This is a genomic window from Bacillus sp. C1 (assembly GCF_054570475.1).
This window is the reverse complement of sequence record NZ_JBTMZT010000001.1, coordinates 57,048-172,390: the sequence shown is the minus strand read 5'-3', so window position 1 is coordinate 172,390 and position 115,343 is coordinate 57,048. Positions and strand designations below refer to the sequence as shown.

The window sequence follows — 115,343 nt, the reverse complement described above, 5'->3', positions numbered from 1 at the left end:
GACTACTAAGGAGTAGCCTACTACAACCCAACTTACTTTTGATGAACTAATTGATAAATCTTTAGAAATATTCTCTAACGCCACATTAAATAAAACCGCGTTCATCGGTCCTAATAATACAATAAAACACACTGTAAAAATGAACCATTTCGAATGGTTCTCTGTACTTTTCCCCAAGTTTAACACCTCTCACATTTGTAGTTTTAAAACTTTCAAACTATAAACGAAAAATAAAGTTGTTTAGTTCTCATATTGTCACCAAACAACCTATTCCAAATGCAACTTTTATCGCGATAAAGTGAACTTGAAACGAGTAGAATGTCTATTCATCCTTTCTTTGAACATCGAAAAGTTCAAGTGTACGTTGTTCGATGTTCATGGAACTATCATAGTTTCGCCTTTTCAAATTGTCAACAAAAAATAAACAAAGTAAACTATTTTAGTATTTTTAGTTTACTTTGTTTATTTTTTGTTATAAACTAATTTCAAATCACAATTCAAGGCGGCGTAACATGATAGTTCAAATTTGCAATTCATAAATGTATAGAATACGGAGCTTTTATTTTGTAATGCTGTAATAAAAGTTGAAAGTAGGGAATCTGATGCATTATATAACTGCATGCTTGAAGATTATTAGTGATAAAGAACTTAATGAAATAATGGAAGAGTTTAAAAAACTTGAAGAAGAAACGAATAAAGAAGAAGGATGTATTAAATTTCATGCTTTTCCGCTTGAACCATCGGAACGAAAAATAATGCTTTGGGAGATTTGGGAAAATGAAGAGGCTGTTCATTTTCATTTCACCAAATCACACACAAAACATCTTTTAGAAAAAGAATTAACAGAAATAGAATGGGTAATTAGAAATAATGTTTCATCTGATTATAATAATTGAAAAATCCAAAAGATCCTAAATAACAATCTTCATGGACAAGAATCTATCCTATTAGCAATTGCTGAGTTGAAGAAAGCGAAAAAGATGCCAGTAATCATCCAAGTAAGACAAATAAAATACTTACATAACATTACAACATGTAATAAAAAAGCAGATTTTCCTATACGAACGGAAAATCTGCTTTTTTTAAGAAATCATTTGCAAAATCGCAATAACTTCTTTTTCAATGTTAGAATCATCAGCCAACTCTAAATACTCCGGTTTAAATAACTGATATTTCTTCAAGTTATAAAAATCAAGTATCGCTTTCTTTAACGTAATATCATACTGAATGCAAAAAGAATGATCTATAATACGTCTCAACATAACATCATCTTGTACCATAAATAATTGTGCATTCATTTTATTAAAATACCCTTGCTCCATACCTGATTCAAAAAACATTTGTAAATTTTGATTACGATTTTGTTGTGCAGCAACTAATTGATCCCATAAGTTTGGATAAGCTTCTTTCAAATCTTGTAAAAACGTATCCGAAATATACGTCACACATTTTAACGAATGAATAAACGTCTTTTGAAAACGTTCCGCAAAAGAAATACTCTCATCTTCGTTATCTGCATCTCCTTCGAGAAGATAATTGATAAAATCCTCTACTACCGCTTCGATAATTTCATCTTTCGAAGAAAAACGCTTATATAAAGTTGCCTTACTAATGTCCATATATCTCGCAATTTCATCTATCTTTAATTGACTGAAACTCGTTTTTCTAATAATCGGTTTTATTTTATTAATGTAAGTATTTGCACATGCCACTTTTCTCATAAAAAGAGCCTCCCACTTTATCCATACAGGATAGTATAGCAAATTAATGAACGATTATAAATGAAGTCATTATACTTAATAAGCTTTTTTAGTTAACTATGTATATTTTATATTATATGCTTTCTTTTTAAACTACACTATTAAAACGGCGGCTCAAAATAAACACGTTCTTTTAGCCGAAAGCTCTAAATGTGTACCAGCAAAAAATACATTGGAATTCCTACTCTAAACTACAAACAAAAAAATAGCCGACCTTTTACAAAAAAGTCGGCTTTACCTATTATAATTCAAGTTCCCCCATACGAAGAAGTTCAACAACCGCTTGCGAACGTCCCTTAACTCCTAGCTTTTGCATTGCATTTGATATATGGTTGCGTACGGTTTTTTCGCTAATAAAGAGTTCACTTGCAATTTCTTTCGTTGTTTTATCTTGAACCAATAATTCAAACACTTCTCTCTCTCTCTTTGTCAATAATGGTTTAGATTGATATGCTTTTTCCTTCAACTGGTATAACCCTCCTTGCTTAAGCCAGAGCTGTACATGTGTAAGTTGGGTGTTTATTTAGTCAAGATATTGTATGAACGAAATGTGCAGGTGGTGAATGAAAATGGGCTTATTTCAACACGTTATTTACGGATTTGTATGCATTTTTCACTTCCCTAAAGTTCATCCGAAAAATTATGAAATAGAATATTGGTGAAATATAATTGCATCTTCCCTCCAAAACCTTCTCAATCCATTTATTACCTTCTTCTTTTCAGAAAGATTTACTCAAATGTCACCAATACTACAAGATAAACATGTATGTATCTTATAACAATCTGACTATACGCAAAATTATATATTGGTGGTGTCCTTATGTTTTCAACTTTCAAACGATTTTTCATCGGTAGACCTCTTAAGTCAACAGCATTAGGAGAACAAAAATTAAATAAACTAAAGGCACTTGCTATTCTATCTTCTGATGCCCTTTCTTCTGTCGCTTACGGAACGGAGCAAATTTTAATTGTTCTCGCTGCATTTGGAGCAATTGCTTTTTGGTATTCCATTCCGATCGCAATCGGCGTTCTTATTTTATTAACAGCGCTCATTCTATCATACCGACAAATCATTTTTTCTTATCCGCACGGAGGTGGTGCTTATGTTGTTTCAAAAACAAACATAGGAACAAATGCAGGTCTTATTGCAGGAGGTTCATTACTTGTTGATTATATCCTTACTGTAGCAGTAAGTGTTTCAGCTGGAACCGACGCTATTACTTCAGCATTTCCGGCATTACATACCTATACTGTTCCGATCGCAGTTATACTTGTACTGTTTATTACCATTTTAAACTTGCGTGGTGTAACAGAATCCGCTTCAATATTGGCATATCCAGTCTATCTCTTTGTATTGGCACTTGTTATTTTAATCATTGTAGGTATCGTTAACATTTTCTCTGGACAAGTTTCTCCCAATTTACATGCACCAATTGGAAGTGTTGTGCCTGGTATTACACTCTTTTTCTTGTTAAAAGCATTTTCATCTGGCTGTTCCGCTTTAACGGGCGTAGAGGCTATTTCCAATGCAATTCCAAACTTTAAAGAACCCGCTGCAAAAAATGCAGCAAAAACTTTAGTAATTATGGGAACAATTCTAGCTATTTTATTCACTGGTATCACATTTTTAGCATATTGGTATGGAATCGTACCAAAACATAACGAAACTGTCGTGTCCCAAATTGCTTCAAATATATTTGGAAGAAACTTTGTATACTACTTTATTCAAGGAACAACTGCACTTATTTTAGTGTTAGCTGCCAACACAGGTTTTTCAGCATTTCCACTTTTAGCATTTAATTTAGCATCAGATAAATATATGCCGCGTATGTATTTAATGCGTGGAGATCGCTTAGGATATTCAAATGGCATTATTACGTTAGGCGTCGGTTCCATCCTATTAATCATGGCATTCCACGGTAAGACAGAACAATTAATCCCGTTGTATGCAGTTGGTGTATTTATTCCCTTTACGTTGTCACAAACAGGTATGATTATAAAATGGTTGCGAGAAAAACCACAAGGATGGCTACCAAAATTACTAACAAACTTATTAGGTGCTCTTATTTCATTAACTGTGCTTCTCATTTTCTTTATTACAAAATTTGCACAAGTATGGTCCATTCTTGTCTTTCTACCTATCATTGTTTTCATCTTTCATCGCATTCACAATCACTATATTGCAGTAGGAGAACAACTACGCATCAAATGCAATGAAATTCCCGAAAAACTAACTGGTAATATCGTAATTGTTCCGATTGCCGGTATTACAAAAGTAGTCGAACAATCCATCAATTATGCAGAGACAATTAGCGATCAAGTTATTGCAGTATATGTAGCATTTGATAGAGAAAGTGAACTACGTATGCAGGAAAAATGGAAAGAATGGCAACCGAACATTCGGCTCGTTACCTTTATTTCATCTTACCGAAGCTTGATGCATCCTATCGCAAAATTAATTACAATCATCCAACATAAAGCGCAAGAAAAGAATCGTTTCGTTACCGTTTTGATTCCGCAATTTATTACGAAAAAGAACTGGCATAACATTTTACACAACCAATCGAGCGTATTACTACGCGTCTACCTTTTATATAAGAAAAATGTCATTGTTACAACCGTTCCCTACCGCTTCCGAAAATAAAATCAATATGCATGAAAAAGGAGAGAACTCTCTCTTTTTTTCACGTGTACAACAACCTTACAAAAATGTAATCTTCTTTCAGAAAAATGTAATATAATTCGATAGTTTCCATATTCTTTTCCATGTAAGATAAAAATATAAGATATCGCCAATACATATATAAAGAGTACTCGGTGATTGAAAAAGGAGAGGGTTTTACAATGGAAAGAAAATTACGTAGATCTGAAGCAGATAAAATGTTATTTGGTGTATGCGGCGGTTTAGCGGAGTATTTTGATATAAGCGCTAGTATGATTCGACTTCTTTGGGTTATTGCAATTCTATGTTTCGGAACAGGTTTTCTAGCTTACTTCGTTTGTCTATTACTTATACCACGTTCTTATTAAAAGGCACCGACGCCCAATCCGGTGCCTTTTTTGCACATTTCGTTTACTTTCCCAAAAAACGAAAAACACTTCTATGCATAAGCGGATACTCTCTCATTACGAGGAATACTTCATTGTTAAATGTAAAACAGCAACCTCATCTCCATCATTCTTATACGTATGCTTCTTATTGGCTTCAAACTGAATCGAATCAAATTCATTTAATTGATACACATCACTTTCAACTTGAATCGCAACTTGTCCTTTCATAACCGTAACAAGTTCAATGGCTCCTTCATGATGGGATTCTGGCTCATAAATACTTTTTGGTCTTAAACAAGCACGATGCATCTCCATTCCAGTTTCTTTCGTATACCGGAACATTGTTTCTAATCTCCATACTTGTCCCTCATCTACCGCAAACCCCTCCCCGCAGCGCGCGACTGCGACTGGTTCTCCAGCCACCATGAGTCTAGACAAAGGAATTGATAATCCTTTCGTAATCTTCCAAATGACTGCTAATGTCGGATTCGTTTCACCTCTTTCAATTTTCCCTAACGTTAATTTACTAACTCCCGTTTTTTGCGCCAATTCTTCTAAACTTAATTTTTGTTCATGACGAATTTGTCGTAATAATTTACCCACTTGCTCAATGACTTCTTTTGTTTGCATATCCTCTTTTTCTTTCACGGAAACAAAACCACCTTAAAGTATAAAATAATTTACTTTTGTTTGAATTAAATATATCATACTATACATAAATCTTTAAATTCCCGAAAGGAGTGCTTACGCATTATGCGTGCAATATTATTAGGTCTTTTATCATCAGCCTTTTTTTCTGCAACATTTATTATTAATAGAGCAATGAATGTATCTGGAACGAGCTGGGCTTGGACAGCTTCTTTCCGCTTTTTATTTGCTCTCCCTATTTTATTCCTTATCGTTTTATTTCGCAAAAACCTCGGACCCTTATGGCCAGAAATGCGAAAACGTCCTTTTGCATGGCTAGGATGGGGGTCTTTAGCAGGCATTGGCTTCTATTCTTTATTAAGCTTTTCTGCTGTCTTTTCTCCAGCTTGGCTTGTTGCAGGAACTTGGCAGGTTACTATACTAGCCGGGTTGCTACTATCGCCATTATTTTTTATTACCATTGAAACAAAAACAGGTACAAAACGGGTGCGGGGAAAAATCCCACTTCGTAGTTTATACGTATCACTTTTCATTTTAATCGGTGTCATTTGTATGCAAATCACAGCAGCTGGGCATATTACAACAAATCAATTTATATCTGGTTTTCTTCCTGTTGTTCTCGCAGCTTTCTTATATCCATTTGGCAATCGAAAAATGATGGAAGTTGCAAGTGGACGCCTCGATACATTCCAGCGTGTATTAGGAATGGCCATCGGCAGTCTCCCTATAACAATTATCCTTGGCATATATGGTTATTTCACAACAGGCGTTCCGACATCTAATCAAATGCTCCAAGGTTTTTTATTAGCATTATGTTCAGGCGTTATTGCCACAATGACCTTTTTCTTCGCTACAGATTTAGCGAAAGATAACCTTTCCCTACTAGGAGCAGTGGAAGCAACGCAAGCTGGCACTATGGTATTTACTGTTCTCGGTGAAATCATTTTCTTAAATGGTTCATTCCCTACCCACCTCTCACTTATTGGAATGATTATCATTATGGTCGGAATGGTCGCCAATAGCATTTTGAATCGGTCTGTTCCGGTTATGAAACAAAAGAACACAGCATAAACGAAAGATGTGCAGGCATGGTTCTTCTTTAGGAGCCATGTCTGCTCCTATAATTGAGATTGTACGAACTTTCATTATTGGTTTAATCGGAATATTTTTTCATTACTTGTTTATACTTAGAACAGCATCATTCTATGTTATAATACGTTCTCATTCACATTTAAAGGAGGAAAATCATGCTAAAAAAAGGAATTGCTGAATTTATTGGTACTTTTGTACTTGTATTATTCGGAACAGGAACAGCTGTTTTAGGCGGCGGAATTGAAGGGATTGGAACTTTAGGAATCGCTATGGCTTTTGGACTATCCATTGTTGCTATGGCATATAGCATCGGAACAATTTCTGGATGTCACGTAAACCCAGCAGTGTCGATTGCTATGTTTGTAAACAAACGTATGAGTGCAACAGAACTTATTTACTATTTAATCGCTCAAATTTTAGGTGGCTTATTAGGAACAGCAACATTAGTAACAATTCTAAAATCTTCTAATCTGTCTTTAGATAACTTAGGGCAAAATAGCTTTGGATCACTTGGTCTATCAGGATCATTTTTAGTTGAATTCGTTTTAACATTCGTCTTTATTTTAGTTATTATTGCAGTAACAGGTAAAAATGGTAACGCACATTTAGCTGGACTTGTAATTGGTTTCACATTAGTATTAGTTCACTTATTAGGCATTCCATTAACAGGAACTTCTGTTAACCCTGCACGTAGCCTTGCACCAGCTTTATTTGCTGGCGGAGAAGCTATCTCTCAATTATGGGTATTTATTATTGCTCCAATCGTTGGTGGCATCGTCGCTGCTATTGTAGGAAAATTTTTATTAAATACAGAAAAATAGAATTTTCATTCTTTCTGAAAGTAAAAGAAGCGAGCCCCTATATACGAGGCTCGCTTCTTTACTTTTGAATTTTTGATTGTAAATTTGTAACAAGTTGCTGAACTGTTACATTCGCAAGTACGCTTTCCATCGCTTCTTGCGCTTGCATTAATATAATCTCTAATACGGATTGAATATTAGCCCCTACTGGACATTCAATGTTGGGATTCTCATGGAAAGAAAATAGTTGTCCTTCTTCTACTACTTCCACTGCTCTATATACATCAAGTAATGTAATTTCTTCTAAATCACGCGCAAGTGACGTTCCACCTTTTCCAGCTTGTACATCAACAAGACCCGCTCTCTTCAACATTCCAGTAATGCGACGAATCACAACTGGATTTGTATTCACACTACCAGCAATCCATTCAGAGGTACAGCGAGAGTTTCGATCTATCGCAAGTAACGTTAACATATGAACACCTACTGTAAAACGGCTACTAATTCCCATCTGCACGCCCCTCCTTTACGTTCATTTTGTCAAAAGACGATACATACTATTATATACTATTTCTACTTTGTACATAAAGAAAAAGCATGATTCCCTTAGAAAATCATGCTTTTTCCCATTGCGGATAAATTTAGCAAACACAAAGAAGTTAAGGAGACAACGAAAAATCCCAACTGATTCAAATTTCACTTTATCATTATTGACGCTTCATAAATTTAGCTAGATCTTTAAATTTCACTTTATCAGAGTAATTCATGACACCATTGACGAAGATGCGACTTGTAACAGCACTTAATATACCGATTGTCGCCAAAAGAACCGCAAGTGTTATCATGATTTCTAACATACCAGCTTCACCAGCTACAATGCGCGAGAATGTGACCATCGGGGTAAAGAATGGAACATAAGAACTTACAACAACGATAGTACTATTCGGATCCCCTAGTGATTTAATACTAATGAAAAGTGCTGCCATTATTAAAATCGACACTGGGAACATTACACCTTGTAAATCCTCAGTCTTAGAAACAACCGCACCAGCGGCTGCATACATCATCGCATAAAGGAAATATCCTGTAACAAAATAAATTAGGAACATACCGATAACTTGTGCATCTAACTTTGTAAAATCAATTGGCAATCCAAATAATGAACCACTTTCCGAGTCTATCCATCCTAATAACCAAGGAATAAGGTAACCACATGCCAATATGACAAGTTGTAATAACGCCGTTGAAACAACCGCTAAAATTTTTGCATACATCATCGTGAGAGGTTTTACTTTTGGAATCATGACTTCCATAACGCGGGAAGCTTTTTCAGAAGCAATATTCATCGCAATTGTGCTTCCGAACGCAGTAATGAACATATACAAAGCGAATGTAAAGAAATATGCTATTCCGAAAGAGGCAGAACGATCTTTTATCGCTTCTTGTTTCACAGGAATTTCCGTTTGCAATTGTTGTGCGATTTCCGGTGAAACATTATGTTTAGCAACTGTCACCGCCATATATTGCCCCTTTAAATAACTAGCCATAATGGTAGAAGTTGTTTCGCTAGGAAACCCATTAAACATATACGTAACTTCTGGAATCCCATTCTTTTCCGTCACACGAAATAAACCGTCTAGCTCGCCTTCTTCTACTTGTTTATGTAGTTTATTAAAATCTTCTTTTGAACCAATTGTTAGTTTAGCTGATGGCAATAACTTATTTAACTCTTCTTTTTGTATGTTATATGTAGAACTTTCTGTTACAACTGCAATTTTATCTTTATCCTTATTTTTATCATTACTTGAAGTAAAATGATTAAATGCAAAGATCCCAAACACAATTAAAAATAAAATGGCACTCGTAATCAAAGATTTTTTAGATAGAAATGATTCCCTGAAATAAAATGAAAATACATGAGAAAATTTACGCATTGTTATTTCGCCCTTTCTACAAATATTTCGTTTAGCGTCGGCTCTAGCATTTTAAATTGTCTTAAACTTATACCTTGCTTCTGTAATTTTTGTAAAATCGTTAAGGCTTCTGCATCATCATGAACTTTCACATAAATCAGTCCTTGTTGTTTTTCGTAAGAAATACGCAATGCTTGCAATGCCTGTTCATTTTCCACTACATCTTCAATGGTTAAATTACGGAAACCATATTCTTGCTTAATGTCGCTTAGTTTTCCTTTTACAACCGCTTCGCCTTTTTTCAAAATGCATACATGCTGGCAAAACGCTTCTACTTGTTCCATACGGTGGCTAGACAAAATAATTGTTTTCCCGCTTTGTACTTGTTCTTCAATAATGTTTGCTAACATACTAGCATTCACTGGGTCTAGTCCGCTAAACGGCTCATCTAATATAAGAAGCTCCGGGTCATGAATAAGCGCAGCAATTAATTGAATTTTTTGCTGATTTCCTTTTGAAAGCTCTCCTGCCGTTTTATATTTATATTCCGGGATTGCTAATTTTTCTAACCAACGATCAATCTCACGGTCTACTTCTTTTTTCGTCATTCCTTCTAATCTACCGAAATAGCGAAGTTGATCTATCACTCTACTTTTCGTATATAACCCTCTTTCTTCTGGAAGATAACCGATCGTTACACCACTTTGAGAGATAGCTTTCCCGTCCCATGTAATAATCCCTTCATTTGGAGTTAATAAACCAAGAAGCATTTTAATCGTTGTTGTTTTCCCTGCACCATTTCGTCCAAGGAGTCCTAGTACTTCACCTTTTGGCAATGAAATTTGCAATTGATTGACCGCTTTTGATTCTCCAAATAATTTCGTTAAATTTTGTATTTGTAAGCTCAAATATAATTCCTCCTCTTTTCCTCACTCTTACAGCCTTCCAAATGGTTTATACAAAATATTTTAGTATACAAATACTTTGATTTTTATAATAAAAGCAAAGCTACATATCCATCCACCATTTGTTTTATTTAGTTAAAATTGTAAATAAATTTTCGGTATTTGTCAATTATAATAGTCATTTTGACAAAAAATATTGTCATTTATCCTTGTATAATTCCTTACTTATTATACTTAAATGGGGCATATTACTATATATACAAAGGGACATATGCAAAAGTTCATAAAAAACATCGCGTAAAATATTATATTTTAATATATAATATTAAATGATTTAGTTACATCAAGGAGGATACATATGAAGATGAAAAGGGGAATTACCACATTATTATCTGTAGCCGTTCTATCTACATCACTTGTAGCATGTTCAGGAACAGCTGAGAAAACTGTAGCAAAAGAAGAAAAAGTAAAGTTAACGGACCAACAGTTAATGGCTGATTTATGGTTCCAAACATCTGGTGAGACAAAAGCATTGTACCATCAAGGCTATAACATTGGACAATTAAAACTCGATGCAGTTCTTGCAAAAGGCACAAACAAAAAACCAGCAATTGTGCTAGATTTAGATGAAACTGTTTTAGATAACAGCCCTCATCAAGCAATGAGTGTGAAGGAAGGAAAGGGCTACCCTTATAAATGGGATGAGTGGATTAATAAAGCAGAAGCAGAAGCTCTTCCTGGTGCGATCGATTTCTTAAAATATACGGATTCTAAAGGTGTAGATATTTATTACATTTCAAACCGTAAAACAAATCAATTAGATGCAACGATTAAAAACCTTGAACGCGTTGGTGCCCCACAAGCAACGAAAGAACATATTTTATTACAAGATCCAAAAGAAAAGGGAAAAGAAAAACGTCGCGAACTTGTTTCACAATCGCACGATATCGTTCTCTTCTTCGGTGATAACTTATCTGACTTCACTGGATTTGATGGAAAATCTGTAAAAGATCGTAACCAAACAGTTGAAGAAACAAAAGCACAATTTGGCGAGAAATTTATTATTTTCCCAAATCCAATGTACGGTGATTGGGAAGGTGCTCTATATGATTACGACTTCAAAAAGTCTGATACAGAAAAAGATAAAATTCGTCGTGATAACTTGAAATCATTTGAAATAAATAAATAAATAAAACTCTATCAGCGGGAGTCTTACTTCCTGCGAGTAGCAAAATAAAAGGGTGGCTTATTGCCATCCTTTTATTTTGCTACACCTCAATCGCAGTTATAAAAGCAAAAAGACATCTCTATTTGTTTTTGCTTAGCATGGGGATCAAAATCTGATCACTTCTCTCCATAGTCGGAGGCTCTCATCCCAAAAAGAGGCTTTAAATCATATTTTCCATTTTCGCCATATAAATCTATTTTGATTTTTCAACATCTAAATTGCGGTTATGAAAACGAAAGGAAATCCCCACTTATTTCTTCTTTTTGTTTTTACATGGCATGGGGCTAAAAAGAGAACTGACCGCTACTACACTCGGCCGGATTCTCTCTTCCAACTAAAAAACAAGGGGTTTTTCAATTTGTATTTATATATAAACCAACACAATCACACATTTTTTGACATTTTCTTTGCAATTCTATTACGTTATGACTCTTATATTTCTTTTTATAGAAACTAGACTTATAATTAACATGATAGACAAATTATAAGAAAGGAATGGGATTACACAACGTTATGAAAAAGGTAATTGTTATTTCTGCCGCTACAATTGTAATCGGTATCACATCCTTCGCTTATTTCGGCTCAAAATCACCACTACAAAATGAAGCGAAAGCTGTCGAAACACAAAAACATATTGAACATCCAAAAGAAGAGATTCCAACATTTCCAAAGGCAACACATACCGCAAAAAAAATAGATGAAAATCTCTCTCTTGTTACTAATCCAGATTCGGCTCTTGTTTTAGTAAATAAACATCGCAAATTACCAGATGGTTATACACCAGCTGATTTAATAAGACCAGACGTTCCATTTGCATATCCGAAAGATAAAGAAAAGACATTGCTTCGAAAAGATGCTGCGGAAGCTCTAGAAAAAATGTTCCAGGCAGCAAAACAAGATGGAATGGAGTTAACAGCAGTTTCAGGTTATCGCTCTTATAAACGCCAACAATCACTACATAATATGTACATAAAACGTCAAGGGCAACAAGAAGCTGACTCCGTAAGCGCTGTTCCAGGAACGAGCGAACATCAAACAGGCCTTGCAATGGATATTAGTTCTAAATCTGCAAGTTATCAATTAGAACCTATTTTTGGTGAAACTGACGAAGGAAAATGGGTGGCAGCGCATGCCCATGAATTTGGCTTCGTCATCCGCTATCTAGAAGATAAAACAGATACAACAGAATACTCATATGAACCGTGGCATCTTCGCTACGTAGGTAATCCATATGCTACATACTTACATAAACATCACCTAACATTAGAAGAAGCAATGGGTGCAACTAAATAAGAGAGCGGTTTCGCTCCCTTATTTTTTATTGCAATAACTGTCGCTTCCATTCTTCTAACCAAGGTACTCCTTTACCTGTTTTCTTAGATGCTTGCACCATTGCCCCTCGCCCCACTAAGCAAACTTCTCCTGCTTCATTTTTCGCCATATAGTGTAAATCTAAAGAAGAATTCCCAACTGTTTTAGCTTGTACATATACCTTTAAATATTCATCGAAGAAAATTTGTTTCAAAAAATTACATTGTAAGTCCGCTACCACAATCATTGTTTCTGATGCTTCATGTGTCCATTCCTGCATAAATCCAAGCTCTTTAAAAAACTCAATACGCGCTTCTTCAAAATACGTAAAAGCAACACCATTATTCATATGCCCAAACATATCTGTTTCACCAAAACGAACTTTCACAGGAATATAAAATGAAAAACCTTTTTCCCATTTTTCAAAGTCTTCAATGTAAGAAATCTTCTTCATATTTTTCTCTCTCCTTTTTTCTTATTCTCATAAGCCGCACAACACATTTCAGAATAAACAAAAAATTGAAGTTATAAAAACCCCACGTATCATTTTCTCTCTTTGTTTTCACTCGGAATGGGACTCCGTTTCTATGTAGAATCGAATTCTCTCTCACCTAAAAAGAAAAGTTTTCCCATGTGTATTTATATAAATATTGCCCCTTCGAATCGAAGAGGCAATATTTATTAATAGTTATTGTCGCTACCAAAGAAGTCTTTAAACGACTGAATTGTTGTGTCACGGTTTAATGCTGCAATTGAAGTTGTTAATGGTATACCTTTCGGACATGATTGCACACAGTTTTGTGAATTACCACAGTTCGCAAGACCACCATCACCCATAATTGCACGTAAGCGCTCCGCTTTATGCATTTCACCAGTTGGATGTGTATTAAATAAACGCGCTTGTGAAAGCGGTGCTGGTCCGATAAAGTCAGATTTACTGTTTACGTTCGGACATGATTCTAAACAAACACCACATGTCATACATTTTGAAAGTTCATATGCCCATTGGCGCTTTTTCTCTGGCATTCTTGGTCCTGGTCCTAAATCATACGTACCATCAATTGGAACCCAAGCTTTAACACGTTTTAGTGCATCAAACATACGACTACGATCAATTTGTAAATCACGTACGACCGGGAACGTCTTCATCGGTTTCAAACGAATCGGTTGTTCTAATTTATCGATAAGCGCTGTACATGATTGACGTGGTTTGCCGTTAATTACCATAGAGCAAGCACCACATACTTCTTCTAAACAGTTCATATCCCATGCAACAGGCGTTGTATGGTTTCCTTTTGCATCAACCGGATTACGACGAATTTCCATAAGAGCCGAAATGATATTCATATTTGGGCGATATGGAATTTCAAATTCCTGATCAAACGGTTGCGCATCAGGTCCATCTTGTCTCGTAATGATAAGGCGGATTTTTTTCTCAGACATGTTGTTTATCCCCCTTCTCTTCACCCTTAGCAGCTACATCATGTTTTGAAGAATAGTCACGTTTACGTGGTTTAATTAATGAAATATCAACGTCTTCGTAATGGAATGCTGGTGCATTTCCTTCTCCCTCAAATTTCGCCATTGTAGTTTTTAAGAAGTTTGCATCGTCACGATTTGGGAATTCCGGTTTATAATGCGCACCGCGGCTTTCATTACGGTTATACGCACCGATTGTAATAACACGTGCTAATTGAAGCATGTTTGAAAGTTGACGTGTAAATGAAGCACCTTGGTTACTCCATTTTGCTGTATCGTTAATATTAATGTGTTTATAACGCTCAATTAACTCTTCAATTTTCGCATCTGTTTCTAATAATTTTTTATTTTCACGTACTACCGTAACGTTATCTGTCATCCATTCTCCAAGCTCTTTATGAAGAACATATGCATTTTCGTTACCATCTAACGTTAAAATATTGTTAAATTTCTCTGTTTCGATTAATTCATTTTGCTCATATACAGTAGATGAAACAGCATCAGATGATTTCGAAAGACCTTTCATATACTCAATTGCATTTGGTCCGGCTACCATACCACCGTAAATTGCTGATAATAGTGAGTTCGCACCAAGTCTGTTACCACCATGCATAGAGTAATCACACTCACCTGCTGCAAATAAACCTGGAATGCTTGTCATTTGCTTATAGTCCACCCATAATCCACCCATTGAATAGTGAACCGCTGGGAAGATTTTCATCGGTAGTTTACGAGGATCATCACCTGTGAACTTTTCATAGATTTCAATAATCCCGCCAAGTTTAATATCTAGTTCTTTCGGATCTTTATGAGAAAGATCTAGATATACCATATTTTCTCCATTAATACCTAACTTTTGTTCTACACATACGTCAAAGATTTCACGCGTTGCAATATCACGAGGTACAAGGTTTCCGTATGCAGGATATTTTTCTTCTAAGAAGTACCATGGTTTTCCGTCTTTATACGTCCAAACGCGTCCACCTTCACCACGTGCAGATTCACTCATAAGACGTAACTTATCGTCTCCTGGGATTGCAGTTGGGTGAATTTGAATGAACTCACCATTTGCATAATATGCACCTTGTTGATATACAGCAGAAGCTGCTGTACCTGTATTAATAATAGAGTTTGTTGATTTTCCGAAAATGATACCAGGGCCCCCTGTTGCCATAATCACGGCATCAGCTTGGAAACTCTTAATCTCCATAGTTTGTAAATCTTGCGCAACGATTCCGCGGCATACACCTTCATCATCGATAACAGCACGTAAGAAATCCCAACCTTCATATTTCGTTACAAGTCCTGCTACTTCATGACGGCGCACTTGCTCATCTAATGCATACAATAATTGTTGACCAGTTGTCGCACCAGCAAACGCTGTACGGTGATGTTGTGTTCCCCCGAAGCGACGGAAGTCAAGAAGTCCTTCTTCTGTACGGTTAAACATAACACCCATACGGTCCATTAAATGAATAATACCAGGCGCCGCTTCACACATTGCTTTAACTGGTGGTTGGTTCGCTAAGAAGTCACCACCATAAATTGTATCGTCAAAGTGGATCCATGGAGAATCCCCTTCACCTTTCGTATTTACGGCACCGTTAATTCCACCTTGTGCACATACAGAATGCGAACGCTTTACTGGTACTAAAGAGAACAGTTCCACGTTTACTCCTGCTTCTGCTGCCTTAATCGTTGCCATTAAGCCGGCTAAGCCACCGCCGACTACTATAAGTTTCCCTTTCATGCTCTCCCACTCCTTATTGATTTGCTAGCTGTGGATCGATGAACGCTAGTAATGCACTCACACCTACATAAGATAAACCTAGGAAAATAGCTAATGTTACATAAGTAGAGATACGTTGTGAACGTGGCGATACTGTAATTCCCCAGCTAATGCAGAATGTCCATAGTCCATTCGCGAAGTGGAAAATTGTTGATACAACCCCAACCAAATAGAAGCCAAACATAGCTGGATTGCCTAAAATATCTGCCATCATATCATAATTTACCTGTTGTCCTAACGCTGCTTGAATACGAGTTTGCCAAACGTGCCATGCTAAGAAGATAAGCGTAAACACACCTGTAAATCGTTGTAAAACGAACATCCAGTTACGGAAATAACTATATGATTTCGCATTATTCTTCGCTGTAAACGCAATATATAAACCATATACAGCATGGTACAGCAGCGGTAAAAAGATAACGAAAATTTCTAGCGCATACCGGAATGGAAGGAGCTCCATAAAATGAGCAGCTTTGTTAAAAGCTTCTGCCCCTCTTGTTGCAAAGTTGTTTACTACTAAATGTTGCATCATAAAGACACCAACCGGGATGACTCCCATTAATGAGTGCCACTTGCGAAACGTATACTCGCGGCCTTTCATGTCCCCATTACCCCCCTTAAATATTTAACTGCTGCTTTCAGATTAGTTTATAGCAATAATGTTTTTTCACTATTGCTATAAGAAAAACTGAAAAAATTATTCGAAATATTTCAGCATAATTTGATACCAAGTTCATTTTACTCCTATTTTTGTCGAAGCGTCAAGAAAACGTATACATAATTTGTACATAATTTACATATAATTTGTCGATTCATTTTTTCTTCCTACATATTCAGATTTCCCCAAAGAAAGTGCTGTTTTTATAAATGTGAAATGTTATATAATAATCCTTATAGAAAGAGGGGAATATTGTGAGAAAAAATACAATTGATATAGCATCTCTAGAAGATGTTTCATTGAACGCCTTCGCTTATGAATTGCTACGTGAAGAAGTACTACCTGACCTAATTGGAAAAGAATTAGATGGCATCTTATACTGGGCTGGCAGAAACCTAGCGCGAAAATATCCGCTAGAGACGATGGAAGAAGTCATTCATTTTTTTGAAAAAGCCGGCTGGGGTCGTTTACACATCATTGAGCACAAACGCCGTGAAATGCATTTTCAACTAACAAGCCCGCTTATTACAGAGCGCCAAAAACAAAATAGACATTCTTCTTACCAATTAGAAACCGGATTTGTTGCAGAACAAATCCAACAGCAGCGAAATGTTGTTGCAGAGTCATACGAAGAACAAAAAAAACGTTCGAATTCTATCACATTCCTTGTAAAATGGGACGTAAAAGATCCCGTTGAAGTATAGAGTTCCCATTAACAGTCAACTAAACATATAAGTTTAGTTGACTGTTTCACTTCTGTCTATCCATTTACTTTGATATTTTATAATCTTCTGAAATTATATCAAAAAAAAGAAGCCATTGTAAACTACAACGACTTCTTATCTACTAAATAGGAATAAATGGTTTCTGCCACATTTTGCGGCATTCCCGCTTCGACAAAGTCTGCTGCAGAAGCTTCTTTCATTTTTTTTAAAGAACCAAAATGTTTTAACAATACCTTCTTCCGTTTCTCTCCTACTCCAGGAATCCCATCTAAAGCAGATTGAATAACAGATTTCCCATGAAGTTGACGATGAAACGTAATCGCAAATCGGTGTACTTCATCTTGAATACGCTGTAATAAATAAAATTCTTGACTATTCCGTTCAAGCATAACTGGTTCAGGAGGATCACCAATCATTAAATGCGATGTACGATGCTTCTCATCCTTAACAAGTCCAGCCGTCGGAATATATAAGCCCAGTTCATTTTCAAGAACATCGCTAGCAGCTGCAAGATGACCTTTTCCGCCATCAATCACAATTAAATCAGGTAATGGCAAGTTCTCTTTCAGAGCACGAGTATACCTGCGACGTACAACTTCGCGCATCGATTCATAATCATCCGGTCCTTGGACTGTCTTAATCTTATACTTTCGATACTCTTTTTTCGCTGGCTTTCCATCAATAAACACAATCATTGCTGAAACTGGATTCGTCCCTTGAATATTTGAGTTATCAAATGCTTCAATACGATACGGTGTTTCAATATGAAGCTGTTTACCTAAATTTTCAACAGCCTTAATCGTCCGCTCTTCATCACGTTCAATTAAATAAAACTTCTCTCCTAAAGCAATTTTCGCATTCTTATTTGCTAATTCAACTAGATCTTTTTTCTTTCCGCGTTTCGGCTGCGTTACAGCCACTTCTAAAAAACGCTCTACTAATTCAGGGTCAATACTTCCTGGCACTACAATTTCTTTTGGTTTAAAATGATTATTTTGTTCGTAAAATTGACCGATAAATGTTAAAAACCCCTCTTCAGGCTCATCATAAATCGGAAACATAGAAACATCACGTTCAATTAACTTTCCTTTTCGAACAAAGAAAACTTGCACGCACATCCAGCCTTTATCAACCGCATAACCAAACACATCACGGTCAACTAGGTCGCTCATAATCATCTTCTGTTTTTCCATAATCGCATCTATATGAGCGATTTGATCACGCAATTCTTTTGCACGTTCAAACTCTAATTTTTCCGATGCCTCATACATTTTCGCTTCCAATTCTAAGCGAATTTCTTTATGTCCACCATTCAAAAATTTCACAATTCCATCTACAATTTCTTGATTTTGTTCATCTGTTACCTCTTTCACGCAAGGTGCTAAGCATTGTCCCATATGATAATATAAACAAACTTTATCTGGTATATTTGTACATTTCCGAAGTGGGTACATACGATCTAACAATTTTTTTGTTTCGTGAGCTGACTGCGCATTTGGATAGGGGCCAAAATACTTGCCTTTATCCTTTTTTACATTTCTTGTAATAAGCAAACGCGGTTGTTTTTCAGCTGTAATTTTAATAAATGGATATGTTTTATCATCTTTTAATTGGATATTATATTTTGGATCATATTTTTTAATTAAATTTAATTCTAAAATGAGTGCCTCTAGATTCGACGAAGTCACAATATATTCAAAGTCTACAATTTCTCCAACAAGGCGGAGTGTTTTGCCATCATGCGAACCAGTAAAATACGAGCGCACACGATTTTTGAGTACCTTTGCCTTCCCGACATATATAACGGTTCCTTGCTTATCTTTCATTAAATAACAACCTGGTTGATCTGGTAAAATCGCTAATTTTTCTTTTAAATGCTCGTGCACTCGTATTCCTCCGTTTCATATATGTTTATTGTTTCTAAACAAAAATATAGATACGCTATATCCCCAACATACGTTCTTTTATTTTAACGGAAAGAATAAAAAAATAAAAACATTATATATACTTTCCTCTTTTAGCATTCCACGATTGATTTTCATGTTAAACTACAAAATAGAATTTTGGATTTTATTTTTCAAACTAAAAATCATGATGTGTGAATCGATTTGTTCATGTAATACTCCAAAGAATCATTCAAATAGAGCAGCAAAGAAAAGCGTAAAAGGAGGATGAAAATGGAAAAACATTTTGAAGAAGCACACCGCTCCTATTCTCGTAATAGAAATTACTTAGAAAAAGATACTATGTGTGATTGTTTTTATTGTTTAGAAATTTTTAATCCAAGTAAAATTAATGACTGGTGGGATGATGATACAGCAGTTTGTCCCTATTGTGGTACGGATTCTATTATAGGTGAAGGTGCTGGATTTACGCTTACTAAAATCTTTTTAACAGAAATGCATCAAAGATGGTTTGAATAATCTACTCTTCTCACGTAAACTTCTTTTTTTAAAAAGACGAAAAAAGCCGCCACACGGCAGCTTTTTTGTATTAGAAGTGTTTAGACACTAATTCTACTAATGCTTCTTTTGGTTTGTAGCCTAACGCTTGGTCAACCACTTTACCATCTTTTAATACGAAAAGAGATGGAATGCTCATTACTTCAAAACTGCGAGCTGTTTCTTGGTTTTCATCAACGTCTACTTTTACTACTTTTACTTTTTCGCCTAATTCTGCATCGATTTCCTCTAATACAGGAGCGATCATTTTACAAGGGCCACACCATGGTGCCCAGAAATCTAATAATACAATTCCTTCGCTTGTTTCAGCTGCGAAGTTTTGGTCAGTTGCGTTTACAATTGCCATTTTATTTCCTCCTTCAAATATATTCTACCAAGAGTATATCATTAAGTTATATACGTGGCGAATATTATGTATCGTTATGTATTGTAACAAAAAAGTGTTCCTTTATACTATATAAAAAAATACAGATTACATGCTAAAAAGGTGAGAGACAGGGGATCTCTCACCTTTTCTATATATAGGGGTATTTCACTTGCAACTCAAGGGTTACTCAAATTAAGAATGTACTTTTAACTTTTTAAACTCTTCTGTCAATAAAGGAACCACTTCAAATAAGTCGCCAACAATGCCGTAATCAGCTACTTTGAAGATACTTGCTTCTGGATCTTTATTAATTGCGACAATTACTTTCGAATTAGACATACCAGCTAAATGCTGGATCGCGCCAGAAATGCCGCATGCAATGTATAAATCTGGTGTAACCACTTTACCCGTTTGCCCAATTTGCAGTGAATAATCACAATACTCCGCATCACAAGCGCCACGGGATGCTCCAACAGCCCCACCTAACACATCTGCTAATTCTTTTAACGGTTTAAAACCGTCTTCACTTTTTACTCCACGTCCGCCTGCAATAATGACTTTCGCTTCTGAAAGGTCTACACCTTCTGCTGTTTTACGCACAACATCTTGAATTATTGCACGTAAATCTTTTACATCAACTGTAATAGAAGACACATCTCCCGTACGCGCTCCATCTTTTTCAAGCGGCGCAATATTATTTGGACGAATTGTCGCAAATAACATACCATCTGTTACGATCTTCTTCTCAAACGCTTTACCAGAATAAATCGGGCGTGTAAATACTACATTATTACCTGCTACTTCTAATGCAGTCACATCTGAAACAAGGCCAGCTTCAAGTTTAGCAGCTAACTTTGGTGATAAATCTTTACCAAGTGCTGTATGTCCCAAAACGATACCTTCTGGTTTCTCTTCACCATACACAGCTAAAAACGCTTGTGCATAACCATCGGATGTATATGCCTTTAATTTATCATTTTCAACTGTCACAACGCGATCTGCACCGTAATGAATCAATTCATTTGCTAAAGAAGCAACACTCTCTCCAATTAGAAGGCCAACCACTTCACCGCCTTCTGCAATTGTTTTTGCTGCTGCTACCGCTTCAAATGAAACGTTACGTAGTGATCCGTCACGAACTTCACCCATTACTAATACTTTACGAGCCATAGATTTTCCCTCCAGCATATATAATTTCGTATTTTATTAGATTACTTTCGCTTCTGTATGGAGCAACGATACAAGTTCTTTTACTTGATCTTGCAGCTCGCCTTGTAACACTTTTCCTGCATCTTTCTTAGGAGGTAAATAGATTTCAATTGTTTTTGTTTTTGCTTCCACATCATCTTCTTCTAAATCTAAATCATCTAATTCTAATTCTTCAAGCGGCTTTTTCTTCGCTTTCATAATACCTGGAAGTGATGGATAACGTGGTTCATTTAAACCTTGCTGCGCTGTTACTAAAAGCGGTAGTGATGTTTCAATCACTTCAGTGTCCCCTTCAACATCGCGCTCAATTTTCACACTTGTACCATTAATTTCAAGCTTTGTAATTGTTGTTACATATGGAATATTTAACGCTTCAGCTACGCGTGGTCCAACTTGCCCAGACGCACCATCGATCGCTACATTTCCACCTAAAATTAAATCTACTTCTTTATCTTTTAAATATTCTGCAAGCACTTTCGCTGTTGTAAATTGGTCACCATTCTCAACATCATCTTCAATATTGATTAATACCGCTTTATCACAGCCCATCGCTAGCGCAGTGCGAAGTTCTTTTTCACTTTCTTCTCCACCAACTGTTACGACCGTAATTTCACCGCCTTGTGCGTCTCTTACTTGAATTGCTTCTTCAATCGCATATTCATCGTAAGGGTTGATGATGAATTCCGCTTCGCCATCATAAATTGCACCGTTTTTAATTACGATTTTTTCTTCTGTATCAAATGTTCGTTTCATGAGTACGTAGATGTTCATTCCATTTACCCCCTTGTTTTTCAGAAAGATTCCATCAATTTAAATATTCTGCTAATTTATTTCAAAAAAATAATTTGAACTACCTACCGCTAAATGAAGGTTTGCGTTTTTCTAAAAATGCCGCTACACCTTCTCTTCCGTCTTCACTCGTAAAGACTTCACCAAATATTTGTGCCTCACGCTGCACACCTTCATAATAATGAGATGATTTTGTTGTTTGTAATAACTCTAACACAGCACGAGTAGTCGCTGGACTTTTGCTAGCAATTTGTTTTGCAATTTTGAGTGTCTCTTCTAAAAGTACTTCTTCTGAGAACACTCCGTTAACAAGTCCCCATTCCAATGCCTGTGCACCTGTAATTGGTGTACTTGTTAGCATCATTTCACAAGCCTTTGCTTTGCCCACGTAACGTGGCAAACGCTGTGTACCTGCAAATCCAGGAATAAGTCCAAGCGTTAACTCTGGTAAACCAAGTTTTGCGCTTTCAGTTACAAAGCGCATGTGGCAAGACATAGCGAATTCAAGGCCACCGCCAAGTGCCGCTCCATGAATTGCCGCAATGATTGGTTTTGAACACTTTTCTACACGTTCAAACGTAACTTGTCCAAGCTGCGCAAGCTCTGTTGCTTGTTTCGCTTCCTCAACAGAAGTAAATTCTTTAATGTCTGCTCCTGCTGAGAAGAAGCGGCCTTCACCATGAAGAACAACAACACGGATATTTTCATCCTTTTCCACTTGATCAATTAACGCAGTAACGTCATGCATAACTTGTGAAGACATCGCATTAGCTGGTGGATGATTTAATGTCGCCACCGCGATATGATCTTCTACTATTACAGATAGGAATTTCAACATGATCCCTCCCATTATTAACGGTAGCCACAAGCTGAAATAAGCAACCCGTGTACCGTTTTTGAAAGTGCGACCAAATCATATTTATGATCGCTCATTACCCAATTGGTCACAACTTCATCTACTGTCCCAAAGATCATTTGTCTTGCTACGCGAACATTTAAATCCGCTCCAAATTCTCCTTGCCTAATACCTGTTTCCAAAATCTCATCGATGACTTGTAAGTATCCTTTTAATACTTCATTTATTTTGAGGCGTAACTCTTGGTTGGATTGACGAAGTTCTAGTTGCGTGACAATAGCAAGAGGATCATTTTGCGATAACAGCAAGAAGTGCGTTTCTACCAACATGAATAACTTCTCTATAGCGCTTTCAATTCCTGCTGTTTTTTGACGAATTGTTTCAATAAATTCTCCCATCTTCTCTTGGAATAAGGATATTAATATATCTTCTTTATTTTTAAAATATAAATAAATAGTTCCATCAGCTACACCAGCTTGCTTTGCAATTTTAGAAACTTGTGCTTGATGGTATCCATTTTCTGCAATCACAATAACCGCAGCATCAATAATTTGGTTATATTTTGGTCGGTTTTTTTTCACTTTACTGTCCCCTTCAAGAAGATGACTGAATGAATAGTCATTCATATTTCATATAATACTGACTATTTCAAAAATTGTCAATCTATATTTTCAAAAAGAAAGGGCCTTAGCCCGTCTTCTCATCCTCTTTTTTCTGCTGCTCTTCCTCTATAAGAACACGGCGTAAAATTTTTCCTACTGTTGTTTTTGGTAACTCACTTCGAAATTCATACACTTTGGGAACTTTATACGCAGCCAAATATTTACGGGCAAACTGATCTAACTCTTCTTCCGAACAAACTTCTCCTTCTTTTAGTACAACGAAAGCTTTCACAGTCTCCCCGCGATACGGATCTGGGACACCAATCGTCACAACTTCCTGCACTTTTTCATGCTCATATAATACTTCTTCTACTTCGCGCGGATACACATTGAAACCACTAGCAACAATCATATCTTTCTTACGATCTTTCACATAGAAAAATCCACCTTCATCCATATAACCAACATCACCTGTGTGTAACCAACCGTCCTGTAATACCGCGGCTGTTTCCTCTGGCTTATTCCAGTATCCTTTCATCACTTGCGGGCCCTTCACCACAATCTCCCCCACTTCACCTGGCGGCAAATATTCTCCTGTTTCAAGCGACATAATGCGGGCGTCTGTATCGGGCCACGGGACACCGATACTTCCTGGGACACGTTTTTCCCATAAGAAATTACCATGTGTGACTGGAGATGATTCTGTCAATCCATATCCTTCTACTAGTTTACCGCCTGTAATTTTTTCAAATTTCTCTTGCACCTCTACGGGAAGCGGGGCAGAACCACTTATACAAGCCCGAATCGACGAAATATCATATTCCTGAAGTAAAGGGCTATTTAAAAGAGCAATATAAATCGTTGGCGCTCCCGGAAATAGTGTAACGTTATGCTTTTTAATCGCTTCAAACACCATTTTCATATCAAACTTCGGAATGAGTACCATTTTATATCCTTGCATAATGGCCAAATTCATTACAGCTGTCATTCCGTACACATGGAAAAAGGGAAGGACACCAAGAATAACTTCTTCTCCTTCTTTACAGTTATATAGCCAATGCACGCCCATCAGTGTATTCGATACAAGATTTTTGTGCGTTAACATAACCCCTTTCGGAAAACCTGTCGTACCTCCTGTATATTGCAAAAGCGCTAAATCATTTTCAGGATCACAAGGCACTTCTATCAGTCCATCATTTTCTTTTTCTATCGACTTCCAAACATGAATCGTATCGCTTTCCGTTACTTTCACAACAAGATTCGTTTGTTTTTTCTGTACGAATGGATAAAGTAAGTTTTTAGGAAATGGTAAAAAATCTGCAATACGGGTTACAATAATATGCTCAATCCCCCCAGAAAATTGCACATTACTGACTTTCGGAAATACTAAATCAAGACAAAGAATGACTTTCGCTCCTGAATCATGGAGCTGATATTCTAATTCTCTCTCTGTATAAAGAGGATTGGTTTGCACTACAATACCACCGGCAAGCAATGTACCATAATATCCAATCACAGCCTGTGGACAGTTCGGTAACATAATCGCAACTCGATCACCTTTTTTCACACCAAGCTTACGTAAATAGTTTGCAAATTGTCTCACCTTATAATCCAGTTCTAAAAATGTAACATCCTTCCCTAAAAAATGAAGCGCTTTCTTTTTGGGGTATAGAGAAGACATCCGCTGTAAATATACATGGAGCGGCTGAATATCATCAGAAATCGTATATGGAATTTCCTCTGGGTAATTTTGCAACCAAGGTTTTTCCATCCCCATTCCTCCTTCCTATTCTTACACGAATAAAATGAATGTCCATTCATGATGATTGTTTTCATTATAGTATAGTCGTAACCTCGTTACAATCATAATATTCTGACTTTTATATAACTATTCATTATTCAACAACCTTCTATATGTATAAATCTCCTACCTATTTTTATGAATAGAAGATTTATCATCTAACTTAATCGTATAATTGTTAAAACTGCCCCAGGTGTAGCAGTTGATAAAGTTGCAATCCCTAGCAAACCAAATAAAGTGAAACTTTAATCAGCCCTCACTAATCGGGCTTTTACGGGCAGCCCGCAAATAGCGGGCTAAAACGTTAACTGATTCGGTCTACAACCAATCTTTTATACTCAACCATTTACTCCCCATATCCTAATAGTTATTACATGCAGCAGTTTCTATTTTTGCTTGTACTTTTATCTTTTTTTTCAACGAATCCGCTCTTCTTCAACATTACTTCCTAAATATATGTACACTCTACATCAATGTGGCATAAAATTAACATACGCCTTATAAAAGAAATAGATAACAAATGAGTACATAACTACATAAAACACCATTCTTTTCCTTCTTAATGACCAAGTTAATTTTTTATCTTGTACTGATAACACTATTCCGCTCGCTTGTTTCACTTTACGTAACACTTGAAACAATTCACGATACTCCTCATCAATTCCTAACAGTACATACTCTTTACCATTTGTAAATTTTACATATAAAAATTCACTTCCTCCTTTACGATCTAATACTGTTTTCATAGAAACAATTTCTTCAAATTGGTATATTTTTAAATCAACATCATTATAATAACGGTCTACGAAAAAAACATATATTTTTTCACTTGTAACAACAAGGACACTATGGATACCAAAATTCATGGCTAGAGCACCTACTCCAGACCCAAACGCTACTCCGGCTTCCATCTCTTTCACACGAGTATTCAATGTAAACATACTATATAAAATTTCTTCATATTCTTGTAATTCATCCTGCACTCGTTCATAACAACGCTGCATCAAAACCCTTTTCATTACTACCATTTTGGTACGTTTTATATTCCCTTTATTCATTTTTGTTTCAACACTATATTCCGCTACATCTTCATCACTATATTGTAAATTATTTAATCCTTGTAACAGCTCCTCTTTGCGCATTTCTTTCCCCTCCTAATATTTTTTTTAGTTTTTTCCGTCCTCTTGATAGTCTGCTATACACGGTATCTGTTGTCATCCCTAATGCAGTCGCAATCTCTTGCACACTATATTCATCTAAATACCTCTTTATGAAGATTTTTCTATCTTCATCACATAACGCCTCAATTAAAAGGTAAAAACTCTCCTCCTGTTCTTCTTTTGTTTGATTTGTATCTTTTATCTCTTCATATACGTCTTGCCGAAATTCCTGTAACTGATACACTTGATTGCTCTTCCGCTTAAAATCGATCGCCTTAAACTTCGCAACAGATATAAGCCAGTTTCTAAATTTCCCGCGCCTTTCATCATAACTCCCTATGTTATACCAAATGGTCAATAAAATATCATCTACACATTCATCCACAAGCACTTTACTATGCGATGTATCTAATACACTATGAACAACTTTATAAATCAAATCACCATATTGCTCAATTGCTACATGCAGTGCCTTCATATCTTTCTTTCGTAAACTTTCTACTATTTCTACTTCTCGCACCCCTATCACCACTCTTTGTTCCATTTTCTGTTCACTTAATATACGAATCGTAACAACAGTTTCCTGACATATTTATGAAAAAATTTAAAATATATTTTCCCATATTATATCAATGTAAAAATATAAAATAAAAAAAGAAGGAAAAACTCCTCCTTTCGTGAATTTATCATTTGAATAACAATAGGGGGGATAACATGTTTCAAACAATTGAGGGCTTTTTAAAAACATGGCAGTACGAGGCTGATTCTACACAAAAAGTATTAGATACATTAACTGATGAATCGTTAACGCAAGAAATTGCGCCTGATCATTGGACTTTAGGTAGAGTCGCTTGGCATATCGTTACGGCGGTTCCGGTGATTTTATCAGGAACTGGTTTACAGTTTGAAGGTGAAACGAAAGATTATCCTGTACCAACTTCAGCAAAAACAATTGCAGAACATTATCGGAAAGTAAACACCGCTTTTGTAAAAGCACTTCAAACAGAGTGGACTGATAAAGATTTAACAACAATTAATGATTTCTTTGGACGTCCTATGCCGAATTCTATATTTTTAATGACCCTTATTAATCATCAAAACCACCACCGTGGTCAAATGACTGTACTCATGCGCCAAGCTGGATTAAAGGTTCCAGGTATTTATGGACCAGCTAAAGAAGAATGGGCTGCTGCTGGAATGGAAATTCCGAAAATGTAATCATACAAAAAAGACGAGGTAGCTAGACACCTTGTCTTTTTGTGTAACTTGTTTCATGTGAAACTATCTTTTATTAATTGCCACTTACATAATATCTTCATTCTCAATATTTCGGATTCCATAGTAAGCAATCATAATGCCAATAGCCGCAAGTGCTAATTGAAGCGGGAGAAAAGCCGCTAATGACATCTCAGAGTGACTTTGGCATGCAATCATGACAACAAGTAAAGAAGAAACAATTGTTGTTGGAACAGAATATTTACGCATTCCAAAATATAATGGAATTAAACCTGTTCCTGCAGCTGCAATGGCAAAAGGAATCATTTTTATACCTTCTTGCATCAACCCCGCTATCGTTATTGTATTCGGAATCACTAACAGATAGCTATTTAATGTAAAGAAGACACCTATAATGAAAATATTAGATAATAAAACCGTTACAAATGTTAGTATTGCGGTAATGAATAACTTACTTGCAATCATTTTTTTTCGATTAACTGGATAGGAAAACATGAGCAATATTGTTTTGTTTTTATATTCTTCAATTACTAATTTTGCAATTAATACTCCTGCAAAAACAATAAATGTTCCGCGCACCATTGTACTCGCCATTAAAAGGATACCTTGAGAATTTACTAATTCTACATCCCCTTCGATTTGTGATACATAGCTTACAAAAAACAACATCGCAACCATCACTATATTTGCAATAATCGTACCTTTTATATACCACCCAAGCTTAATTTTCTTCATTTCTAGCTTTATTAGTTGAAGCATTATATTTCCCCCTAGTTCGTATGTTTTAGTGAATACATCCTTCCGTTCGTTTTTCTTTTTTGTTCACTAAGAATACGTTACGATAACTTCTAGATAGAAAGTGTAAATAAACACAGAGATACTTCCAACGAAAATAGACATTCTACACTTTTGAATGAAACATCCAATTTTCGTTATTTATCTCTTCTACGCTATTTACTGCAAAGAATGTTTCTTTTACATTTGCCCTATTTCCTTAAAACTAAAAACGGCTCCTGCAACCACAATTATTAAATAGAAGCTACTATATTTTTCTTCATTTTTTATTCTCCAGTTTATTTCAAGTTTACATCTCATTCAGAATTGTATCTTTTTTTACGCCACATCTATTTTATCCACTTTATAATAAGATAGATACCCTATTACAAGACCGAGTAGACAAAACGCAAGCGGTATTACAATGAAGTCAAACAAACTAACCTGTTCTCCTCCTTTAGAAACATTTGAATTAATCAACATTCCAATTACTACAGATGAGGTGATCGTTGTAGGAGTTGACTTTTTTTTCATACCAAAATATAACGGAACTAAGCTGATTCCAGCTATCATGAATGCATTAATAATAGTAGCTGGAATAGTAGCAATGATTTGTTCCATCGTAATAGGTGTTTCAAAGAATCCTATACTCGAATTTAAGAAGAAAAGTAACATATTGATAATAACAGTAGCCATAATTATGCTACAAAAACAAAATCCCAAAACAATTGCTAACTTTGCTCGCATTACTTTTTTTCGTTGTACTGGATAGGTAAACAATAATTGCATCGTTCTACTCTTGTATTCATCGATTACTAAACGAGATAAGATCACTGCTGAAAAAATCATAAATGTTGTTCGACTAAACATATCTGTTAAAGACATGAATCCTGTATAATCAAGAAACATTCGTTCGCTCTCTCCTTTAGAGCCCCACGCCATAAGACCGACCGCAGCAAAAATTGCTATAATACAAATGGCTACTCCTTTAAAATAACGAGATAAGCGATGTTTCTTCCATTCGAGTTTCATTAGGTTAAGCATATTGGCTCCCCCATTCATAATGGTTAAAGAAGAATTTCTAACACGATAAACTTCCATCTATTTAAATACATCCATCTATTTTAAAAATATTCTAATTCCAGTTACAATTATATCTACTATTCCTATGGCTATTAAAAGCAAAAAACTTTCTGCTCTGAATTTCTGTAATATAAGATTCCCCCTATTAAAAGTGCTATAAATCCGCCTACTATATTTAAAACTAACATTTCCATCATAGCCCCTCCTAATTAAACTTAATTCTTCAGTTGCCCTATTACTGAAATTAAATTGACTAGCCTTTACATCATAAGGTGTCAATACAGCGCGATTTTTTATCCCACATTAACGGGCAGTCACTTCTTTTTCTACACGCTACTCTTTTTAAAACTTAAATAATCACAGTAAAACTCTCTTATTTAAACAAATCTACCCGCTCTATTCTTCTTACTGTCATATAAGCAATAAATAAACCTGTAAAAGCTAATGTAATAGGAATCATGATAAAGTCAAACACTGACAGTTGTCCATTCAAGCTAGCGGTACATAGACACATAACGATAATTGCAGATACAAATGTTGTCCGAACGGAATACTTTTTCATTCCAAAATAAATTGGAATGAAACTAATTCCTGTTGCCGCCATTGCATTTACGAATAGTTTTGTCCCGTTCTGAACTAAAATCGGCATCGTCAATGGCTCTGTAATCACTGGATGATATAAATTTAACATATAAGCAAAACTAAACATCATTATTTCTGAAAGTACTATTCCACATAGTGTAAACAGAATAATGATGAGTATTTTTGCGATCATCATTTTCTTTCGAGGAATTGGATACATGAACATCACTGTCATCGTCTTATTTTGAAACTCTTGAATAATGAATTTCGAAATTAAGCTTGCTCCGAAAATCATAAATACTGCTCGTGAAAAACGATCGATAGTTTGAAATAAGTTGATATAGCTATCAAGTTCTCCATCAAATACAATTACTGGAATAAATATAGAAACAACAAAGATTGTAATAAGGGCACTTCTAACAATCGGCCAAAATTTAAATTTCACCAACTCGAGCCTCATTAAATTAAGCACGAATTCCCTCTCCGTTCACGACGTTTAAGAAATACTCTTCTAGTGAACTATGCTTTTTATTGATACTTTCAATTTCCACATCATTCATAATTAATGTTTTCGAAATAATTTGCTGCGTCACTGACATTTCATACACACGAATCGTACTTTCACTCATAATTTTATAATTTGTTATGTCCAGTTTATTTTCTAAAACATAAGCCGCACGTTTCACATCTGGAATCGAAATTTCAATGTACTCTGTTTGTTTTCCGTTAATGCTCTTCATCGAAACTTCTTTGATTAATTTCCCATTTTGAATGACACCAATCGTATCTGCCATTTGCTCCATTTCTCCTAAAATATGACTAGAAACCAGTAGGGTAATTCCATATTCTTTGCACAGCATTTTAAATAAATCGCGCAGTTCTCTAATCCCGATTGGATCTAAGCCATTAATTGGTTCATCTAAAATTAATAACTCTGGCTTTGTTAAAATCGCTCTAGCAATTCCTAGCCTTTGTTTCATTCCTAGCGAAAAATCTTTTACCTTTTTATCCTCCACATTGTATAATTTGACAAGGTCTAATGCATGCTGAATTCCCTTCTTGTCGTAGTATCCCATATATTCACAATGGAGATATAAATTTTCTTTCGCCGTTAATTTGTCATAAAAAATGGGGTATTCAATAATTGTTCCCATTCGCTTTAGCACGTCATATGATGTATTTGTTAATTTTTCACCGAAAATTTCAATATCACCGCTCGTTGGCTTTATTAAATTAGTAAGCATCTTCATAATTGTTGTTTTACCAGCACCATTAGGCCCTAAAAAGCCATAAATTTCACCCTTTTTCACATGCATATTAACCTCTGAAACGACTTCTTTTCCCTCAAACACTTTTGTTAACCCATTTGTCTTTAATATATATGACATGTTACAGTCTCCTTTCGCTCTGCTTTATACTTCTAGCATAGTCAATAAACGTATCTTTTTTCTTACCCATTCCTTACAAATTCCTTACATTCAAAAAAGGCTTGTAGAATTTCCTTTCTACAAGCTAAAATGTTATTTTTTTCAATACAATTGTAAATATCGTTTTTTCATATGGTTTACTAGAAAGATGAATTTCTCCACCTAAAGCTTCTACAAGTCGTTTCGTAATCGTAAGCCCAAGGCCACTCCCTTGATACAACCTGTTCCTCGAATCCTCTAACGTATACATACGTTCAAATACTTTATCAATATGAGATTCATCAATTCCCTTACCACGGTCCCATACATCAACATACACATGTATTTCATCATCTCTTAATGTAATACCAAGCGTTTCACCATCAGCACCGTACGCAATCGCATTCGATATTAAATTATTTAACACCCTGCCTAATACCTCGGCATTTCCAAGTGCGTATACATTTTCCCCTGGTATATCAATATGAACTTCAAATCCCCTCGTCGTCAACAAATCATAAAATGATAAAATCTTCTCTTGGCACACCTCATTCATGTTCACCTTTGTTATTTCAATTGCTTTATCGCCAGATTCTAGCTTTGCTAAATCAAAAAATTTATGAATCAATTCCATGACTTCTAGCGTTTTCAAATGAACCTTTTCTAACAATACTTGTTGCTCTTCTACTCTTATCGTTTTATCTGTATTTAACATTTCTATATACCCAAGAATAACTGTAAGTGGTGTTTTTAAATCATGTGAGATGTTCGACAACATCTTCCTCATTGATATTTCAACCTTCGCATGATCCGCATTCACTTTCTGTTTCGCATCTAACAACTGATTAATTGCTACTAATAATTTTTGTAGCTCTTTATCATCCGTTACAACTAATAATTTCTCACTCGTTTTCTTTTTTACAATATTTTGTAGTTTTTCATATGTATAGCGTATATTAGCACTCTCACTTTTCTGCACACTATATTGAAAATAAATAACACCTAATAATATAAAAATAACAATTGTTAAAAATGAAACCATACTACATTACTTCCCATTTATAACCAATGCCCCATAACGTTTTAATATATTTCGGATCAGAAGGATTTTCTTCAATCTTTTCACGCAAACGCCGTATATGAACATTAATCACATTATCATCACCATAATATTCCTCATTCCAAATCAAGTTGTAAATTTGCGCCTTTGTAAAGACACGGTTTTGATTTTTTACAAGTAACTTTAAAATTTCAAACTCTTTCAAAGTAAGTTTTAATTGTTTCTCATTTTTTCGCACAATAAAATTAACTAGATCGATTTTCAAATCACCAATCTCAATTATTTCTTCTTTCTGCTTCGGAGCTGAATACTTTGTCGATCTTCGAATTCCTGCCTTTACCCGAGCTGCTAGCTCAATCATAGAGAATGGCTTGCAAATGTAGTCATCTGCTCCGAGCCCTAATCCAACTGCCTTATCAACATCCGTATCTTTTGCAGACATCATTAAAATGGGCACAGCACTTTTTTCTCGAATGATCCTCACGACTTCTAAACCGTCTAGCTTTGGCATCATAATATCAAGAACGATTAAGTCAAACTGGTTTTGTAAAAACTTCACAACTCCTTCTTCGCCATCCGATGCAACTGTAATGTGAAAGCCTTCTTTTATTAAATACGTCTCAACCATTTCTCGAATTGAAATGTCATCTTCTACTAATAAAATATGATGTGACATGTTTTTACCCCCTTTTTACAAACATTAACATTTCTATTATATCGTAACTACTATGTACCGAGAATAATTATTTGAATTTTCAAACCAACTTCCTTTCCTTCTCTAACAATGATATGATAAAGTTCACAACGATTGTTCACAATTTACTTTATATAAAAGGAGACTTATCATGTCAGAAAATAAAAAAGTAAGCTTAGCCGATTTAATGCGCGAGCAACTTGCAAAGAAAAAGCAAGGAAATGGAAATGGCGCAAATACGAAAAACCAAAGTCAAGCAACAAAAAAATTACAAAACCAGCAAACAAAAAAAACAAATAACCAACGCAGACGCACAGGTGTGTAAATGAACGGACAAAAACGAGCGAATATTTCCCCTGGTCTTGAAGTTGATATCGTGCTAAAGAAAGATCAACGCACAGGCACACTCACTCGAGGAACTGTAAAAGATATTTTAACAAATTCACCGTCTCATCCGCACGGCATTAAAGTACGACTACAAGACGGACAAGTTGGCAGAGTACAGCATATTATTCAATAAGAAAAGGAGCTCCTTTACATGTGAGCTCCTTTTCTTATTAACCTTTAATTTTTTCAATAAAAACTACCTTTAAATAGTTACCTTCTTTAAATTGATCAATTGTACGGAAATCTTCTGGTAAAGAATGATCTTCTAATATTTTATATTTACCATTCATCTCTTTAAACGCTGTATCGATAAACCCTTTAAATTTTTTCATATCGAATGTGCTGCAGTTTGTAGAAGCAACAATAATACCGTGATCTTCTGTAATGGTAATTGTTTCTTTTAATAAATTTTTATAATCTTTTGCGGCACTAAATGTGTATTTTTTAGAACGAGCAAAACTTGGTGGATCTAATACAACCATATCAAACTTCATTTGTTTCTTCGCTGCGTATTTAAAATAATGGAATACATCTTCTACAATAATATCTTGTGCTTCATAGTCAATGCCATTCAAGCTAAATTGTTCAATTGTTTTACTTAAGCTACGATTTGCCAGGTCTACACTTGTTGTTTTTGTTGCCCCGCCAAGTGCTGCGAATACAGAGAAAGCACCTGTATAGGAGAACATATTTAATACTGTTCTTCCCTTTGCATATGTGTCACGAATTTGTTTTCGAACATTGCGCTGATCTAAAAATACGCCGACCATTGCTCCGTCATTTAAATACACCGCAAAGTTTACACCGTTCTCTTTTACGATAATTGGAAACTCGCCGCGTTCCCCAACTACAAAATCATCATCTTCAATATATTTTCCTTTTGTATCAAAGCGTTTCTTCTGATAGATTCCTTTACAGTTTGCTACCTTTTGAAGCGCTCCAATAATTTCGGTTTTAAAAGAATAAATCCCTTCGCTATACCAACTGATGACATAAAAACCGTCGTAATAATCAATGATTAAGCCACCAAGCCCATCACCTTCACTATTCACAACGCGGAATGCAGTTGTATCATTCGATTTATAAAAGCTTTTTCTTTTATGGAACGCCGATTTAAGCTTTCTTTCAAAGAAAGCTTGGTCAATGTGTTCATGCTCTTTTCTCGTTAAAATCCAGCCGTACCCTTTATTTTGCTTTCCATAGTAGCCTCTTCCAAGAAATTGGTTCTTCTCATCAACAACTTTAATAATTGTTCCCTCTTCATTTATATCATTTAAGTTTTGAATAGCATCTTTTAAAATAAGTGGGTATCCACTTCTAATCTCTTTTATAAATTTCGGTTTTATCTTTACAGTTACTTCTGATCGCATGTAATGTCTTCCTTTCCATTTGAACGCTTCTATCTAGAGGAAGCATTGAAAAAACGAGGCACAAAAACAGCCTCGTTTCACTATACCATATTATTGCTTTCTGAGTACAAATTCCATCTTCAAGTAGTTTTATTTCTAACGTACCATTTACATTCCTGTCCTCAAAAAATACAGACCTACAATGCCTATTAGTATTGTGGTTTTTCACGAAACCATAATGTAGCAATCCATTTTTCCCCTTCTTGTACTGCACAACCTTCATGTAGGGAAAGTGGATGCGGTTCATTTGTTCCTCTTTTACAATTTTCAAAAACTAATAGTTTCCCTTCACTTGGAGTAATTGTAATATCTAAAGAAGGAAAAAATGTTTCTCCACCTTTATCAACTTTATTTAAATAAAGAATAGCCGTATAAATTCGTTGTCCACCTTGTTCAACTTGATTTCTCCCATACTCGATCCCAGTATTATAGCAATCAAGATGAGCCAAAAACTTCCCATCTACTTCATATCTCGCTGCTTGTAGCGGCTCAGCATGGTTAAGTGATAAGCCCATAATGGAAGCAATCCGTTCAGAGGCTTGTGTTACAATTCCATGTGAATAGTGAGGAAGCCAAGTGAAATCTGAATTTCGTTCTCCTGTATGCCCAAAGGATTGGGCGGACTGGATATGCTGCTTTGCTAATTCAATTAACTCTTGGCATTCTGCTCTTGTCATAATTTCTTCATATTGGGCTACAAAAGGCTCCTCATGAAGAATAGTTGGTATTTCTCTCATACAATGTAATCCCCTCTCAAACTTTATTGAACAACAGTATTATATTATGTGAATGAAACTGAATAGATGTTACGAACAATCATTCATGAAATATCACTTTTTCTAACTTAAAAACACTTCCTTCAGTCCCCACCGATTATTAGCCCTCACGAATCCATCCACAATTAGCGAGATAAATTTCTCTTATCACCATTGACATTGATAACGATTTTCATTATCATTTATTTAAGGATAACCTATGAAAATACTGGAATTATTACAGGAGGAATTAAGAAATGATTATTGTGACAAATACTTCTAAGATTACAAAAGGAGACGCTCATAAGTTAATTGAACGCTTTAATAAAGTTGGAAAGGTTGAAACAATGCCCGGCTTTTTAGGTTTAGAAGTTCTACTGACTGAGAATACAGTTGATTATGATGAGGTGACAATTAGTACACGATGGAATGCAAAAGAAGATTTTAAAGGCTGGACAAAGAGCAATGCATTTAAAGATGCTCATTCACATCGAAATGGATTACCAGAATACATTATCGAAAACAAAATTTCTTTCTATGATGTGAAAATTGTTCGCATGCCAATTGCTGCCGCTCAATAAACATCTATAACTAGTATAGAAGTGAAGCAATCGATCTTCTTTCACTTCTATACTTTTTTTATTTTCAACTTCGTTTCACCAACTTCGCATGTACGACTAATCTTCCCGCTTCTGGATCAAGCGCATAGTCACACGTTGAAAGTGTCAAAATCTGATCATTCGCTGTGACGGTTGTATCTGTTTTATAAAGTGATTTGTCTGTAATCTTTTGTAAAAATGCCGTATAGTCCTGATTGTTCTCAAAGTCAGTTTGAATATAATAAAAATCGGTCGTTGTTGTATAGACTGAAAAAACTTCAACAGTATATCCCTCAAACAACGTATCGTAATATAACTTGCGATGAGATGTAAAAAAATCCTTTTCTAGCATGTTCTTCAAACTACCAAACATAGAACCATCTTTCATACGGTGACCATACAAAATAGTATTTCGATTTTGCATTTTCACATCATTCCGATGATCCATAAAGATACTTCCAGCCCTCATATCCTCCCCTTTATAATTACGATATAAATAATAATCATTATCTTTTGCTTGTACAATCGGATAATTAATTTGTGTATCATCCATTGTAATCCATCCAACGATTTGCGGATTTATTTTTTGTAGTTTTTGAAACTGGGTACGTATTTTCCCATCATCTGCTTTTTTTTCCATATCACTACTTTGATAGATTTCTTGTGCTTCAGCCATTACTTTACGATTTTCATAATAATCCATGAACATACTACCTAGCTCATAGGCAGAATAAACAAATATACTAAAAACGACAACGGTTACGATTCTTTGAAAAAAAGTACTTTTTTTCTTTCGTTTCTTGTTGTTCAAGTTATCACCTCAAAACGGATTTTCTGACGGTTCCAATCCGCTTTTCAAATTCCCATCGGTACCATATACAATCCTGTATCTTCATCATGTTTTACAACCACATCTACACCGTATATTGTTTTAATCAGTTCTTCTGTCACAACATCATCTGGTGTACCTTTCATAACAATTTCCCCATCCTTCATAACGATAATATGATCGCTATATCGAATGGCCTGATTAATGTCGTGAAGGACCATGACAATCGTTAATCCATACACTTCATTTAATTCTTTAATCAGCTCTAATATTTCAAGTTGGTAGTAAATATCTAAATACGTTGTCGGTTCATCTAAAAAGAGCATTGGTGTACTTTGTGCTAAAGTCATCGCAATCCATACTCGCTGCCTTTCACCACCAGATAAAGTATGGATTTCCATATCTCGTTTCTCTTGCAGATTCGTACATGTTAACGCTCTTTCAATCGCTTCTCTATCCTCTTCACTTTGAGAAGAAAATAAGCCTTTATGTGGCATTCGACCAAAACTTGTTAATTTCTCAACAGTAATATCAGAAGGAGCTTCGTTTTGTTGATGAACAACTGCTAGTTTTTTGGCAAACTCTTTCGGTTTATATTGGCTAATTGTTTTTCCATCTAACATAACTTCTCCGCTCCGAGGAGCATGGTTTCTGGACATAACTCCTAGTAATGTTGATTTACCACAACCGTTAGGTCCAATAATCGTTGTAATTTTCCCAAGCTCAATTTCACTATTAACCGATTTTAAACGATTCGTTACATTGTCATACGAAAACGTTACGTTTTTAATTTCCATGAATTCGATCACTCTTTCTAAGCAAGAATATTAAAAATGGTCCACCGATAATTGCCATTATTGTCGCTGCTGGAATTTCATTAGGTGGCACAAGGAGTCGACCAATCGTATCCGCTGTCAAAATTAATAACGCACCCGCAAGTGCTGAAAACGGAATAAGTACTTTATGATCTGAACCAACTAATTGGCGAGAGATGTGCGGAATAAGTAATCCGACAAAAGCGATAACACCTGCAATTGCAGTCGATACAGCAGCTAAAAGGACAGCAATGGCTGAAATAATAAGGCGCACTCTCGTAACATGAAGTCCTAAATTTCTTGCTGTTTTATCTTGTAAAGATAATAGGTTACACCATGCTCCTAAAAATAGAGCGAGAATGAGACCGATTGAACCGTATGTAACAATAACGTCAACATCACTCCACGTTTTCATCGTTATATTTGATGTTGTCGTCTGCTTAATACTCTTAATAAAGTAACCACAAATCGTAACAAAAGACTCGTTTAACCCAGTAAACATCGCATTAATTGCGATACCAATCAAAATAATCCGCAATGGACTGAGCCCTGATTTCCAAGAAAATGAATACACTAGATAACATGCAAACGCTCCGCCTAAAAAAGCAAATAGCGGCGTCCAGAAAAAGAACTGTGGAAATAACGTAATAATAACGAGCGTCATGAAACTCGCCCCTGACGATATTCCAATCACTCCAGCATCCGCGAGCGGATTTTTCATAACTGCTTGGAAAAGTACACCTGAAACAGCAAGTGCCGCTCCTGTAAAGATTGCAATAATGATACGAGGAAAACGTAAATCTTTAATGACTTCAACATCCTCATTCATTCCTGTAAATATACCTTGTAAAAGGTCAATAACCCCTACTTCTAAACTTCCCTTCATGGCCGATACAATCGTCATCGCAATAAGTAACACAGTAACGACTACAAAACTCCAAACTTTTTTATTCATTCTAATCGTCCTTTATTTATAAAATAAATCATGGATACATCATGTTCTTTAATTCATCTAATGCCTCTGTAGCTGCTAAATTACCTGTTGTCCCAAATAAAAGCTCTTCTAAATCATACACTCGGTTATTTTTCACAGCGGCGAAATGCTTCCAAATATCATTCGTCTTAAATTCTTTATCAAACATTTTCACAACTTCATCTGGCATACCGTGAGCTGCTCGCAAAATAATATCTGGATCAGCTTTCTTTAAGTACTCTGTATTAGAAGCTAAATATTCCACTTTCTCACCCTGAACAATATTTTTACCACCTAATTGTTTTACAAGGTCACCAATATACGAGTGTTCTGTTGCTACTAAATAACTGCCTGGCACCCCTAGTAAAATAAGTACTGTCGGCGCTTTCTTTCCTTTGACTTGTTTTTGAATATCAGAAACCTTCTTATCAAATTTTTTCACAACTGCTTCAGCCTGTTTTTCACGATCATATTTCTTTCCTAAATCTGTAATCGTTTCTTGCATGTTTTTAAGACTTGTCAAGTTTAAAAAATTTGCTTTCATACCCGTTTCATTAAAAATAGGTTTTAATTCATATTCAAGTGTTGTAACAGATAATACCTCTGTTGGTTTCATCGATTTTAGTTTTTCCATATCTGGGCTCATCGGATTTCCTACCTCTGGTAACCCTTTATAACGCTTTGGTAATGTTTTATAACTTGTTGGCACTCCAATTAAATCGACTTCTAACGCATCCATAATTTCTGTCACTGCTACCGTTGTAGCAATAACACGTTCACTGTCAGTCTTTATTTTATTTGTGGCGACATTTTCTTTTTTAGGTGATGAGCATCCGGCTATACTAAATAGTAAAATCACAGCCATTAATGCACTAGTAAGTTTTCTCACTTTCAATCACCACTCCTTTCAAGGCAGTATCTAACTAAAAGTAAGTCTTGATACACAACAACGTGTATCAAGACTTTAAAAACTTACAGTCTACCTGCTCTATATTTGCGAACTAATAGAACAAGTGAACCTAATAATAACAACATGTATAAACTAATTTGTGCTGTATCTGCTGTTTTTGAGTTTTGTTCTTTGTTCTTATTATTGTTTGCACTTGTTGTTTGTGCCTTGCTGTCTTCATTTCTATTAAAATCAGGATTGTCAGTTTTTTGATTTTGAATAACTGAACCTTTTGTATTTTGATCTTTCGTATTTTGATCCTTTGTATTCGGGTCATCCTTAACTGTTCCTACAGCGCCAATATTATTTGGATCAAATTGAATTTGTACATCATAGAAATGATGGTAATTCATTGAATCGATATCTACTTTTACTTTTGCATTTAATTTTGCAAATAAATCATCGACTTCGAATTCTACAACTCTTGTATCTGCATTTTTATCTTCACTTACTACTTTCGCATCTAAAAATGCACCCGCGTTTTCTGTTTGGAATTTCGTAATCCATGCACTATTTTTCAGTGTCATCGCAACACGCTTCTTGCCATCTTTCACTGTTAACTTCGCTGGGCTTACTACATATTGGTTCATCATTGAAATTTCTTCTGTTATATCTTTTAATACTTTAAAGGAAATGTCGTATTGACCATCTTTTAAATTTTTCGGATCAACTTTTTGATTTCCGTTTGGAGTATGATCCCCGCCTGAGTTGTTATTTCCATTCGGAGTGTTATCTCCACCTGGATTGTTGCTTCCATTCGGATTATTATCTCCACCTGGATTGTTATTACCACCAGGGGTGTTGTTTCCGCCCTGACTACCTAAAGCTTTAATACTCCCCTTATCAAATGCAATTTGAATATCATAGAAATGGTGGTAATTCATTGAATCGATATCTACTTTTACTTTTGCATTTAATTTTTTCGATAAATCAGCAGCTTCTACTTCCACTACTCGCGTATCTGCATTCTTATCTTCACTTAACACTTTCGCATCAACAAAAGCACTATTCTTTTCAAATTCGAATTTTGTAATCCATGCACTATTCGTTAATGTAAAGGATACATACTTCTTTCCATCTTTTACTTTTAATACACCTGGGCTCTTTGTGTATGTGTTCATCATTGAAATTTCTTCTGTTTTATCTTTTAACACTTTGAAATCAATGCTGTACTCGCCGTCTTTTAATGCATTAGGGTCTATTGTTGTATTTTCACCTTGGTTGTTGTTTCCGCCTTGGCTATTGTCTCCGCTTTGGCCATTGTCTCCGCCTTGACCATTGTCTCCGCCTTGACCATTGTCTCCGCCTTGACCATTGTCTCCGCCTTGACCATTGTCTCCGCTTTGGCCATTGTCTCCGCCTTGGCCATTGTCTCCACCTTGACCATTGTCTCCGCCTTGACCATTGTCTCCACCTTGGCCATTGTCTCCGCCTTGGTTACCTAAAGCTTTAATACTCCCTTTATCGAATGCAAATTGAATGTCATAGAAATGGTGGTAATTCATTGAATCGATATCTACTTTTACTTTTGCATTTAACTTTTCAGATAAGTCAGCAACTTCTACTTCCACTACTCGCGTATCTGCGTTCTTATCTTCACTTATTACTTTCGCATCAACAAACGCACTATTCTTTTCAAACTCAAATTTTGTAATCCATGAACTATTTGTTAATGTAAAGGATACATATTTCTTCCCATCTTTTACTTTTAATACACCTGGGCTCTTTGTGTATGTGTTCATCATTGAAATTTCTTCTGTTTTATCTTTTAACACTTTGAAATCAACGCTGTACTCGCCATCTTTTAATGCATTAGGATCTGTTGTTGTATTTCCACCTTGACTATTGTTTCCACCTTGGTTGTTGTCTTCACCTGGTTGTTTATCTCCATCTGGTTGTTTATCTCCACCTGGTTGTTTGTCTCCATCTGGTTGTTTGTCTCCATCTGGTTGTTTATCTCCACCTGGTTGTTTGTCTCCATCTGGTTGTTTATCTCCACCTGGTTGTTTATCTCCATCTGGTTGTTTATCTCCACCTGGTTGTTTGTCTCCATCTGGTTGTTTGTCTCCATCTGGTTGTTTGTCTCCATCTGGTTGTTTGTCTCCATCTGGTTGTTTGTCTTCAGCTGTTATTAGCTTAAGATTCTCTTGATCAAATACGAGCTGTACATCATGTGTTTGTTTGTAATTCGCTGATGCCATTTCGATTGATACTTTGGCATTTAATTTTCCCGATAAATGATCTACATCAAATTCTACGACTCTTGTATCTGCTGCCTTATCTTCACTTACTACTTTTGCATCAATGAATGTGCCATCTTTTTCTACTTGGAAATTCTTAATCAATGAGCTGCTTTTCAAAGTAAAGAACGCTTTCTTCTTACCTTCTTCCACTTTCAATACGCCTGGATTTACCATGTACCTATTCATTTTAGATTCTTCATCTGTTTTATCTTTTAACACTTTAAAGGGAATGCTGTACTCACCATCTTTAATTGTGTTAGAATTTGTTTGTTGATCTGAGTCAGGCTTTTGGTCGGGCTTCTGACTTTGATCTGGTTTTTCATTTGGATCTTGCTTAGTAGCTGGGTCCTCTTTTTCATCTGGACTTTTTGGTGTGTCTGGTTTAGTCACTTTAATTGGTGTAATACTTTCTTTATCAAACGAAAAACGAATGTCATAGTAGTGATGATAGTTTAGCGCATCAATATCTACTTTTACTTTTGCATTTAAAAGTTTTTCTATGTCCTCTACATCAAATTCTACGACTCTTGTATCTGCTGTTTTATCTTCACTTATTACTTTCGCATCAACAAATGCTCCATTTTTCTCTGTCTCAAATTTCGTAATCCAAGCACTATGAGTTAATGTAAAGGATACTTTCTTTTTCCCATCCTTCACCTTCAAAGTTCCTGGGCTTATGGAATAATCATTCATCATCGATTTTTCATCTGATTTATCCTTTAGCACTTTGAACGCAATTGAATATTCACCGTCAGCTAAAGTTGTAGCTGCTTGGGCTGTAAGTGGTTGTAACGTTGATACGAATGTAAATATCATTAAAAACATTGCAACAACAATCTTAAAATACCTGCTCAATAGAATGACGCTCCTTTTACATGTTTTTTAATTATTTACTTGCTTAACTTTACTTTACGAATTAAGAAAACACCTGAAATAAGAACTAATGCCGCAAATAATCCGATACGTGCCTCATCGCCTGTTTTTGGGTTATCCGTTTTTTCAGCTTTCTCTTTTTCATTTGTTTCTTTAGTAACCTCTTTATTTGTCTCTTTATTTGTTTCTTTCATTTTCTCTTCTTTTACTTGTCCATCTTGTTTATTTTGATCATCCGTTTTTGTTACAGCAGCTGCGTTATTATCTCCACCTGCAGATTTTACATTTGCATCAAATGCAAAACGAATTGTGTAATGATGATCGTAGTTTGCACTTGGTACAACAACGTGAATTTTTACGCCTAACGGTTTAGATAAATCATCGACTTTAAATTCAACAGTTCTTTTATCTGCTGCTTCATCCTTACTCACGACTTTTGAATCAACAAAATTTCCGTTTTCTGGTGCTTTAAATTCTGTAATCCAAGCACTATGATTCATCGGAACTTGTACTCTCATCTCACCATTTTTTACGATTAACTTAGCTGGCTTTTCAAAATAATCATTTGCCATAGAAGCTGAATCATCTTCTGCTTTTTTTATGACATAGTTAATATCATAAGTCCCATCAGCCAATTTTGCTGAAGCTTGTCCAGATGGTACGATGAGAAAAGCGACCATACATACAAGTGTTATAATAAAAGTTGGTAATGCGAAAAACTTTCTCATTTTGCTTATTTCCTCCCTATTTATCTTCTAATCTAAACGTAAGTAACATCCCGCAAGTGATAATTATTCTCATTAATTATTAAAAAAATAACCTATTTCTACTTGTCTATTACAAAATTGTTCCCTCAAACATAGAAATGATTATCATTCTCACTTATGTTCAAAAAAAATAATCCTTCTCCTTATTACCTTTCAAAAGAAATACACAAAAATGATTATCATTCTCAATATAGTTCAAAAAAAATAACCGTTATGATTCTGTTGTTCTATCACCTCTTCTTCTCCTACAATAATTGAAACAACGTGTTTTCTCTTTTTCGCCATCACTTCCCTTCAATAATTTCCACAACTAAATCAATCTTAGCCTAACCATGAAAATTTTGTCAACTAGATTATGTATAATTTTTTAATATCTAAATTTCTTTATATACAATATTTGCTAAAAAAAGAGACTTTCTTTTAAAGAAAGCCCCTTTTCATCATTTTTCTACAGTAGCATTGCTCTTTTGAAAACCAGAGAAACAACTATAGCCGCTTCAATAATTCCTGTAACTCTTGCTCTGTGACATTGCGCCACTTTCCAATTTCTAATTCATCAAGCTTAATATTCATAATTCGTACTCGTTTTAATTTCATTACTGTATATCCAAATGCTCGGCTCATTCGCCTAATTTGTCGATTCATCCCTTGCGTTAAAATAATGCGAAATGTAGAGTGATCTACTCGCGTTACTATACAAGGCTTCGTCAAGCCATCCTTAATCTTCACACCGCGCGACATTTCATTAATAAACCAATCTGTAAACGGCTTATCCACTGTTACAATATATTCTTTTTCATGCTCATGATCCCCGTGTAAAATTTGATTAGCGATGCTGCCATCGTTCGTTAGCAAAATTAAACCTTCAGATGCTTTATCTAAACGACCAACTGGAAAAATTCTCTCCGGATGATTCATATACTCAATAATGTTTCCTTCAATATGTTCCGCAGCAGTACAAGTAATTCCCACTGGTTTATGGAAGGCAATATAGATTTTTTCTTTCTGCTCTTTTTCAATGATTTTTCCATCAACCGTTACAATATCGTTTTGATTTACCATGAGACCGTGCGTACAAACTTCACCGTTAATTGCCACGCGGCCTGCTTTAATGAGGCGATCTGTCTCTCTTCTTGAACAGGATCGTGCTTCGCTTATAAATTGATTAATTTTCATCTTCTATCCCTTTTTTCTTATAGATTATTCGAAAAGAAAAAGCGTCAATCTCCGGCGGTATATTCCTGCTGAGATTGACACTCCTTTACTTCGCAAAAACCACTAAATAAATAACCCCAATCACCAAAAATATGCCGCAACAAGCTAGCAATACTTTTGCAAGTTTGTCCATAAACATAATGGCTTACCCCTTTTACTTGGCTTTTTGCTATTTTAATTCGACAACTGTTACGCCAAGGCCTCCCTCACCCATGTCACCGTAACGGTAGTTTTTCACGCCGCGATGTTTCTTAAGGTAATCTTGTACACCTTGGCGAAGTGCTCCTGTTCCTTTTCCGTGAATAATGGATACGCGCGGATAGCTTGCAAGTTGTGCATCGTCTAAATATTTTTCTACACGCATCATTGCATTTTCAAAACGTTCACCGCGAAGATCAAGTTCTAAGGAAACGTGGTAGTCTCTTCCCTTAACAGTCGCAACTGCTTTTTTCTCAACCGGTTGTGGCGAGTTAATGTATTCCATATCAGATTCTTTTACTTTCATTTTTAGAATACCAATTTGGACATTCCATTCATTATCGCTTACTTTTTTCAACAGCTGGCCTTTTTGGCCGAAAGTTAATACTTTTACTTCATCGCCTGCTCTTAATTGTTGCTTTGGTGCTGTATTTTTCACTTTTACTTTTTGCTTTTTCACAAGCTCTGGCGCTGCCCCTTCTAAGCGGCTCTTCGCCTCAATCAGTTCATGATCTTTCACATTTGCAAGCTGTGCTTTCCGCAACTGACGAAGCTCATGAATAATACCTTCTGCTTCTTTTTTCGCAGCTTCTACTTTTACTTCGCCTTCTTTTTGCGCTTTTAATAATCTTTCATCGCGCTCTTCATTAAATTCAATAATTTGACGTTGCAACTCGCGATGAAGTTTTTCAGATTGTTTACGATGTTCTTCTGCTTCATTCCATTCACGCTCTGCATTTTTCTGGCTTTCTTCTAGCTTCGCAATCATATTTTCGATTTTATTTGTATCCGTACTAATGTGATTACGAGCCCGATCAATTACGCGATCAGATAAACCGAGGCGTTTTGAAATTTCAAAAGCATTACTGCGGCCTGGGACACCTATTAATAATTTATAAGTTGGGCTTAATGTATTTACATCAAACTCCACACTTGCATTAATCACTTGCTCACGATTATATCCATATGCTTTTAACTCTGGATAATGCGTCGTCGCAACAACGCGTGCTCCTCGGTTATATACCTCATCTAAAATAGAAATCGCAAGTGCTGCTCCTTCTTGCGGGTCTGTTCCAGCACCTAATTCATCAAATAACACTAAACTTTCAAAATCAGCTTTTTCTAAAATATCTACAATGTTCACCATATGTGAGGAGAACGTACTTAAACTTTGTTCAATCGATTGCTCATCACCGATATCAGCAAAAATGTTTTTAAATATACAAATCTCTGATTCGTCTAATACTGGAATATGAAGACCAGATTGCGCCATTAATACACAAATACCGACTGTTTTTAGTGTAACCGTCTTACCACCTGTATTCGGTCCTGTAATAACAATTGTTGTGAAGTCCTTACCAAGCATAATGTCGTTTGGCACAATAATTTCCGGATCAATAAGTGGATGGCGTGCTTGTCGTAAATCCATATATCGTTCATTGTTTACAATTGGTTTCGTCGCTTTGATTCGCTTTGCATATAATGCTTTTGCAAAAATAAAATCAAGATTTGCGATAACCTCTACATTCGCTAATACGATATCGGCTTCTACTGCAACTTCTTCTGTTAACATCATTAAGATGCGTTCTACTTCTTGTTTTTCTTTCACACGCGCTTCTTGCAGTGCATTATTTAGTTCCACAATAACTTGCGGTTCAATAAATAACGTTTGTCCAGATGCCGATTGGTCATGAACAATACCGCCGTATACGCCGCGATATTCCTGTTTTACAGGAATTACATAACGGTCATTCCGAATTGTTACGATTGCATCTGACAGCATCTTCTGCGCATTAGAAGAGCGTGTCATATTTTCCAGTTTCTCACGAATGCGGCTTTCCGCAGTGCGGATTTGATTACGAATACCACGCAGTTTATCACTCGCGCTATCAACTACTTCACCGCCATCACCAATGCAGTTTGTAATTTTCTTTTCTAAATCATATAAAGATACAATTTGTGCGACATGCGTTTCTAAAATCGGAAGTTCTACACCATTATCAATCATATCTTCAATAAATCGCTTCATTTGACGGCTACCATACATCGTACTTGCAATATCAAGCAGTTCATGTGGGCTTAACATACTTCCTATTTTCGCACGCTTTACATTTGGACGAATATCAAAAATCCCGCCGAGCGGTACATGTCCTTTTAAGCGAATAACTTTCGCCGCTTCGTCAGTCGTTTCTTGCATTTCTACAATTTCTTCAAAATCTGTACTTGGCATAAGGCTCTTCACTTTATCACGACCAAGTGAAGAAGCAACATGTTCAAGTAATTGTTCTTTTACTTTGCCATATTCTAATACACGCAACGTTCGTTCTAACATAAGTTGCCTGTCCCCCCCAATATTACTTATTCCGTTTAATAAAATCTAATAAACGTTCAATATCCCATGTGTTAATTACAGTATCTTTTTGAATCCAACCTTTACGAGCTGCCGCTACACCTGTTTCCATATCTTCTAGCATTTCAAGTGTATGAGCATCCGTATTAATCGCTACCTTTACACCAGCATCTTGCGCTTGCTTTAATAGCTTTGCGCTTAAATCTAATCGGTTCGGATTTGCGTTTAATTCTAAAACTGTATCTGTTTCTTTTGCGAGTTCAATGAGTAAATCTGTATCTACATCGTACCCTTCTCGGCGTCCAAGAAGACGACCTGTCGGGTGAGCAATCATTGTGACATGTTTATTTTCAATTGCCGCGCGCAAACGTTTCATAATTGTTTCACGGTTTTGTGAGAAGCTAGAATGAATTGCCCCGATAACATAGTCAAGCTCCGCTAATACTTCATCATCAAAATCGAGCGTTGCATCTGGTAAAATGTCCATTTCAATGCCGCGTAAAATTGTAATATCTGGGTATTTTTCGTTAATACGCTCAATCTCTTTCCCTTGCTCACGAAGACGTTCTTTCGTTAAACCATTTGCTACTTTCAAATATTGTGAATGGTCGGTAATTGCCATAAATTTATACCCTCGAGCGCGGCAAGCTTGTACCATTTCCTCAATTGAAAAAGCACCGTCACTCCATGTTGTATGCATATGTAAATCACCTTGTATGTCAGAGAACTGAATTAAATCCGGATATTCCTTAATAAGTTCAATCTCTTTTCCATCTTCACGTACTTCTGGCGGAATGAATGGCAGACCGAAATGAGCGAAGAATGCCTCTTCTGTTTCAAATGTCTTCACTTCACCTGTTTCTAAATTTTCCACACCATACTCACTAATCTTTTCACCTTTATCTTTCGCAATTTGGCGCATTTTTACATTATGATCTTTTGAGCCTGTGAAATGATGAAGTGTCGTAATAAATTCTTCAGGTTGTACAAGACGGAAATCAATTGAAATATCGTATTCATATTGAAGGCGAACAGATACCTTTGTATCACCGCTCGCAATGACTTCAATCATATTATCAAACTGTAATAAATGTTCGCGTACCACTGCTGGATTTTCCGTTGCAATAATGAAATCTAAATCTTTCACGGTCTCGCGAACACGGCGTAAGCTACCAGCACGCGAGAATCGAACAATTTCCTGGATATTCGACAATTTTTCTTCTATTTCCCCGGCAATAGGTAACACCATTGCAATCGGTAAACGCTCTGGACGAGAGCCAACTTGAGCAATTGCTTCTAATATTTTCTCTTCTGTTTTCTTACCAAATCCCGCCAAAGCTTGCACTTTATTTTCTTCACAAGCTTTTTGCAATGTTTCCATATCAATAACGCCGAGCTCTTTATACAATTTCGCCACTTTTTTACCACCAAGCCCTGGTAATTTTAATAACGGTAAGAGGCTGCTCGGCACTTCTTTTTCAAGTTCTTGTAATACTTCTGAAGTTCCACTTTCCATATATTCTTGAATAACTGCAGCTGTTCCTTTTCCAATCCCCGGAATCTTTGTGAAATCTTCAATTTCAGAAAGACTACGATCATCGCTTTCTAATGCTGCTGCCGCTTTCCGAAATGCAGATATTTTAAATGGATTTTCGCCCTTAAGTTCCATAAAAAGGCCGATAGTCTCCAGCAATTGAATCACTTGCTTTTTATTTACTTTCATTGTTTCCCCGCCTTTCTTTCATAGAAAAAAACTCCTCTTTCTGAAAAAAGAGAAGTTATACTCTGCTACCTGTCTGCCATAGTTCCTTCACCTTTTCAGAAAGAATCGGTGTATCGTCTACAATTATTTTGCTAATTGATGATTTTTGCAGTGGTGTTTGTACTTGTTCAATCGGAAGAACCGTTCCAATAATAATTAAGACAAACAAAAGAATATACACTTCAAAGAAACCAAGAAGTGCCCCAGCAAACGCATTTACCTGCTTTATAACTGGAATTTCTGTAAACATATTCAGCAAATTCCCAAGCAGCGAAAGCGCAATTTTTGTAACAATAAATAATACAATAAATGCAATTGCTTGATAGAATACCGCTTCAATATTACTTGCATCAATCCACTCTGGAACAGATACATTTTTATCAAATGGGTACGGAATAAATTTCTCAAGCGCTGGTGCCAAATCTTTGCAGTACCAGTATGCAACAAGATATGCGATAATAAAACTTGTTAGCTTTATTAGTTGTAAGACAAATCCTCTTCTTAAACCAAGAAAAAATCCCATAACAAGCAATAAAATGATAATAATATCAACCATGTTATTCCAATCCTTTTTGTGTCATACTTTCTTTCAATTTCTCATGTTCATCTTTTAATTTTATGTAATCGTGTATGACGTTTACCGCCGTCAATACCGCTAATCTACTCGTATCAAGCGAAGGATTCCTGGCATTGAGTTCGCGCATTTTATCATCCACAATCGCTGCTACCATACGGATATGGCTTGTACTTTCATCGCCAACAACTGAATATTGTTGACCATAGATTTCTACATTAATTCGACTTTTATTTCCCTTTTGTTGTGACAACTAACCGGCCTCCAATCACGTACAGAATCCTAAAGTTTATCATACCATGAACCATCATAATATGGAAACAGAAAGAACAATCCGATATGATAAAAATAACAATATAAAAAAAGGAGCGACTACTTTGTCAAATTCTATCGTAATTCAAACAAATCCTGCAACAATTGAAAACATGCAGCAGCAATATAAACAAGCAATTTCCCCAAAAGTTCCGCAGGGTGGTATCTTTATGGCAAAAATCCCATCTTGTACCATTACGGCCTATAAATCGGGTAAAGTAATGTTTCAAGGTATTCGTGCGCAGGAAGAAGCAGCACGTTGGCAAAATGTTTCTCAAGCACCAAAATCTACTGGTAAAAAAACGGTAAATTCACATCGCTATGCCCCGCCTTCTTCAATCGGCACAATGTCTATTGCCGGATCTGATGAAGTAGGTACTGGAGATTACTTCGGACCGATGACAGTTGTTGCTGTATATGTGGATGCAAAACAAATTCCACTTTTAAAAGAACTTGGTGTAAAAGACTCAAAAAATTTAAATGATACGCAAATTACTGAGATTGCAAAAAAACTCCTTCACGTTGTCCCTTACAGCTCTCTCGTTTTACATAATGAAAAATATAACGAACTGTTCGAAAAAGGAAACAATCAAGGTAAACTAAAAGCACTCTTACACAATAAAGCTCTAACAAATTTGCTAGCAAAGATTGCACCGACAAAACCAGAAGGTATCCTAATCGACCAATTTACGCAGCCTGATACATACTATAAATATTTAGCTAAACAAAAGGAAGTGCAGCGAGAAAATGTTTATTTTGCTACAAAAGGCGAAAGCGTTCATTTAGCAGTAGCAGCAGCCTCCATTTTAGCTCGCTATTCATTCGTAAAACAGTTTGATAAGCTAAGTAAAAAAGCGGGTATGCCACTCCCAAAAGGAGCGGGCAAACAAGTAGATATTGCCGCAGCTAAACTGATTCAAAAACTAGGAAAAGAACGATTACCTGAGTTTGTAAAGCTTCACTTTGCAAATACAGAGAAGGCATTTCGTTTATTGAAAAAATAGTTATTTTTAGTATCGACAATATACGGATGAGCTAAACAAAAGAAAAACATATAAAGAAGAGTAGTCGACATGACTACTCTTCCTTATATGTTTAACTACGCTTTTGTCTCTTATTTGATGAAGGTACTTTAAAGGAACCCGTTTCGTGTGTTGTCGTCCCTTGCCCTTCCACTTGCGAGGAACCAAGGCTTGCTCTAGAAGGATCTTGTTTTATTTTTTTACCCATTGTACTCACCCCCAATGTTACTGTTTGCTTAGAGGTGAAAAACTATACGAGCGAAGCAGGTCATGATGGACGAGACAAATGGAAATAAAGGAATTTATATGGTGAAATTATCCTTGAAGGGAGATAGTCATGAAAAATAATCATAAACAAATCATTAGATTTATTTTTGTTGGATGCATGAATACATTAAACTATTGGTTACTTTTTTTATTGTTTGTTCATGTTTTCCATTTTCATCATTTAGTCTCACATAGTATAGCTTTCATATTAAGTATGATTGGTTCGTTTTTTATGAATACATATTTTACTTATAAAACAAAAGCAACTTTAAAGAAATTTTTCCAATTCCCATTAACTTATATCGTAAACTTTTTGATTACGACAATCAGTATTTATATTTTAGTTGACTTGTTACATTGGAATAAAGACATTGCACCATTATTATCATCTGTCATTGCGATTCCGTTTACATTTGGTATATCTAAAAAAATATTAGTTACTAAAAAGGAAATCAGTATATAAAAAGAAACATGATGATCTGAAGAGAGTTGTTCTTATAAATTGGTGAATGAAATTTTATCAACCATTTCTCACAATATATCGACGATTTTTTAAATATATCAGCGATTCGACAAAGGATATCGACTAACCAACAAAAAACGACAAAAAGCAGGAGCCTCCTAGCTACTGTTTCCCAACAAACTAAAAAAAACGAGAGGATACCCCTCTCGTTTTTTATATACCTTAAAACTCCGAAGAGCCTGGTGTTCTTGGGAATGGAATAACGTCGCGAATGTTCGCCATACCAGTGATGTACATTAAGAAACGTTCGAAACCAAGGCCGAATCCAGCGTGTTTTGTGCCGCCGTATTTTCTAAGTTCTAAGTACCACCAGTAGTCTTCTTCGTTCATGCCTAATTCTTTAATACGTTCTACTAAAACATCCATTCTTTCTTCACGTTGGCTACCACCGATCAATTCGCCGATGCCAGGAACGAGAAGGTCAGTAGCAGCAACTGTTTTTCCATCTTCGTTCATACGCATATAGAATGCTTTAATATCTTTTGGATAGTCCGTTACGAATACAGGGCGTTTAAAGATTTCTTCTGATAAGTATCTTTCATGCTCTGTTTGTAAGTCAATACCCCATTCTACTGGGTATTTGAAGTCTGCACCTGATTCTTGAAGCACTTTAATTGCTTCTGTATATGTGATGCGGCCAAAGTCAGAGTTAATTACGTTGTTCATGCGCTCAAGAACTGTTTTATCAACGAATTGGTTGAAGAATTCCATTTCTTCTGGTGCATGCTCTAGTACGTATTTCATTGCATATTTCAGCATATCTTCTGTAAGATCCATTACATCACCTAGTTCAGCAAATGCAATCTCAGGTTCAACCATCCAGAACTCAGCTGCGTGACGAGTTGTGTTTGAGTTTTCAGCGCGGAATGTTGGTCCGAATGTGTATACATCGCGGAACGCTAATGCATAAGCTTCAGCATTCAATTGTCCACTTACTGTTAAGTTTGTTTCTTTACCGAAGAAGTCTTTTGACTCATCAACTTGTCCGTCTTCACCTTTTGGTACGTTGTTTAAATCTTGCGTTGTTACGCGGAACATTTCGCCCGCACCTTCTGTATCACTACCCGTGATAATTGGTGTATGAACGTGTACGAAGCCACGCTCTTGGAAGAACTGATGAATCGCAAATGCTGCGATAGAACGCACACGGAACGTTGCAGAGAATGCATTTGTTCTTGGACGTAAATGAGCGATTGTACGTAAGTATTCAAATGTGTGACGTTTCTTTTGAAGTGGGTAATCAGAATCTGATAAGCCCTCGATGTCAATTTTTTCTGCTTTAATTTCAAATGGTTGTTTTGCCCCTGGCGTTACAACTAGCTTACCTTCTACTTTGACAGAAGAGCTTAACGGAAGCTTCGCAATCTCTTTAAAGTTATCTAATTCTGTATCAAAAACGATTTGAACGCTTTTGAAGAAGCTACCATCATTTAATTCGATAAAACCAAATGCTTTTGAATCACGTAAGTTACGGATCCAACCTGATACTTGAACTTTTTGATCTGCATATTTATCTGTATCTCTATACAGACTTTTTACTAATGTGTTTTCCATAGTAAATCTCCTTTTCCTATATTTAAATACAAAAAAACCTTCCATCCATAAAGGGACGAAAGGTTAAACTTCGCGGTACCACCCAATTTGTCATAAAGACCAACTTTAACTCGTATGTATTTACATACTTCCCGGTTTGTAACAGGCCGGATTCCCGTCTAAGTCTACTCTTGAATACAGGATTCAATTTCGGTTAGCAACTCCAAGGGGTTCTTCATATATACCGCCTCATCAGGCTCTCACCGTCCCTGACTCGCTATGGATTATAGTATATACTACTTTTCCTTATCATCGTCTTTCATGAATGTTAAACTAAAATTAATGTACTACATTCGAGGGAAAGATGCAAGGTGTCCAATACATAAAAGAATCTTTGCATTTGTATTATATAAATACAAATTGAAAAAATGACATAAAACCATTCTTTTTAGGTGGGAGAGAGCATCCGGCCATGCATAGAAGCGGTCAGACCCTCTTCCTACCCCATGCCAAGTGAAAACAAAGAGAGAAAATGAGTGTAGTTCACTTTTTATTCCTCCTAGCAGCGGGTTATGTGCCCTAAAATCAAAATGGATTTATATATTTCTCTTTCCATCCACTAAAAATAAAAAATTACATGTTTATCGCCTAGCGTCCAAACGAATTTTTATAACTTACATACTATATATGTAAAAAATTACAAAAAGAAAGGTAGGCGCTATGTATGAATGATTCTCTTCATAAAGGTAATAAGAAGGATCGTAAGAACGAATCACTTCATGATCAAAAAAATAAATGCCCTGTTCAAAATCATGCAGTTACTACTTCTAATGACCCTATAAATATTCTTATATTTGCAAATATTGGGCCGCAAACTATTTTCGAAGATTTTACTACTAACCATAATAAAACATTACTCAAATTATCATCCATACCAACACCTGCAGAAGGTGTAATCCTCCCAGCTCAGCCCCTTGATATAACAATTTACACAAGAAACTCTAACCTTCCAATTATCGCCAGAATACCTGGTGCAACAGATACAAATACCATACAAGGCAGTACGCGAATATTTCAAGTAGAGAATTTTCAAAGCTTGACCGTTTCAACCCCAGATATCGTTGGAACACTACATGCATGTATCGAAAAAACGTTCTGCATCTACTGTCAAGATGTACAAAAAAAAGAAATTTGTGAAGGGTAATGATCCCGCAAACTCCTGTTGTTGTTATGATTTGCCCAGGCGCCAATAAAGTAAAACTTTAATCAGTGGGAGGATTCTTCAACAACCTAAAAAAAGCAACATGGTAATCTGACGAGATTGGTTCGTATAAAGTGGTGAATGAAATTTTATCGACGATTTTTCAAATATATCGACCGTTTCTCATCATATATCGGCGCAAATTAAAATATATCAGCGATTCGACAAAGGATATCGACTAACCAGCAAAAAACGACAAAAAAACAGGAGCCCCCTGGCTCCTGTTTCCCAACAAACTGTAAAAAAAGCAGCCAAACGGCTGCTTTTTTGTTACTTACGTAACTCCGCACCAAATTTCTCTTCTACCGCTGTTAATACACGGCTATGTGCTTCTGTTACCTCTTCATCTGTTAATGTACGCTCTGGATCAAAGTAATTCATAGAAAATGCAAGTGATTTCTTGCCTTCTTCCATTTTTTCACCTTCATACAAATCAAATAATGTTACCTCTTTTAGGAGTTCTCCGCCAGCTTCCGCAATCACTTGCTTCATTTCACCAGCTTTTACTTCTGCCTCTACTACAACAGCCATATCACGTGTCATCGATGGGAAACGCGGAATTGCTGAGTAATACGTTTCTTCTACATCAGCAGCGAATACTTTTACAAGAGATAATTCAAATACAAATGTATCTTTCACATCTAATTGTTTTTGCGCTTCTGGGTGCAACTGACCGATGAAACCAATTGCTTCTCCATCTAGTAAGATATCAGCTGTACGTCCTGGATGCATGCCTTCACGTTTTGCAGGAGCATATGTGATATTACTTACAACGCCAAGTACGTCAAATAATCCTTCTAGCACACCTTTTACAACGAAGAAGTCTACGACTTTTTTCTCACCTTGCCATGCATGGTGAAGAGCAAGTCCTGTCATAACACCAGCAAGATGTTGTTCTTCTTTCGGAAGCTCACCTTCTACTGTTGGCAAGAAGATAGAACCTACTTCATATAAGGCAACACTATCGTTTTTACGAGCGTTGTTATATGAAACGGCTTCTAATAATTGTGGTACTAAGCTTAAACGAAGTTGGCTGCGCTCTTCACTCATTGGAAGTGAAAGGTTAACAGGCGCTTTTTCACTTGGCTTAATCATATATTGTTTTGCTTTTTCAGCGCTTGTTAATGAATACGTAATTGCTTCATATAAGCCAGCACCTTCTAATACGCGGCGTACTTTACGGCGCTTCGTTTGCGCTACTGTTAATTTACCACGCGTCATTGTACCTGCTGGTAATGTGACCGGAATATGATCGTAGCCATATAGACGCCCTACTTCTTCTACTAAGTCTTCTGCAATTGTAATATCAGGACGACGTGCTGGTACATTCACATGGAATGTTCCTTCTACTTCTGTGAATGGGAATTTTAAGTTTGTAAAGATTGTACCCATTTCACTTGCAGAGATTTCTGTACCTAATACACGGTTTACCTTTTCAACTGTAACTGACACTGTACTTTCTTGTACTTGCAAGTTATCAACTTCTACTACACCTTCAAGCGCTTCACCACCAGCGTATTTTGCCATTAAAGCAGCTGCGTGTTGAATTGCTTCGAATGTACGTGTTGGATCGATTCCTTTTTCAAAACGTGCACTTGATTCACTACGAAGACCTAAGTCTTTTGATGTACGTCGAACTGTTTGACCACCAAAATATGCAGCTTCAATGAGAACGTTTACTGTCTCATTATCAACTTCAGATTCAGCTCCGCCCATTACACCGGCAACAGCTAATGCTTTTGTACCATTTGTGATCGCAAGGTGATGCGCTTGTAATGTTCGTTCTTGATCGTCTAATGTTTGAATCTTCTCGCCTTCTTTTGCAAGGCGAACAACGATTTCTTTTGAACCTAATTTATCATAATCAAATGCGTGTAATGGTTGACCATATTCAATTAAAATGTAGTTTGTAATATCAACTACGTTGCTAATTGGGCGAATACCAGCTGCCATAAGACGCGTTTGCATCCACATTGGCGACGGGCCAACCTTTACGTTTTTCACCATTTTCGCAATGTATAATGGGTTTTCTTCTGTCGCTTCCACGCTTACAGAAATGTAATCAGAAGTTTTTTCTGCTGTTTCTTGTAAGTCTACAGCTGGAAGCTTCACTTCACGGCCGTAAATTGCAGCTACTTCATATGCAACACCTAACATATTTAAGCAATCTGCACGGTTTGGTGTTAAACCAAGCTCAAGCACTTCATCATGTAAGTTTAAAATTTCAAGTGCATCTGCACCAACTTCAGCATCACTTGGGAAAATGAAGATACCGTCTGCATATTCTTTCGCAACTAGTTTCCCGTCAATGCCAAGTTCCTGAAGTGCGCAAACCATACCGTGAGAAGCTTCGCCTCGTAGTTTTGCTTTTTTAATTTTGAAGTTCCCAGGAAGTACAGCGCCAACTTTTGCAACTGGTACTTTTAAACCTTTTGCAATGTTAGACGCACCGCAAATGATTTGTACTGGCTCTTCTTCACCGATGTCGATAAGACATTTGCTTAATTTATCAGCTTCTGGGTGTTTTTCACATTCTAATACGTGACCAACGACAACACCTTTTACACCTTTATTTAATACTTCAACACCTTCTACTTCAATACCACTTTTCGTGATTTTATCTGCTAGTTCTTGTGCTGTTACATCTTTAATATCTACATACTCTTGTAACCAACGATATGATACGAACATCCTTTTCCTCTCCTTCCCTTACGCTCGTTTGAATTGTTGTAAGAAACGTACATCATTTGTATAGAAATGACGAATGTCATCAACGCCGTATTTCAACATTGCGATACGCTCTGCGCCCATACCGAATGCGAAACCTTGATACTCTTTCGAATCATAGCCAGCCATTTCAAGTACGTTTGGATGAACCATACCTGCACCTAAAATTTCAATCCAGCCCGTTCCTTTACATGTGCCGCAACCTTTACCGTGACACATCATACAAGAAATATCCATTTCAACAGATGGCTCTGTGAATGGGAAGAAACTTGGACGAAGACGAATTTCACGATCTTCACCGAACATCTTTTTCACAAATACTTGCAGTGTCCCTTTTAAATCACTCATGCGAATGTTTTTATCAATGACAAGACCTTCAATTTGCATGAACTGATGTGAATGCGTCGCATCATCATCATCACGGCGATACACTTTACCAGGGCAAATAATTTTGATTGGGCCCTTTTCTTTATTATTTTCCATCGTTCTCGCTTGTACAGAAGATGTATGCGTACGTAGTAACGTTTCTTCTGTAATGTAGAATGTATCTTGCATATCACGAGCTGGGTGATCTTTCGGTAAGTTTAATGCTTCGAAATTGTAGTAATCTTTCTCTACTTCTGTTCCTTCTGCTACTTCATAACCCATACCGATAAATACATCTTCAATTTGTTCAACAACAGCTGTTAATGGATGGTGACAACCTGTTTCTACAGGACGACCTGGTAATGTAACATCAATTGTTTCAGATGCTAATTTTGCTTCGATTACTGCTTTTTCTAAATGATTAATCTTGTCTTCTAAACGCGTTTGAATTGCCTCGCGTACATCATTTACTAATGCTCCCATACGTGGACGCTCTTCTGGGGATAATTTCCCCATGCCGCGCAATACTTCTGTAATTGGACCTTTTTTTCCTAAATACGCAACGCGTACATCGTTTAAGCCCTTTAGCTCTTTCGCTTCTTCAATCAGCTCTAATGCTTTTTGCTTTAGCTCTTTTAAACGTGCTTCCATCTCGGAACCCTCCTAATTTTAAAAATAAAAAAAACCTCGCTCCCTAAAAGGGACGAGGTAAATTCGCGGTACCACCCTAAATTGATAGAACAAGTCTATCCACTTCATTCTTATAACGGCTTTTTAGGCCGGAACGCCTTTACATATATAATGGTCCTGGCGTCAACTCAAGAGGTGAATTCACTTCCGTCTACCATAAGAATGCTTTCAGTCTACGACATTCTCTCCCTATATGGCGATTTTGTAAGCTACTCTTCTCTATCAACGTTTTTCATTATTTTCACTTTTATTGTATGTTCATCATGAACATGTACTTCAACTTATTATAAGAAGTTTTTTACTTGTTCGCAACTGGACTTTGTAAATAATACGTCAAAATCCCAGCAGCAACAGCAACATTTAATGATTCTGCTCCGCCGTAAATCGGAATATACAAGTTTTGATCACATTTTGTAAGAATCTCTTGGCGCACGCCACTTCCTTCGTTTCCTACAATTAAGGCAAAACTTCCTGTCGGGGTTACTTCACCATATGGAACTCCGTTTTCAAGCGCTGTGCCATATACAGGCACATTCTTTTCTTTTAACTGATCTACCCATTCTGCTAAGTTCCCTTTTACAATCGGCAGGTGGAAAATAGAACCTTGTGTTGAGCGAAGTACTTTACTATTATAAACATCCACGCATCCTTCTCCAAGCACAACGGCATGAATACCAGCTGCATCTGCTGTACGAATAATCGTTCCTAAATTACCTGGGTCTTGCAGGCCATCTAATAATAAAAATTTCCCATCTGTAAGCGCTACTTCTTTTTCTTGCTTCTCACAAACAGCAAATACACCTTGTGTTGTTTCTGTTTCACGAAGCAATTTTACAATCGCTTCAGGTACAATATACATTTCAACATCAGTAACCGTCCAATCTTTCGGAAGATCTGTTTGGTCTGAAACGATAAGCTCGGTAACAACTCCTGCTTTTAGAGCTTCCTCCACTAAGTGGAATCCTTCTACAAAAAATAAACCTTTTTTATCGCGTTCTTTTTTCGTCTGCAGTTTTTTCCACTGCTTTACACGCGTATTTTGTACTGAATCAATGTTTTTCATTCTATGCATTCCCTCTCTTCTTGTCTTCCCATTATAGCCTATTTTCTATACATATTTACATAAAAAAGGACAAAAACTAACGTCAGTTTCAATTCAGAAGAAGAGGTGAAAGTGATGAACTTTAATTTACGCGGCGCTGTATTAGCAAATGTTGCGGGAAATACACAAGGCGAATTACAAGAGACAATTGTAGAAGCAATTCAAAGCGGTGAAGAAAAAATGCTTCCAGGTCTTGGGGTTTTATTTGAAGTGATTTGGCAAAATGCCGATGAGAATGGAAAGCATGAAATGTTAGAAACACTTGAACAAGGGTTAAAAAAATAAGTAATATGAGGTCACCTTAGCATAAAAGCTAAGGTGATTTTTATATTCACCACATTATTTTCTCTCCTAAACATTTCTACTTTACTAACAGAACGGAATGAAGTAAAATGTTCAAAATATACCTAAATCTATTGCTTTCTATCATACACATCAATGAATAAAAGGAGTGAATGTTTTATGAGTCGTGTTACACTTGAACAAATTTTCACACATCATATTGCACAAAAATATATAAACCGTTCTGGAATGGTTCACGCAATTGCCGTTGCTTACCATGCGTTTCACTTAGCCAAAAAGCATCACGCCTCAGTCGATGCAGCAACAAAGGCTGGTTTCCTTCATGATATAGGGCATCACACATGGTACACAGGCGGAGAATGGGACTATGAATTGTATAAAAAGAATGATATCCATGCGATTAAAGGAGCGGAAAGAGCTCATAAATTATTAATCAGATTAGGAGAACACCCGAAACAAGCAAAGGAAATTTCTGTTGCGATTCTCCTGCATACCGATTCTTTTCTCGTAGAGCAAACAATTGAAAGAACACCTCTCCAAAATATTATTAAGTGGGCGGACGAAAAAGACGAAGAGCCAGGCGGAGCACATCATTACCGCACAATCTCTTATGAAAAAGCACTGAAAGCCATTCAGCAATTAGATCGAATGGTGGAGCGTGAATTACAAATAGAGCAGTCAAAATCAAATAAAAAAGCAGAACGTAGTTATCAATGAGAAAGAGGCATCACTATAGGGTGATACCTCTTTTATTATTTTACAACAACTTCAAACGCTTCTTCTTTCAATACTTTCTTGTAATCTGTTTTCTTCTCTCCTTCTTCACCTGATGTGACTGTTGGAATAAACGTAATTTTTGTAACACTATCGTCCAATTTCTCAAAACGAGCATAACTATCTTCCACTAATGTATGGCCTGACATAGGCTTTAGTTCATTCCCATTTTGATCTTTGGCTAAAAAGGTAACATCTAGTTTCTTACCCTTCAACATCTTATAGTTCAATTTTGTAGATACTGGAGAAATCTTCAAATCTTCTACTTCTATTTTTTGGCCGTTTTCTAATGTAAAATGCTTTTGAATTGGTATTGTCTTTGTTTCCGCTTTTAATTTATCGCCAGATGCCTTAAAAGAGAAACCCCATTCTCCTTTAACAAAAGACTTTTGACTCATCAATGAAATGTCTCGATATACAACCTGTATATCTACTTCCCCTTTCACATCCATTTCTCGCATTTCTTCATCCTTTAAATCTATAGTAGAAAAAAATGTATATGTATCATCATTGACTTTTTTCTCTCCCCCACCTCCACTTCCATTTAGTGCTTTCCCATTTATATAAATATCCGGACTTGGAAACATGTCTTTTAACTCTATACTGCTAGACTTAAACGTGCTATTAACAATAATTTGCCCCTCATCTATAAGTACTTCATCTAAACATACTTCTATCCCATTATCATAAACGGTTTGTCCAATTGTTGTTTTATATTCTTTTAACGGTTCTCCCCTGCTATTCACATAATCTTCCATCTTACTGCCAATTAGCGGAATATCAGCAATCATCCCTCTCATATCAACTGTCATTGTAATAAAGAATAATGCAGCAGCTGAAGTTATAATTACGATATTACGCTTTGTATGATTCTGCTTCTTTTTTAGTTTCTTTTTCATCCGCCTTTTAATCTGCTTCTTTTCCATATCGCTTAATGGAGTTGCATCGTATTCATTCTCATCCACAACGACTTCATTTAACATTGCAAATAGATCTTTCATTTTCTTCACCTCACTTCTTTGTTATTTCAATCGGTTATGTAAAAATAATGTCCTTAACTTCTGTCTCCCTCTTGATAAGCGGTTATATATGACAGAATGCTTCATACCCATGTCATTAGCAATCTCTTCTACGCTATCTTCTTCTACATAACGTTTCATGAAAATTTCTTTATCTTGCTTATTTAAATGACTTAACATATTCTCCATTTCAATACTCACTACATCTTCCGGTATACTATTTTTTTCTACGATTTCGCCCATCTGATCTAAACCTTTTTGATTTACTAATTTGGCATATTTTCTCGCATAATCAATCGATTTATATTTTGAGATGGCTGCAATCCAGTTTTTTAACGTATTTTTTTCTCCATCAAACTTTTCAATATGCTCCCAAATTGCTAGCAATATATCATCCATACATTCTTCCTGTACATCTTCTAAAAGGGATAAATGTTTTCTAACAATACTTTTTATAAGCCCGCCGTACTGGTCAATGACGACATATAGCGCTTTTTCATTTCGCTTTCTTAATTCTTGTACAACATTTTTTTCTGTAATTTCCATATGTCTCCTCCTTTCTCATACGCTCTACACTTATTCATTCGTTTCCTTATCAGCTATTTCTATCAAAACTCAAATATTTCTTACTAACAATTAACCCAACATACATATATATGTAATATTCAGAAATGACAGTTTTGTATTTCATATGTATAATTATATATATAAATAAAAGGGAGAATCCGATATATGGAACCAACTACACAACTTACATATGATCAGAAACCATACTCCATGTCATGGGGACAATTTATTAGTTCGGCTCTATTTACCTTTTTTGGAACAGGACTAATAAGTGGGGGATTTATACTATTGCCACTGGCACTTTACAGCGAAGGCGTGACAAACAAAAAGACAGTGGCTCTATATGAATCACTTGGAAATACTGCACATACTTTCTTAGAATTACTCATTTTATTGTTATTCATCTATAAGTATGAACCAGCGAAAAAGTTATTATCAACTGCTTTCAATTTCAAAGCACTTACAAATTTAAATACTTACGTATACTTACTTCTTTTTTTTATATTAAATATCGTTTTAAATGCATTTATTTTAATCCCTCTATTTCCCGATGCAACAACGCAACAATCATCTGCTTTACACTTAGATGTTCTAAAACAATATCAATTTTTATTAATTATTGGATCTGCCATTTTTATTCCAATCTTTGAAGAAATCATTTTCCGAGGTATCATCCTTCGTTTCTTCTTGGAACGCTTTCCATTTTGGATTGCAGCCATTGCATCAAGTTTTATTTTTGGTATCTCTCATACCTATTCACTTGGCGTTATGGTTGGAGCTTTTCTGATGGGGCTCTTCATGGCAATTTTATACAAGCGAACAAATTCAATCATTCCGGCTATGTTATTTCATATTATGAATAATGCGTTTGCGTTTGCAATGTAAAAAAAGTATCGCTACGTGGCGATACTTTTTTAGTTAAAAACAACTTCAAATACTAAAAAGAGATAACTAATACTAACCGACATAATTATCCTATTCCTAAAACCTATTCATTCTTAAGTATAGAAACCCAAAGCTCACTACTTGGCTCTCTATCAGGTGCTAAATAGTTTTCAATACAAGGAAGATCTGCTAGCTCATATCCGGAAGTCGGTAACCATTCTTTGTATAGACGCTCCCAAGCAGAAGAAGCATTCGGGAAAACAGCCCACGTACTTTTCGGTATCACAATTTTCTCCATATCGGTAGGAAGTTCTCCTTCATAACGGCAACCCATAACATAATCAAACTCTTCATCTGTAATTGTAGCTTGTTTTCCGCATACGCCTAAAATCCCTTCCAATTTGCATTGTGGCTGTTCCCATGACATGTCTATAAATCGCTTTAGTAATCCATTCTGATTCGCATCTTCCCATAATGCCGGAATGATACTTGAGGCATTCTTTGTGACGACCGTTTGTTTCACTCCTACAATCTCAATCTCAAAATCTAATCCTTCAATTCTATACTCCATTTCTTCATCCCCCTTAATCGTAATTTGAACGGAAATTCTCAGAAAATCCTTTCATTCGATCCCGTTACTACGCGCTTCCGCTGGAGTGACCCCATGGAGGTTCTTAAAAGCGCGACTAAAGGAATCTGGAGAACCGATCCAAGCAATACCTGCTAATGCTGTTGCGATTAAGAATGCATCATTCATACCGTTCTAGATAAATCTTCAAACTCCCTCCTTTCTATCAAAATTTATAGCACCACTAAAAATAAACCTCTTCTTGTAAAATATAGAGTGACCCAATAAAACACCCCTACTGTCGTATGTAGATATAACGACTAGTTGGAGGTGTTTTTCTATCAGATTTTACCGAAAGAGTACCCCTACTTCAATTTCGCGAGGAGTGAAGCTCAGAAATAAGTAGCGGGGTGAATTTCGGTTTTTGTGTAACAAAACATTTTTTTCATGATAAGATATCTTTGAGTACAAATTGTACTTTGAAAACTGAACATATCAGGTTGTAGTAGGTACATAATGGCTCTACTACGTAAAATGTTCAAGCCTAAGAAGTAGCCGAAGACGCGTTGATGATTCTTAGGAATCTTGCAGTAGGCTCATACGAAGTCCCAAAAGCGAGACTAATGGGATAGAGGGGTTGGGTGTTCATAGCACACCACTGTGTCAACTCCACTAACGTTAAGCGTTCAGCAATATTCGATACGTTAGAAACCCCTACTTCAAACGAAGTTAAGTGGGGGAGTATTCATCAAATGATGTCCATGCCTAATTAATCTTTCATTACATCACAATGTAATATGCAAAAGCCCTGTATACCATCTAATTCTACAGGACTTTTTCCATTTCATGCTATTCCTTTACCTTCAATCGACACGCTCATTCTTTCTTCTAAAGATTGTATAGAAGCAAATACCAAATACTATGCCGTATATAATACCCAATACTAGCTTTCCAAAAATTGAACCAATAATACTATACCTTTATATTTTATTATCAAAAATACAAAAAAAGCAGAGAAATTTAATTCCCTGCTTTTTTATTCGGCTTATTGCCTGATGGTAAGAATAATGATAACACCCAAGCGATACCAGCTAATGCTGTTGCGATTAAGAATGCATCATTAATACCGTTAATTGAAGATAACTTTGTAATTTGTCCGAGTAATAACTGCGTGCTCATCGCATCTCCAGCTTGTGCTGATCCGGCCACAGCTGCTAAACTTTGTCCCATTCCGTGCACTTTATCAACTAAAATTGGATTTGTCTGCGTTAGCATATTTCCGTAATCTGCAACGTGATTTGTTGTCTGCTGCGTCATAATGGTAATTAAGATCGCTGTACCAATGGAACCAGCTACTTGTCTTGACGTATTTTGCGTTGCTGTACCGTGAGAAATTAATTTCATTGGCAATGCATTCATACCAGCCGTCATAATTGGCATCATAATGAATGACATACCAATTGAACGTATAATATAATCCGTCATAATTACGCTATATGGTGTATCCATTGATAACTTTGTAAATTCATATGTCGCATATGTCGTAATCGCTAATCCAACGATTGCTAATGGACGAATGCCATACTTATCAAATAACTTCCCTGCAATCGGTCCCATCATCCCCATAATTAATGATCCTGGAAGAAGCAATAGACCTGATTCAATCGGCGTAAACCCGCGAATATTTTGCAAGTATACTGGAAGTAATAACATACCTCCGAATAAGGCCATCGTTACGATTGCGTTAATTAATAAAGTGAAAGTAAATACCGGATATTTAAATACTTGTAAATCAAGCATTTTATTATCTGTTGTTAACTCTCTCCAAATAAATAACGCTAAACCAATTACACCAACGATGAGTGAAATAACAACTTCTGCACTGCTCCAGCTATTATTTCCTGCTTCACTAAATCCGTACAGTAAGCTTCCTAGTCCGATACTTGAACTAATCACACCAAACATATCTAGCTTCGTTTTCGAAACGGGCTGAGTAAGTGTAAAGAATTTTAATGATAATAATGTGATAAGTAAACCAATAATAAACATCGCATAGAACATTACATTCCAGCTATAGTTTTCAATTACCCAACCTGTTATAGTCGGTCCGATAGCTGGCGCTAAAATCATCGCTACCCCTAGTAATCCCATCGCGGCTCCGCGCTTATGTGGCGGGAATAGCGTCATGAAGATATTCATACCAATTGGCATTAAAATACCTGCCCCAACCGCTTGAATGACGCGACCTGTCATCATCATAGTGAAGTTTCCAGATGTAGCACAAATAATAGACCCTACAGTGAAGAATAACATTGCTGCGACGAATAATTTTCGATACGTAAACCTCGAAACTAAAAATGCACTAATTGGTACTAAAATTCCGTTTACAAGCATGAATCCTGTAATTAACCATTGTGCTGTTGAAGTCGATACGTTAAATTCATTCATTAATGGAGGCAACGCAACATTAATGATCGTTTGGTTTAAAATAGAAACGAACATACCGAGAATTAATACTGTTACGACTGCTTTTACATTCACATTCGCTGTCGGTAATTGTTTTTTCGGTGCTTCTTTTTCAAGTTCCGGTGTTTCTAATTCGGCTATACTAGAAGATTCTTGTTTTGTTTCGATCTTACTTACCGCTGGGACTTGTTCTTCTCCCGCGTTCGTTTTTTTCTTTCTTAAAAGACGATTGACAAGGAAGAAGACGATTATACAAAATAATGCATATCCTACTATTAAAGTTGAGGACATTTTATCTTTCCCCCTTACTTATGAATACGAACTGTCACATTCATTCCAGGAACAATATTTACTGATTTACTATGATCTAAAGAAACTTTAACTGGTACAACTTGTGTCACTTTTGTATAGTTAGCTGTTGCATTGCTTGATGGTAACATAGAGAACGTATTTGCTGTTGTTAGTCCAACTTGTTCTACTTTCCCTGTTAACGTTGTATCAGGATATGCATCTACATATACATCTACTTCTTGACCTTTTTGTACATCATCAACTTCTGTTTCTTCAATGTTTGCAGTTACCCATAAATCGTTCATGTCATATGCATAAGCAATTGGGCTACCTGCCCCAACAAATGCATTTTTCGTTGCATTTGATTGAACAACCGTTGCATTTTGCGGAATTGTTACATCTACCGTTTGCTCACCGTTTGCTCCTTGTGCAGAAACAGCACCTAACTTATCATTTTCGTTGTAGCTCTTTCCTACTTCTGCCTTCCATTCTGTTAATTTACCTGCTACTGGTGATGCAACTGGGATGACTTTCCCATCAATTTTTGCATTGTCTGTTTTTAAATAGTTCTCAGCTTGGTTGTAATAGTAATAACCGCCGATACCGCCGCCAACTAATACAATTAATGTGATAATATTAATAATCACCATTCTTCGAAATTGATTCATTGCTTTCCTCTCCTTATATCGCATATAATTTTTTTCTAAACTATTTTTATTCCTTTTGTTTATATTGTTTAATTATTAAGTATATTAACTTTCAAACAAAAAAATCACACCATTTGCGATGCAAACCATATTTTGTCTACATGCGAGCGGTGCTGTTTTCTAAAGGAATATCGTTTATAATTATAAATAATTATTTTGAATCTACAACCGACAATTTGAGCATATATGTTGGTTATCCAACATTTTGTCATCTATTTGTTGTTTAAGTAATGAAAATTCAGCAAGGAGAAATAAAATGTCTATTAAAAATACAAACGATCCGCGTGTAAAACGAACGAGGCAATTAATACAGGATGCTTTTGTCGCTTTAGTAGGCGAAAAAGGATTTGATAATGTAACTGTGCAGCATATCGCTGAGCGTGCTCCAGTGAACCGCGCTACTTTTTATAGTCATTATCATGATAAATATGACTTATTAGATAAAAGTATCGAGGAAATGTTAGTAAAGCTCACCGAAATAATCAAGCCAAAAAGGAATAATAAGGAAGATTTTCAGCTTGCATTTAACTCCCCTCACCCAACCTTTCTAGCCCTATTTGAGCACATTGCTGAAAACGCTACTTTCTATGACGTCATGCTTAGCGAAAAAGCAGCCGGAAACTTTTTTTATAAAATGATGAAAACAATTCAAACACATTTAACGTCAAGCTTATCCATTTCACAGCCAAATGATGAAGAACTCATGATTCCGCGCGATATCCTGATTAGTTATGTAACAGGCGCTCATCTTGGCATGATTATATCGTGGTTAAAAAAAGGTATGGTTTACTCGCCTCACTTTATGGCAATGCAACTAACGAGGTTAATTATTTTAGGAGCCCACGCTGCAGCTGGATTAGAAAAGCCTTTTGAAATATAAAAAAAGCGAAGACATCTCTTCGCTTTTTTTATTAGTTAAATGTAATATTATGTACAGCCTCTTTATCCAGACGTTTAATGACTTCTACAATTAACTTCACTGCATTTTCATAGTCATCACGATGTAACATTGCTGCATGGGAGTGAATGTAACGAGTTGCAATCGTAATTGCCATAGACGGAATACCATTTACAGAAACGTGGATTGCCCCTGCGTCAGTTCCACCTCCAGCTACAGAATCATATTGATATGGAATCTGTAATTCATCCGCAACGTCAACAACGAAATTACGAAGACCGGTATGTCCAATTACAGATGCATCATATAAAATGATTTGTGGTCCATCACCCATTTTACTTTGTGCTTCTTTTTCTGTTACTCCCGGTGTATCACCAGCAATACCAACATCTACCGCAAACGCGATATCCGGTTTAATATAATGTGCAGATGTCTTTGCACCACGAAGACCTACTTCTTCTTGCACAGTCCCAACACCGTATACAACGTTTGGATGCTTTTCATCTTTTAATTGTTTTAATACGTCAATTGCAATAGCACAACCAATGCGGTTATCCCATGCTTTTGCAAGCAGCATCTTTTCGTTTTTCATCACTTGGAATTCAAAATATGGTACAACTTGATCTCCTGGTCGTACGCCCCATTCCATTGCTTCTTCTTTGCTAGAAGCACCGATATCAATGAACATATCCTTAATTTCCACCGGTTTTTTACGAACTTCCGCTGGTAAAATATGCGGTGGTTTCGAACCAATTACACCTGTTACATCACCTTTACGCGTTACAATTGTTACGCGCTGTGCCAGCATAACTTGTGACCACCAGCCACCAACTGTTTGAAAACGAAGAAAACCTTTGTCATCAATTTGGGTAATCATGAAACCAACTTCATCTAAATGACCAGCTACCATAATTTTCGGACCGTTTTCTTCCCCTACTTTTTTCGCAACTAAACTTCCTAAATTATCTGTAGAAAGTTCATCTGCAAACGGTTCGATATATTTTTTCATTACTTCACGTGGCTCGCGTTCGTTCCCTGCGATCCCCCGTGCATCTGTTAATTCTTTTAACATTGTCAATGTCGCGTCTAATTTTGTCATTGTCAATATCTCCTTTTTCTTCAGTCACTTCATTATACAAAAACAAGTTGTAATATTCAAAAATTAAGTCAATATCCTTGTGTTTGACGCTGATGGTTTACTTCGTTTTTATTTAAATACGCCTTTTCAATTTCTTCTTGCCCAAAATCAAGAGCTTGTCCAAGACGAAGATAGCTTGTGAATAGTTCAATATAATTTGTAATAGACGGCTGGTCCGTAAAACGAATGACTTTCGCATATGTGTCTAAGAAAATTTCAACTTGTGTTTTATTCGTTTGCGCACATTTATAAAACAAGAAGTTTTTATCAATCCCTAAGTCAATTCCAATCGATAAAATAAAATGCAAACCGTCTACATATTCTTCAAGTATAACTTCACGCTCAGCTGCTGGTTTTTTACTCCAATATTTAAAGCAACGTGTTTCATTTGCAAGTTCTCCAATTTCAACAAGAAGTGCTAACATTTTTTCTTTCAGTAATTTCTTCGGTTGTAGATCATGCTCTTTTACAATACGATCGTCTAATTCTTTTTGTAATTTAAATAGTTGTAATAAATCCATTCTATTCCTCCTCCAACATCGCATAAAAACAATGTTGCTTTATCTCATATTTAAAGCTTTAAAAATCCTACCTATCTATACAGTTAACTTCCTAATCCCTTATAAAATAGCTTGTCCCTAAATCATCTAAACATTATCTACATCTGATGAAACTTCTATATCATCTTTCCATTATAGCAGTGTCGCTTCTGCTAGGAAAGATTCCTTTCTTTATTTATTCCCTGTAATGAAGGGTATAAATGAATCACCTAATCTAAGAATGAGTAATTACCCTTTCCTACTTAAAAATGGCCTCTACTCATTAACTCTGGTGATGTTTGAATCAAACAAAAAATTATTCCGTATTATAAAAAAGAATGGATGGTATTAAATGACAACTAACAGTTAGTTGGTTGAAGAAGGAATTTATATTACGACTGATTAATTGTTAAAAAAAGGAATATATTAAAAGGAGGTAATCAAATAAACAATACATTATTAAGAATAGGTACTACTTATATCCCTGTAATGAATATAGAAATTTCTTCCAAACGGTACATAAACAACTTAGGTGCAGAATTCTGTTATAAAGATGCAGGCAAAGCCATTCTTAACTTTGCGAACCAAAATATTTTTCTTGTTAAATCTAAAGAAAATCAAAACTCAAATTTTTATGATATTTACGGTGAAGAGCGTTTTTCTATTACATTTGAAGTGAATGGATTACATGCTCTAGAAGCAATCCATAGCGATTTTATCGAGAAAATTACGAGTTGAGGAAATCGAAAACAGGGGTCACACTGGTAGAAATTTTGTTTTTTTTATGATTTAGATGATAATAAATTTGATGTATGGAGTGAATTGAGCCCAATATTCAAAGAAAAATATCTTATTTCACAATAAAAAATTCTTTCTTGTTCTAGTTGAAAAAACAATTGATAAAAAAACCTTAGAAGAAAAATCTTCTAAGGTTTTTGAGTAATTAGTTTAAGTTGTTTTTTGCAACTGTTGCTAATTCAGCGAAAGCTTTTTCGTCATGAACAGCTAAGTCAGCAAGCATCTTGCGGTTAACTTCGATACCAGCAACTTTTAAACCGTGCATTAAACGGCTGTAAGAAAGACCATTCATACGAGCAGCTGCGTTGATACGAGTGATCCATAATTTACGGAAGTCACGTTTCTTTTGACGACGGTCACGGAATGCATATAGTAAAGATTTCATAACCTGTTGGTTAGCAACCTTAAATAATGTATTTTTAGAACCGTAGTAACCTTTTGCTAATTTTATAACTTTTTTACGACGTTTACGAGTAACCGTACCACCTTTTACTCTTGGCATAATATTACCTCCTATTTGTTCTATATATCAGCCGAACTTATTTTAAGTTGTCAAGCATTTGACGAATGCGTTTGAAGTCACCAGCGCTTACTACACCAGCTTTACGTAGTTTACGTTTAGCTTTTGTAGATTTGTTAGCGAATAAATGGCTTGTGTAAGCGTGTGAACGCTTAAGTTTACCAGATCCAGTTTTTTTGAAACGCTTTGCAGCGCCGCGATGAGTTTTTTGTTTAGGCATAGGTATTTCCTCCTCTATCTATTACTTATCGTTTTTCGGTGCTAAAACTAAGAACATACTACGTCCTTCCATTTTAGGCTTAGATTCAATTGTACTAACTTCAGCACAAGCTTCTGAGAAGCGATCTAAAACACGTTGACCGATTTCTTTATGAGTAATGGCACGTCCTTTAAAGCGAATTGACGCTTTAACCTTGTCGCCTTTCTCTAAAAACTTGATAGCATTACGAAGTTTTGTGTTAAAGTCATGTTCATCAATTGTAGGACTTAAACGAACTTCTTTCATGCTGATTACTTTTTGATTTTTGCGCTGCTCTTTTTCTTTCTTCTGTTGCTCAAAGCGGAATTTACCGTAGTCCATAATGCGGCATACTGGCGGTTTCGCATTTGGAGCAACCAATACTAAGTCAAGATTAAGATTTGCAGCTAAGTCTAAAGCGTCATTACGAGACTTGATGCCAAGTTGATCACCATTTGCACCAACTAAACGTACTTCACGTGCACGAATTTGCTCGTTAATCATCATATCCTTGCTAATAGTAAGCCACCTCCAAGGTTTTCTCAGAATACGTTTTGCGATCGTAGAACCCGAACAAAAAAAGTGCGGGCGTACGAACACCCACACTTGTAATATCTTTAGTAAGAAATACATTTACCTGCTAACTGCATATGCGTCAATCAGGTGAGAAGCGGGTGCTTCTACTTGTTCTACAAAACAATATTCTATTATCCTTGATGAGTTTACCATAGGACATAACGTCTGTCAAGACGACGCGTTTTACTAACAACAAGAAATATTGTAACAAACAACACGAATACATGCAATACTTTTTTACGAGAAGTATTGTTTGGTTATTTTTCCCACGTAAATCCTTTTTTATTTTTTGACGTATACGTTACCGCTACGAAGAATAAAATTTGATTTGCACTCATTTTCTCCTTCTGTTTTCACATGGAATGGGCTAAAAAAGGCACTGACCACTTCTATCCATGGCCGGATGCTCTCATCCATCTAAAAAGAATGGTTTTCTGTCATTTTTTCAATTCGTATTTATATATACAAGAAAGCCGCGGCATGCCGCGGCTCATTCTTAACGTTTTCCTTCTACTTTAATCATATCAACAAACGCGTCTAATGCGATTGTTTCTGATTTTTGTTCACCATATTTACGTACGTTTACACCATTTTCAGCAACTTCATTGTCACCTACTACAAGCATGTACGGAATTTTTTGCATCTGTGCTTCACGGATTTTGTAACCAATTTTCTCTTCACGAGTATCCACTTCAACACGGATACCAGCACGTTGTAAGTCTTCCTGTACTTTCTTCGCATAGTCTAAATGCACTTGCGGAGAAACTGGGATTACTTGTACTTGAACTGGAGCTAACCATGTTGGGAATGCACCTTTATATTCTTCGATTAAGAAGGCAACGAAACGTTCCATAGTTGATACAACACCGCGGTGAATTACAACTGGGCGATGAGGTTTACCATCTTCACCAACGTAAGTTAACTCAAAGCGTTCTGGAAGTAAGAAGTCTAATTGTACAGTTGAAAGTGTTTCGTCTTTTCCAAGTGCAGTACGAACTTGAACGTCAAGTTTCGGACCGTAGAATGCTGCTTCACCTTCAGCTTCATAGTAATCAAGACCCATTTCATCCATCGCTTCTTTTAACATTGATTGTGCTTTTTCCCACATTTGATCGTCATCAAAATACTTTTCAGTATCTTCTGGATCACGGTAAGATAAGCGGAATGAATAATCTTCTAGGCCGAAATCTTTGTATACTTCTAATGTTAAGTTTACAACGCGTTTTAACTCTTCTTTAATTTGATCTGGACGAACGAAAATGTGCGCATCGTTTAAAGTCATTCCGCGAACACGTTGCAATCCAGATAGTGCACCAGACATTTCATAACGGTGCATTGTTCCAAGTTCCGCAATACGAATTGGTAATTCACGGTAACTATGAATATCGTTTCTATACACCATCATGTGGTGTGGGCAATTCATTGGACGAAGCACTAATTCTTCATTGTCCATTTGCATTGATGGGAACATACCATCTTGGTAGTGATTCCAGTGACCAGAAGTTTCGTAAAGCTCTCTGCTTCCTAGCACCGGAGTATACACATGGTCATATCCTAAACTTGCTTCTTTATCAACAATATAACGCTCAATAATACGGCGGATTGTTGCACCTTTTGGTAACCAAAGTGGTAAACCTTGTCCTACTTTTTGGCTATTTGTAAATAGTTTTAACTCTTTACCTAGTTTACGGTGATCACGTTCTTTCGCTTCTTCAAGCATACGAAGGTGTTCATCTAATCCTGCTTTTTTCACGAATGCAGTACCGTAAATGCGTTGTAACATTTTATTGTTACTATCACCGCGCCAGTAAGCACCTGCAACGCTTAATAATTTAAACACTTTAATTTTTCCAGTAGATGGAAGGTGAACTCCACGGCAAAGGTCGAAGAATTCGCCTTGTTCATAAATAGAGATAACCGCTTCTTCCGGAAGATCGTTAATAAGTTCTAATTTCAGCTCATCACCGATTTCTTCATAACGACGAAGCGCTTCTGCACGTGGCACTTCATGACGAACGATTTCTAAGTTCTCATTCACGATTTTTTGCATTTCTTTTTCAATTTTCGGGAAGTCTTCAACCGTAATTGCTTCTTCCATATCAATGTCGTAATAGAAACCATTTTCGATTACTGGCCCAATACCAAGCTTCACATCTTTATATAAACGTTTTAACGCTTGTGCTAAAAGATGAGCTGTTGAATGGCGTAAAATGTATAAGCCATCTTCAGAATCTAATGTAATGATTGAAACTGCACCATCTTCTTCAATTGGTGTACGAAGATCGATCATCTCATCATTTAATTTTCCAGCTACAGCTTTTTTCTTTAAGCCTGGGCTAATAGAAGCTGCGATTTCTTCAGTTGTTGTTCCTTTTGGAAACTCCTTTACAGCTCCATCAGGGAAAGTAATTTTAACTACATCTGCCATCACTGGTCACTCCTTTTTTTCTCAAAATAAAAAACACTCATCCCGTAAAAAGGGACGAGTGTTGAATTCGTGGTTCCACCCTTGTTCCAATTAACTAAATTGTTAATTGCTCAAGTTCAACATAACGGTGTTGTCCGTTAGCAATTACTAGAAAAACGTTCACTGCTACAGTTTAGAGGTGGTAAGCAATATACTCGTACTAGGAAGCTCACACCCTAAGGCTTCCCTCTCTGAGAATCGTAGTAAATTACCCATGTCCTCATCGTGACATTTCAATATATTTCATTTATGTAGGTAATTATATGCTCAAAAACTTAGAAAATCAAGGGCGTTCCCCTTATTTTTAAAATTTTTCATGTTATGTTCAAATTCATGCAGTGCACATAATTGAACTCGTTCTTGAAATACATTTTGAAGGGTAACAATCATATTATGATCTTGCTCTTTCGTATACAAATAAATCATTCTCGGTGCAATAGAAAGAAGCGGCGCAATTACCTTCGTATCAATGTATACACTCTGCTTCGTTAGTAACTCCTCATCTATATATTGAACCAATTTCTCTTCTTTTAAACGCATTCCTTTTTCATCATAAAAAATAAAGCTTTCATCAAATACAAGATGGATACAAGATAACCGTGATTTACGACTGCCCACCTGTTGCCGTAGCATTTCGATAAACATTTGGTATTCTTGTTCCATTTTATATTCATCAATCGCCACTTCCACAAGGCGATGCACCATCTCCCTATATGTACGAAGGCGAAAACGAGTGTAAGAGGAAAAAGAAAATGAAAGTGGATCACAAAGCCACCCTTTTAAAGAAGACATAATACGAGCTTCCATTTGATTACGTGTTAACTCCCGAGCAACTCCCTTTTGTTGTCCATTTAAAATAGCGTATGCCATATGTAAGATTTGATGGCATTCTTCTTGTTCTTCATAAAAAAACTTGTCTTTTAAAATGGTATGAATCCATTCACTTTGTTTTATATGGACAATAAAATAAAGAAGTACCGGTATTAAAACTTCTTCAATATAATTCGATTCGCATATCGGAATATGAATGGTTACCTTTTGTTCATATAAATAAATACTTGTTTCTTTATATTGTTTTTCCGTTCTCTTTATTAATTGCTGATATACGTGCATAGCATCATTTTTTTCTTCGAAGCAGATTTCAATCACTCTTGCCCCCCCTTTTATCCCGCTCTACAAGGCCGCTTTCTTTCAAGCCCTATAAGTGAAAGCTAGGCTCTAAGTAGAAATAACTTCTCCCTATCCACGAAAGCTTCACTATATAATCCTTGCTAATTTTATATATATTAAGGGACTAGAAAAAAAATGATACAAGCTCGTATGAAATTTCAAACATATATGAAAGAAAAGCTACAAAAAAAGAGCAAGCCAAATGCTCACTCTTTACGTATGACGACGGTTTTTCCCGCCAATCGCAACTGGTTTTGCTAAATATTTAATACGCTCCATAATACGTGCCGCTTTCATTTCTTCTTCTTCTCCGCGCTGTGTATACGTTAAATGATGTTCTAGCTGTTTAAAATCAAAGTTCGATGTAAAGAACGTCGGTAAATTTTCAAGCATACGGAATTGTAAAATTGCACCGAGGACATCATCACGAACAAAGCTCGACATCGCTTCTGCTCCAATATCGTCTAGCATTAAGACTGGTACATACTTTACTGCATCAATCTTTTCGCTAATCGTATTATTTTGCAGTGAGCTTTTAATTTCACGCAAAAACTCAGGTAAGTACACAATCATGGAACTAACTTTCCGCTGCGCTAATTCGTTTGCAATTGCTCCTAACACGAATGTTTTCCCAACACCAAACGGTCCATGGAAATACAAAGCCTGCACTTTTTTACCCGGTTCATACTCACTTAAAAATTCATTCGCAGCACGGATTGCTTCGAAGCGATTTCTATCAGATAAATCAAGAGAAGACATAGATGCCTGTAATATATCTTTGGGCATATATACACTTTGAATAAGCTTCTCTTGTTTCTTTCTTTCATCATAAGCCACTTTTCTTACGCAACGATCATATTGAATATCAATCATCTTACCTTGAATAATTAGTTTCGGCTCATATCCTTGAATCATATTTTTACATGATTCTAAATTCGGACAATCCCCGCAACCAACACTTTGTCCAATATATTCATACAGTTTCACAAGACTTCGTTCTATCATAGAAGTCGTGACTTCACCTTTATGTTCTTCAATAAACTCTTTCACACGCGGGTGCGCCATAACTTCAGCTTTTAACACTTCATATCTATTTTTAAAATTCTCATTTTGCATCAACTTTGCAAATGAATTTTGAATATGCTCCATTCTTTCACCTCAAAGAGCGTTCATTCTCCTTTATTAATCACGCTTATATTTTTTTAACTCTTCTTCCAATCTCTTTCGTTCGTCTTCTAGCTTGCTCGGGTTTTCTGCCACACTCACATCATTTTTTTCTAATTCTTTCGTTTGTTCTTTCGTTTCTTCCTTAAGCCAATCTGGCACCATTTCTTTCCGCACTGTTTTCTTTGGCGTACGACCTTTTTTCTTCGTTTCAGCCCACTCTTGGTATTGACGATTCTCTTCTTTCGCCAATGCCATCGCTTCTGATACGGTCCCAACTTTTTTTCGAGCCCAATGTCCCGCGATTTTCTCAACATAGGATTTGGAGAGCTTCATATCTGAACGCAGCATGACATAATAAATAAGTACATTGACAACACCTGGCGTTAGTTTTTGATTCATCATTACTTCTTCTACAATTTGCAAGTCTGCTTTTGTCGCTTCTGCACCGCCTGAGATTTCTTTTAACAATTGTTTTGGTGAAATCTCTTCTAGCTGTTTCATCAGCATCTCTTCTTGTGTAGACGGCTCTTTCTCTTTCATCGTACGTGCAGAATGAGGCTGCACTCGTTCACTTAATATAGGGAGCGCTTGACCATTTTCAAATTGATACCAATCACGCGCCCCTTTGCGAAGCCTTTCCATATCAATCGTTTGCAGTTCTGTCATTGCACCAAGTACAATATTTTGCATTGAAAGCACATCCACACCATACACGTAAGAGAGTGTAACTACACATTCACGTACTTGATCCGTAATCGCTTTTCGCGGCACAAGAGCTGATAATCCTTCTACAAATAAAGAAAAATCAAAGAAATCGTTCCAAAGAGCAGGAGCAGTTCCCTTTGCATTGCCAGGCATAACTGCGCTACTTGGAATCCGAAGTTCCTCTTGCGCATGTTCAAATTGGCCTGGATTAAAAGACCCAAATACATTATTGAAAGAATGCGTAACATTTTCATAAGATGAAAAATCAAATGCTTCTTCTAAAAAATATTGCTTAACTTGATTATATTTTGCACGGCTCAATCGATTATACAAAAAGATACTCAAGACGATATCATCAAAAAATTGTTTTGGCGATAACGGCGGCGCTAGCTCGTATATAAACATTCGAATATCTTTTTCTTTTTTTATATATACGTTTAACAGCCCAATTGCTTCTAATTTCACACGTTCTTCATACACTTCAGGAAGCTGCATTTGCATTGTCACCATAAGAGAGTGATGTGTATTCTCTTTTCCAAATACGCGATCCTGCTCTAGCTCTCCCCACAGCGTCATGTATAAGCTAAAAGCCTTGCTACCCACTAATGGTTGATATAACATCGTTAATACCTTCCGATCGTAACTATGCAGCAATCCTTTTGCACTTACTTTATAACGATCAATCGGGAGTAGCTCCATCCATGACTGTTTTTCCATCCTTGCAATTCCTTCCTTTCGCCCAGTATACATATGTAACTCCTTAGTGAAAAAGAGCTAATAGCATATGCTTCTAGCTCTTTCCCCACTATTTGTAGGCTCAAAGTTTCCCTTTATTCTCGTTCTTTTTGCAGTATATCTTTTAATTCTTCAATGAATACATTTAAATCTTTAAATTGACGGTATACAGAAGCAAATCGTACATAAGCAACATCATCAATATCTCGAAGTGCTTCCATTACAATTTCGCCGATCATATCGCTTTTCACTTCTGATATCCCTAAATTTCGAAGTTCACGTTCTACATTTTGTGTTACTTCTTCTAATTGCTTTAACGATACAGGTCTTTTTTCACACGCTTTAATTAATCCACGTAAAATCTTTTCTTTATTAAACTCTTCTCTTGTTCCTTCTTTTTTTACAACAATAAGTGGCGGTTCTTCTACTCGCTCAAATGTCGTAAATCGATTTAAACAACTTTCACACTCTCTTCTTCTTCGAATGGAGCGCCCCTCATCTACTGGACGTGAATCCAATACTCTTGTACCATTATGAAAACAGGATGGACAACGCAACTCATTCACTCCCTTGTAATTTAATCTTTATTCTTCTTACTCCACCTACACGTGAAAATATATACAACATTATATAACCTATTTATCTACGCTTACCACTGTAACTCCGTACTGATTCATCACTTTCACTCATTTTACTGTAACATAATGAGACAAAAGATTCAGTTCTGCATAAATTGAAACTTTAATCAACCCTCACCAATCGGGGTAAAATTCTAATTTGTACAGTTCCCTCACCGTGGAAATCTCATCTTATATAAACTAAAAAAGAGGTGCATTATACACCTCTTTACATTTTAAATCAATTATGTTCTTTTTTAAAGAGCTTTTGTTTCTCTATGTTTAATTTCGAAGCTACCTGTGCCTCGAGGAAGCTCGATGCTCTCGCGAGTTTTCGCATTTAAACCTTCTGCAATATACTCGGCAGCAACATTCGGATCAATACGATCCCCGCAAGTATAAACATCAATACTTGCATAGCCGTGCTCTGGAAAGCTATGAATTGTTAAGTGTGATTCCGAAATAATTACCACTCCGCTTACACCCTGCGGTGCAAACTTATGAAAAGCAACCTCACGTACTTCAGCACCAGCTCTTAGTGCTGCATCCACAAATAATTGTTCAATAAACGGCATATCATTGAGCTTGTCAAAATCGCAATCCCAAAGTTCAGCGATTACGTGACGGCCCATCGTGTCCATAGTATCCATTCTACAGTTCCCCCTTGTAAATTTAATCTAACTGTTCGAATTGAAAACTAATTTGCAATTTGGCTTGCTCCACTACCACGGGGGAAAGTTAGTCCAGAGAGGTCCTAACCCTTTAAGTAGTGACTACGTACCTCAGCTCTTAAGTTTACGAGTGTTAGTATACTTTGTTTATTTTCATTTTGCAACAACAGTTTTTTCGTTTTTCTGTCACATTCTCTTCTTTACTTTTCTTCAAAAAAAATAACAGATTCAAAAATACAGTAATCACAATGCTTCTAGGTATGTATCCGCTTTAAAAATATACTTCTATAATTTTTTCTTTTCAGAAAAAAATAAAAAGAAGACAAGCAATCGCTTGCCTTCCTCCATTCCACTTAAATATGTTGTACGTTTTCTTGCTTCGCTAATTCATTAACAACTAACGTCACAAGATCTACAACACGGCGAGAGTAACCCCACTCGTTATCATACCAAGCTAGTACTTTTACTTTACGTTCGCCCATTACCATTGTAGATAAACCATCAATGATAGCGGAATGTGTATTTGTATTAAAGTCAATAGAAACTAAAGGTTCTTCGCTGAACTCGATAATTCCGTTCATTGCACCAGTTGCAGCAGTTTTAAACGCTTCATTAATGTCTTCAACTGTTACATCACGTTTTACATCTACTACTAAGTCAACAAGAGACACGTTTGGTGTTGGAACACGAAGTGCCATTCCATGAAGTTTCCCGTTTAAGTGCGGAAGAACTTTCGCTAATGCTTTTGCAGCACCAGTTGTTGTCGGAATAATAGACTGTCCACAAGCACGTGCTCTTCGTAAATCTTTATGTGGGTTATCAATATTTTTTTGGTCATTTGTATAAGCATGAACAGTTGTCATTAAACCGTTTTCAATTCCGAACTGCTCATCTAACACTTTAACAACAGGTGCTAAACAGTTTGTTGTGCACGATGCATTTGAAATAACAACATGCTTTGTAATATCTAATTGTTTTTCGTTCACACCAACTACAACTGTTATATCTTCATCTTTACCAGGTGCTGTTAAAATAACTTTTTTCGCCCCAGCTTCTACGTGAAGAATCGCTTTTTCTTTTGCATTAAATTTACCAGTTGCTTCGATCACAACTTCAACACCTAGTTCTTTCCAAGGCAATTCTTTTGGATCGCGGTTGTTTAGAAGGCGAATCATTTTCCCATCCACTAGTAAATGATCTTCAAATGCTTCCACTGTCCCGTCAAACTTGCCATGAACTGTATCATACTTGATTAAGTGTGCTAATGTTTCTGATGGATAGCTCGCATTGATGGCTACAATTTCGAATGCGCTTTCTTTTATAGCTTGACGAAATACCATTCTCCCAATACGTCCAAATCCATTAATTGCCACACGAGTCATAATATGTTATCCCCCTTGAATGCGTTATACTATTTATCTCCAATCCCAATAATAGTATAACACAAAAAGAGGATATGTCACTAAACATTTTCACTATTTTCACATTTTTTTAGTTAATAATATTCCATCCTTGTAAAATGACCTGCAATTGTGTTTTCGTCTCTGCAATTGTGCCATCATTATAAATAACTTTATCAGCCAGCGCTACTTTGTCTGCTACAGACATTTGTGAATGAATGCGCGCTTTTGCTTCTTCTTCTCTAAAACCATTTCGCTTCATTAAACGTTCTAACTGCGTACTAGGTGATACCGCTACAACTAAAATATGATCAACAAGATTTGTTAACTTACTTTCAAATAAAAGCGGAATATCTAACACAACCGCTTGCACACCTTTCTCTATGTACATATCCTTCTGAGCATTCATTTCTTTTCGAACAGCAGGATGAACAATTCCGTTTAACTGCAATCGTTTTTCCTCATTATGGAATACAATACTCCCGAGCTTGTGACGATCTAGTTCGCCATCTGCTTGTAATACTTCTTCACCAAATACCTTTGTAATTTCTTTATATGCTTCTTTCCCTTGTTCTACAACTTCTCTTGCAATAATATCTGCATCTATAACAGGAATGTTTAATTCACGAAACATTTGTGAAACAGTACTCTTCCCGCTTGCAATGCCTCCTGTTAAACCAATAACAATTGTCATAATGTTTCCTCCTCATAAATAGAAGCGTGAAACTTATGTTCCACGCTCCCACTTACATTTTCCAAATACCAATAATAATAAGTAAAATACCGGGCAGGAACGTAAATTTTTGTAGCCAGCGCATATTTGATAAAACCGTTCCTAGCCGCATCCCGATAAATAAAAATAGAGAGCTCATAACCGCAACCAATACCGCCGTTATAACGGGTGTATAGCCTAGTAAGGATGCACCAATTCCTGCCCCAAATGAGTCAAGGGAGAGAGCGGTACCTAAAAGCAAAGCTTCTCCACCAGAAATTGTTCCTGATTTATCAACATCAGCAACAGTCGGTTTCCGTAAAATTTGAATGACTAATCCAAGTGAAGCAATTTCTAACTTCCAAATTTTCTCTTCCTGCTGCGGCTCGTCTTGTTTACTCCGAAAGAACTGATACAACACCCAAGCGCCGATGGCTACTAAAACGACTCCACCAATGCGCGTTGCAATCACCGGAGAAAATACTTTAGCGATCATATGCCCAAGTCCCATCGATACAAGCATAACAGCCGCTGAACACATTCCAATGATGAGTATCGATTTTAATGGAATCCGCACGCTCCTTAGTCCATACGTAAGCCCTACACTACAGCTGTCTAAACTTAATGTAAAAGCTAATAAAATAAGAGAGAAATATTGATACATCGGTAAGCTCCTTCCTTATACATAGCTTTGCTTATGTATATGACAAATGCCTATCCGATGTTATTAGAAAAATATCTTTCTTAGCTTTTCGGCTGACACATAGGACAATAATGCGTCCCCCGTCCACCTACAACTGTCTTTTCAATGACATTCCCGCAAGTAACGCATGGCTCTCCTTTTCTGCCATACACATTTAAAAGCTCTTGGAATGAGCCAATTTGTCCTTGCGAATTAAGATACGTTCTAATTGTACTTCCGCCGCGCTCAACAGCTTCCGCTAACGTTGCAACGGTTGCCGCATGAATATTTTCTATTTCAGCTTTCGTTAAAGATGAAGCTTCTCGTTCCGGATGAATCCCAGAACGGAATAAAACTTCATCTACATATATATTACCAAGTCCCACTAAAAGGCGTTGATCTAATAGTACAACTTTTATTTTACGGTTTGTCCTTTTCAATCTTTCTTGTAAATACACCGGTGTCAGTTCAGCGTCAAACGGCTCAGGTCCTAAATCAGCAAGTGGCATCTTGCTGAATTCCTCACCTTTTTGAAAAAGATGCATCGTACCAAACTTTCTCACATCTTTATAGTGTAACTCTGTACCATCTGTAAACTGGAAACGCACATGCGTATGTTTATCAATTGGCTCCTCGCCTTTATAAAGTAAATATTTCCCTTCCATACGCAAATGTGAAACAATAACATATTTTGTTACATATAGAAGTAAAAACTTCCCTCTTCGTTCAATTCTGTCAATCGTTTCTCCGCGTAACATTTCTTTAAAAAGTTCCGCATCATCTGGCCTTTTTACTAATTTTGGATACGTTACAATGACATCTTGAATTGTTTTTCCCGTTACAAGGTTTTCAAGTGTCGTTCTAACATTTTCCACCTCTGGTAGTTCAGGCATTCCATCACTTCCTTATTTTGCATCATACCAAGTTGAACCGTAAGAGTAGTCAACTTTTAATGGAACCGCAAGTTCAATCGCATGTTCCATTACTTCAGGTACAAGCTTCTCTAATTTTTCTACTTCTTCTTTCGGCACCTCAAAGATCAATTCATCATGTACTTGCAGAAGCAGGCGCGCTTGTAAACCTTCTTCTTCTAAACGATCCGCCATAATAATCATCGCTTTTTTTATAATATCTGCTGCACTACCTTGAATTGGTGTATTCATCGCAGTTCGTTCAGCAAAGCCTCGTAAATTAAAATTACGGCTCGTAATTTCTGGAATATAACGGCGACGATTTAATAATGTAGAAACGTATCCTGTTTGCTTCGCTTCTTGTACAATCTCATCCATATATTCTTTTACGCCAGGGAAACTTGCGAAATACTTCTCAATAAATTCTCCTGCGGCTTTTCGGGTAATTCCTAAGTTTTGCGAAAGTCCATAATCACTAATCCCATACACAATTCCAAAGTTAACCGCTTTTGCTTGACGTCTCATATTCGATGTTACTTCCTCTTTCGAAACACCAAACACGTCCATTGCTGTTTTCGTATGAATATCCATATCATGCTGGAACGCTTCTACTAATCCTTTGTCTTTCGCGATATGAGCCAAAACGCGCAGCTCAATTTGCGAATAATCGGCTGCATACATAACCCATCCTTCATTTGAAGGAATGAATGCCTGACGAATCTTTCTTCCCTCTTCTAAACGGATCGGGATGTTTTGTAAGTTAGGTTCTGTAGAGCTTAATCGACCTGTTTGCGTTAATACTTGATTAAAACGAGTATGAATTTTAGACGAATCTTCATGAACTACCTTTAATAATCCTTCAATATAGGTTGAATTTAACTTTCCTAATTGACGATAATGTAAGATCTTTGGAATAATCTCATGATGATCCATTAACTTGTCCAGCACATCAGCAGATGTAGAATATCCTGTTTTCGTCTTTTTAATAACCGGTAAATTTAACGTTTCAAACAGAACAACGCCGAGTTGCTTTGGTGAATTTATATTAAACTCCGTTCCAGCAAGCTCGTAAATTTCTTGCTCCATTTCCTTGAGCCTACTAGCAAGTTCATCCCCCATATTACGCAAACGCTCTGTATCAACCATAACACCTTTTACTTCCATTTCAGCTAGCACACGGGCAAGCGGCATTTCTAACTCTGTAAACAGTTCATACTGTTCGTTATTTTGTAGTTCATCTACAAAGGTTTTATGAACATCATATAATACGTGTGCTTTTCGAGCTACATGTTCCGCAACTGCTTCTTGCTCTGGAACCGCGCGTTTTGCACCTTTTCCATATACCTCTTCATCCGATTTCACAGCATGCGTTTCCTTCATTTTCGCTACCGCCCGGAAATCTTTATCTGTATCAGCAGGATCAAGTAAATAAGCGGCAATTAATAAATCAAAGTCAATGCCCCTAATTTCTACACCTTTCCACTTAAGCGCCACAATTGCACGCTTTGCATCGAATGTATATTTTTTCATTTCATCATTTGCAAGCCACTCTGTAAAAGCTTCAGATATAAGCGCAACATCGGTCGGAATAAAGTAACAACCATTTTCATTTTGAATACCGAACCCTTGAATATCAGCTTTGTGGTAATTATCTTCTTGTACTTCTACCATAATAGCGCTATCTTGCGTTAACATTTCTTCCGTTACTTCTTCTACAATATCAAATGAAATATCATCTAATTCAGCTGATGCTGTTTCTTCAGGAGTCGCGCCAAGCTTATTTAATAGCGAAGTAAATCCTAAATTCTCAAACATCGGGATGACATCGCTCGCTTCATATCCTTTATATTCAATATCATCTACACGCACTGTAATTGGTGCATCCGTAATAATTGTCGCAAGCTCTTTACTCATGAGTGCCTGCTCTTTATTCGCTTCTAGCTTCTCTTTGAGTTTCTTCCCGCTCACTTGATCTAAGTTTTCATATACTGCTTCTACTGTTTCAAATTGTGTTAACAATTTAATCGCCGTCTTCTCACCAACACCTGGTACACCCGGAATGTTATCCGATTGATCTCCCATTAGACCCTTCATATCAATAATTTGTTTTGGTGATAAACTATATTTGTCAAATAGGGCTTCTTTCGTATATTCATCTACTTCTGTAATCCCTTTACGCGGAATACATACAAGTGTGTTATCAGAAACAAGTTGCAGTAAATCTTTATCTCCAGAAATCACTTTCACATGAGCACCTTGTTCACTCGCTTCTTTCGCGAGCGTTCCCATAATGTCATCAGCTTCATAGTTCTCTAATTCATAGCGCGGTACATGAAACGCGTCTAACAGTTCACGAATGAAAGGAAATTGCTCTGATAGTTCAGGCGGCGTTTTTTGACGTCCCCCTTTATATTCGCTAAACGTTTTGTGACGAAATGTTGTTTTACCCGCATCAAACGCAACAAGCATATGTGTCGGTTTTTCTTCTTCTAATATTCTCATTAGCATCATCGTAAAACCATAAATTGCGTTCGTATGTATACCTTTGTCGTTATTTAAAAGCGGCAGTGCAAAAAAAGCACGATACGCGATATTATTCCCATCGACTAATACGACCTTTTTTTCCAAATTGGAAACCTCCCCATACAAATTTTAAACGAATTTTTATATAGAAATCCAAATTAAAAAACTAACATCAAACCATTCTTTTCAGATGGATGAGAGCATCCGCCCATGGATAGAAGCGGTCAGTGCCTTTTTTAGCCCCATTCCATGTGAAAACAGAAGGAGAAAATGAGGGAAGATCTCTGTCTGCTCTTCATAACCATAATGTATCTGTTAGAAAATGAAATTGGATTTATATATAGAAAAAACCGTCTATTTCTTCTCTCTATATTAACACGACTAAGAGAGAGAAGAAAAATAACGGTTCTTCCTACGATATATATGTATTGTATAATGGAGATGCTGTCACAATATTTCATGTATGAAAAGATCCTTATCGCATCAATATACCTATTTGACATGATCGGGACATTTCAAACACAACTATATTATGATTTAAAAAAGGGAAGTGACGAGAATAGAGTACCTATTCTCGTCCAAAATTACTCCTTGGATGAAGGGGTTTTCATGTATTATATTAACAGGACTTTATTAATATTTAATGAAGCAATTGTTAATATAATGTAAAGATATCCCCTTCCAAGGCTGTTTCAAATATAAATCCAAATAACAAAACGACATAAATCCTTTCTTTTTAGATGGGAGGGAGCATCCGCCCATGCATAGAAGCGGTCAGCCCCTCTTCCTGCCCCATGCCAAGTTAAAACAAAGAGAGAAAATGAGTGTAGTTCACTTTTTGTTCTCCATAGCAGCGGGTTATGTGTCGAAAAATTAAAATGGATTTATATATGCGTCTGAGAATTGCGGGATAAAAGATTCGCATGATCACTACTTCTCCAAATCCGCTTTCGGTAGAGACACTGTAAAAGTTGTCCCTTCTCCTACGTTACTATCCACCGTAATTGTCCCTTGATGTGCTTCTACTAAATGTTTAACGATTGATAATCCAAGCCCTGTCCCGCCTGTATTTCGACTTCTCGCCTTATCTACACGATAAAAACGTTCAAAAATGCGTGGAATTTCCTCGTTACTAATCCCAATTCCTGTGTCAGACACTTTAATATATGCACTACGATCATCTTCAAATAATGTAACAGATACGGCACCTCCAGAAGGTGTATATACAATCGCATTATTAATTAAATTAATGAAGATTTGCTGCAAACGACTAGGGTCCCCAATAACAGAAATCGGCTTGTTTATATCTAATTGTAAAACGATATCTTTATCTTGTGACTTTTTGTCTAGCACCATTTGAATTTCTTCTAGTAATCCTTTTATATTCACAATACCCATATCTAACTTAAAGCCTTGTTGTTCAATCTTTGATAGATCCAATAAGTCTTCAATTAACCCCTGCATACGCTCACTTTCCTTTAAAATAATATGCAAGAAATGCTGACAAAACTGTTGATTTTCCATCGCTCCATCAAGTAGCGTTTCAGAAAACCCTTTAATAGAAGTAATTGGCGTTTTTAGTTCGTGTGAAACATTCGCTAAAAAGTCTTTTCGCATTTGCTCTAGTTTTTTCAGTTCGGTTATATCGTGGAATACAAGAACAATTCCTTTCCACTCATGATTTGTCCCAATAATTGGCGCGCCATATACTTCAAAGTGCTTTCTTTCAATTCCAAGTGGCAGCAACATTTGTTTCCGCACTTTTACTTCTGTCATAAAAATTTCTTCCACAAGTTCAATAATTTCTGTATGCAAAAACGCTTCATGATATAAGCGACTTAAATACTCTTCATCCGTTACATAAAAGATTTCTTTATAGGAACGATTTACAAGACTTATATAGCCTCGGCTATCAATTAAAATCATACCGCTTCCCATATTTTCAATCAGTGTGTGCAAACGATCTTGCTGCATCTCTTGCTCTAACGTCATCTCTTGTAAATTGCGCGCTAAAATATTGATCGCCTTGCTTAACATCCCTGTTTCATCTGAATGACTTTCATAAGCACGCGCCTTATAATTCCCCTTCGCGAGTTCAATCGCTACTTTCGTAACAGACTCTATTGGGCGAATATATTGACCTGTAATTTTCACACCAAGAAAGACGACAACAAGACAAGCAATGACAAATCCTACAATGAGTAATCCCCACGTTTTTTGATGAACATCTTTCAAAGGAGCTATTATGCTTTTCACTAGAATATATCCTTGCTTTCCATTTGCATCTTGAACAAATATAGCATGATGAAATACATTTCTATCATTTGTTTCCTTCGTGATTACTCTATTTCTTTGCTTTGCTGTTTCCGAGGAAAGTTCCTCAATTGTCGCTTGATCGAATACAGATTCTTTATCTTTACTATATTTGATTTCCTTCACTTCATCAGTAAATATAACCGAAACAGCAACTTGTTCTTCTAATTTTTCAAATATGTTCGGCTCTTTTAAAACATGATCAATACCTTCCGCTTCTACTAATGAAGCAATGTATTTTGTCTCTTTTACTGTTCTTTCTCTCGCATGATCAATATAATAATTCTCAAACACCGTTTCCAGTAGTACCCCTAGTCCAACTAAAATAAGAATAATAAGAGAAACAAAAGTAAAAAGAAGCCTGGAGCGAAATTTATTCATCCCCTTTTGGCTCCTCTAATTTATAACCTAATCCACGAATCGTTTTAATGTATGCTGGCTTTTTCGTATTCTTTTCAATTTTATCTCGTAAATGACTAATATGTACATCGACGATTCTTGTATCACCGGCAAAATCATAATTCCATACAGCACTTAGTAACTGATCGCGTGTTAACACACGGCCCTTATTTTTTGCTAAATATACAAGTAATTCAAATTCTTTCGGTGTTAATTCTAGCTTTCCCTCTTGGAAATACGCCTCATAAAATTCAGGTAAAATTCTTAAATCGGTAATTATAATACTATTCTCATCCTGCACGTCTGAAGCTGGTTCTTCTTGCAATTTTGTACGACGCAAAATCGCCTTCACACGAGCCACCACTTCCCTTGGGCTAAACGGCTTTGTCATATAGTCATCTGCCCCAAGCTCAAGACCTAACACTTTATCAAATTCATCATCTTTCGCGGTTAACATTAAAATAGGTGTCATAATACGCTGTAATCGTAATTCTTTACACACTTCCATACCATCCATTTTCGGAAGCATTAAATCTAATATAATCAGATCTGGACGTTCTGTTGTCGCTTTTTGAAGCGCCACTTCACCATCCATCGCTGTTATGACTTCAAATCCTGCTTGCTGCAAATTAAATTCAATTAAAGTTAAAATAAACTCCTCATCATCAACAACTAAAATTCGATTGCTCATTCTTTTCCTCCAAGTTATAGACTTGAAACCTTCTTCACCCTAGTATTTTCCCCACTATTCCCATCATACTAGAAAACAATCCCCCCCTCAATACAATTGTCTATTCACTACGTTTGATTGTGCTATAGTTATACAGGAAAATATATCGAATAGAAAGCGGTGATACATATTCATGTTGAAAGCAACTATTATTTTCATTCTTGCTGGACTAGCTGAAATTGGTGGTGGGTATCTTATCTGGAAATGGATACGAGAAGGTGGTTCTATCTGGTTCGGTCTAATGGGAGGAATCATTTTATGCTTATACGGGATAATTGCTACATTCCAAGTATTTTCTAGTTTCGGCCGTATATACGCAGCTTATGGCGGCGTGTTTATTGTTATGAGTTTACTATGGGGATGGATGGTTGATAAGAAAACACCCGATTTATTCGATTGGACTGGTGCAGCCGTTTGTCTTGTCGGTGTGTTTATTATTCTTTGGCCTCGTGGGTAAAGAAACCCTCCACCCCATTGACGCGAACAATCAATATACATAATTATTAATATAAAGATATTAACATGTTATATTGTCGATATTTTTGGGATTTAAACGTGATAATATTTGTCACTTTTTCCATAAGCTGACCTCATTTTGAGGCATTAGTTGGCCAGAAAACACTTACTTTTATAGGCTATTATCTAACGGAATTGGAAGCGGAATTTTATACATATGGGGTAAAGGCAGTACAGACAATGATTGCTTTTAACCACTGATATAATGGGATGCATAAGAAACTGCATACGTAAGTGAAGAGGATGTTTCACAGAATGTTGATAAGCCGTGGATTGTTGGTGAGGAGAACTTCTGATAATGATACGTTATGTTAACCTCAAATGTATAGGGTATGCATTATTTCTTGTTCAACTAACGGACAGTTTAGTTGAATAGTGTTGTTTAACTTGCGTTCAACAATTGGGCCATTTTATGAAATAGCACTCAATAAGAAATAATTGGATATTCATGTTGAAATCTAATTAGGTTTGTGAAGCAATGTATCTAAACTAGCATGAAAATAAACTTCTGTAATTAAAGGAAAAAGGCAAAACTAAAATTAAGAAGCTTCAGGTTCTTGCAACGTAACTGTGTATCCAAGACTTTTTAATCTTCGGAATGAATGTCGAATAATTGTTTGCTGTCTCTATTTGTCAAACTAGTACTCGGCTAAATCTACATACATTTAATGTGAAAAAACATCAAAAACCTCATCAACCAAAGTTTGAAAGAAAAATGGTATCTTTTCAAATTGTTGGCGAAAAAGAACTGACGTTTCAGCAGGATAATGTCTTAATTAAACATTGGGTAATGTGCTATCCCTCATGGGTTTGTTTGGCAGGACTGTTCCAATATGTGTTACTATTTAGTTGTCCTATCAATAATTACCAAAATAAGGTAAAACGTGTAGGGATGGAGAGACTAGCGATAAGTTTAGTATCTGAAAAAACTAATTTTACTGGTCAGTGAAGGGGGATCTGTATTCGATATGTTAAAAGATGATATTATTTTGGATAAGCTGCAGCAATTTGTTTCCGGGGAATCTATTCAACGCCAAAGTATGAAGGCTAGCCTTGCTGATTTTATACTGTCATCTGGTGAAACGTCGAAAGCTGCAAATTGGATAGTTAGCTATATCGAGAGCTTATGTCATGACAAGCATGATAAGGGTGTTTACACTGAAATGAACAACCCTGAATTAATTGCTGATTTATTAGAAGTGGCTTATGAAAGTCTGAGTAGGGACGCTGATCTGCAACCATACGTTACGCAAATCGCACGATTATTGTATATTGACAAAAAGGAACAAGATAAATTAGATTCTGAACGATATGTTCAATACCGGGCAGCTGTGATGTTGGATGAATTAATTTCCTTAAACGTTTCGTTGCCACCGGAAGTAGTAGAGCTGGTGTTATCGGATTATTATAGAAAGGATATACCGACACAAGAGTTCATTTGCAATATATGGTGGAGATTGGCTGAAAGAGGCATTAATATATCCAATCATATAAGTTCACTTGTCATCAATGTTGGTAACCACGAATCTTCTACTCTCACTAATAATAGTATACTAGCTTTATGGGCATGCATTCGCAGGGGATTCTTTGATACACCTATCCCTGACAGTAATCTAACTTACCACGTATGGCTTTGGAAGATGACTACAAGCTGTGTTGGTAAACTGAAGAAAAGATACGAGGAACCTACCCGCTCAGTGGCAGTCGGCTGTCTTCTTGAAACTGCAAGGATATACCCGGAGACTCAATCTTTGATTCTAGAGTGCATGGATAAATGGGGAATTGCAGAACCAAAGCGTCCACGTAGTGATTTTCAACGAGATTTAAAAGAGCTTTTTTCACGTTGCGAAAATCATCCAGGCATAAATTGCTTACCAGAGAATTATGTTATTACTAAAAGAGGAATTCATATCAAGAACTAAATCTAAATCGTAATTCAAATAACGTAAGGATTGTACGAATCAAGTTTGGTTATTTTGAAAAAGTAATTGATAATAAAATAATGATAAAAAGATATGATTTTTTTGCTTAATAAATGTATCATACTTTAATTAATTCTTTAGGTTGTTATTTATGAGTTCTAGTAATTTTGGGTCATAATAGTAACATTTGGTTACAAGTGAACCTTTTTATTTATACTAACAGGGACTTTAGCAAATAATAGAGTAACTATTTTGAAATTCTTTAATATTCAACAACCGGGCGCGTTAGTTGAATAAGCGTCTCTGTTCTTATTAAACTAACGGAGTGCTTTAATTGAGTAAGAAACTAAAACCTTTTAACTACCGCTAACGAATTTTACGTCAACTAGCACTTCTTGCGGAGGGCTAGTTGTTTTTTTTGCTTCTAATATGCTAAAAAAATAGTGTTAACCTACCGTACAATAGGTTAACACTATTTGAATTACACTCTATACATCCATTTTGATTTTTCGACGTATCAATTGTGGCTATGGAAACGAAAGAAGACTTTTACTCATTTACTCTCTTTGTGTTCACTTAACATGGGGCTAAAAAAGAGCCCGACCGCTCCTATGCACGATCGGACGCTCTCCCCCTCCAAAAATTTGCATTTAGATATTATTAAAAATTATCCAACGTTTTTTCTAACATAGAAGCTGTTTTGTGAGGTGGCGCTACTGTTAATACACCTTTTACAACCACGTCTTCTTTTTCATCATAAGCGAATACGCGCATATCAATTGTATGCTCCTCCCCCGAAACCGCTACAACTTCAAAATGAATTTGCAATGTTTCATAATGATGAACTGGCTTCACAAAAGCAAGGTCCTTTCTCACAACATGGCTACCTGGACCCGGTAAATATTTCGTAACTGCCGTTGTAATCATCCCCGTCAACATAATGCTTGGTACAAGTGGTTTTTCATACGGAGTTTGGGATGCGTAATCATGCTGGATATATAATGGATTTGAATCATTTGTTAATCCTAAATATAGTAATAGATCTTTATCCTCAATTTTTTCAGTGATAGATAACTTTTCTCCTACTGTAATCTCATCCATTCGACGACCAATTTGAACTTTTTTCTTTAACATGTTACAATCCCCCTCCAAGTTTTATTGTATCTCGCATGAACGGTCAGTAACTTCCACCTAAAAAACAAGAAAGATGGAGATAGCTGTCCATAAAAGCCCAATTACTCAAGGCTAATTCTCAGCAGGAATAGACCTTCTACCGAGAAAAGTTTCACTTTATTATCCTACCAAAAACAATATATTATCCGGAATGCTACTATAATGAGGGCAATGTATATTATAAATCTATGTTTCTGTCGTAGGACACGATAAATGACAGCGTTTTCATATTATTTCAAAAAAACAATTCCTTAAATAGTAGAAAAAGATTCGGGACCCCGAATCTTTTTCTAACATATGTTTACTAAACAAGAACTTTCATAACGTTACGTACCGATTCTACTGAACGGTTTAACGCTTCTTTTTCTTCTTCATGAAGTTCTAATTCAATAATTTTTTCAATTCCGTTACCACCTAAAATTACTGGTACACCTAGGTAAAGGTCGCTATAACCATATTCACCCTCAAGGTATGCGATAGCTGGTAACACGCGGCGTTGATCTTTTAAGATCGCCTCAGTCATTTCAACTAAAGAAGCAGCTGGTGCGTAATATGCACTACCGTTTCCTAGTAGACTTACAATCTCACCGCCACCTTTGCGTGTACGTTCTACGATTGCTTCTAAACGTTCTTTTGGAATTAATGTTTCTAACGGAATACCACCTGCGTAAGAATAACGTACAAGAGGTACCATGTCATCACCGTGACCGCCAAGAACAAATCCTGTAATGTCTTTTACAGAAAGATTTAACTCTTGTGCGATGAATGTACGGAAACGAGCTGTATCTAATACACCAGATTGGCCGATAACGCGCTCTTTCGGGAATCCAGCTTCTTTAAATACAGAATATGTCATTGCATCAACTGGATTTGTTAACACAACAATAATTGCGTTTGGTGAATGTTTTGCGATATCTTTCGTAATACTTTTCATAATTTTAGAGTTTGTTGCTACTAAATCATCACGGCTCATACCTGGTTTACGTGCAATTCCTGCTGTAATAACAACAACGTCAGAATCAGCAGTATCCACGTAATCAGATGTGCCGATAATGTTAGCATCAAAACCTTGTACAGGGCTTGCTTCTAACATATCTAACGCTTTCCCTTTTGTTGGATTTTCCAGTTGTGGAATGTCCACTAATACAACATCTGCAAGTTCTTTTTGCGCTAATAAGAATGCTGTTGTTGCTCCTGTAAATCCTGCACCGATGACTGATACTTTTTTGCGTTTGATCGTCATAAATTCTCCCCCAGTTTAAATTATGCGTTTTTGATTACTGCTAAGTCCATATTATTAATAAGGGCATCAGCAAATTCGGAACATTTCACTTCAGTTGCACCATCCATTAAACGTGCGAAATCATATGTTACTACTTTTGAAGCGATTGTTTTTTCTACTGAAGCAGTTACTAATTTAGCAGCTTCATTCCATCCTAAATGCTCTAATAACAATACGCCTGAAAGAAGAACAGAAGATGGATTTACTTTATCTAAACCTGCATATTTTGGAGCTGTACCATGTGTCGCTTCAAAAATAGCATGTCCAGTAACATAGTTAATGTTTGCACCAGGGGCAATACCAATGCCACCTACTTGTGCTGCAAGTGCATCAGAAATATAATCGCCATTTAAGTTCATTGTTGCAACAACATCAAACTCACGTGGACGCGTTAAAATTTGCTGTAAGAATATATCTGCAATGGAATCTTTCACGATGATTTTACCAGCTTCTTCAGCTGCTGCCATCGCTTTATTCGCCGCATCTTTACCATCTTTTTCAACAATGCGGTCATATTCAGCCCAAGTAAATACTTTATCACCGAATTCTTGTTCCGCAACTTCATAACCCCAGTTTTTGAAAGCACCTTCTGTAAATTTCATGATGTTTCCTTTATGAACTAACGTAACAGAAGTACGTTTTTCATTAATTGCATATTGAATTGCGGCACGAACAAGGCGTTTTGTCCCTTCTTCTGAAATTGGTTTAATTCCAATTCCTGATGTTTCTGGGAAGCGAATTTTATTTACACCCATCGTTTCTTTTAAGAAATCCAGCACTTTTTGCGCTTCCGGAGATCCTTGTGCATATTCAATACCCGCATAAATGTCTTCTGTATTTTCACGGAAAATAACCATATCCGTATCTTCTGGACGTTTTACAGGTGAAGGAACACCTTCAAAATAACGAACTGGACGTAAACATACGTATAAATCTAATTCTTGACGAAGTGCTACGTTTAGAGAACGAATACCGCCACCAACAGGAGTTGTAAGCGGGCCTTTAATTGCGATTAAATACTCACGAATTTCATTCAACGTCTCTTCTGGTAACCATTCACCTGTTTGGTTGAATGCTTTTTCCCCTGCAAGCACTTCTTTCCAAACAATTTTCTTCTCACCGTCATAAGCTTTTTCAACAGCCGCTTCTAATACACGAGATGCAGCCGCCCAAATATCTGGTCCAATTCCATCTCCTTCAATAAAAGGAATAATAGGATTGTTCGGTACATTCATAACACCATTTGTTACAGTAATTTTTTCTCCTGTCGTCACTGTGATAACCCCCATGTTTGAAATTTCATATGTATGAAACTGAGGGAATGAATCCCTCAGTTCAAACCGTTAATTAAATTAAAATATTCCAATCATTATATCTTTGCGAAAAAATCAGACTTTTGAAAGCGTATTTACACTATCCAAATAGTGTTTTTAACTTATCGTTGTGCTAATGGAATGTAACGTTGATGCGTTGGTCCATTATAATCAGCACGCGGACGAATTAAACGGTTATTTTCATATTGTTCTAAAATATGAGCTAACCAACCTGACATACGACTGATCGCAAAGATTGGTGTAAATAAGTCATGATCAATTCCTAAACAATGGTAAACAGAAGCAGAATAGAAATCGACATTTGGTGGAAGACCTTTTTCTTTTGTGACAATGTCTTCGATTTTGATAGACATATTATACCATTTCTCTTCCCCTAAAAGCACGCATAATCTCTTAGACATTTCACGTAAATGTTTCGCACGTGGGTCACCATTTTCATATACACGATGACCAAATCCCATAATCTTCACTTTATTTTGAAGAGCGTTATGAATATAGGATTCTACATTTTCTTCTTCGCCAATCTCTTTTAACATCTTCATTACATTTTCATTCGCACCGCCGTGAAGAGGTCCTTTTAAAGCACCGATTGCTGCTGTAATCCCAGAATATACATCCGAAAGTGTCGCGACACAAACACGCGCTGTAAATGTAGAAGCATTTAATTCATGATCCGCATGAAGCACAAGCGCCTTATCAAAAGCTTCGATTTCTACTTCATTTGGCTCGCGATTATTTAACATGTAAACAAAGTTTGCAGCTAATGATAGATCTTTGCGCGGCTCAACGACTTCTAAACCTTTACGAATTCTTGCATAAGCTGCCACAAGAGTGCCTACTTGCGCCTGTAATTTAACCGCTTTCAAATAGTTGGAGTTCTCATCCATTAATTCAGCGCTCTCATCGTACAATGATAACATGGAAATCGCTGTGCGTAAAACAGACATGGGATGTGCAATCTTTAAATCTACTTGTTTTAAATATGATAAAATCTCACTTGGAACTTTAGAATGTTCAGATAAAGATGCTTTTAATTCATTTAATTCCTCTTCATTAGGAAGCTTACGGTGCCATAGTAAGTATACCACTTCTTCAAACGTAGCATTTTCCGCTAAATCATCAATATTATACCCAACATACGTTAATGTATCATCAATAATAGAACTCACGGATGACGTTGTTGCTACTACCCCTTCTAAACCTCGAATAACAGTCATGACATTCTCTCCTTTTTCTAAAAATTCTCCCAACCTTGATCCCTTATATCTGTTCGCTTCCCTTCTAAATTATGAACGCCCGTTCACTCTTTAGGCAAGCAAAATGCACGATCATGCAAATTCGTTGTAGTGTTCCCATCGTGTCGTTCCTTCACTTTGACAAAACATGAGCGTGAGTTTCCCCTCGAATCCTCACGCCTAGAACAACAGATGGTGAGGAAAACTAGTTTCGAAGAGTTTATGATAAAAACAACATAAAACAATATCTATACAAAATTGTTTTATGTTGTTTTTATTTTATCTGGTGTAAGTCTTCGCTGCTATGTAACCTTTTAAATGGTTTCTAATCCTATTATAAACAATTATCTGACTTTTGTGAATGGAAAGAATTCAAAAAATTTATATTACTATAAAATTTTTCATTTAAACATCTGTATAATGTTCATCACCGCATAGGCAATTCCCGCTCCGATTAACGGTCCTACTGCAACTCCATTAAACAAAGCAACCGCAATAATTGTCCCAAATACAAGAGCCGTCGTAATATGAGGATCCGTTGTCAACAATTGCAAACCACCCTTTGCCAGAAGAGCAACCGCTATTCCTGATGCTAAAGCAATCCACGCATAATATGATTTAGCCGCCTCACCGAGCTGCTTAAATCCAATTTCTCCTGTAGCAATCGGGACAAGAACTGCAATCGTAATAACTGTTACACCAAGGTTAATCCCTTTTGTTTGTAGGTACGGAAAGATTTTATCTCCTAGAAATGTCCACTTTAATAAAAATAGGAACCCAACGGCTACAGTAAGTGATTGATTTTTAGCAATAAGTCCAATAATAAGTAGTATGAATAAAAATAACGTCGATTGACTAATCATGACTACACTTCCTTTCTGAAAATAATGAACCTGTTTACAAAAAAAATCCTGTTAAACATATCGTTATACACGCTATAAAATGAAGGTTAATAAGAGATCTTCACTGCTTTAAATACAACCTGAATAGGATGTTTACATTCACCAAGAAAGAAAAGCACTCTCCTTTCTTTTCTTATAAGAAACGGGTAAAATAAAAAGTAGACTCAGTGAGGCTCTCATCAATCTGTATAGAGAATTTTTTCACTATTGATTAGCCATTACCGTCAGGCTGTTATAAGAAAATTGCTTCACACTTCCTATGAATAGCAGGATAAATCCATCATTCCACTATAACATAAAGTGATACTTTAATCAGTGAGGGTTTCTTCATCCCTCTGGTTATTAACCTTCACAAATCAGGCTTTTGCGGGATAAATACAATTTGGAATGGGAGGTAAACACGTTTGAATCGAAACTCGTTGTATATAATATTACGACTTGTATTTGTCATTTTGGCAACGATCATTGGGTTTTACGTGCTTTTGTATGTTTCAGGTCTCATATACCCTTTTATCATCGCATTAGCTTTTGCTTACTTGATTAATCCAGTCGTAAATTTTCTCAATCAAAAACTACAATTCCCACGTACCTTAGCAGTACTTGTCAGTTTAATTCTCGTGTTTGGCGCCTTAGTTGGACTCGTTACATATCTTGTCACAGAAGCGATTTCCGCCACAACTTACTTACTACAAATCGTCACCGAGAAAATCCCAGCAATTGTACAGTACGCACAACAATTTGCACTCAATAATATTATGCCTTTATATGATGATTTAATTTCTAAGTTTAATCATCTCGGCGAATCACAGCAGTATACAATTACACAAAACATTCAAAATCTCGGAACGGAAGCAACAAAACAGATGAAAGATTTGTTGACCGCTATTATAAGTGGATTAACAAACTTCATCAGTGCCCTTCCAACAACGTTAACTGTTCTTGTCTTCATCTTACTAGCGACTTTCTTCATTAGTTTTGATTGGCATACACTTACCTGCAAAACAAAACACTTACTTCCAAGTCGCCTACACGGATACGGAAAAACTATTTTTGTTGATTTACGAAAAGCGCTATTTGGATTTGTAAAGGCACAGCTCACACTTGTATCTATGACAACTATCATCGTACTAATCGGACTATTAATTTTACGCGTACCGTATGCCATCACAATTGCCATTATTACAGGAATCGTAGATTTACTTCCTTATTTAGGAACAGGAGCTGTCTTTGTACCTTGGGTTATATACGTATTTTTCACAGGGGATACAGCATTCGCAATTGGTCTACTCATTTTATATATTGTTGTCATTGTCCAAAGGCAAATTATGGAACCGAAAGTATTATCATCCAACATCGGACTCGATCCATTACCAACGCTTATCGCGTTATTCGTTGGGTTTAAACTATATGGTTTTTTAGGTTTAATCATCGGTCCCGTCACATTAGTACTATTAAACACATTGCACAAAGCCCACGTATTTCATGACTTATGGAAGTTCATAAAAGGGGCCCCCTCTAAATAAAGCGAAACTTTAATCAGCCCGCAACACTCGTTGTTCGCAATTAAATAAACAAGGGAATTGCCTATAATAAATAGGTAATTCCCTTGTTTTTTGCATAAAGTGAAACTTTAATCAGCGGGGTTTCCTTCATCCCCCATTGATTATTAGCCTTTACGAATCGGGCTCGCTTTTATGGACATCCCGACTCCCACCTAACTTCTTTGCATTCACTAAACTTTGAGATAGGAGTCTTACTGCCCGCAAATAGCGAGGTAAAACAACATAAATAAGAACACTTTTGCATTTTTATTCTATTTTTAACATTTTTATTATTACCTTTTCTTCCTTTTTGTGTAAATGAATAATTATACATTTTATAGTTCGACAAAAAATAACACTTGAAACATTTTCTGTCTCAAGTGTTATTTTTGTACGATAATGGTCGCATTTCTTCTTATTTTCCGCTCTAGCCATCTAATCATCATGAACTTAAACGGCTGCCTTATTATCGGAAATACAAAAAGAAAACCGATAATATCTGTCACATATCCTGGAATTAAAAGAAGAACTCCACCTATAAAAATAAAAATACCATCTAATACAGCATCTCCTGGCATTTCACCTCTATTTAACCTAGATTGAATCTCTCTTAACACGATAATCCCTTGCCGCTTTGCTAAATAGGCGCCTAAAACACCTGTAAACACAATCATAAAAAAGGTTGGCCACATACCGATTACATGGCTTGATCCGATTAACAACGTTATTTCAACAGCAGGAATTAAAATCAAAAGGAAAAGAAACCACTTCACTCTCTCCCCCCCTTATCATATTATTTATAGGGCGTAATACATGCATTCTACCTCTAATCTAGACTCCCTCCAGCTTCCTCACACGCTCCAGACAGGAGTTCTCACCCCTTCTTTATACAAAAGCCCCTACAACCGCCCAAACGGCATTAAACGAAAGGGAAATGCCCCTCTCTACTGCCGAAAGGTTCATTTTTTTGCAGAATGTCCTTCTCTTTTGTATTTACATTATAAAAAAAAGAGAAGGACTCCGATCCTTCTCTCCATACTACTTCTTATAGCACTTCCGCATGTCCATTATAAACAATTCCGCGCGCCGCATCAACTGTTACTTCTTGGCCATTTTTCAAAGTTGTTGTTACACCGTTTACCCCAACGATAACTGGGATACCGATTGATACACCTACAACAGCCGCATGACTTGTTAAGCCACCTTCTTCTACAACTAGAGCTGCAGCTTTTTCAATCGCAGGAATCATATCTTTATCAGTGCTTGTTGTAACAAGGATGTCACCTTCTGTTACGTTCGCTACAGCTTCTGCAGCTGTTTTTGCCACAACTACTTTACCTTTTGCAGCTTTACGACCAATCCCTTGTCCTTTAGCGATTTCTTCACCAACAACATGGATTTTCATTAAGTTTGTTGTACCAGTTTCAGCAACCGGAACGCCAGCAGTAATTACAACTGTATCTCCAAATCCGATTAGACCTGCATCCATACCTGTTTGAATTGCAGTATCTAACATTTCATCAGTAGATGCTGCACGTTTTCCAGCCATAAACGCTTGTACACCCCAAACAAGTGCAAGGCGACGGCCCACTTGCTCATCAGATGTTACAGCCACGATTGGAGATTTTGGGCGGTATTTAGAAATCATTTTTGCAGTATGTCCACTTTCTGTTGGAGCTACGATTGCAGCTACATCAAGAGCAAGTGCTGTATGTGCAACAGATTGGCTAATTGCATCTGTAATTGTTGGAGCAAACTCTTTAATACGTTTTTTGAACATATCTTCATATTGTAAAGACTTTTCAACACGTACTGCGATGTTTGCCATCATTGTTACTGCTTCTACTGGGTATTGTCCAGCTGCAGTTTCACCAGAAAGCATGATTGCATCTGTACCATCAAAGATCGCGTTCGCCACGTCACTTGCTTCTGCACGAGTTGGACGTGGGTTACGTTGCATAGAGTCTAACATTTGTGTTGCAGTAATAACTGGTTTACCTAATACGTTACATTTTTTAATTAGGCGTTTTTGTACTAATGGTACTTCTTCTGGTGGAATTTCCACACCCATGTCACCACGAGCTACCATTAAGCCGTCAGAAACTTCTAAGATAGAATCAATATTATCGATACCTTCTTGGTTTTCAATTTTCGGTACGATTTGAATGAATTCTGCCTCATGTGCTTCTAATAATTCGCGGATTTCTAATACGTCAGACGCTTTACGCACGAAAGATGCTGCGATGAAATCAACTTTTTGCTCGATACCGAAGATGATATCTTTTACGTCTTTCTCAGTGATACCAGGAAGCTTAATGCTTACGTTTGGTACGTTAACACCTTTTTTATTTTTTACAGTTCCGCTATTTAATACTTTTGTACGGATGTTTCCGTTCGCTTTCTCGATTACTTCTAGTTCGATAAGACCGTCATCGATTAGAATGCGAGAACCTGTGTTTACATCGTCATAAAGGCCAGCATAAGATACAGAGAACTTCTCTGCAGTTCCTAATACTTGCTCTGTAGAGATAACTACTTCTGCACCTGTTACTAGTTCAGCTTGTCCGTCTACGAAGTCATGTGTACGGATTTCTGGACCTTTTGTATCAAGTAAGATTGCAACTGTTTTACCAATTTTCTTTGAAGCTTCACGAATATTTTTAATACGTGCTCCGTGCTCTTCATGACTACCATGCGAGAAATTTAAACGAGCAACATTCATACCCGCTTCCATTAATTGCTCTAATTTTTCAATACTTTCACTAGCAGGACCTATAGTACATACAATTTTTGTTTTACGCATATTGCACCTCCGAAAATTATGAAACCGTTCCCAAATACTCGATATTACACCGATTAGATGGATAATTCTTTAGATAATTGATACATTTCTTTATCAATCGTGTGTTTTTGAGCTAACGCTTCAATGATATCATGATCAACAAGTTGGTTGTTTTGGATACCAACGCAGCGTCCGCCTCTACCTTCAATCAATAACTCAACTGCTCTTGCGCCAAGACGGCTTGCTAATACACGGTCTTGTGCACTTGGTGAACCACCACGCTGTACGTGACCTAATACCGTTACACGAGTATCAAAGTTTGTTTCGTCTTCAATTCGCTTACCGATGTCAATCGCACTTCCAACACCTTCAGCTACAACGATAATACTATGTTTTTTACCGCGCTCACTACCACGTTTTAAACGCGCAATCACATCTTCCATATCGTACTCTTCTTCTGGAATTAAGATTGTTTCTGCACCATCAGCTAAACCAGCCCATAATGCGATATCGCCAGCATGGCGCCCCATTACTTCGATAACATATGTACGTTCATGAGATGTAGCTGTATCACGAATTTTATCGATCGCATCAATAACAGTGTTTAACGCTGTATCGAAACCGATTGTAAAATCTGTTCCAGGAATATCATTATCGATTGTACCTGGCACACCAACACATGGGAAGCCTTGCTCTGTTAATTTTTTAGCACCTTGATAAGAACCGTCCCCACCAATAACGACAAGTCCTTCAATACCAAGTTTTTTTAATTGCTCAATTCCTTTTAGTCGTACTTCTGGGTCTTTAAACTCAGGACATCTTGCTGTATATAATTTTGTACCACCACGGTGGATAATATCACCAACAGAACCTAGCTCTAACTTTTCAATATGACCAGAAATTAATCCAGCGTATCCATGGTAGATACCATATACTTCTATATCATGGAAGATCGCTTTACGAACAACTGCACGAATGGCAGCATTCATACCAGGTGAATCTCCACCACTTGTTAATACACCAATACGTTTCATTTGTACTCACCTCATAAAGATTATTTACCTTATAATAAAATAACATGAAAAAATATAAAAATACAATGGAGAAGATGTGTCTTTTCACAATAAAAACGTGCATTCGCGAAGTGGAACGCACGCTTTTCTTATTTTATCCAAATGGAAGCGTTTGAAAACGAAACTTGCCCAATTTTCATATATTTTTCATAACGTTTTTCGATTAATTCATCTTTCGAAATACCGTTTAATTGCTGGAATGTTTTTCTAAGCATCAAATCAATATTTTCTGATTGCTTTACAATATTACGATGTGCACCGCCGCGCGCTTCTGGAATAATTTCGTCAATTACACCTAATTCTTTCAAATCTGCCGCTGTAATTTTCATCGCTTCTGCAGCTTCTTTCGCTTTCCCTGCATCTTTCCAAAGAATCGCAGCTGCACCCTCTGGCGTAATAACAGAATAAGTGGAATTTTCTAGCATATGAATGTAATCCCCTACTCCAAGACCAAGCGCACCACCACTGCCACCTTCACCAATAACAATACAGATAACAGGTACAGTAAGCCCTGCCATTTCAAATAAATTACGAGCGATCGCTTCACTTTGTCCACGTTCTTCAGCTGCTTTCCCAGGATAAGCACCTTTTGTGTCAATGAAACAAATAATCGGTCGATTAAATTTCTCCGCTTGTTTCATTAAGCGCAACGCCTTTCGATATCCTTCTGGATGAGGCATTCCAAAATTACGGCGAATATTTTCTTTCGTATCTTTTCCGCGCTGATGTCCTATTACCGTTACAGGCATCCCCTTATATTTCGCTATGCCGCCGACAATCGCTGCATCATCACCAAAGAGACGGTCTCCATGGCATTCAAAAAAATCAGTAAATAAGTGCTCAATATAATCGAGCGTTGTCGGTCTCTCTGCATGACGAGCAATTTGAACGCGGTCCCATACTTTCATATTGCCGTATATTTCTTCTTCTAAATTTTCTAGCTTTCCTTCCAAAATACGAATCTCCTCACTGAAGTCCATCTGGCTGTTTTTCGTATAGTCTTTCAGTTCGCGAATCTTATTTCTTAGCTCAACAACTGGTTTTTCAAATTCTAGCTCTGCCATACAGCCATTTCCCCTCCTTGATGAACTTCTAAAATCTTACGGAGCGATTCTCTCATATCATCACGATGCACTACCGCATCCAATTGACCGTGCTCTAGTAAAAACTCTGCCGTCTGAAAATCTTCTGGCAGTTTCTCACGCACTGTTTGTTCAATTACACGTCTACCAGCAAAGCCGATAAGTGCACCTGGCTCTGCAAGATTATAATCACCAAGTGAAGCGAAACTTGCTGAAACACCGCCTGTCGTCGGATGAGTCATAATGGAAATAAATAAGCCTCCAGCATTGCTATGTTTTTTCAATGCCACGCTTGTTTTTGCCATTTGCATTAAACTTAAAATCCCTTCTTGCATACGTGCACCGCCCGATGCAGTGAAGATAATAAATGGTACTTGTAAATCGTATGCCTTTTCAACTGCACGTGCAATTTTTTCGCCTACAACAGAGCCCATGCTGCCCATTCGAAAACGAGAATCCATTACTGCAATCACAACAAGCATTTCATCAATTGTTCCTTCACCTGTCACAACAGCTTCGTTTAATTCAGTTTTCTTGCGATCACTTTCTAGTTTCTCTTCATAATTAGGGAACCCAAGTGGATTTAACGAAACCATCTCTTTGTCATACTCACGAAATGAACCTTCGTCCAATACACTATTAAGGCGTTCCCACGCATTCATCGGATGATGATAACCACAGTTCACACACACTTTTAAATTTTTCAGAAGCTCTTTTGTATACATGATTTTCTTACATTTCGGACATTTTGTCATAACACCGTCCGGTACGTCTTTTCGTACTTGTTCTGAAGGAATTGCAGCGTACTTTTTCTTTTTAACGAATAAATCTCTTAGCACAATTTGACCCCCTTTGTTGAGAGCTAAGGTTAAATAGAAGAAAACTGGGCTAACACCAAAGATCGATGTTAGCCTTGTCTTCTCAATCTGTCTAATAACCTCTCTCTTTACGTTTAACTTTAACCGCTATGCGATAGATTGTTTGTCATAACGTGTCATGGTCATTTCGACAAATTTTTATACATTACGAGTGAAACTGTATGTTTTCCATTAATTCATCATAAATTCCCAGCGCTACTTCTTCCTTTTTGGCATATAGCGCTTCATATAGATTTCTATAGATTTCTATAGATTCTAGTGAAATTTCATAAGAAAGAGTTGCAACATAATCATTTACAATCATCCAAATGCGATATAGTAAATAATTGTCTACTTGTTCAATAAGCGTCTTAAAGAATGTTTGATGAAACTCTTGGACTGAGCTATCGCCCTTTTTTAGAACGGATTGCAACATACTTAACACACTAGAAAACGTTTCTTTCGGTAAATCACATACGATTCGAAGAGCATCTTTTTCAAGCAATCGTTTCATCTGTAATAAATCACGAATGGTTTTCTCATCTTGCAATAAAAATGGTGCAATCAATTGAACAAGGCCATTGTCATAGAAGTTTCGAATAAACGTCCCTTCACCGCGTCTTGTTTCAATTAATCCTACGAGTTCTAAAGCTCGCAATGCTTCCCGTACAGATGAACGTCCTACATTTAAACGCGCACTTAACTCGCGTTCAGATGGCAGTCGATCCCCCGCTACTAAGCCATCCTCTTCCATAATGGAACGGATTTTCTTTACAATTTCGAGATATACTTTTGTATTTGATGATGTCAATAGAAATTCCTCGCTTACTCTTTACCAATCAGCGCTAATTTTTTTGTTTTCTCAGCAACTTCATTTGGATCTACTTGACGGCGAGCTACTCCTGTCTCCATCGCAGCTTTCGCAACGTAAGCTGCCACCTGAGGCGCTACACGCGCATCAAACGGTGCTGGAATGATATAGTCTGCGTTTAGCTCATCTGCCGCTACAAGCTCTGCAATAGCCTTTACAGCTGCCATTTTCATTTCTTCATTAATTTGCGTCGCATGTACATCAAGTGCACCACGGAAAATACCCGGGAACGCTAGTACATTATTAACTTGGTTCGGGAAGTCAGAGCGACCAGTTCCGACAACTGCTGCGCCTGCTGCTTTCGCAATTTCTGGCATAATTTCTGGAACCGGATTTGCCATTGCAAAAATAATCGCATCGTCATTCATTGTACGAACCATTTCTTCAGTTAATGCACCTGCTACAGATACACCGATAAATACATCCGCATCCTTTACAACATCTGCTAATGAACCTTCTACACGATTTTTATTCGTATATTTTGCAACTTCATCTTTCACTGGGTTCATACCAGCAGGGCGCCCTTCATAAATCGCTCCTTTTCGGTCACACATAATAATGTCGCGTACACCATAGCGATATAAAAGCTTAATGATTGCAATCCCCGCTGCACCTGCACCATTTGCAACAACTTTAATGTCAGACATTTTCTTTCCAACTAGTTTAAGTGCGTTTACAAGACCTGCTACTGTTACGATAGCTGTTCCGTGTTGATCATCATGGAATACAGGAATATTCGTTTCTTTTTTCAGACGTTCTTCAATGATAAAGCAGTTTGGTGCTGCAATATCCTCTAAGTTTACACCGCCAAATGTCGGCTCCATTAATTTTACAGTTTCAACAATTTTATCTACATCGTTTGTATTTAAAGCAATTGGGAATGCATCTACGCCAGCAAAGCTCTTGAATAACACTGCTTTACCTTCCATAACCGGAAGAGATGCTTCTGGTCCAATATTGCCAAGACCAAGTACAGCTGTTCCGTCCGTTACAACTGCTACCATATTTCCCTTCATTGTATATTCATATACATTGCTTTTATCGTCATAAATTTCTTTACAAGGTTCTGCAACCCCTGGAGAATACGCAAGACTTAAATCTTTTGCATTTTCTACTTTTACTTTTGATACAGTTTCTAATTTTCCTTGATGCACTTTATGCATGTGAAGTGCTTCTTCACGAAGTGTTGACAAACTATCCACTCTCCTCAAATTATTCTTGCTGGTATCCTTCTCTCCAAGTGGTCTGACCACGAACACTATTACTATAATAATCGAATTATAGGGAAATTGTCCATTATATTTTCACTACAACATTTTCCTTACCGACTATTTCACGAAGTGCTCCTAAACATTCTTCACTTGGATGAATGGACAAACTACGAGATAATTGTACCATTTTATGTTCTTTTTCATAATAAATTAGTACTTTCGCAAAACCTGAATAATGAAATAATATTTTTGTAACTTGATTTAACAACTTCTTTTCATATTGCGATGGTAATTTTACATAAATAGACGCTTCTTTCATTTCATTGTAAACATCCATTTGTTCTAATGAATAAAGGCCGTTCACGATCCATTGCAATTTATGATTTCGTTGTTCAATCGTCCCTTCCACTAACACAATGGCACCTTCTTGTAGCCTCTCCGAAAAATGAATATATGTCTCAGGAAAGACAACTGCTTCCATTTCATCATTGTGATCACAAAACGTAACAAACGCCATTTTTTGTAATTTTTTTGTCCGAATAACTTTTACACCTGTTATATATACAATGACGCGCTGCACCTTGCGCTTTTGCCTCATCGCTTGTGCAAGAGATGGAATTTCCAATTCTTTTACAAACTTTGCATATTGCGCCGTTGGATAGCTGGATAAGTAAAATCCAAGCGCCTCTTTCTCATTATTTAATTGTTCAATAAAGGATAGCTCTTCTCCTTGTACATATACTGATTTTGGAACGCTTTCTTCCCCTAATTCACGTGCAAGGCTGGCATACTCTAAAGCACCCTTCACACTATTAAATAAAGTTGTTCTTGATACTTGAAAATCATCGAAGCACCCTGACCAAACAAACGCCTCTAAATTGCGCTCTGTAACAAACTTCGCTGGCATGCGAAGACAAAACTCAAATAAATCTTGAAACGGCTTTCTTTCTCTCTCCTCGATTACCGCATTCACTGTAGCCATCCCAATATTTCGAATCGAAAGTAAACTATAACGAATTGCATTCCCTTCTATTCGGAAGTGGCGACTACTTCTATGAAGGGACGGCGGTAAAACACGAAAACCTTTGCGCTTCGTTTCGCGTATATATTGCACAATCTTATCTTCATTACCTATCGCACTAGATAACAATGCCGTCATAAATTCTAATGGATAGTTCGCTTTTAAATAAGCAAGCTGATATCCAATCATACTGTAGGCTACGGCATGACTTCGGTTAAAACCGTAATTTGCAAATCTAACAATTAAGTCATAAATTTGTTCCGCGGACATCTTATTGTATCCATTTCGTAAACAACCTTGTACGAAATGCACTCTTTCTTGCTCTAAAATTTCACGATTTTTCTTACTCACCGCACGACGAAGCAAATCGGCTTCCCCGAGTGAAAACCCTGCTAACTGCGACGCAATTTGCATAATTTGCTCTTGATATATAATAACCCCATATGTGCTTTTTAAAATCGGCTTTAAATCTTCATGTAAATAATGAATTTGGCGCGTACCGTGCTTTGACTCAATAAAGGTTGGAATTTGTTCCATCGGTCCTGGACGATATAAAGCATTGACAGCAACAATATCTTCAAATTCATTTGGTTTTAAACTACGTAACACATCCCGCATTCCTCCAGATTCAAGCTGGAATACACCCGTTGTATCTCCTCTTCCAAGTAACTGAAATGTCTTTTCATCCTGAAGAGATACTTTTCGTACATCAATTTGTTTCCCTGTTTTCCTCACAATAAACTGCAGAATATTTTCAAGTAACGTTAAATTACGTAAACCTAAAAAGTCCATTTTCAATAGACCTAGCTCTTCTAACACTTCTGCTGGATATTGCGTGACATATACATCATTATGCCCTTCTTGAATCGCAACACTTCCCGTTAACGGTTCTTGGCTCATAATGACCCCTGCCGCATGAATAGACGTATGACGCGGCAAACCTTCAACGCGCTTTGCAATTTCAAAAATACGCTCATGTAAGAGGTTTCCTTGTATAAATTCACGAAGAGACCTAGATTCTTCATACGCTTCTTGTAACGTAATTCCAAGCTTTGACGGTATCAATTTCGAAAAGATGTCAATATCCCTTGGCAGAAGCCCCATTACGCGGGCGATATCCCGGATTGCTGCTTTTGCAGCAAGTGTTCCGAACGTAACAATTTGAGCAACGCGAAGCTGACCGTATTTATCTTTCACATAACGAATCATCTCATCACGTCTAATGTCTGGAAAATCAATATCAATATCTGGAAGTGTGACACGTTCAGGATTTAAAAATCGTTCAAACAGCAAGTCGTACTCAATTGGATCAATGTCTGTAATTTCTAACACATAGGAAACGAGTGAACCTGCTGCCGATCCACGGCCCGGTCCTGTTAAAATATTATGCTCATGCGCGTATTTCATAAAATCCCATACAATAAGGAAGTAGTCGCTAAATCCCATGCGAGAGATAACTTCAAGCTCGTGATCTAAACGTTTCCTATGTACATCTTGAATCGCTTTATATCGCTTATTTAAACCTTCATTACAAATACGGCGCAAATACCCATCTGATGTTTCATTAGACGGAACAGGAAACTTCGGCAATTGATTGACGTGAAAAGAAATTTCTACGCGGCAACGCTCAGCAATGCGAACTGTATTTTGAAGAGCTTCTTCCTCATGAGAAAATAAAGCCTCCATTTCAGATGCTGATTTTAAATAATACTGATCTGTTTTAAGCCTTGGTCTATCCGGGTCTGTCATCTTCGTTCCGTTTTGAACGGATAACAAACACTCTTGCACCAGCGCATCGCTTTGATTTACATAACGAACATCGTTTGTCGCGACAACTGGAATGCCGATTTCATTTGCGAATTGCGGTATTTTCTCCTGCAAAACTAACTCATCTTGAATCGCATGGTGCTGTAAGTTCATATAAAAACTTCCAAACATCTTTTGATAGCCCCGAGCTACATCTTCGGCGATCTCGTCTCTTTCTTGTAACAACAACTGTTCAATTTCCCCATCTTTTCCGGGGGAAATTGCAATCAATCCTTTTGCATAATGAGCAAGCCACTTTTTCGGGATCCCGTCTTTAGACTTCGTCATGATCGTACTAGAAATTTTCAGTAAGTTTTCATAACCTGTTTCATTTTCTGCAAGTAATACGAGCGGATAGGCCTGCTCTTCTTCTTCACTAAAAACAGATGCTGTTAATCCGATAATTGGCTGTATGCCATTCTTCTTACATGCTTTATAAAACGGAATGACTCCGTACATTACATTTTCATCTGTAATCGCAAGAGATGAAAATCCAAGTTCTTTCGCCCTGGAGACGAGTTCATCAATTTTACAAGCACTTTTTAACAAACTATAAACGGTTTGACATTGTAAATGCACAAACTTCACTGTTGTACCCTCTCTTTACCTATTTGACTACTTTCATTATAGGTGATGAAGAAAGCGGAAATCAAAACATACTTCTTATACTTTGTCCATATATATGAAGAAGAAAGGAGAATGACGATGGATGTGAGAGAACACACTTTTTTTTCTCTTCTTATTATTAGTTACTTTATCGCCTTCGGGGTCATACTCGGCGGCTCTTTAATTGGAGGTATTGGAGCCTTTCTTATTGGACAGCCTGCCCTTACTTCAATTAATCAATTCGCGCAAAATTTAAGAATTTGGGCACTCGTTGCAGCGATTGGCGGAACTTTTGATACGTTTTATAGCTTTGAAAGAAGTTTTTTTGAAGGGGATATGAAAGACATTGTGAAACAAATTTTACTCATATTTTTTGCAACAGGCGGCATGCAAACCGGTCTTATTATTATTAAATGGCTTACGCAGGAACATGTATGAGGGTACCAAATGCAAATACAGCGAAACGATGGTCTTTATTTTTAGCTGGCGCTGCTGTTGGCGGGGTTTTAAGCTGGTTTATTTTTTTGTACATATATGGCGTTTTCCAGCAAGAACAAGCAAGTATGATAGAAAAACAAAAACAAATCATTAAGAAGCAAGAAGAAAAACTTCGGGTTCTTCTTGAAGATCACGATAAACTAAATGAAGAAAACAAGCAGCTCTTAACCATTCAAGAAATTAAAATTGAAATTTCAAACCATGATAAGTACGATTTAGATAACCTTACTCTCGAAAACATTATAACGTCCATTCACAATGATCTTCAGCATCTCTTAACCAAAAACATACAAAGCATTGCGAAAAATAAAGAACTCCTAAAAAAAGCAATTGAAAATAAAGTATATAAACATTACGATCGAACCTACCACTTTAAAGTTGATACAATCTCTTTTGATACTGTGCTCGAAATTGACATCCATATAAAACAAGAAAAATAGGGAGGTGTTTTCCCTAAAAAATAAATACATCCAAATTAAAAACGAACATCAAACCATTCTTTTCAGATGGACACACCCTTCTGGAAATCCTTTACAACATTAGGTTGTGTCCATATGACTATACTAGCGCCAAAATAATTCTAATCTAAAAACCTTATTTCATTAGAATTAACATTCCTTTCCGCTTACTTCTAATCGCATCTTCAAAAATTGACAACTGATGATTATGAATATAGAAAAAGAAAAAGTACACCACTACATATCGAAGTGATGTACCATATAATGTGCAGCATGATAAGGTATGATGAAAAAACATGATCTATCACGCACCTTTAACATGACAGATATCCCTACTTTTCTTACTTACAAATCTCACGCAAATCTGCAAAAAGACGATCTGCTTCTTCCCAAGAAGATGCTTTTGCACCAGAAGCCATCGGATGGCCTCCGCCGTCATACTTCATTGCTAATTTATTAATAACAGGCCCTTTTGAACGAAGGCGAACGCGAATCACATCATCTTCCTCTAAAAACAGAACCCAAGCTTGTATTCCATCAACATTGCCAAGTGCTCCTACAACGCCAGATGCCTCTGAAGGAAGGACATCAAACTCTTTTAACACTTCTTTCGTCAACTTAATATAAGCTGCTCCTTCTTCTGTCATCGTAAAGTTTTGTAAAATGAATCCATTTAAACGAGCGATTTTCTCTTTTGTTTTATACATTTCGGTATATAAATTTGGAAACTCAACGCCCATTTCAACAAGTTCTGCTGCAAAACGTAACGTTCTTGCTGATGTATTTGGGAATAAGAAACGTCCTGTATCTCCTACAATCCCAGCTAAAATAAGACGCGCTGATTCTTTCGTAATTTTTAATCCTTTATCTTTTCCGTAAGTGTAAAACTCATAAATGAGCTCGCTTGTAGAACTTGATGCCGTATCTACCCACGTAATATCTCCGTATGGATCTTCATTTGGATGGTGATCGATTTTAATCAGCATCTTCCCTTTTGTATAGCGTTGATCACAAACACGTTCTTGATTCGCTGTATCGCAAACGATAACAAGTGCATTTGCATATGTCTCATCATCAATTTCATCCATTACTCGTAAATACGATAAAGAAGGTTCATTATATCCAACCATATAAATCTTTTTCTCCGGAAACGATTCTTGAAGAATCGTTCCAAGGCCACACTGAGAGCCTAAGGCATCTGGATCTGGACGCACATGACGATGAATAATAATCGTCTCAAACTCTTTAATCGCTGCTAAAATTTGTTCATGCATATGTATAGTCTCCTTTTTACTGGTTTCTACCTCTGTCATCAATTTTCTTACTTTATCATTCATTATAACTGAAAACAATTTATCCATGTGGACAATTGCTTTATAATAATAGTTAGAAAGTTTCGATAATGTTTTTCGTTTTCCCTCGGCACGGGGCTAAAATAGGCACTGACCGCTTCTATGCTTGAGTGGATGCTCTCTTCCACCTAAAAAAAGAGAGGTTTTATATTTCAGGGTTTTAATTTATCTACATACAAAATAATGGAGGATTACATTATGCCAGTATTAGTCTTTTGTATTATCATCTCATTTATGTTGTATCTCTTCTATAAAACAAAATATTTTCGTACAAATCGTCCGATGGAAAAAGGATGGCTCGCTGGAAAATCGGCAATCGCACTCGGTGTATTCGTTGCGTTATTTGGCGCAAACCAATTTTTCTTAGACCTCTCTACTGCACGGATCATTGTTGGTATCTTATTTCTTTTATTTGGCGGTGCAAGCATCTTTAACGGATTTCGCCAATATAAACATTTCTCACCTCTTGCAATTGAAGAGGCGGAGGCATATGAAAAAATATAAAAAGAAACATGGTGATCTGATGAGGTTGGTTCGTATAAAGTGAAACTTTAATCAGTGGAGGTCTTACTGCCAGTTAATGCGGGATAAAATGGTGAATGAAATTTTATCAGCGATTTTTCAAATATATCGACCATTTCTCACAATATATCGGCGCAAATTTGAATATATCAGCGATTCGACAAAGGATATCGACTAACCAACAAAAAACGACAAAAACAAGCCCCCCTGGCTCCTGTTTCCCAACACTCTGTAAAAAGCATCAGCCATTCATGCTGATGCTTTTTTGCGGTTCTTTATTTTTAAAATCATATAAGCAACAAATGCTGGAGGAATATTAAACGGATTTCCTTGCACATGAAAATGTAATTGTTCTTCTTCAAAAGACATATGTTTATACAGTTCTTGTTGTGAACGTCGTGTTCTTTGCCGTTGCTTGTTTAATCCTTCCATGTAAAGATATTGAATCGGTATCATCAAGAGAAAATAGAACAATGCAACACCGCCCAGAAAAAGTAACTCTGATGACATATGAAACACCAGCCTTTTCTTTTTATATACAAATTATCTGATAATCAAATTATAACATAACCTATTTACCAAATGAAGGGAATTGTTCCCCGATTGATTACCTCTATCTTTCACTGCCTATACTATTGTTATACAAAAAGGGCTGAATGAATTACCCTCTTAAAAAGGAGTCTTCACTCAGCTCTTGTTTTATACTTATCGATCAATTAACTGCACCATTAATAGTGCTTTCCCAACAATTTCTCCTCCGTGCCTTACTTCCACATCTACCTTACCAAATTTACGACCGATTTCTAACACCTTAGGATGTACAGAAACGACATTGTCGATTTGAATCGGCTTTACAAAGTAGATTGTTAAATTCTCCACAATCGAATCGCTTTTTTTCTGCGCACGGATGGCGCGATTCGTTGCTTCTGTAACAACGGTTGTAAATACACCGTATGATAATGTTCCAAATGAACTCGTCATTTGTGGTGTCACAGAAAATTGATAACTATGTTCGTTCTTCGCTTCTTTTGGCGTCACAAATTGATTGGTAACGATATCCTCAATCGTCTCTCCAACTTGCGGTTGACGCTGAATCATTTGCAGCGCCTGCAGTACATCTTGACGACTAATAATACCTTGCAGTTGATTGCTTTCATCCACAACAGGAAGTAGCTCAATCCCTTCCCATACCATCATACGTGCCGCCGCTGCAACAGACATCTTTCCATTCACTGTAATGGGCTGTTTTGTCATTACTTTTTCAATCGATGTTTCTTTCGCGATACCAATCATATCTTTTGAAGTCACAATCCCTAACACTTTTTTGTTTTCATCTACAATTGGATAGCGCCCATGCATCGTTTCTTCATTATACAAATGCCACTGCGCTACTGTATCACTTGGCTTTAAATAGAGCGTTTCCTCAATTGGCGTCAAAATATCTTCCACAAGTACAATTTCTTTTTTAATAAGCTGATCATAAATGGCACGGTTAATAAGCGTTGCGACAGTAAACGTATCATAACTACTTGAAATAATCGGCAACTTTAATTCATCTGCTAATTTTTTTACACGATCTTCTGTATCAAATCCACCTGTAATTAATACAGCTGCTCCTGTTTCCAATGCCAACTGATGTGCATTCGTTCGGTTACCGATAATTAGCAAGTTTCCAGCTTCTGTATAACGCATCATCGCTTCTAATTTCATGGCCCCAATCACGAACTTGTTTAATGTTTTATGTAATCCTTCTCTCCCGCCTAGCACTTGGCCATCGACGATATTAACCACTTCAGCATATGTTAGTTTTTCGATATTTTCCTTTTTCTTTTGTTCAATTCGGATTGTTCCGACACGTTCAATTGTACT

Annotated in this window: 110 protein-coding genes, 2 pseudogenes and 4 other annotated features (2 of these 116 cut by a window edge); of the genes and pseudogenes, 28 read left to right on the top strand and 84 right to left on the bottom strand. The window is 36.5% G+C overall.

Translation table 11 applies throughout. From position 1 onward, the window contains the following. Positions 1-177, bottom strand: the 5' portion of a protein-coding gene (locus tag ACX5JI_RS00895) for an MFS transporter (RefSeq protein ID WP_459499238.1). The gene continues 1,146 nt to the left of window position 1, outside the view; the window shows 177 of its 1,323 coding nt (coding positions 1-177); it begins with the start codon at positions 175-177; the stop codon falls past the left edge of the window. A 425-nt stretch (positions 178-602) separates the two neighbouring features. Between ACX5JI_RS00895 and ACX5JI_RS00890 the strand changes: the two genes are divergently transcribed. Continuing rightward, positions 603-896: a putative quinol monooxygenase gene (locus ACX5JI_RS00890; RefSeq protein WP_459499237.1), complete on the top strand. Its 294-nt coding sequence runs from the start codon at positions 603-605 to the stop codon at positions 894-896. A gap of 51 nt (positions 897-947) precedes the next feature. Continuing rightward, positions 948-1,028: pseudogene (locus tag ACX5JI_RS00885) on the top strand (IS6 family transposase); the annotation flags it as partial. Positions 1,029-1,082: 54 nt separating this feature from the next. Here ACX5JI_RS00885 and ACX5JI_RS00880 read toward each other — a convergent pair. Together ACX5JI_RS00880 and gerE are read right to left on the bottom strand one after the other, a co-directional pair. Then, positions 1,083-1,721, bottom strand: coding sequence for a TetR/AcrR family transcriptional regulator (locus ACX5JI_RS00880; protein ID WP_459499236.1), 639 nt, complete (start codon positions 1,719-1,721; stop codon positions 1,083-1,085). A gap of 280 nt (positions 1,722-2,001) precedes the next feature. Continuing rightward, the gene (gerE, locus tag ACX5JI_RS00875) at positions 2,002-2,226 is read right to left on the bottom strand and encodes a spore germination transcription factor GerE (RefSeq protein WP_000659494.1); all 225 of its coding nucleotides are present in this window, start codon (positions 2,224-2,226) and stop codon (positions 2,002-2,004) included. Between the two features lie 354 nt (positions 2,227-2,580). Here gerE and kimA point away from each other — a divergent pair, with 354 nt between their 5' ends. Next, positions 2,581-4,404 carry a potassium transporter KimA gene (gene kimA, locus ACX5JI_RS00870; RefSeq protein ID WP_459499234.1) on the top strand — a complete coding sequence of 608 codons (1,824 nt, stop codon included), beginning with the start codon at positions 2,581-2,583 and terminating at the stop codon, positions 4,402-4,404. A 200-nt stretch (positions 4,405-4,604) separates the two neighbouring features. After that, positions 4,605-4,790 (top strand): PspC domain-containing protein, encoded by a 186-nt coding sequence (locus ACX5JI_RS00865; RefSeq protein WP_459499233.1) that lies wholly within the window; start codon positions 4,605-4,607, stop codon positions 4,788-4,790. Positions 4,791-4,886: 96 nt separating this feature from the next. Here the strand turns inward: ACX5JI_RS00865 and ACX5JI_RS00860 are convergent, their stop codons facing one another. Further along, positions 4,887-5,459, bottom strand: a complete 573-nt coding sequence (locus tag ACX5JI_RS00860; RefSeq protein ID WP_459499232.1) for a helix-turn-helix domain-containing protein — start codon at positions 5,457-5,459, stop codon at positions 4,887-4,889. A gap of 105 nt (positions 5,460-5,564) precedes the next feature. On the opposite strand from ACX5JI_RS00860, the gene ACX5JI_RS00855 reads away from it, so the two are divergent. Then, complete coding sequence (locus ACX5JI_RS00855; RefSeq protein WP_459499231.1) at positions 5,565-6,530, top strand: DMT family transporter; 966 nt, start codon at positions 5,565-5,567, stop codon at positions 6,528-6,530. 176 nt (positions 6,531-6,706) lie between these two features. Beyond that, positions 6,707-7,372 (top strand): MIP family channel protein, encoded by a 666-nt coding sequence (locus ACX5JI_RS00850; protein WP_459499230.1) that lies wholly within the window; start codon positions 6,707-6,709, stop codon positions 7,370-7,372. A gap of 58 nt (positions 7,373-7,430) precedes the next feature. Here the strand turns inward: ACX5JI_RS00850 and ACX5JI_RS00845 are convergent, their stop codons facing one another. The 3 genes from ACX5JI_RS00845 to ACX5JI_RS00835 form a co-directional block, all read right to left on the bottom strand. Then, positions 7,431-7,862, bottom strand: a complete 432-nt coding sequence (locus ACX5JI_RS00845; protein WP_459499229.1) for an Rrf2 family transcriptional regulator — start codon at positions 7,860-7,862, stop codon at positions 7,431-7,433. A 196-nt stretch (positions 7,863-8,058) separates the two neighbouring features. Continuing rightward, a complete protein-coding gene (locus ACX5JI_RS00840) occupies positions 8,059-9,285 on the bottom strand; it encodes an ABC transporter permease (RefSeq protein ID WP_459499228.1) in 1,227 nt (408 codons plus the stop codon). Positions 9,286-9,287: 2 nt separating this feature from the next. Then, entirely contained in the window at positions 9,288-10,172 is an 885-nt protein-coding gene (locus tag ACX5JI_RS00835; protein WP_459499227.1) for an ABC transporter ATP-binding protein, read from the bottom strand. 355 nt (positions 10,173-10,527) lie between these two features. On the opposite strand from ACX5JI_RS00835, the gene ACX5JI_RS00830 reads away from it, so the two are divergent. Both ACX5JI_RS00830 and ACX5JI_RS00825 read left to right on the top strand, forming a co-directional pair. Beyond that, positions 10,528-11,358, top strand: a complete 831-nt coding sequence (locus ACX5JI_RS00830; protein WP_459499226.1) for a 5'-nucleotidase, lipoprotein e(P4) family — start codon at positions 10,528-10,530, stop codon at positions 11,356-11,358. Between the two features lie 552 nt (positions 11,359-11,910). After that, entirely contained in the window at positions 11,911-12,690 is a 780-nt protein-coding gene (locus ACX5JI_RS00825) for a M15 family metallopeptidase (protein ID WP_459499225.1), read from the top strand. A 25-nt stretch (positions 12,691-12,715) separates the two neighbouring features. Here the strand turns inward: ACX5JI_RS00825 and ACX5JI_RS00820 are convergent, their stop codons facing one another. The 4 genes from ACX5JI_RS00820 to ACX5JI_RS00805 all read right to left on the bottom strand — a co-directional run bounded on the left by ACX5JI_RS00820 (position 12,716) and on the right by ACX5JI_RS00805 (position 16,577). After that, entirely contained in the window at positions 12,716-13,162 is a 447-nt protein-coding gene (locus ACX5JI_RS00820) for an acyl-CoA thioesterase (RefSeq protein WP_459499224.1), read from the bottom strand. Between the two features lie 227 nt (positions 13,163-13,389). Further along, the gene (gene sdhB / locus ACX5JI_RS00815) at positions 13,390-14,151 is read right to left on the bottom strand and encodes a succinate dehydrogenase iron-sulfur subunit (RefSeq protein WP_459499223.1); all 762 of its coding nucleotides are present in this window, start codon (positions 14,149-14,151) and stop codon (positions 13,390-13,392) included. Then, on the bottom strand, positions 14,144-15,937 hold the full coding sequence (gene sdhA / locus ACX5JI_RS00810; protein ID WP_459499222.1) for a succinate dehydrogenase flavoprotein subunit: 1,794 nt from the start codon (positions 15,935-15,937) through the stop codon (positions 14,144-14,146). Before sdhA ends, sdhB begins: the two co-directional genes overlap by 8 nt. 13 nt (positions 15,938-15,950) lie before the next feature. Then, complete coding sequence (locus ACX5JI_RS00805) at positions 15,951-16,577, bottom strand: succinate dehydrogenase cytochrome b558 subunit (RefSeq protein ID WP_459499221.1); 627 nt, start codon at positions 16,575-16,577, stop codon at positions 15,951-15,953. 311 nt (positions 16,578-16,888) lie between these two features. On the opposite strand from ACX5JI_RS00805, the gene ACX5JI_RS00800 reads away from it, so the two are divergent. Beyond that, complete coding sequence (locus ACX5JI_RS00800; RefSeq protein ID WP_459499220.1) at positions 16,889-17,338, top strand: YslB family protein; 450 nt, start codon at positions 16,889-16,891, stop codon at positions 17,336-17,338. Positions 17,339-17,460: 122 nt separating this feature from the next. On the opposite strand, the gene uvrC is transcribed toward ACX5JI_RS00800, so the two are convergent. Beyond that, positions 17,461-19,245 carry an excinuclease ABC subunit UvrC gene (uvrC, locus tag ACX5JI_RS00795; protein WP_459499219.1) on the bottom strand — a complete coding sequence of 595 codons (1,785 nt, stop codon included), beginning with the start codon at positions 19,243-19,245 and terminating at the stop codon, positions 17,461-17,463. 291 nt (positions 19,246-19,536) lie between these two features. On the opposite strand from uvrC, the gene ACX5JI_RS00790 reads away from it, so the two are divergent. Continuing rightward, positions 19,537-19,782, top strand: a complete 246-nt coding sequence (locus tag ACX5JI_RS00790; protein WP_459499218.1) for a cytoplasmic protein — start codon at positions 19,537-19,539, stop codon at positions 19,780-19,782. 70 nt (positions 19,783-19,852) lie between these two features. Here the strand turns inward: ACX5JI_RS00790 and trxA are convergent, their stop codons facing one another. From trxA to ACX5JI_RS00750, 8 genes are all read right to left on the bottom strand, one after another. Next, positions 19,853-20,167, bottom strand: coding sequence for a thioredoxin (gene trxA / locus ACX5JI_RS00785; protein WP_003200692.1), 315 nt, complete (start codon positions 20,165-20,167; stop codon positions 19,853-19,855). A gap of 213 nt (positions 20,168-20,380) precedes the next feature. Next, a complete protein-coding gene (gene etfA / locus ACX5JI_RS00780) occupies positions 20,381-21,358 on the bottom strand; it encodes an electron transfer flavoprotein subunit alpha (protein ID WP_459499217.1) in 978 nt (325 codons plus the stop codon). Positions 21,359-21,394: 36 nt separating this feature from the next. Then, on the bottom strand, positions 21,395-22,168 hold the full coding sequence (gene etfB, locus ACX5JI_RS00775) for an electron transfer flavoprotein subunit beta (RefSeq protein WP_459499216.1): 774 nt from the start codon (positions 22,166-22,168) through the stop codon (positions 21,395-21,397). A gap of 79 nt (positions 22,169-22,247) precedes the next feature. Then, complete coding sequence (locus ACX5JI_RS00770) at positions 22,248-23,024, bottom strand: enoyl-CoA hydratase (protein ID WP_459499215.1); 777 nt, start codon at positions 23,022-23,024, stop codon at positions 22,248-22,250. A gap of 14 nt (positions 23,025-23,038) precedes the next feature. Beyond that, positions 23,039-23,623 carry a fatty acid metabolism transcriptional regulator FadR gene (fadR, locus tag ACX5JI_RS00765; protein WP_459499214.1) on the bottom strand — a complete coding sequence of 195 codons (585 nt, stop codon included), beginning with the start codon at positions 23,621-23,623 and terminating at the stop codon, positions 23,039-23,041. A 106-nt stretch (positions 23,624-23,729) separates the two neighbouring features. Beyond that, complete coding sequence (locus tag ACX5JI_RS00760; RefSeq protein ID WP_459499213.1) at positions 23,730-25,415, bottom strand: long-chain-fatty-acid--CoA ligase; 1,686 nt, start codon at positions 25,413-25,415, stop codon at positions 23,730-23,732. A 500-nt stretch (positions 25,416-25,915) separates the two neighbouring features. Beyond that, complete coding sequence (locus ACX5JI_RS00755) at positions 25,916-26,587, bottom strand: septation ring formation regulator EzrA (protein ID WP_459499212.1); 672 nt, start codon at positions 26,585-26,587, stop codon at positions 25,916-25,918. Continuing rightward, positions 26,553-27,149, bottom strand: coding sequence for a sigma-70 family RNA polymerase sigma factor (locus tag ACX5JI_RS00750; RefSeq protein WP_459499211.1), 597 nt, complete (start codon positions 27,147-27,149; stop codon positions 26,553-26,555). The genes ACX5JI_RS00755 and ACX5JI_RS00750 overlap by 35 nt, the downstream gene beginning before the upstream one ends. A gap of 170 nt (positions 27,150-27,319) precedes the next feature. Here ACX5JI_RS00750 and ACX5JI_RS00745 point away from each other — a divergent pair, with 170 nt between their 5' ends. Beyond that, positions 27,320-27,823, top strand: a complete 504-nt coding sequence (locus ACX5JI_RS00745; protein WP_459499210.1) for a DinB family protein — start codon at positions 27,320-27,322, stop codon at positions 27,821-27,823. 84 nt (positions 27,824-27,907) lie between these two features. Here the strand turns inward: ACX5JI_RS00745 and ACX5JI_RS00740 are convergent, their stop codons facing one another. The 6 genes from ACX5JI_RS00740 to ACX5JI_RS00715 all read right to left on the bottom strand — a co-directional run bounded on the left by ACX5JI_RS00740 (position 27,908) and on the right by ACX5JI_RS00715 (position 33,422). Beyond that, positions 27,908-28,600, bottom strand: a complete 693-nt coding sequence (locus tag ACX5JI_RS00740; RefSeq protein WP_459499209.1) for an ABC transporter permease — start codon at positions 28,598-28,600, stop codon at positions 27,908-27,910. A 354-nt stretch (positions 28,601-28,954) separates the two neighbouring features. Continuing rightward, positions 28,955-29,659, bottom strand: a complete 705-nt coding sequence (locus ACX5JI_RS00735; RefSeq protein ID WP_459499208.1) for an ABC transporter permease — start codon at positions 29,657-29,659, stop codon at positions 28,955-28,957. 412 nt (positions 29,660-30,071) lie between these two features. Beyond that, the gene (locus ACX5JI_RS00730; protein ID WP_459499207.1) at positions 30,072-30,725 is read right to left on the bottom strand and encodes an ABC transporter permease; all 654 of its coding nucleotides are present in this window, start codon (positions 30,723-30,725) and stop codon (positions 30,072-30,074) included. Positions 30,726-30,744: 19 nt separating this feature from the next. Next, on the bottom strand, positions 30,745-31,668 hold the full coding sequence (locus ACX5JI_RS00725) for an ABC transporter ATP-binding protein (RefSeq protein WP_459499206.1): 924 nt from the start codon (positions 31,666-31,668) through the stop codon (positions 30,745-30,747). Between the two features lie 124 nt (positions 31,669-31,792). Then, the gene (locus ACX5JI_RS00720) at positions 31,793-32,728 is read right to left on the bottom strand and encodes an ATP-binding protein (RefSeq protein WP_459499205.1); all 936 of its coding nucleotides are present in this window, start codon (positions 32,726-32,728) and stop codon (positions 31,793-31,795) included. Between the two features lies 1 nt (position 32,729). After that, positions 32,730-33,422, bottom strand: coding sequence for a response regulator transcription factor (locus tag ACX5JI_RS00715; protein WP_459499204.1), 693 nt, complete (start codon positions 33,420-33,422; stop codon positions 32,730-32,732). Between the two features lie 169 nt (positions 33,423-33,591). On the opposite strand from ACX5JI_RS00715, the gene ACX5JI_RS00710 reads away from it, so the two are divergent. Then, on the top strand, positions 33,592-33,765 hold the full coding sequence (locus ACX5JI_RS00710; protein WP_098491876.1) for a hypothetical protein: 174 nt from the start codon (positions 33,592-33,594) through the stop codon (positions 33,763-33,765). Continuing rightward, on the top strand, positions 33,766-33,960 hold the full coding sequence (locus tag ACX5JI_RS00705; RefSeq protein ID WP_459499203.1) for a YwbE family protein: 195 nt from the start codon (positions 33,766-33,768) through the stop codon (positions 33,958-33,960). Positions 33,961-33,997: 37 nt separating this feature from the next. Here ACX5JI_RS00705 and ACX5JI_RS00700 read toward each other — a convergent pair whose 3' ends face one another. Continuing rightward, on the bottom strand, positions 33,998-35,197 hold the full coding sequence (locus ACX5JI_RS00700; RefSeq protein WP_459499202.1) for a class I SAM-dependent rRNA methyltransferase: 1,200 nt from the start codon (positions 35,195-35,197) through the stop codon (positions 33,998-34,000). Positions 35,198-35,385: 188 nt separating this feature from the next. Then, on the bottom strand, positions 35,386-35,973 hold the full coding sequence (locus ACX5JI_RS00695; RefSeq protein WP_459499201.1) for a prolyl hydroxylase family protein: 588 nt from the start codon (positions 35,971-35,973) through the stop codon (positions 35,386-35,388). 275 nt (positions 35,974-36,248) lie between these two features. Here ACX5JI_RS00695 and isdG point away from each other — a divergent pair, with 275 nt between their 5' ends. After that, positions 36,249-36,572, top strand: coding sequence for a heme oxygenase (isdG, locus tag ACX5JI_RS00690; protein WP_459499200.1), 324 nt, complete (start codon positions 36,249-36,251; stop codon positions 36,570-36,572). Between the two features lie 64 nt (positions 36,573-36,636). Here isdG and srtB read toward each other — a convergent pair whose 3' ends face one another. From srtB to zapA, 11 genes are all read right to left on the bottom strand, one after another. Then, a complete protein-coding gene (srtB, locus tag ACX5JI_RS00685; RefSeq protein WP_459499199.1) occupies positions 36,637-37,401 on the bottom strand; it encodes a class B sortase in 765 nt (254 codons plus the stop codon). A 44-nt stretch (positions 37,402-37,445) separates the two neighbouring features. Beyond that, positions 37,446-38,216, bottom strand: a complete 771-nt coding sequence (locus ACX5JI_RS00680) for an ABC transporter ATP-binding protein (RefSeq protein ID WP_459499198.1) — start codon at positions 38,214-38,216, stop codon at positions 37,446-37,448. Continuing rightward, the gene (locus ACX5JI_RS00675; RefSeq protein ID WP_459499197.1) at positions 38,206-39,189 is read right to left on the bottom strand and encodes a FecCD family ABC transporter permease; all 984 of its coding nucleotides are present in this window, start codon (positions 39,187-39,189) and stop codon (positions 38,206-38,208) included. The genes ACX5JI_RS00680 and ACX5JI_RS00675 overlap by 11 nt, the downstream gene beginning before the upstream one ends. Before the next feature lie 28 nt (positions 39,190-39,217). Further along, on the bottom strand, positions 39,218-40,072 hold the full coding sequence (isdE, locus tag ACX5JI_RS00670; protein ID WP_459500247.1) for a heme ABC transporter substrate-binding protein IsdE: 855 nt from the start codon (positions 40,070-40,072) through the stop codon (positions 39,218-39,220). 107 nt (positions 40,073-40,179) lie between these two features. Then, a complete protein-coding gene (gene isdX2, locus ACX5JI_RS00665; RefSeq protein ID WP_505307666.1) occupies positions 40,180-43,254 on the bottom strand; it encodes an NEAT domain-containing hemophore IsdX2 in 3,075 nt (1,024 codons plus the stop codon). Positions 43,255-43,289: 35 nt separating this feature from the next. Next, a complete protein-coding gene (gene isdC / locus ACX5JI_RS00660) occupies positions 43,290-44,000 on the bottom strand; it encodes a heme uptake protein IsdC (protein WP_459499196.1) in 711 nt (236 codons plus the stop codon). Between the two features lie 525 nt (positions 44,001-44,525). Then, positions 44,526-45,215, bottom strand: coding sequence for a 23S rRNA pseudouridine(2604) synthase RluF (locus ACX5JI_RS00655; RefSeq protein WP_459499195.1), 690 nt, complete (start codon positions 45,213-45,215; stop codon positions 44,526-44,528). Positions 45,216-45,423: 208 nt separating this feature from the next. Continuing rightward, positions 45,424-47,784 carry an endonuclease MutS2 gene (locus ACX5JI_RS00650; protein WP_459499194.1) on the bottom strand — a complete coding sequence of 787 codons (2,361 nt, stop codon included), beginning with the start codon at positions 47,782-47,784 and terminating at the stop codon, positions 45,424-45,426. Positions 47,785-47,806: 22 nt separating this feature from the next. Continuing rightward, the gene (gene polX / locus ACX5JI_RS00645; RefSeq protein WP_459499193.1) at positions 47,807-49,525 is read right to left on the bottom strand and encodes a DNA polymerase/3'-5' exonuclease PolX; all 1,719 of its coding nucleotides are present in this window, start codon (positions 49,523-49,525) and stop codon (positions 47,807-47,809) included. Positions 49,526-49,580: 55 nt separating this feature from the next. Further along, positions 49,581-50,120: a CvpA family protein gene (locus ACX5JI_RS00640; protein WP_459499192.1), complete on the bottom strand. Its 540-nt coding sequence runs from the start codon at positions 50,118-50,120 to the stop codon at positions 49,581-49,583. 1 nt (position 50,121) lies between these two features. Then, positions 50,122-50,391: a cell division protein ZapA gene (gene zapA / locus ACX5JI_RS00635; RefSeq protein ID WP_459499191.1), complete on the bottom strand. Its 270-nt coding sequence runs from the start codon at positions 50,389-50,391 to the stop codon at positions 50,122-50,124. Positions 50,392-50,515: 124 nt separating this feature from the next. Here zapA and rnhC point away from each other — a divergent pair, with 124 nt between their 5' ends. Next, positions 50,516-51,454: a ribonuclease HIII gene (gene rnhC / locus ACX5JI_RS00630; RefSeq protein WP_459499190.1), complete on the top strand. Its 939-nt coding sequence runs from the start codon at positions 50,516-50,518 to the stop codon at positions 51,452-51,454. Between the two features lie 91 nt (positions 51,455-51,545). On the opposite strand, the gene ACX5JI_RS00625 is transcribed toward rnhC, so the two are convergent. Continuing rightward, positions 51,546-51,680, bottom strand: a complete 135-nt coding sequence (locus ACX5JI_RS00625) for a YuzL family protein (protein ID WP_459499189.1) — start codon at positions 51,678-51,680, stop codon at positions 51,546-51,548. Between the two features lie 129 nt (positions 51,681-51,809). Between ACX5JI_RS00625 and ACX5JI_RS00620 the strand changes: the two genes are divergently transcribed. Next, positions 51,810-52,202: a GtrA family protein gene (locus tag ACX5JI_RS00620; protein WP_459499188.1), complete on the top strand. Its 393-nt coding sequence runs from the start codon at positions 51,810-51,812 to the stop codon at positions 52,200-52,202. Positions 52,203-52,424: 222 nt separating this feature from the next. Here ACX5JI_RS00620 and asnS read toward each other — a convergent pair whose 3' ends face one another. Next, on the bottom strand, positions 52,425-53,816 hold the full coding sequence (gene asnS / locus ACX5JI_RS00615; RefSeq protein WP_459499187.1) for an asparagine--tRNA ligase: 1,392 nt from the start codon (positions 53,814-53,816) through the stop codon (positions 52,425-52,427). A gap of 48 nt (positions 53,817-53,864) precedes the next feature. Then, positions 53,865-54,117 (bottom strand) — a binding site (T-box leader). 402 nt (positions 54,118-54,519) lie between these two features. Between asnS and ACX5JI_RS00610 the strand changes: the two genes are divergently transcribed. Next, on the top strand, positions 54,520-54,999 hold the full coding sequence (locus ACX5JI_RS00610; protein WP_459499186.1) for an exosporium protein D: 480 nt from the start codon (positions 54,520-54,522) through the stop codon (positions 54,997-54,999). A 327-nt stretch (positions 55,000-55,326) separates the two neighbouring features. On the opposite strand, the gene pheT is transcribed toward ACX5JI_RS00610, so the two are convergent. The 3 genes from pheT to ACX5JI_RS00595 form a co-directional block, all read right to left on the bottom strand. Further along, positions 55,327-57,747, bottom strand: a complete 2,421-nt coding sequence (pheT, locus tag ACX5JI_RS00605) for a phenylalanine--tRNA ligase subunit beta (RefSeq protein WP_459499185.1) — start codon at positions 57,745-57,747, stop codon at positions 55,327-55,329. Between the two features lie 18 nt (positions 57,748-57,765). Then, complete coding sequence (gene pheS, locus ACX5JI_RS00600; protein WP_459499184.1) at positions 57,766-58,800, bottom strand: phenylalanine--tRNA ligase subunit alpha; 1,035 nt, start codon at positions 58,798-58,800, stop codon at positions 57,766-57,768. A gap of 45 nt (positions 58,801-58,845) precedes the next feature. Then, positions 58,846-59,074 (bottom strand) — a binding site (T-box leader). A gap of 63 nt (positions 59,075-59,137) precedes the next feature. Continuing rightward, positions 59,138-59,902, bottom strand: a complete 765-nt coding sequence (locus ACX5JI_RS00595; RefSeq protein WP_459499183.1) for a TrmH family RNA methyltransferase — start codon at positions 59,900-59,902, stop codon at positions 59,138-59,140. Positions 59,903-60,016: 114 nt separating this feature from the next. Between ACX5JI_RS00595 and sspI the strand changes: the two genes are divergently transcribed. Together sspI and ACX5JI_RS00585 are read left to right on the top strand one after the other, a co-directional pair. Then, a complete protein-coding gene (sspI, locus tag ACX5JI_RS00590; protein ID WP_017153966.1) occupies positions 60,017-60,226 on the top strand; it encodes a small acid-soluble spore protein SspI in 210 nt (69 codons plus the stop codon). 177 nt (positions 60,227-60,403) lie between these two features. After that, positions 60,404-60,961: an HD domain-containing protein gene (locus tag ACX5JI_RS00585; RefSeq protein ID WP_459499182.1), complete on the top strand. Its 558-nt coding sequence runs from the start codon at positions 60,404-60,406 to the stop codon at positions 60,959-60,961. A gap of 35 nt (positions 60,962-60,996) precedes the next feature. Here ACX5JI_RS00585 and ACX5JI_RS00580 read toward each other — a convergent pair whose 3' ends face one another. Together ACX5JI_RS00580 and ACX5JI_RS00575 are read right to left on the bottom strand one after the other, a co-directional pair. Continuing rightward, positions 60,997-62,019, bottom strand: coding sequence for a DUF4179 domain-containing protein (locus ACX5JI_RS00580; protein ID WP_459499181.1), 1,023 nt, complete (start codon positions 62,017-62,019; stop codon positions 60,997-60,999). Between the two features lie 21 nt (positions 62,020-62,040). Then, positions 62,041-62,583 carry a sigma-70 family RNA polymerase sigma factor gene (locus tag ACX5JI_RS00575; protein ID WP_459499180.1) on the bottom strand — a complete coding sequence of 181 codons (543 nt, stop codon included), beginning with the start codon at positions 62,581-62,583 and terminating at the stop codon, positions 62,041-62,043. A 186-nt stretch (positions 62,584-62,769) separates the two neighbouring features. Between ACX5JI_RS00575 and ACX5JI_RS00570 the strand changes: the two genes are divergently transcribed. After that, positions 62,770-63,489, top strand: coding sequence for a CPBP family intramembrane glutamic endopeptidase (locus ACX5JI_RS00570; RefSeq protein ID WP_459499179.1), 720 nt, complete (start codon positions 62,770-62,772; stop codon positions 63,487-63,489). Between the two features lie 103 nt (positions 63,490-63,592). On the opposite strand, the gene ACX5JI_RS00565 is transcribed toward ACX5JI_RS00570, so the two are convergent. From ACX5JI_RS00565 to ACX5JI_RS00550, 4 genes are all read right to left on the bottom strand, one after another. Beyond that, positions 63,593-64,060 (bottom strand): GyrI-like domain-containing protein, encoded by a 468-nt coding sequence (locus ACX5JI_RS00565; RefSeq protein ID WP_459499178.1) that lies wholly within the window; start codon positions 64,058-64,060, stop codon positions 63,593-63,595. A gap of 51 nt (positions 64,061-64,111) precedes the next feature. Continuing rightward, positions 64,112-64,246 carry a helix-turn-helix transcriptional regulator gene (locus ACX5JI_RS00560; protein ID WP_459499177.1) on the bottom strand — a complete coding sequence of 45 codons (135 nt, stop codon included), beginning with the start codon at positions 64,244-64,246 and terminating at the stop codon, positions 64,112-64,114. An 831-nt stretch (positions 64,247-65,077) separates the two neighbouring features. Then, on the bottom strand, positions 65,078-66,814 hold the full coding sequence (locus tag ACX5JI_RS00555; RefSeq protein ID WP_459499176.1) for a DHA2 family efflux MFS transporter permease subunit: 1,737 nt from the start codon (positions 66,812-66,814) through the stop codon (positions 65,078-65,080). A gap of 14 nt (positions 66,815-66,828) precedes the next feature. Further along, on the bottom strand, positions 66,829-67,482 hold the full coding sequence (locus tag ACX5JI_RS00550; protein ID WP_459499175.1) for an HlyD family secretion protein: 654 nt from the start codon (positions 67,480-67,482) through the stop codon (positions 66,829-66,831). Positions 67,483-67,777: 295 nt separating this feature from the next. Here ACX5JI_RS00550 and ACX5JI_RS00545 point away from each other — a divergent pair, with 295 nt between their 5' ends. Continuing rightward, positions 67,778-68,401: a TetR/AcrR family transcriptional regulator gene (locus tag ACX5JI_RS00545; protein WP_459499174.1), complete on the top strand. Its 624-nt coding sequence runs from the start codon at positions 67,778-67,780 to the stop codon at positions 68,399-68,401. A gap of 31 nt (positions 68,402-68,432) precedes the next feature. Here the strand turns inward: ACX5JI_RS00545 and ACX5JI_RS00540 are convergent, their stop codons facing one another. Next, positions 68,433-69,518 carry a M42 family metallopeptidase gene (locus tag ACX5JI_RS00540; protein WP_459499173.1) on the bottom strand — a complete coding sequence of 362 codons (1,086 nt, stop codon included), beginning with the start codon at positions 69,516-69,518 and terminating at the stop codon, positions 68,433-68,435. 68 nt (positions 69,519-69,586) lie between these two features. Then, positions 69,587-70,078 carry a dUTP diphosphatase gene (locus ACX5JI_RS00535; RefSeq protein ID WP_459499172.1) on the bottom strand — a complete coding sequence of 164 codons (492 nt, stop codon included), beginning with the start codon at positions 70,076-70,078 and terminating at the stop codon, positions 69,587-69,589. Between the two features lie 462 nt (positions 70,079-70,540). Between ACX5JI_RS00535 and ACX5JI_RS00530 the strand changes: the two are divergent. Beyond that, positions 70,541-70,960, top strand: a pseudogene (locus ACX5JI_RS00530) (VOC family protein). 79 nt (positions 70,961-71,039) lie between these two features. On the opposite strand, the gene rplT reads toward ACX5JI_RS00530, so the two are convergent. The 16 genes from rplT to ACX5JI_RS00450 all read right to left on the bottom strand — a co-directional run bounded on the left by rplT (position 71,040) and on the right by ACX5JI_RS00450 (position 89,391). Continuing rightward, positions 71,040-71,396 (bottom strand): 50S ribosomal protein L20, encoded by a 357-nt coding sequence (rplT, locus tag ACX5JI_RS00525; RefSeq protein ID WP_459499171.1) that lies wholly within the window; start codon positions 71,394-71,396, stop codon positions 71,040-71,042. Between the two features lie 37 nt (positions 71,397-71,433). Further along, on the bottom strand, positions 71,434-71,634 hold the full coding sequence (rpmI, locus tag ACX5JI_RS00520) for a 50S ribosomal protein L35 (protein ID WP_001125945.1): 201 nt from the start codon (positions 71,632-71,634) through the stop codon (positions 71,434-71,436). Positions 71,635-71,655: 21 nt separating this feature from the next. Continuing rightward, on the bottom strand, positions 71,656-72,159 hold the full coding sequence (gene infC, locus ACX5JI_RS00515) for a translation initiation factor IF-3 (RefSeq protein WP_000973214.1): 504 nt from the start codon (positions 72,157-72,159) through the stop codon (positions 71,656-71,658). A gap of 63 nt (positions 72,160-72,222) precedes the next feature. After that, positions 72,223-72,344, bottom strand: a sequence feature (ribosomal protein L20 leader region). 380 nt (positions 72,345-72,724) lie between these two features. After that, entirely contained in the window at positions 72,725-74,656 is a 1,932-nt protein-coding gene (thrS, locus tag ACX5JI_RS00510) for a threonine--tRNA ligase (protein WP_459499169.1), read from the bottom strand. 47 nt (positions 74,657-74,703) lie between these two features. After that, positions 74,704-74,931 (bottom strand) — a binding site (T-box leader). Positions 74,932-74,962: 31 nt separating this feature from the next. Next, positions 74,963-75,844 (bottom strand): putative sporulation protein YtxC, encoded by an 882-nt coding sequence (ytxC, locus tag ACX5JI_RS00505; RefSeq protein ID WP_459499168.1) that lies wholly within the window; start codon positions 75,842-75,844, stop codon positions 74,963-74,965. A 234-nt stretch (positions 75,845-76,078) separates the two neighbouring features. After that, on the bottom strand, positions 76,079-77,014 hold the full coding sequence (gene dnaI / locus ACX5JI_RS00500) for a primosomal protein DnaI (RefSeq protein ID WP_459499167.1): 936 nt from the start codon (positions 77,012-77,014) through the stop codon (positions 76,079-76,081). A gap of 33 nt (positions 77,015-77,047) precedes the next feature. Next, positions 77,048-78,454, bottom strand: coding sequence for a replication initiation and membrane attachment family protein (locus ACX5JI_RS00495; protein ID WP_459500245.1), 1,407 nt, complete (start codon positions 78,452-78,454; stop codon positions 77,048-77,050). A gap of 113 nt (positions 78,455-78,567) precedes the next feature. Beyond that, entirely contained in the window at positions 78,568-79,029 is a 462-nt protein-coding gene (gene nrdR / locus ACX5JI_RS00490; protein ID WP_012095725.1) for a transcriptional regulator NrdR, read from the bottom strand. Between the two features lie 317 nt (positions 79,030-79,346). After that, on the bottom strand, positions 79,347-79,730 hold the full coding sequence (speD, locus tag ACX5JI_RS00485; RefSeq protein WP_006096185.1) for an adenosylmethionine decarboxylase: 384 nt from the start codon (positions 79,728-79,730) through the stop codon (positions 79,347-79,349). 383 nt (positions 79,731-80,113) lie between these two features. Then, positions 80,114-81,142, bottom strand: coding sequence for a glyceraldehyde-3-phosphate dehydrogenase (locus tag ACX5JI_RS00480; protein WP_459499166.1), 1,029 nt, complete (start codon positions 81,140-81,142; stop codon positions 80,114-80,116). A gap of 109 nt (positions 81,143-81,251) precedes the next feature. Further along, positions 81,252-81,854, bottom strand: coding sequence for a dephospho-CoA kinase (gene coaE, locus ACX5JI_RS00475; protein WP_459499164.1), 603 nt, complete (start codon positions 81,852-81,854; stop codon positions 81,252-81,254). Between the two features lie 52 nt (positions 81,855-81,906). Further along, positions 81,907-82,536 carry a sporulation membrane protein YtaF gene (ytaF, locus tag ACX5JI_RS00470; protein ID WP_459499163.1) on the bottom strand — a complete coding sequence of 210 codons (630 nt, stop codon included), beginning with the start codon at positions 82,534-82,536 and terminating at the stop codon, positions 81,907-81,909. 80 nt (positions 82,537-82,616) lie between these two features. Beyond that, positions 82,617-83,447 (bottom strand): DNA-formamidopyrimidine glycosylase, encoded by an 831-nt coding sequence (gene mutM / locus ACX5JI_RS00465; RefSeq protein WP_459499162.1) that lies wholly within the window; start codon positions 83,445-83,447, stop codon positions 82,617-82,619. 12 nt (positions 83,448-83,459) lie between these two features. Beyond that, the gene (polA, locus tag ACX5JI_RS00460; RefSeq protein ID WP_459499161.1) at positions 83,460-86,093 is read right to left on the bottom strand and encodes a DNA polymerase I; all 2,634 of its coding nucleotides are present in this window, start codon (positions 86,091-86,093) and stop codon (positions 83,460-83,462) included. An 825-nt stretch (positions 86,094-86,918) separates the two neighbouring features. After that, positions 86,919-88,682 carry a two-component system histidine kinase PnpS gene (gene pnpS / locus ACX5JI_RS00455; protein WP_459499160.1) on the bottom strand — a complete coding sequence of 588 codons (1,764 nt, stop codon included), beginning with the start codon at positions 88,680-88,682 and terminating at the stop codon, positions 86,919-86,921. Beyond that, positions 88,675-89,391, bottom strand: a complete 717-nt coding sequence (locus tag ACX5JI_RS00450; protein ID WP_459499159.1) for a winged helix-turn-helix domain-containing protein — start codon at positions 89,389-89,391, stop codon at positions 88,675-88,677. Before ACX5JI_RS00450 ends, pnpS begins: the two co-directional genes overlap by 8 nt. Before the next feature lie 172 nt (positions 89,392-89,563). Here ACX5JI_RS00450 and ACX5JI_RS00445 point away from each other — a divergent pair, with 172 nt between their 5' ends. Both ACX5JI_RS00445 and ACX5JI_RS00440 read left to right on the top strand, forming a co-directional pair. Next, on the top strand, positions 89,564-89,887 hold the full coding sequence (locus tag ACX5JI_RS00445) for a YnfA family protein (protein ID WP_459499158.1): 324 nt from the start codon (positions 89,564-89,566) through the stop codon (positions 89,885-89,887). A gap of 1,027 nt (positions 89,888-90,914) precedes the next feature. Further along, positions 90,915-91,868 carry a hypothetical protein gene (locus ACX5JI_RS00440; RefSeq protein ID WP_459499157.1) on the top strand — a complete coding sequence of 318 codons (954 nt, stop codon included), beginning with the start codon at positions 90,915-90,917 and terminating at the stop codon, positions 91,866-91,868. Positions 91,869-92,528: 660 nt separating this feature from the next. Here ACX5JI_RS00440 and ACX5JI_RS00435 read toward each other — a convergent pair. From ACX5JI_RS00435 to ACX5JI_RS00415, 5 genes are all read right to left on the bottom strand, one after another. Next, on the bottom strand, positions 92,529-93,002 hold the full coding sequence (locus ACX5JI_RS00435; RefSeq protein WP_459499156.1) for a MaoC/PaaZ C-terminal domain-containing protein: 474 nt from the start codon (positions 93,000-93,002) through the stop codon (positions 92,529-92,531). Positions 93,003-93,345: 343 nt separating this feature from the next. Then, on the bottom strand, positions 93,346-94,284 hold the full coding sequence (mdh, locus tag ACX5JI_RS00430) for a malate dehydrogenase (protein WP_459499155.1): 939 nt from the start codon (positions 94,282-94,284) through the stop codon (positions 93,346-93,348). 20 nt (positions 94,285-94,304) lie between these two features. Next, positions 94,305-95,597, bottom strand: coding sequence for an NADP-dependent isocitrate dehydrogenase (gene icd, locus ACX5JI_RS00425; RefSeq protein WP_459499154.1), 1,293 nt, complete (start codon positions 95,595-95,597; stop codon positions 94,305-94,307). A gap of 161 nt (positions 95,598-95,758) precedes the next feature. Then, on the bottom strand, positions 95,759-96,907 hold the full coding sequence (gene citZ / locus ACX5JI_RS00420) for a citrate synthase (RefSeq protein ID WP_459499153.1): 1,149 nt from the start codon (positions 96,905-96,907) through the stop codon (positions 95,759-95,761). 386 nt (positions 96,908-97,293) lie between these two features. After that, positions 97,294-97,755, bottom strand: coding sequence for a DUF441 domain-containing protein (locus ACX5JI_RS00415; RefSeq protein ID WP_459499152.1), 462 nt, complete (start codon positions 97,753-97,755; stop codon positions 97,294-97,296). A gap of 443 nt (positions 97,756-98,198) precedes the next feature. Between ACX5JI_RS00415 and ytvI the strand changes: the two genes are divergently transcribed. Then, positions 98,199-99,317, top strand: a complete 1,119-nt coding sequence (gene ytvI / locus ACX5JI_RS00410; RefSeq protein ID WP_459499151.1) for a sporulation integral membrane protein YtvI — start codon at positions 98,199-98,201, stop codon at positions 99,315-99,317. 401 nt (positions 99,318-99,718) lie between these two features. On the opposite strand, the gene ACX5JI_RS00405 is transcribed toward ytvI, so the two are convergent. The 8 genes from ACX5JI_RS00405 to dnaE all read right to left on the bottom strand — a co-directional run bounded on the left by ACX5JI_RS00405 (position 99,719) and on the right by dnaE (position 110,626). Continuing rightward, positions 99,719-100,108: an FxsA family protein gene (locus ACX5JI_RS00405; RefSeq protein WP_459499150.1), complete on the bottom strand. Its 390-nt coding sequence runs from the start codon at positions 100,106-100,108 to the stop codon at positions 99,719-99,721. 272 nt (positions 100,109-100,380) lie between these two features. Further along, the gene (gene pyk, locus ACX5JI_RS00400) at positions 100,381-102,138 is read right to left on the bottom strand and encodes a pyruvate kinase (protein WP_459499149.1); all 1,758 of its coding nucleotides are present in this window, start codon (positions 102,136-102,138) and stop codon (positions 100,381-100,383) included. Positions 102,139-102,191: 53 nt separating this feature from the next. Beyond that, positions 102,192-103,151 (bottom strand): 6-phosphofructokinase, encoded by a 960-nt coding sequence (pfkA, locus tag ACX5JI_RS00395; RefSeq protein ID WP_459499148.1) that lies wholly within the window; start codon positions 103,149-103,151, stop codon positions 102,192-102,194. Positions 103,152-103,279: 128 nt separating this feature from the next. Then, the gene (gene accA, locus ACX5JI_RS00390) at positions 103,280-104,254 is read right to left on the bottom strand and encodes an acetyl-CoA carboxylase carboxyl transferase subunit alpha (protein ID WP_459499147.1); all 975 of its coding nucleotides are present in this window, start codon (positions 104,252-104,254) and stop codon (positions 103,280-103,282) included. After that, entirely contained in the window at positions 104,242-105,111 is an 870-nt protein-coding gene (gene accD / locus ACX5JI_RS00385) for an acetyl-CoA carboxylase, carboxyltransferase subunit beta (RefSeq protein ID WP_459499146.1), read from the bottom strand. Before accD ends, accA begins: the two co-directional genes overlap by 13 nt. Positions 105,112-105,295: 184 nt before the next feature. Beyond that, complete coding sequence (locus tag ACX5JI_RS00380) at positions 105,296-105,940, bottom strand: FadR/GntR family transcriptional regulator (RefSeq protein ID WP_459499144.1); 645 nt, start codon at positions 105,938-105,940, stop codon at positions 105,296-105,298. Positions 105,941-105,954: 14 nt separating this feature from the next. Next, a complete protein-coding gene (ystJ, locus tag ACX5JI_RS00375) occupies positions 105,955-107,163 on the bottom strand; it encodes an NADP-dependent malic enzyme (protein ID WP_459500243.1) in 1,209 nt (402 codons plus the stop codon). A gap of 133 nt (positions 107,164-107,296) precedes the next feature. Further along, the gene (gene dnaE, locus ACX5JI_RS00370; RefSeq protein WP_459499143.1) at positions 107,297-110,626 is read right to left on the bottom strand and encodes a DNA polymerase III subunit alpha; all 3,330 of its coding nucleotides are present in this window, start codon (positions 110,624-110,626) and stop codon (positions 107,297-107,299) included. Positions 110,627-110,743: 117 nt separating this feature from the next. Between dnaE and ytrH the strand changes: the two genes are divergently transcribed. Together ytrH and ytrI are read left to right on the top strand one after the other, a co-directional pair. After that, positions 110,744-111,082, top strand: a complete 339-nt coding sequence (gene ytrH / locus ACX5JI_RS00365) for a sporulation membrane protein YtrH (RefSeq protein WP_459499142.1) — start codon at positions 110,744-110,746, stop codon at positions 111,080-111,082. After that, positions 111,079-111,582 (top strand): sporulation membrane protein YtrI, encoded by a 504-nt coding sequence (gene ytrI, locus ACX5JI_RS00360; protein ID WP_459499141.1) that lies wholly within the window; start codon positions 111,079-111,081, stop codon positions 111,580-111,582. The genes ytrH and ytrI overlap by 4 nt, the downstream gene beginning before the upstream one ends. A gap of 359 nt (positions 111,583-111,941) precedes the next feature. Here the strand turns inward: ytrI and ACX5JI_RS00355 are convergent, their stop codons facing one another. After that, positions 111,942-112,874 (bottom strand): DHH family phosphoesterase, encoded by a 933-nt coding sequence (locus ACX5JI_RS00355; RefSeq protein ID WP_459499140.1) that lies wholly within the window; start codon positions 112,872-112,874, stop codon positions 111,942-111,944. A 276-nt stretch (positions 112,875-113,150) separates the two neighbouring features. Between ACX5JI_RS00355 and ACX5JI_RS00350 the strand changes: the two genes are divergently transcribed. Continuing rightward, on the top strand, positions 113,151-113,456 hold the full coding sequence (locus ACX5JI_RS00350) for a YtpI family protein (protein WP_459499139.1): 306 nt from the start codon (positions 113,151-113,153) through the stop codon (positions 113,454-113,456). Between the two features lie 267 nt (positions 113,457-113,723). Here the strand turns inward: ACX5JI_RS00350 and ACX5JI_RS00345 are convergent, their stop codons facing one another. Then, positions 113,724-113,984 carry a DUF3949 domain-containing protein gene (locus ACX5JI_RS00345; RefSeq protein ID WP_459499138.1) on the bottom strand — a complete coding sequence of 87 codons (261 nt, stop codon included), beginning with the start codon at positions 113,982-113,984 and terminating at the stop codon, positions 113,724-113,726. A gap of 195 nt (positions 113,985-114,179) precedes the next feature. Further along, a protein-coding gene (locus ACX5JI_RS00340) for a DRTGG domain-containing protein (RefSeq protein WP_459499137.1) crosses the window boundary here: on the bottom strand, positions 114,180-115,343 show its 3' portion. Its footprint extends 150 nt past the window's final position; 1,164 of the gene's 1,314 nt are visible here — the last part of the coding sequence; the start codon falls outside the window, past its right edge; it ends in the stop codon at positions 114,180-114,182.

Excerpts from the sequence above, each read along its gene's own strand:
- ACX5JI_RS00890 (WP_459499237.1), top strand. The coding sequence starts at position 603 with ATGCATTATATAACTGCATGCTTGAAGATTATTAGTGATAAAGAACTT.
- ACX5JI_RS00880 (WP_459499236.1), bottom strand. The coding sequence starts at position 1,721 with ATGAGAAAAGTGGCATGTGCAAATACTTACATTAATAAAATAAAACCG.
- kimA (WP_459499234.1), top strand. The coding sequence starts at position 2,581 with ATGTTTTCAACTTTCAAACGATTTTTCATCGGTAGACCTCTTAAGTCA.
- ACX5JI_RS00865 (WP_459499233.1), top strand. The coding sequence starts at position 4,605 with ATGGAAAGAAAATTACGTAGATCTGAAGCAGATAAAATGTTATTTGGT.
- ACX5JI_RS00855 (WP_459499231.1), top strand. The coding sequence starts at position 5,565 with ATGCGTGCAATATTATTAGGTCTTTTATCATCAGCCTTTTTTTCTGCA.
- ACX5JI_RS00850 (WP_459499230.1), top strand. The coding sequence starts at position 6,707 with ATGCTAAAAAAAGGAATTGCTGAATTTATTGGTACTTTTGTACTTGTA.
- ACX5JI_RS00845 (WP_459499229.1), bottom strand. The coding sequence starts at position 7,862 with ATGGGAATTAGTAGCCGTTTTACAGTAGGTGTTCATATGTTAACGTTA.
- ACX5JI_RS00840 (WP_459499228.1), bottom strand. The coding sequence starts at position 9,285 with ATGCGTAAATTTTCTCATGTATTTTCATTTTATTTCAGGGAATCATTT.
- ACX5JI_RS00830 (WP_459499226.1), top strand. The coding sequence starts at position 10,528 with ATGAAGATGAAAAGGGGAATTACCACATTATTATCTGTAGCCGTTCTA.
- ACX5JI_RS00825 (WP_459499225.1), top strand. The coding sequence starts at position 11,911 with ATGAAAAAGGTAATTGTTATTTCTGCCGCTACAATTGTAATCGGTATC.
- ACX5JI_RS00820 (WP_459499224.1), bottom strand. The coding sequence starts at position 13,162 with ATGAAGAAGATTTCTTACATTGAAGACTTTGAAAAATGGGAAAAAGGT.
- sdhB (WP_459499223.1), bottom strand. The coding sequence starts at position 14,151 with ATGTCTGAGAAAAAAATCCGCCTTATCATTACGAGACAAGATGGACCT.
- sdhA (WP_459499222.1), bottom strand. The coding sequence starts at position 15,937 with ATGAAAGGGAAACTTATAGTAGTCGGCGGTGGCTTAGCCGGCTTAATG.
- ACX5JI_RS00805 (WP_459499221.1), bottom strand. The coding sequence starts at position 16,577 with ATGAAAGGCCGCGAGTATACGTTTCGCAAGTGGCACTCATTAATGGGA.
- ACX5JI_RS00790 (WP_459499218.1), top strand. The coding sequence starts at position 19,537 with ATGGAAAAACATTTTGAAGAAGCACACCGCTCCTATTCTCGTAATAGA.
- trxA (WP_003200692.1), bottom strand. The coding sequence starts at position 20,167 with ATGGCAATTGTAAACGCAACTGACCAAAACTTCGCAGCTGAAACAAGC.
- etfA (WP_459499217.1), bottom strand. The coding sequence starts at position 21,358 with ATGGCTCGTAAAGTATTAGTAATGGGTGAAGTTCGTGACGGATCACTA.
- etfB (WP_459499216.1), bottom strand. The coding sequence starts at position 22,168 with ATGAACATCTACGTACTCATGAAACGAACATTTGATACAGAAGAAAAA.
- ACX5JI_RS00770 (WP_459499215.1), bottom strand. The coding sequence starts at position 23,024 with ATGTTGAAATTCCTATCTGTAATAGTAGAAGATCATATCGCGGTGGCG.
- ACX5JI_RS00760 (WP_459499213.1), bottom strand. The coding sequence starts at position 25,415 with ATGGAAAAACCTTGGTTGCAAAATTACCCAGAGGAAATTCCATATACG.
- ACX5JI_RS00755 (WP_459499212.1), bottom strand. The coding sequence starts at position 26,587 with ATGCGCAAAGAGGAGCTGTTACAAGGATTAAATAATTTACAATATAGT.
- ACX5JI_RS00750 (WP_459499211.1), bottom strand. The coding sequence starts at position 27,149 with ATGGAACAAAGAGTGGTGATAGGGGTGCGAGAAGTAGAAATAGTAGAA.
- ACX5JI_RS00745 (WP_459499210.1), top strand. The coding sequence starts at position 27,320 with ATGTTTCAAACAATTGAGGGCTTTTTAAAAACATGGCAGTACGAGGCT.
- ACX5JI_RS00740 (WP_459499209.1), bottom strand. The coding sequence starts at position 28,600 with ATGCTTCAACTAATAAAGCTAGAAATGAAGAAAATTAAGCTTGGGTGG.
- ACX5JI_RS00735 (WP_459499208.1), bottom strand. The coding sequence starts at position 29,659 with ATGCTTAACCTAATGAAACTCGAATGGAAGAAACATCGCTTATCTCGT.
- ACX5JI_RS00725 (WP_459499206.1), bottom strand. The coding sequence starts at position 31,668 with ATGTCATATATATTAAAGACAAATGGGTTAACAAAAGTGTTTGAGGGA.
- ACX5JI_RS00720 (WP_459499205.1), bottom strand. The coding sequence starts at position 32,728 with ATGGTTTCATTTTTAACAATTGTTATTTTTATATTATTAGGTGTTATT.
- ACX5JI_RS00715 (WP_459499204.1), bottom strand. The coding sequence starts at position 33,422 with ATGTCACATCATATTTTATTAGTAGAAGATGACATTTCAATTCGAGAA.
- ACX5JI_RS00710 (WP_098491876.1), top strand. The coding sequence starts at position 33,592 with ATGTCAGAAAATAAAAAAGTAAGCTTAGCCGATTTAATGCGCGAGCAA.
- ACX5JI_RS00705 (WP_459499203.1), top strand. The coding sequence starts at position 33,766 with ATGAACGGACAAAAACGAGCGAATATTTCCCCTGGTCTTGAAGTTGAT.
- ACX5JI_RS00700 (WP_459499202.1), bottom strand. The coding sequence starts at position 35,197 with ATGCGATCAGAAGTAACTGTAAAGATAAAACCGAAATTTATAAAAGAG.
- ACX5JI_RS00695 (WP_459499201.1), bottom strand. The coding sequence starts at position 35,973 with ATGAGAGAAATACCAACTATTCTTCATGAGGAGCCTTTTGTAGCCCAA.
- isdG (WP_459499200.1), top strand. The coding sequence starts at position 36,249 with ATGATTATTGTGACAAATACTTCTAAGATTACAAAAGGAGACGCTCAT.
- ACX5JI_RS00680 (WP_459499198.1), bottom strand. The coding sequence starts at position 38,216 with ATGGAAATTAAAAACGTAACGTTTTCGTATGACAATGTAACGAATCGT.
- ACX5JI_RS00675 (WP_459499197.1), bottom strand. The coding sequence starts at position 39,189 with ATGAATAAAAAAGTTTGGAGTTTTGTAGTCGTTACTGTGTTACTTATT.
- isdE (WP_459500247.1), bottom strand. The coding sequence starts at position 40,072 with ATGGCTGTGATTTTACTATTTAGTATAGCCGGATGCTCATCACCTAAA.
- isdC (WP_459499196.1), bottom strand. The coding sequence starts at position 44,000 with ATGAGAAAGTTTTTCGCATTACCAACTTTTATTATAACACTTGTATGT.
- ACX5JI_RS00655 (WP_459499195.1), bottom strand. The coding sequence starts at position 45,215 with ATGAAAATTAATCAATTTATAAGCGAAGCACGATCCTGTTCAAGAAGA.
- ACX5JI_RS00650 (WP_459499194.1), bottom strand. The coding sequence starts at position 47,784 with ATGTTAGAACGAACGTTGCGTGTATTAGAATATGGCAAAGTAAAAGAA.
- polX (WP_459499193.1), bottom strand. The coding sequence starts at position 49,525 with ATGAAAGTAAATAAAAAGCAAGTGATTCAATTGCTGGAGACTATCGGC.
- ACX5JI_RS00640 (WP_459499192.1), bottom strand. The coding sequence starts at position 50,120 with ATGGTTGATATTATTATCATTTTATTGCTTGTTATGGGATTTTTTCTT.
- ACX5JI_RS00625 (WP_459499189.1), bottom strand. The coding sequence starts at position 51,680 with ATGGGTAAAAAAATAAAACAAGATCCTTCTAGAGCAAGCCTTGGTTCC.
- ACX5JI_RS00620 (WP_459499188.1), top strand. The coding sequence starts at position 51,810 with ATGAAAAATAATCATAAACAAATCATTAGATTTATTTTTGTTGGATGC.
- asnS (WP_459499187.1), bottom strand. The coding sequence starts at position 53,816 with ATGGAAAACACATTAGTAAAAAGTCTGTATAGAGATACAGATAAATAT.
- ACX5JI_RS00610 (WP_459499186.1), top strand. The coding sequence starts at position 54,520 with ATGAATGATTCTCTTCATAAAGGTAATAAGAAGGATCGTAAGAACGAA.
- pheT (WP_459499185.1), bottom strand. The coding sequence starts at position 57,747 with ATGTTCGTATCATATCGTTGGTTACAAGAGTATGTAGATATTAAAGAT.
- pheS (WP_459499184.1), bottom strand. The coding sequence starts at position 58,800 with ATGGAAGCACGTTTAAAAGAGCTAAAGCAAAAAGCATTAGAGCTGATT.
- ACX5JI_RS00595 (WP_459499183.1), bottom strand. The coding sequence starts at position 59,902 with ATGAAAAACATTGATTCAGTACAAAATACGCGTGTAAAGCAGTGGAAA.
- sspI (WP_017153966.1), top strand. The coding sequence starts at position 60,017 with ATGAACTTTAATTTACGCGGCGCTGTATTAGCAAATGTTGCGGGAAAT.
- ACX5JI_RS00585 (WP_459499182.1), top strand. The coding sequence starts at position 60,404 with ATGAGTCGTGTTACACTTGAACAAATTTTCACACATCATATTGCACAA.
- ACX5JI_RS00580 (WP_459499181.1), bottom strand. The coding sequence starts at position 62,019 with ATGAAAGATCTATTTGCAATGTTAAATGAAGTCGTTGTGGATGAGAAT.
- ACX5JI_RS00575 (WP_459499180.1), bottom strand. The coding sequence starts at position 62,583 with ATGGAAATTACAGAAAAAAATGTTGTACAAGAATTAAGAAAGCGAAAT.
- ACX5JI_RS00570 (WP_459499179.1), top strand. The coding sequence starts at position 62,770 with ATGGAACCAACTACACAACTTACATATGATCAGAAACCATACTCCATG.
- ACX5JI_RS00565 (WP_459499178.1), bottom strand. The coding sequence starts at position 64,060 with ATGGAGTATAGAATTGAAGGATTAGATTTTGAGATTGAGATTGTAGGA.
- ACX5JI_RS00560 (WP_459499177.1), bottom strand. The coding sequence starts at position 64,246 with ATGAATGATGCATTCTTAATCGCAACAGCATTAGCAGGTATTGCTTGG.
- ACX5JI_RS00555 (WP_459499176.1), bottom strand. The coding sequence starts at position 66,814 with ATGTCCTCAACTTTAATAGTAGGATATGCATTATTTTGTATAATCGTC.
- ACX5JI_RS00550 (WP_459499175.1), bottom strand. The coding sequence starts at position 67,482 with ATGAATCAATTTCGAAGAATGGTGATTATTAATATTATCACATTAATT.
- ACX5JI_RS00545 (WP_459499174.1), top strand. The coding sequence starts at position 67,778 with ATGTCTATTAAAAATACAAACGATCCGCGTGTAAAACGAACGAGGCAA.
- ACX5JI_RS00540 (WP_459499173.1), bottom strand. The coding sequence starts at position 69,518 with ATGACAAAATTAGACGCGACATTGACAATGTTAAAAGAATTAACAGAT.
- ACX5JI_RS00535 (WP_459499172.1), bottom strand. The coding sequence starts at position 70,078 with ATGGATTTATTACAACTATTTAAATTACAAAAAGAATTAGACGATCGT.
- rplT (WP_459499171.1), bottom strand. The coding sequence starts at position 71,396 with ATGCCAAGAGTAAAAGGTGGTACGGTTACTCGTAAACGTCGTAAAAAA.
- rpmI (WP_001125945.1), bottom strand. The coding sequence starts at position 71,634 with ATGCCTAAACAAAAAACTCATCGCGGCGCTGCAAAGCGTTTCAAAAAA.
- infC (WP_000973214.1), bottom strand. The coding sequence starts at position 72,159 with ATGATGATTAACGAGCAAATTCGTGCACGTGAAGTACGTTTAGTTGGT.
- thrS (WP_459499169.1), bottom strand. The coding sequence starts at position 74,656 with ATGGCAGATGTAGTTAAAATTACTTTCCCTGATGGAGCTGTAAAGGAG.
- dnaI (WP_459499167.1), bottom strand. The coding sequence starts at position 77,014 with ATGGAGCATATTCAAAATTCATTTGCAAAGTTGATGCAAAATGAGAAT.
- ACX5JI_RS00495 (WP_459500245.1), bottom strand. The coding sequence starts at position 78,454 with ATGGAAAAACAGTCATGGATGGAGCTACTCCCGATTGATCGTTATAAA.
- speD (WP_006096185.1), bottom strand. The coding sequence starts at position 79,730 with ATGGACACGATGGGCCGTCACGTAATCGCTGAACTTTGGGATTGCGAT.
- ACX5JI_RS00480 (WP_459499166.1), bottom strand. The coding sequence starts at position 81,142 with ATGACTCGTGTGGCAATTAATGGATTTGGACGTATTGGGAGAATGGTA.
- coaE (WP_459499164.1), bottom strand. The coding sequence starts at position 81,854 with ATGACAATTGTTATTGGTTTAACAGGAGGCATTGCAAGCGGGAAGAGT.
- ytaF (WP_459499163.1), bottom strand. The coding sequence starts at position 82,536 with ATGTATCAATATTTCTCTCTTATTTTATTAGCTTTTACATTAAGTTTA.
- mutM (WP_459499162.1), bottom strand. The coding sequence starts at position 83,447 with ATGCCTGAACTACCAGAGGTGGAAAATGTTAGAACGACACTTGAAAAC.
- pnpS (WP_459499160.1), bottom strand. The coding sequence starts at position 88,682 with ATGAATAAATTTCGCTCCAGGCTTCTTTTTACTTTTGTTTCTCTTATT.
- ACX5JI_RS00450 (WP_459499159.1), bottom strand. The coding sequence starts at position 89,391 with ATGAGCAATCGAATTTTAGTTGTTGATGATGAGGAGTTTATTTTAACT.
- ACX5JI_RS00445 (WP_459499158.1), top strand. The coding sequence starts at position 89,564 with ATGTTGAAAGCAACTATTATTTTCATTCTTGCTGGACTAGCTGAAATT.
- ACX5JI_RS00440 (WP_459499157.1), top strand. The coding sequence starts at position 90,915 with ATGTTAAAAGATGATATTATTTTGGATAAGCTGCAGCAATTTGTTTCC.
- ACX5JI_RS00435 (WP_459499156.1), bottom strand. The coding sequence starts at position 93,002 with ATGTTAAAGAAAAAAGTTCAAATTGGTCGTCGAATGGATGAGATTACA.
- mdh (WP_459499155.1), bottom strand. The coding sequence starts at position 94,284 with ATGACGATCAAACGCAAAAAAGTATCAGTCATCGGTGCAGGATTTACA.
- ACX5JI_RS00415 (WP_459499152.1), bottom strand. The coding sequence starts at position 97,755 with ATGATTAGTCAATCGACGTTATTTTTATTCATACTACTTATTATTGGA.
- pyk (WP_459499149.1), bottom strand. The coding sequence starts at position 102,138 with ATGCGTAAAACAAAAATTGTATGTACTATAGGTCCTGCTAGTGAAAGT.
- pfkA (WP_459499148.1), bottom strand. The coding sequence starts at position 103,151 with ATGAAACGTATTGGTGTATTAACAAGTGGTGGAGATTCACCTGGTATG.
- accA (WP_459499147.1), bottom strand. The coding sequence starts at position 104,254 with ATGGCAGAGCTAGAATTTGAAAAACCAGTTGTTGAGCTAAGAAATAAG.
- ystJ (WP_459500243.1), bottom strand. The coding sequence starts at position 107,163 with ATGCATAAAGTGCATCAAGGAAAATTAGAAACTGTATCAAAAGTAAAA.
- ytrH (WP_459499142.1), top strand. The coding sequence starts at position 110,744 with ATGGATGTGAGAGAACACACTTTTTTTTCTCTTCTTATTATTAGTTAC.
- ytrI (WP_459499141.1), top strand. The coding sequence starts at position 111,079 with ATGAGGGTACCAAATGCAAATACAGCGAAACGATGGTCTTTATTTTTA.
- ACX5JI_RS00355 (WP_459499140.1), bottom strand. The coding sequence starts at position 112,874 with ATGCATGAACAAATTTTAGCAGCGATTAAAGAGTTTGAGACGATTATT.
- ACX5JI_RS00350 (WP_459499139.1), top strand. The coding sequence starts at position 113,151 with ATGCCAGTATTAGTCTTTTGTATTATCATCTCATTTATGTTGTATCTC.
- ACX5JI_RS00345 (WP_459499138.1), bottom strand. The coding sequence starts at position 113,984 with ATGTCATCAGAGTTACTTTTTCTGGGCGGTGTTGCATTGTTCTATTTT.